Origin of the sequence: Flammeovirga sp. OC4 (genome assembly GCF_000812565.1) — a bacterium.
Classification (GTDB): domain Bacteria; phylum Bacteroidota; class Bacteroidia; order Cytophagales; family Flammeovirgaceae; genus Flammeovirga.
In genome coordinates this window covers 115343-230685 of sequence record NZ_JTAM01000003.1, presented here as the reverse complement: position 1 = coordinate 230685, position 115343 = coordinate 115343, and the positions used below count along the sequence as shown (strand labels likewise).

Below are 115343 nucleotides of genomic sequence, written 5' to 3'. Positions count from 1 at the left end.
TTTCAGAAGCAGATTTTAACATTGACGCTGATGTAGACTTGATCTCGATCACTCAAAATGAGACGAGTACAGGTGTGCAATTTCCCGTAGAAGATATTTATAAAATCAGAGAGGAAAACCCTGATGCTTTAATTACAATTGATGCTGTTTCTTCAATTCCATATTTGGATATTGACTTTACAAAAATCGATAGTTTGTACTTCTCAGTTCAAAAAGGAATGGGATGCCCAGCAGGATTAGGAGTTTGGATTTTTAACGAAAAATGTGTTGAAAGAGCTAAATCTCTGAAAGCGGACGGTAGATTGATGGGAGGTTACCATGATATGTTTACGTTGTTGAAAAATGCAGCGAAGAACATGACACCTGCCACACCAAATGCTATTGCCATTTATACGCTTGGTAAAGTATGTGAAGATATGATTCGTAGAGAAATGAAAATTATCAGAAGCGAAGCAGATTATAAATCTTCATTACTTTATGCCGCTGTTGGTGCTCATAAAGACTTGGATTATGCTGTAAAAGAAGAAAGAGTTCGCTCTAAAACAGTAATTGTAATCGAAGTAAAAGAAGGACGTGATGCTAAAGCTTTAATGGCCTATCTCTCTGAACAAGGTTTAGAGGTAAGTACAGGTTACGGCCCTAATAAAGCGACTCAAGTTCGTATTGCCAACTTCCCTACAATATCGAAGGAAGTTTACTTTAGACTAGTTGATTTAATTGAAGCTTGGTAAGTTTTCAATTTACATATTTTCAATCCCCAATTGGTTACCTTAATCAATTGGGGATTTATATTTTTTAGTTTATGAATTCAAAATTGACAATCAAGTGGGGTACTCAAAATATCATCACTTTTGGAGTATATTTCAGTTTATCTCTTCTTTTTACATTGATTCTTGCTTTCCTTTTTATCACTTCAGGTGAGGTGGATGTCAACGTAAAATTCTCTTACAGTTTATTGACAATATTAGGTGCTTTTGCTACCTTCTCATCAGTATGGAATCTATTAAAAGCCAAAAAGGGTTATTCTGATGTTCTTATTGATCATGAAAAGGTAGTTATACAAAATCGAAGTTTAGGATATAAGGAGGATTTTGAATTTGAAATCTCTCGTTTAAAATCTCTAACTCTTATTCAAGAGAATATAAGTTTCATCGATAAATTAAAAACTTTATTGATGAATAGAAAAGGCCAACACTACAATTATCATTTATGTGTGGTTTTGAAAAATGAGGAAAAACCTAAAAAGATATTTCCTGAAGCAAGGTTATCCGTTGAAGAGTTGAAATCAATTGCGGATCAGATTCAACATAAAATCCAGGAATATAAGGTAGACTAAATAACTCCGTCTCGTCAGTTGGGAGCAAATGAATAAGGATATTGATCTCGGTATGAAATGAATATTTGATACAACCTCAAAGTTGCTAATTATTACTCAATTAAGAATTTATAAAATGGACATTATTAATACAGTAATTAATTTTGGAATTCAACCATCTTTATCAAAATATGAACAGTCTAAAGTTCAATTGACAAATGCTTTTTTGATAATAATGTTTGGTGCAGTACCTTTTTATTTTATTTCTTTCTATATCATTGACACTTCTATTTTGAAGAAAAGTTGGGGGTTTTTATTCCCTCTTATAATATATCCCATTGGTATGTATTGTTCCTATTTAGGGAAAATCAATGCTGCTCGGCATTTTTTGATGATAGGGTTTATTTCAGGCATTTTTTATTTCCTTCTTTTTTTAGGAAGTGGAGTTGGTGTCGAAATGTTCTTTTTTGTTGTGATTGCATTATCATATTTAATAAAACCAGAAAAATCACCTTACTTCAGTTATTTCTACTTGGCTATTTGTATCATCATGATGATCATTGGGTATCAAAACTATCAAACAAGTTTTACCATACAAATGGAAGATAAAACACGTATGTTATTTGCAGTTGTAATGGGTCCTATGGCTGTCATCTTACTTTTTGTAATGATTAAATTTTTCAATGATAAAATAGATAGTTTTGTACATGAAACGACAACCCAAAAAGAACAGCTTGAGGACTTAAACAAAGAATTGAACCACTTTGCATATATAGCATCACATAATTTAAATGAACCTGTTCGTACGATGGATAGTTTTATCGATATTATCAAAGAAGAATATCACGATCCTAAAAATGAAGATCTTAATGTGTATTTTTCTTTTATTGAAGACGCATCTTCAAGAATGCATACTATGATTGATAGTTTACTGTCTTATTCGAAGATAGGTCGAGAATTAAATTTCCAGTATTGTAATATCGAAAGTTTAGTAACAACCGTTGAAAAGGACCTTAATGTATTGATAAAAGAAAATGATGTGGTTATTCAAAAGGGGACTTTACCCAAAGCAATAAACTGTCAACCATTATACCTTCAGCAACTATTTCAAAATCTGATCTCAAATGCTATTAAATTTCAGAAGCCTGATGCTACTCCTAAAATTGAAATTAGTTGTCATGAAGAAGGAAACTATTGGCAGTTTTGTATGACAGATAATGGTATAGGTATTGATGAAAGCAAAAGAGAGGCTGTATTCCAAATGTTTACAAAATTACACAGAAGAGAAGATTACAAGGGAAGTGGTATAGGGCTCGCTTTCTGTAAAAAAATTATTGATATACATCGTGGCGAAATGTGGATTAAGACAAATGAAGAGGGGGGGAGCAAATTCTATTTTACAATTGCTAAAGATTTGTAAGGTAGTTTTTTATGAAGTTGAAATGTTGAATTAATTTTAGTTGTCGCTTCTATTACTATTTCAAAGACTTTTTAGAGAAATTGAGTTCGATAATTTCAAATATCTTTTCCTTTGTTAATGGTTTAAGTAAAAAGTCACCCACAATTTTAAATTTTTTTGCTCGATCTCTTTCTGAAGGATCCTTTGACGTTGTAATCATACAAATGATTACATCGGCTCTCATGGACATGTCTAATTTTTCATATTCATCCAAAAAGTCCCACCCTGTCTTATTGGGCATATTAATATCAAGAAAGATGATATTTGGATTTGGATATTCATTATTTTCTTTTGTTGAAAGATAATCTAGTGCTTCTTGAACTCCATATTTTTCAATGACTTCGTTTGTAACTTCAGCTCTATTGATGACTCTTTTCATAATGAAAATATCAGCAGCAGAATCATCTACAATTAATACTTTATTTAACTTCTTATTCATCTTTTTTACTAATACCAAATTAATTACAACTTCACTTTCCTTCTTTTACTTGGGTTTGCCATTACATAACTTCATTGAAAGAAAAATCTATTACTTGTTAGAAAAGTATAATCCAAGATAAAATAAAAATACTATTTATAGAGAACAATTTTGAAGATATTCGTCAGATATAATTAATGCATTCTTGAAAAGGTTGTACCGATGGCAGTTTTTAAAGTCTCTAAAGGTTTTATTTTAAATAAAATACCTGCCTCTTGACTTTTGCTACCAAATATTTTTTTATGATGGCTATTTGGACGGATTTACGGGGTTGGCTGCTCTTAATTATCTTAAAAAGGGAACAGAATGCATTGTAAACATTCAAGGCATTGAAGTCAAAAGCTAAATTTCATTTTTCTTCAATGCCAGAGAAGCACTACCAAACTAATTGAATAGAAATCTTCCTGCTTTCTAAGTTATTGTTTAAACATCTTGATAGTATTTTCAAGAAGTGAGATATCTCCGACACCTCCGTGACCTGGTACCACAACTTCAACTTCAGGAAACTCCAACATCGTCTTCATTACTGAATTGGACCATTCGGTAGTATCAGCGTCTTCAAGATTGCCTTTACCCCATCCTTCTGCTTTCACCAAACAACCTCCAAATAAGACTTTGTCTGAGGGAATATAAGCAACGATATTGTCATGCGTATGACCTGCTCCTTCAAATTTTAAAAGGATTTGATGATCGTCTACATTCAATGTCAATGTATCTGTAAATGTTTTTTGAGGCGGAGTGTGATTAGTCTTCTTTGCTAGCTGTGCAGTGTGTAGTGAACCGTAAGAAGTAATTCCTTTGGAGTGAAAATAATTTAGACCGGCTAAACAATCTATATGAAAATGAGTAGGTACAACTCCTTTTACATTTACGTTTTGCTTATTTAACCACTCTAAAAGTTCTATACTACTTTCTTCATTGGTGGGAGAATCAATAATGATCGCTTCTCCATCATCCATGACTACTACTCCATTACAAGGAACCCGTCCGTAGCTTTGTGTTTCTAAGAAAGAAGTGTGTAATATGACATGTTCAGTCAAAGGTCTGATGACTAATTGATGTGAGACATAAATATCTTCTCGCTCGTTTTTAGTTTCTTTTTCACAAGCAAAAAACAGGAGGGAAAATAAGCTTAAAAAGTAAATGGATTTCATTGAATAATGGTTTTTGAAATTAGAAAACTCAGAAGGTAGACCTCTGAGTTGACAATAAATTTCAGCATTATTCAATTCTATTCCTAACTTTTTGACTTAGATAAAATGAACGCTTTCACTTTTGGATGAAAACTTAATGCGAATGAATATCCGGCAACGATAAAACCAATTATTGCTTTAGCTGGAATAGAGACAATAAAGTCAAAAATAATGATAGCCCTGTACATCTGAAGCTTTCCATTCAATGCTGTAGCAATTAATCCAATTAGATTTATGACATAAATAAAGGCAGTATATAAAATAAACTGAGGATTAGCATTGGGTAAGTCAAGGTTTCCTGTACTGATTGCATAATAGAGGCCAAAAGCAATAAATACTTTCAGTAAAAAAGAAACCATGATGATTCGAAGAGCAATAGGCTTTTTAAGGGGAGATTTTAATGTAACTGTTTCCATAATCATTTTTTAGTGTTTTGATATATGCAAATATCTATTTTACTAAAAAGTAACAATTGGAATATACGTTCAAAAACTGGGAGAAATAGTTCACATCAATAACCTCTTAAATACTGCCACTTTTAAAACGTGTCAAACAAGTACTTGACTCACTTAAGATGCATTTTGATTGGTATATTCTTTTTGACAGCTGTTGAATATCTGGAAAATTCTTTCTGTTTTTTCTTTTGTCAGAGGTTTAGAAATATAAGCTTTTACAGATTGATATGATTTTGATCGAATACGATCTTGTATAAGGTCTGAATTACTTAATACAATTACATTATAAGTATTACTAAGGCCAATGATATCTATTTCATCTAAAATATCCCAACCGCTTACAAGTGGCATATTTAGATCTAATAAGATATTATTAGCGTTACTGTTCTGTCTGATAAAGTGTAGGAAATTAACACTCTTATCAAATTCTTGGATGCTAATACTAGGGTTGCATCTTTCTAGATTGATCTTTGTGATCTGATTAGTAATAGCATCATCATCTACCAGAATTATTTCATAGTTGTGGGTCATCATAAATAGCAATTTGAATTCTTTTGTTAATAAATGAAATTCCTATTTTGGAGGAATATATGTTGTTATTGGGGGCAAGAATTTTACAGTCAATTAATGCTTTGGTTTTCCTTTCTGAAATAGCTTCCTCTAATTGATAATTTAACTCAATTGGAAACAAATCATACAAGTATAAATAATCATCTGTGCTTCTTTTATACTTATGTAAAAACATTTCTGAGGTTCGAAACAGATATAGATCTTCATTAAAACATGCGTAAACGAGTTCTTTGTTTACGAGTGCCTTGTTCAATACAAGAAAGGCTGTTTTCAAGATCTCTTACCTTGGATTGAAGTACCATTTTTTAGAAATAGATTAAATACTGATTTATTTTTTTAAATGTTAATTGAAAAATTTATTTTGATCGAATTGTTTAAGGATAATTCTATATAAATGTAGTGTGTAATTATTTTTTTGAGTATTGTTATTTTGATATTAATTCAAGATAGAAATGAAATTTAAATTTTAGTACAAATAATAAAAATATTTATTCATATTGTTATGAGAGTACAATTTACAATAGTAATATAACTCGTGATAGTTGTAATGTGTTGTTTGTGAGTGTTTTGTGTTGTAGTGAAATTTTGGAAATGAAAGTTGTGGTATAAACTAGTAATTGTATTTATCTAATATATTTCTATTAATAAAAACAGCTATTGCATCTTTTTAGATACAATAGCTGTTATATACAATTGTGCTCCTAAAAGCCTATATGAGAAGTCTAATGACTAAAGTTTTCTACTTCTTTAGGATCGTGCTTGTGTTTAAAAGAAACGGCAAACAATAATGCAACGACTAATGAATAAGCTGCAAATGCGAACCAGATATTTGGCCAATCACGAACCCCCTCAGCACTTGTAAAGAACTGATCAATCATCACACCTGAAACAGCTGAACCTAATACAGCACCAAATCCGTTGGTCATCATCATAAACAGGCCTTGTCCAGATGCTCTGATTGTTTTGTCTGTTTGAGACTCTACATAAAGCGAACCTGAGATATTGAAAAAATCAAAAGCCATACCGTATACGATACATGAGATGATAATCCAAACTAAACCTGATCCAGGGTCACCAATTCCAAATAAACCGAAACGTAATACCCATGCAAACATACTCATCAACATTACATTCTTAATACCAAATCGTTTTAAGAAAAACGGAATAGCAAGAATAAATAAGGTCTCAGAAACTTGAGAAATCGACATGATGATGGCAGGGTATTGAACCGCTATACTATCTGCGAAAAGTGGGTTGCTATCAAATTCATGCAAGAAAATATCTCCGTATGCATTTGTTAATTGTAAGGCAGCACCTAATAACATGGAGAAAATGAAGAACAAAGCCATCTTTCTTTGCTTAAAAAGTTTGAAAGCGTCTAATCCAAGTGCTTCAATCCATGTTTTATTATTTTCCCCTTTGTTGATATCACAATGAGGTAATGTAAATGCATAAAGTCCTAAACTGATAGAAGCTGCAGCTGCCACATAAAATTGGGCTGGTGAAGTTTCAATTTTCAACAAACTAACCATCCACATGGCTACAATAAATCCGATTGTTCCCCAAACCCTGATGGGTGGGTAGACTTTTACAATATCTAAGTTTGCTTTTTGAAGTGCCGAGTAGGCAACTGTAATTGATAATGAAATTGTAGGCATGTAAAAAATCATATTGATTAACATGACTACAAAGAAGGTTGAAGGATCATTGACCTGAGGTAAATAGCATAAAATACCTGCTCCAATAATATGGAAAATACCTAAAAGTTTTTCAGCACTTATATATCTGTCAGCGATGATTCCAGATAGGGCAGGCATAAATATGGATGCAATGCCCATGGTAGAAAAGATCGCTCCAAATTCGGTTCCGGACCACTGTTTAGTTTTGAACCAGTAGCCACCAATAGTAATCAACCATGCTCCCCAAATAAAGAACTGTAAGAAGTTCATTATGGTTAGACGTAGTTTTAAACTCATATCTATATTTGATATTATGAATTAAATAATTGTATTGGCTACAAATATAGACTTTCTCACGAATTTATTAAGTTGTTTTTTGACAGTAAAACTTAATGAAGTTTATCAACTTTAAAATTACATCATAACATAGCAAATATGATTGCCCTATTAAGAGATTAATTTTAGGAAAGATTAATGTGTTTTTAAATAGGGTCAATATCAAGAAGTGACTCTATAATTTCAAATGATTAAGAACCGACGACGTTAAATAAAGACATTACTTTTTCTGGGTTGAGTGGTTTATTGACAAAAAAGTCAACAATGGTAAGGTTTTCGGCCTTTTCTTTATCTTTTGGGTTTAATGAAGTCGTTAAAATGGCTAATTGAGGCTGTTTAAATTTAAATTGAATCGCTTCGTAAATTTCTGTAAACTCCCAGCCATTCATATCAGGCATATTGATATCAAGCAAAATCAAATCAGGTAATTGATCTTCTTGGTCGATATTCATTAAGTAGAAGAGGGCATTTTTTGCTTCGTTAAAAACAATAAGATTTTTATCAATATTATCCATTTTTTCGAGTATTAACTTATTTAAAAAAATAGACATCTCTTCATCGTCGATGAGCATTACTTTTTTTAGTTCTTTCATTATTTGGGTAATTTAAAGTAAAAAGTTGTTCCTTCACCTTGAGTCGATTCTAGCCATATTTTGCCCTGGTGTAAGTCTACAATTTTCTTACAATGAGCGAGGCCAATTCCAGTACCTTCGTACTTTTTGTAGATGTTGAGTTTTGTGAATATATCAAAGATTTTGTCATAGTTTTTTTTCTCTATACCTATTCCATTGTCAATGATTTCAAAAAGATAATGTTCAGGTAAACAACTGCATGAAATGGTGATATGGGGAGCATTGAGGTTAGAATGAAACTTTATGCCATTACTGATGATGTTTTGAAATAGAATTCTTAATTCAGTTTCATTACCCACAAGGTTTTTGGGTAATTCTTCAACAGAGAAAGTAGCATTTTTGTCATGAATTATTTTGTCGAGGTCTTTCAAAACTTCTTGGACTAAACGATTGCAATCTACTTCTTCTACTTTTCTGTCCAATCCAATATTAGAGTGTTCTAAAAGTCCTAATACCAATTTACCCATTCTGTCAGCAGACTCAGAAATAAATCCTAACATTTGTTTCGATGTTTCTGAAAGTTGATTTGCTTTATCACTACTTAATAAATCTGCAAAACTTTTGATACTGTTGATTGGTTCTTGAAGGTCATGAGAAGCAACATAGGCAAACTTTTCTAGTTCTTTATTTTTCTTTTCCAGTTGGAGAGTATATGATTTTTCAACCTCCATTCGTTTTCTTTTTGTGATATCAATATGATATCCAACCATACGTAAGGGGTTCCAGTTATCGTCCCATTCTATGACTTTACCTTCACATTGCACCCAAATAATTGAGCCATTTTTATGATAAAAGCGAACTTCACTAATATAAGGCTCTCTTCCTCTACAGTTGATGTAGTGGTTGAAATTTTCTTTTACCATTTTAAGATCATCGGGATGCATAATTTTCATCCAAGCTTCGGGAGTATTTTCCATCTCATGATCTTCATAGCCAAACATTTTTTTGAAAGAGGGGCTTAAATACTCATAGTTATCTTGAATATACCAGTCCCAGAACCCTGCCATGGTACCTTCAAGTATACTATCAATGATTGTTTCTTTTTGTTTTAGCTGATTTTGAACGTGGGTAAGTTCTGATTTTAAATTCGTAATCTGATCAATATCGTGCATAGAGTTTTTGGGTTATAGATGTGAATTGGAGTGTTCCCAGCAAGTTATTTTTAAAAAGCTAAATAAAAATAACCTCTTTTCAAATCCATAATCTTGGAAAATGCACTAATATCTTAGAAAAATAATACTTATGTAGGTTTAATGAGATTTATGAAAAAAATGAATAAATGATATTAGAATATTTATAAGCGTATGTTTTTAGACGTTTTTAGACTGTTTTAATTGTTTTATTACAAATGTAGCACCACCTCTTTCATCACTAAATAGTCCAAAATCCCATCCATGTTTTACAATAATATCCCTACAAAGCATTAATCCAATACCTTGACCAGTAGGTTTACTGCTGTAAAATGGGGTGAATAGTTTCTTTTCTACCTCTTTTGAAATAGAAGGGCCTGAGTTCCATATCTGAAGTCTTTTACTATTTGTATCAAAATCAATCTTGATGCTTCTCTCTGTCTCTACTTCAAGAAGGGCCTCTTTCGCGTTCTTAATGATATTGATGAAAAGTTGTTCAAGAAGACTTTTATCTGCTTCAACAATCATCTTAGGAGGTATGCTTAATGAAATATCAATTTGATGTTGTAGTAAGTCTGCTTGATAAAGGTCAGTAAGATTTTCTAATAATTCAGTCAAATCAACTTTTTGGAAATCAGGTTCGGGGACTTTCACGACAGACGCAAAGTTTTTCATAAACCCAGCCATGGATTCATTTCTATCTTTGATAATCGTCAAAGCATCGATATAATCACCTTTAAGTTCCTCATCAGTTGGAGCAAACATTTTCAACGTATCTACAAAAGAATTGATCGCACCAACGGAGTTGTTTACTTCATGACTCATCATTCGGATCACTTTACTGTAGGCTTGTTTTTCTTTTTTAATATCCTCCAAGTAAAGGTCTTGAATGATGATAAACTGTTGCTGAAAGCCTTGGAAGATAAAAGAAGATTTGTGGCACCTATATTTTCTACCACCCGAAAATTGTATGTCTTGCGCTGTTTCTAATGGAAGTTGATGGATTGCATTTAGAAGAGGGGAGTCCAATTCATCTAGTCCTTTATTTTGAATCTTATCTAAACCCATTTCCAGCATATTAATGGCTGTAGGATTGGATTTAATAATCTTTTGATCATAATCCAAAATGATGATGCCATGAGGAGTTGCTCTAATAAGATGTTCTAAGAAATAACTTTGCTCTCTTTGTTCCACACGTTCTTGATGAATCCTATCGATCATCTTATTAAAAACAGTCACCAATTTATTGACAATAGGGTGAGGAGTGGGAAGGAGTCTTGATTGAAAATCATTGTTGGTCAGTAACCTTAAGGCATTATTTAATTCTTTGAGTGGTTTGCTCACAAATAAATAAAGTCTGATCAACCATAACACCACAATGACAGAGACCACTTCGGCTGTCAAAAAGAGTAATGGACTCTCCAGTCTGTTTGTATAAGTAACGCCTAAAAGTGTTCCAACGATTAGTATTGATAGTAAGCTATATTCAATCTTGAGCATCCGTAATTTCGTATTTTTCTATTTTTCTGTAAAGTGCATTTCTGGAGATTCCCAATTGCTTTGCGGAAGGAGCAATCTTATAGCGATTATCTTCCAAAGCATTTTTGATCATGACAATTTCCATTTCTTCCAAAGTCATCCCATTCGGTACAATTTCCTCTTTGATCTCGTCATTTTGGAAAGCGTGGATATTGGTGGGGTTGTTTTCAAAGTCACTGATCTGAAGCACATCATTCATACTCATCAGTACTGAACTTTCGACCCAGTTTTTCAACTCTCTAATATTTCCTTTGAGGGGTTGTTTCTGTAACCATTTCAAAGTGTCAGGAGCAAAGGTTTTTCCTGTAATGCCATAAGAAGTTTCCAATTGGTTCAGGAAATGTTGCGCTAATAATGGAATGTCGCCTTTACGCTCTCTCAAAGGTGGAAGAACTACAGTAATTAAGTTGATTCTAAAGAAAAGATCCTCTCTGAACTTTCCTTCTTTTACTAATTCCGGTAAAGTTTTATTAGTAGCAGAAATTACTCTGAAATCTGCCGTTTGTGTTTTGGAAGATCCTAAAGGCTCAAATTTTCTTTCCTGTAAAACCCTTAATAATTTCACCTGAGAAGAAAGATCCAACTCTCCCATTTCATCCAAAAAGATACTGCCTTGATCAGCAACAGCAAAACGTCCTTCACGGTCAGTATACGCTCCTGTAAATGAACCTTTCTTGTGTCCAAACATTTCAGATTCAAATAAAGATTGTGAAATACCTCCTAAGTTGACTTTCACAAACTCATTTTCATTCCTCGGACTATTATTATGTACCGCTTCCGCAATCAATTCTTTACCTGTACCGCTTTCTCCCATAATCAAAATAGGAGCATTGGTTTTCGCTACCCTGCCAACTGTTTCCAATACCTGCAATAATTTTGAATCTTGCCCTATAATATTGGAGATATTGTATTGCTCTTCTAACTTCTTACGCGTAGGAGATTTCTCTATTGGCTGAGCTTTCAATTTATTCTTTTCGACCGCAATTGCATCTTTGATACATTTCAATAAATGATCATTATCCCACGGTTTATTAATAAAGTCAGATGCCCCCAATTTCATTCCTTCAATGGCCAATTGCATACTTCCCCAACCCGTAAAGAGTATCACAGGAAGATTGGGGTTGGTCTTCTTTATTTTTTTTAAAGCTGTCAGGCCTTCATCCCCTGTAGTTTCTACCTTGAAATTCATATCCAACAGCACACAAGAAAATTTAAACTCAGAAAGTAATGGATAAGCTTCTTTTGGGTGAGGTGCTAGGATAGGTTTGAACCCATTCATTTTAAGGAACAAACCGATGGATTTACGAACAGCGTCGTCGTCGTCAATAATTAGTATATAGGAATTGGTCATATTATTTAATATAATCCATCATCTACTCATGACTTAAAACATGGGTAGATGATGGGGAAGTTTTTACAGTTCATGTAAAGCCTCATTTGGCGTTACTTTTGTTGCAAGTTTGCTTGGATAGTATCCGCAAGCTATTGTGATGAGTAATACAAAGCCTAAAGATAATAAAGCTCCCATAAAATATTCTGTATTACTATAGTTAAAAGCACCTAGAATAGGGAATTGTATAGCGAAAACACCTCCAAGGACCACACCGATGATAAAAAGTAAGATCACTTCGCTAAACATTTGAAAGAAGATATCCTGTTTTGAAGCTCCCATTGCTCTTCGGATTCCAATTTCACTTTTTCTTTTGGTGATGTTGTACCAAAGTACCCCGTAAAGTCCTAAAGCGATATTAATGACTAAGAAGAATGCAACGAATGACATTAGAAAAAGTGGTAATATTTCCCATTGATTTTGTTCTGCTTGAAGATCTTCAAAATAATCTATTCCTATTTTTAGGTCAGGGTTTAATCTTTCTAATGAATTGACAATATTTGCCTCAATCTTTCTAGGATCATTTTGAGTTTTCACAAAAATATTACTTTGATGTTTATTTTTAAACCATTCATAATGATCAAAGCATCTGATGGCAATATCTTCTTGATCTTGGAAGTCACTGCTTCGATTATAATAATCAATGACTCCAAAGATTTTAATTTTCACTTCATCACTGATCAACATATCCTCTTCATTAAGATAAGGCTTAAGCTTTTCGTAAAAGTAATTGGTCACAATAACAGGCTCATAATCATGTTGTGCATCTTCAAAAGTAAAAGGTCCACCTTTGATGTAATTGAAATCCATGAATTGAACAGCACTTGGTCTTAAATTCTGTTCAATAGGCCAGAAGGTTACTCCATCATTCAATTTCCATCGCGTAGAGTTGGTACTCCCTGAATAGGGGTGAGCATAATCCATCTCAGCAATTTCTTCAACCTCTTCGTTTTGAGCAATTACTTGTTTTACCGCATCATAAAGTTGATCTTGTCCCTCTTTTGAGGTGTTTTTTTCAGGCAGTTGACTTAAGTCCAGTTTTACGATCATTACTTTTTCAGTCTCAAAACCAACTGGGTGAGCATAATTCTGAAACTTATTGTAAAGCAAAGAGAAGAGTAAAAATAAGATGATGAAAGAAAAAGCAATCTCAACTACCATTAGTGCGTTTTTCTTTTTTCTAGTCCAAAGGATCTGAAGTGAATGCTTTATCATTATTGCTTATCGTTTTTAAGTGAAGAAATAATACCGAAGTTGGAGATTTTTAGGGCAGGGTAGAACCCTGAAAGAATGCTGAAGAAAAGGGTACAAACAAAGCCGTAAACCAAAAGAATAAAGTGGATTTCAAGTCTTTCGTCTTCTCCCATCCAACTGTAATGATTAAAGAGCGACACCACTCCAAAAGTCATGATCATCCCTATCACCCCACCAATCAATGTCGTAAATACATTCTCTACCAATAACTGTTTTAATAGGTCTGATGACGATGCACCAAATGCTTTTCTGATGCCCATTTCTGAAGTTCTTTCAGAGATACGCGTGATATTAAGGTTAATCAAACTCAAGGCTGGAATGAACATACAGATAAAAGCAATGATACTGAGATAGACATTAAACATACGTTCATCATCTACATCAAGCATATTCCAAAACAATAGTGCTTTTTCAGTTAATGCCTTTGCTTCATTCTTAACTTCATTTTTTGAAGCATCAATAGGAAGAGAAGCAACAATTTCCTGAAATTCATTTTGACCTCTTACGAGATCTTCCTGATTTTTGAATTTCATATAGAAAATACTAGAACCAAGGAAAACATGCCACTCTTGATCTGGTTTCTGATGAATGTTGTAAGGAGTGTAGATATCAGCAAATGCTCTTCTTCTCAGTTTATTTTCTTTTTTCACTACACCAATGACTTCAAAGTATCTAGACTTTGTTTTGATTTTCTTTCCAAGAGGTTCTTCATCACCAAAGAGTTCATTTGCCAGCTGATCCGTTATGATAGCCACTTGCTTTCTCTGTTCGAGGTCTTCTAATGTAAAAGCTCTACCTTTTATAAAATCCAATGGAAAAATTTTGGTGAAGTTATGATCAATATCTTCTCTGGAGACTTTCTTACCTAATTCTTTATAATATACATTAGCAAACCAGTGACTCATACTAATTGAGCTTACTTCAGGAGTTTTCATTTTAGAAAAATAATCTTTGTAAGCGTGGTAAGAGTAGGAGGAATTTGAGTAACCGTTTTCACCGCTTCTGATCACTTTCAAGTTTTGGGCGATCAATATATTATCAATGTCTTTGTAAATACCGTTTGCTCCGTAAGATGTATCTAGGATTGAGCCAATAAACATGACTACCATGATCGTCATACTAATTCCGAAAAGGATAATAAAAGAGAAGAAGGGATTTCTCTTCAAAGAGTACCAAGCGAGTTTTATATAAGTTATCATAATTATGCAGTTTCAAATGAGTTTTTAGCTTGAACAGATACCTGACGACCATCAAAAATTCTTACTATTCTGTCCGTCATTTTTGCTTGTTGTTCATCGTGTGTCACCATCACGATAGTGGCACCTTCCTTATTTAATTTCATCAACATTTGCATGACCTCTTCACCCATCACGGAGTCTAAGTTACCTGTTGGTTCATCCGCAAAAATGATAGAAGGATTACCAACAATAGCTCTTGCAATTGCCACTCTTTGACGTTGACCACCCGAAAGCTGAGTAGGTTTGTGGTCCATTCGATGCGAAAGCCCTACGCGCTCTAAAGCCTCTTCAACTCTTTTCTTTGTTTCTTTTGAAGAAATACTTCTATACAAAAGGGGCATTGCTACATTTTCTCTAACACTCAAATCGTTGATTAAGTGGAATGATTGAAATACAAAACCTAAATGTTCGTTTCTGAATTTAGCTAGTTTTTTATCTGAAAGAAGTAGTGGGTTATAACCGTTGATTTCAATCACTCCATCAGAAGGTAAATCCAATAAACCCATAATACTAAGGAGCGTAGATTTACCACAACCTGAAGGTCCCATGATAGAAATAAATTCTCCTTTTTCAATCGTTAAAGAGATATCCTCTAATGCCCATGTTTCAACGGCATCTGTTTTAAATACTTTACTGATATTTTTTAATTCAATCATGATGGTAATCTTTTAGTTTTTTAATTTGACACGAGTAGAAAACTCAAACGAACTCTTGGTACTGTTATTCTTGTTCTTACCAAAGTTCACTATTACTTATGAAAAAAGTGTTCAAAAATAATTAAATATCTGATTGTTAGTGTTTTGAATTGTATTTTACTTATTTTGAAGAGTTTTGAAATGATTCGATTAATTGCAAAGTGTTCCGTTTTGTAGCACTTTGTGAGTAGTGTCTTTTTCTATGAAAAGACATAGTTCTCATCTGGCATCTATTAGCGTGCTATTTTTTAATAATATATCTTTGTGAAAAGATGAAGAAAAACAATGAGTAACAATTATATACGATTTGATTGGGCTATTAAAAGACTCCTTAGAAATAAGGCTGACTTCACGGTATTAGAAGGTTTTTTGACAGAGTTGTTAAAAGAGTCCATCACAATTGAGAATATACTGGAGAGTGAGGGGAATCAGACTTTAGAAACTGATAAATATAATCGTGTAGATATTTTAGTGAAAAACGCTAAAGGTGAATTTGTGATCATTGAAATTCAAAATCAAAAAGAGTACGATTATTTTCAACGAATGCTATATGGAACTTCTAAAGTGATTACAGAATATCTCCATTTAGGAGAAAGGTATAAAGAAGTTAAAAAGGTCTACTCTATTAATATTGTCTATTTTGACCTAGGTCAAGGAGAGGATTATGTCTACTTAGGGAAAACAGATTTCAAAGGTTTACATCAAAACGACCTATTGACATTATCACCTAAGCAGCAAGAATTACTGAAAGGAATCAAAGAACCTGCCGATATATTCCCTGAATATTATGTTATAAAAGTAAACCAATTTGATAACGTAGCAAAAGACACTTTAGATCAGTGGGTTTATTATTTAAAAAATGATGAGATCCGAGAAGAGTTTACTGCTAAGGGAATGAGTGAAGCTAGAGAACTTTGGAGAGTAGATCGTCTTTCACCTGAGGATAGAAAAAGTTACATAAAACACCTGGAATACCTTAGTGATCAGGCGAGCTTGGAGTGGACTATGAAAGTGGACGCGGAAGACAAAGTTCGAAAAGATGAAAAACATCAAATTGCTAAGTCTTTGAAATCTAATGGGGTAGATGTAGAAGTGATCATGAAATCTACAGGTTTGAGTAGGGAGGAGATTGAACAACTTTAATTTTTTATATATCCTTTATACTTATTATCTATTATTCATTCAGCTAAGTTTATAGTGTTCATTACTTTTGTCTTAAGAAGTATATGCGACAAGCTCGCAAAGTAAAAGCTGTTAAAAATGAGCACAAACCAATCAATACCCCAAACCAAAAAAAGAATATCTTCCATTGATATATTAAGAGGCCTTGTGATGCTTTTTATGCTGTTGGATCATGTGAGAGAAAGGTTCTTTTATCATATGCCGATTTCTGATCCGATTAATATAGATGATACATCCACTGGATTATTCTTTTCTAGGATTTTGGCTCATCTGTGTGCTCCAGTTTTTGTGTTTTTGACAGGATTGTCGGCTTGGTTGTACGCTCATCCAAAAGGAAAGACTCCAAGGTCTGCAAGTAGTTTTCTATGGAAAAGAGGTTTGTTTCTTATTCTAATTGAAATCACATTGATCAATTTTTCTTGGTTTGGTGATTATAAGACGCTCTATTTACAGGTGATTTGGGCCATTGGTGTGAGTATGATTAGCCTTGCTTTATTGAGTAAGTTGGATCTCAAATGGATTGGTTTATTGGGTTTTGTAATTGTTTTTGGGCACAATATGTTGACTTCAATTCATCTTAATGAAGATCAAATTGGTTACACCATTTGGACTGTTTTATATCAAAGAGGTTTTATTCTTCCAAATGATTTTATAGCGATTAAAGCTTCTTACCCTGTTTTACCTTGGATTGGAGTAATTCTCTTGGGCTATTTTACAGGGCCACTTTTTGTTGGAGAGAAATTCAATGCCGAAGAGAGGTTGAAGACTTTAGTGAAGATCGGTTTGAGTTGTTTGGGATTACTGTTGGTGATAAGAGGATTTAATATTTATGGAGAGACGTTACCCTGGGAAAAACAAGATACTTTTATCCAATCTGTTATGTCATTTCTAAATTTCAAAAAGTATCCCCCTTCACTCGACTTTATATTATTGACAATTGGGATAGGCTGCTTCTTATTATACCTTTTCGAGAAAATGCAAAACCGTTTTACGGAGTTTCTAAGAACTTATGGATCAGCACCCATGTTTTTTTACATACTCCACCTTTATGTACTTTTAATAGCCTATAAAATCTTGGTAAATGTCTACGGAACAAACCAAGGAGAATACTTTGGTTTTGATCATCTTTGGCAAATTTGGTTATGTACCATTGCACTTTCATTGGTTTTATTTTATCCTACGAAGAAGTTTTCTGACTATAAAAGGAAAAGCACCTCGAAATGGATCAAGTATTTTTAGAGGATAGATAAAAGGGATAACCCAAAAAGATTACCCCTTTAATTATTACTAAAAACTAAATCGAGTATAACTTGAAATGCTTGGTGAGTCTCCGGTGTAATACACATAAGGAGCTTCGTTTCTTGGTAAAACGACTATCATGCTTTGTAGCGTTCGACCAGTATTGTTACCTGGGAAAACATTGATCATTGGCCCTGATTTCAGTTCCATGATCTCTGTTTTTGTGATGGTATTTTCTTTTTTCTCAAGCCATTCATTGGCCAATTTCAAACGTTCTAAAGTATTGGCAAATGATGCACCGCCATCTTCTTCACTCATTTCGAAAAGTTGAGGGGTTTTATCAGAAAGTGTATGGTTTGTGTGGACAATAAAGTTGTGATTCGGTTTAAGAATATCATATTGACCCTCTCCGTATACTTCTACACATATCACATTTTTTTTGTCCCCAATCATATAATTCATTGGTTGAGCACATTGTACAGAACGTAAGAAAGACAATGCATCTTCAACGTTTTCCTGCTCTAGAATTTTTCTGACATTGAAAGCGACGGGAAGACCTGTTTTATTTCCTTTGATATTGGCAACGGTATTTATTCCCACTGCAATACCATGATTATTTACTCCATTTTGAGCGATTACTCCAGCAAAAGTGCCTTGTAGAATTACATGTCCTGTAGTTGGATTTTTAATTCTCAATAAAGTATTCAAACCTTTGAAATAGGTGGGGATATCATTATTGTGTGTGACGATATTTTGCTTTCCTTCAATACCAACTGTTGTACAGTGTCCTTGTAGATCAATAAATCCCTCATTAGCAAAATAAGTAAACAATTCATCAAAGGCTTGATAGGCGAATAAAACATCGAAAGGTATACTTGCTCCTTCAGCGATTCCTTCAAGTTCTTCGTAAAGATCAGGAGTGTGTTGTTTGGTATATAAAGCATAACCATTTTCGTTTACAAACTTTGAAAGAAAAGCATCCACATCTTCAATGCTTGTATTTTTGGAGATCCATTGTTTAAAGGATAAAATACCTTGATTGATTTGTGTATTGAGTGCAACGCCATGTTGCAAACCTCTTTCGAAAGGTGTGTCAGCATCAATGGTAATTTCAAAAATGCCATCAACATATTGTACTTCAGGAGTGTAAAACTCAAAAGATTTGGCATAAAGAGATGAAGAGATTAACTGATTTAATGTCAGTGCAATGATGAAAGAGAAAATTATTGAGAACTTTTTCATGGTGATATTATTTTGATTACATTAATAATTAATACACTACAAATATCCTTTGAATCATTGCCACTTAGAAGTAACGCTAGGTTACATCAGGTAATGTAACATGAGCATAATGATGATGACCTCTAAGACAAAAACGCTAGAAAATATACTTAACAGTCCTACTTTTATTACCTCCTTTAGAGCAAAGAAGCTTTTATCTTATTTGGTACAGAAGAGTGATCAGGGAAAAGAGGAGCATTATACTTCTTATTCAATAGCCTTAGAGGTTTTTGATCGAGAGGATGATTTTGATGCCTCTATTGATCCTATTGTGAGAGTGCAGATGGGCCGTTTGAGGACATTGCTTAAAAAGTATTATCTCAATGATGTTCAGCAAGAGGATGTCATTATTGAGATTCCAAAGGGAAATTACAAACCAGTATTTATGGCACAGCAACAAGACCCTAAAAGTAGTTCTACAGTCCTTAAATTTCCGGAGGTTTACCTAGGTGGAATAACAAGGGTTGTAGAAGGGAGAGCAGATTATTTAGAACATCTTCAATTGAAATTGAGTAAAAATATTTTCCTCAATAAGTTTTTGACTCTGACGCTTGATCAAGATAAAGCTGACTTTCATATGAAATTTCTGTGGGAGGAAAATCTAGTCAGTATTTATGTTTATGGTCATGAGAAGAGATTAGTAAAGATTTTTGAAGGGAGGTGTGAATCGGATCAAGCTCTTTTAGAATTGCTGCAGTTGTATATTGACGGACTGTATAGTCCTTTATTATTAGAAGTGGGTTGGGATGTTTTGGATAACACAATTTTGAAAGATATTATCTCTTTTGATACTGAAATCTTAGTGCATCATAGGTATGAATTATTATCTGATGCAGTGCTTCAATTACAAAAAATACTTGAATCAACACCAAACTTATTCCTTCAAGCGATTCTAAAAAAGTTATACCATTTGGATTACCATTATGGCTTACATATTCATGAAAATGCACTTCATTTGGCAGATCAGATACTATTATCGGATGATTCTCCCAATTCATTATGTGAAGAAATATGGAGTTTGATTTATAAAAAAGAAGAAGAGAAGGCCTATACGCTCTATCAGAAATTTATACAACAGCCGAAGCATTATGAGCCTTTATGTCAAGAACTCCTTTTACATTCTTATTTTAATAAAGAGGCTGCATTCCAAACGGTTTACAGTAGGCTTCAAAGGGTAGATTATGAAATACCTAAAGTAATTGATATCTCAAGAGCTATCTTCCAATTGCTCAATAATGAAAGTTTGTCAGACGATGTGGAAAAATCACTAGATCAGCAACCTTTTTATTTTTCATTATTCCTTCTTGCTATAGGCAGTTCAAACCCTTTGAAAAGAGAAAAAGCACAAAAGGCATTGAAGGAAATACTTGAAGAGCAAACTGATAGTATGGAAGATTTAATTATTAATTGGTTGAATCATAAAACAGCTTCTCAGTTATTAAAAAAGCACCGCCTTCTTTAATTTTAGGTGGTGCTTTTGCGTATTTTTATTAGTCATGATCTCATTTCCAATGACTCCCTAAGTGTAATTGACTACTAGATCTTGGAGGCATATTGTCTTCAAAATCATCTCTGAAAGTACATGATGTAAATAGGTTGGATAGTGTTATTGTTAAAGCAATAAGAGTGATTAAAGTAAATAATCTCCTAGATGTTGTGTTATTATTTTTCATCTTCATTTAATGATTGATTTGAACTTGATTATGATACAAAGGTGCTGTATTATGGTTTGTTACAGTAGTAACACCAGGTTACGATACGTAACGAGCCATTAGCCTTAATAGAGTTGAATAATTTCAGTTAAATCTAAGTTTGAAGATGGATTAGAATAATAAACTTTTACGCCGTTTGGGTACTCAATCAAAATTTTATTTCTGCTAGATACCACTCTTTTATGTTTCTTTTGAAAAGTATTATGGTTGATTGATGTATTCAAATTTATCATTTCTTTTGGGAAATGCTTTAAGTCGGGTAAATATACGTTTTGACTCGAAGAATTCTGATTGATTTGTTTTTCTTGAAAACTCCTGTTTTGATTATGCTTTATTTTAGGATAAGGCATTATTTCCTCTTCATCATATGGAAAACGAATTTCTCTAAATGTTATATTGATATAATAGGCCGTGAAGATATTAGAAAGAAGAACACCTATAACAATGATAAAGCTCCATTTTTTTTTGATAAATTCCATTATTAATATTATTGGTTGATAATATCACAATAATAGAGTTTGACATTTTGAGTTAGAAGTAACAGTGCGTTACTCAGTGTAATGTAACCTAGACTTACTGCACCACATACCTAATATTCTCTTCCTCTTCAAAATCATATAACGTTACAGTTCTCAACTGATAATAACTCATCCAATACGATTTTAAAGTATTGATATAAGCATTTTTTGCTTGATCTTTTTCGTCTGTTGACCAAACCAATTCACGAATACTGATATCTCCCAGTTCATAGCGTTGCAAAGCAATAGAGTATTTTTTTTGAGCCACTTCATCTGCTTTTTGAATGTAATTCACTTGTTCCGCCATCGTTTCTAATTGCTCACTGGCATTGATCACTTCTCTTTGGAAATCGAGTTTATCTTGTTCGATTTGAGCCTGAGTGAGTTCATAACTTGTAACCGCTGAGTGGATTCTTGCTTTTGCTCTTCCCCAATCTAAAATCGGAACAGCCAATGTCACATTAAACTGTTGTGATTGAATATTGTTACTGTAGGCTTGACTGATATCGTTGGACTGATTACTCAAACCAAATGCTACTTCAACATTAGCTTGGAATCGGTTATCACGTTTCGCTTTTGCAATTTGACTTTCACTTTCTACCGTTCTTCTCTGGTAATTGATAAAATCCTTACGGTTTCTTTTGGCAAATTCCCATGCTTTATCGGTATTAATTTGACTAAGGTTAAAATTAGCAGGAACTAATAATTGAATATTAATCTCATTATAAGAATCCACTTGTAAGTAATTTAATAATGCTCTCATCGCTGTTCTATAACTTAAGTTAGCCGATGCATAAGTTTGTTCTGCTGAGATTACATTGAGTTCTACTTGTAATACTTCACTTTCAGAAGCTCTGCCCAATTCCTTTTTTGCCTTTGTGATTTTTACAATTTTTTGATTGTCTTCCACGTTTTGAAGTGCAATGTTGCTATTCAATTGTGATACAAGAGCATCAAAATAAAATTGAGTGGTTTGAACCGCAATCCATTCCATATCCTCTATAAATTGCTTTTCGGCCTCTTGAAGTTGTAGAGGAGCCAATTTTTTTTGCCATTTCAATTGGTTGTATTGAAAAAGAGGTTGATTGTATCCAATGTAAAAAGGCTGTGCCTGATATTGATGTACTTCACTCTGAAAATCATCAAATCGGTTAAGTTGGCTACCTATGAAAACAGAACCCCCTGTTGCTGCAATTTGTTGAGTTAAATTCAATTGCATATTAATGTTATTTTGTTCTACAGCTTGGTACACAACACTTCCGTCTGGCTGAGTAATCGGATTGTAATTTTTACCATAAGAAGTAGGCGTTCCTTGTAACACCATTTGAGGTCTTAAGTCTGTTTGAAAGGATTTAAAATTTGCTCTTTCAATCTCTAATGTTTTTCCTGCAATCTGAACATAATTGGAATTGGCTTGTGCAAGATCGATCGCTTGTTTGAGGCTTAAAACTTTTTGACCCAATAAAGTGGAAGAGATTAAAAGTAATACCCCTAATAATGATAGCTTTTTCATGATTATTTCTTCGTTGAGATCAAAAATTATTTAAGTTCAATATGCGTTGAGTTGATAAATTTATCTGTAGGGGAGATGATGATAGAATCACCTTCTTGAACATTGTTTTTTAATTCCACCCATACAGAGTTCCTAAACCCTGTTTGTACCGTAACTTTTTCAGCACTACCATTATGAATCACAAATATTTTTTCGTCTTTTATACCTTTGAATGCTCCTCTATTTTTTACTCTCAATACATTTTCATGTTGTTCTCTGATGATTGAAAGATCAACGATCATATCAGGACGAAGCAGATCTAAATCTTTTTGTTCGTGAATTTGTACTAAAACAGTGATCATTCCATTGTCAGAAGAGGGAGAGATACTTGTGACATTTCCAGTGTAAGAGGCTTTTGAAGTTTTAGCGACCACATCCATTCCAATAGAAAGAGAAGCGACATATTGTTCTGACACTTTTCCACGGATTCTAAATTGATCCATATTGGCTACTCTTGCCAGTACTTCACCTTCAGCAATAGAAGCACCTACTTTATCTTTGATAAAAGTGATGACTCCGTCCATTCCAGTTTTTGTCTTCGCTTTTTCTAATTTTCTTTCTTGTTCTTGAATGCTTTTAAGTTGAATAGAAAGTGAAAGTTCTAACGATTTAATTTCTTGAAGAATACCTTGTTCCTTAATTTTTAAATCATGGTTTAATTGTTCCTGTTTTAGTTTTTCAACTTCTAATAATGTTTTTGCTTGCTTTACTTTTTCTTCAGTGGAACCGCCAATCGACAATAATTTTGTTTCACTTTTTAATGCTTCTTCTCTGCTTTTTAACTGAAGAGCATTGATTTGAGTTTCTTTCTTTAAGTTGAAAAGTTCTTTGTTGAGTCTTAGTTTTTCTTTGTTGATTTCGACACGTTTCATCTCAGCCTCATCTTTCATTGACGAAAGTTTATTTTCAGCTTCTGCTACATTTATTTGAAGAATTGATTCATTGGCTTTGACATTATCACCGATACCTTTATAAGTGGCTTCAATAAATGATGAAAATGGAGATGTAATTGCTTTTTGAAGCGTAGGCTCTATTTTTCCACTTCCAGAAATAGTCAACGCAACATTTCCTTTTTCAACAATTCCAATGGAAATATCTCTTCGGTCAATTTTCTTTGTTAAATAACCATTGACTAAATAAAGTAAACCTAATCCAATAACTACGGCAGTACCAATCTTAAAGTATTGCTTCTTTTTATCCTTTTGCTTTTCCTCTTTTGTAATTATTCTGTCCATTTTGATGCTTTTTAATGTGATACACCATTATTAATGAAAAGAATAAGCCGTTAATGTGTTTGTTGTTGTAAATGAGATGTTTAGGGGTTTGTTTTTAGTTTTGAAAGAAAGATGAAATGTGTTTTTAAGTGACAGAGTGCTCCATAATGACGCACTTTTTAATAAACGTTGAAAAAGAGAAATGATATTGTATTTATCGTGACATTTTAATCATGCCATTCCATAATCTGACTTGCTCTCGTTTGTCTTTTATTGAGGTAATTCTGTTTGACATACCCAAAGTTCAAATTCACCCCAAATCGAACACCTAAGGATTGAGAGTCTTTCCAATTGGTAATATTTTTAACGAGATCATCTGATATCGCATAAACTTTAATGCCAGGAAAGCCAATACTGACTGCACCACCCACACGCGAAATTCCACTTTTGTCAGCAGTATAGTTGACACCTATACCTAAAAAATCAGCAAATCTTTTATTTGCACTAATGGAAAAACGAGGATTAAAATAATCTTCTATATAACTAAAGCCCACCGTACAACCAATGATAAACTTATGTCCTAAATCAATACTTCCTGCAAGGTTGGCGTACATTGGTAGGGTAGTGATATAAGAACTTTGATCACTGTTTTCCATTTCATGAAAATCAAATAAACTGACCAAAGAATCATATTGAGGATTAGGAGTGTCAAGGTTTTCATTATTGAAAACATCTTGTGGGTTTGACCCCGTAAGTACCATAGTGTTATAATCTTCGGCACCAAGTCTATAGTCTTGTCTAGAGTTACTCCAGATAATTTGGCCGATGTTGGTAGCCGCTAATTCTAATAATACTTTGTCCGTTAATTGGAAAGTCACTCCGAGATCAAATGCATAACCATTTCCCGCACCCCCTGCTAAATAAGAACCAAGTTCAGCGGAAGTAATCTCTTTATCTGAGGTCAATAATTTATTGAAACCAGCACTTCTAATCGGAGCATCACCCATAGCAACCGTGATAGGATAGTTGGCGGCATCTTCTGTTTTTAATGTGATTTGGGCATTTTTCATGTTGATATTCATCAAACCAGAAAGATATTTTGCATTGACCCCAAATGTCCAACGGTCTTTGATATTATAATTAAAACCAAAGCCGTATTCTCTATAGTGACTCAGGTTAAATGAAGGAGCGATATTGAATTCTCTATTAAGGTTGTCAGGGTGAGCAGTTCCTTTTGCAAATAATTCTCCTACATCCTCTTCAATTTGCATTACACTAGATATTCTTTCTCTTACAAAAAGGCTGATACTAATTTTATCTGAAGTGATGGTCAACCCTACTAAATCAACAACGGCGGTTGATTCCATTACATTTTGATCCTGCAGTTTTTCAAAGAATTTTTCCAAATCAATGTTGTTCCCGTCCAAATCTTCGGTGAAAATATTGTTGTATGAAAAAGTGGTCGATTCTGCATTCATATAAACCGAAGGTAATACCACTGATGTTTTATAAACGCTCTTATGTGCGGGGTTTAATTGCAAGGACTGAGGCATGTCTTTCATAAAGTAAAGCATGGTTTCCTGTTGTCCTAAACAAGTCAGTGCACTTAACAAAAGTACACTTAGAGTAATATATTTCTTAAAATTATAAATCATCAGGAGATAGCGTTATAGAAGCAAAAATACCCGCTTTAAGGAGTAGGCGTTGCCCTGGAAGGAAAGGTACAATTTTTCCATCAGGTGTACTAAACCTCCCTTCTATATATATGTATTTTGCATCAACTAATCTTTGAGCATCTTCTTTTGTAATTCTGAAAGTACTTTGTAGTGTGGTAGGAGCAACCACTTGATTATTGGCATCAATAGCAGCTGATTTCATAAATACAAAATCATTTTGATTCATTTCAGAACTTAAATCAATCTGATAAGGAGTCTCGTCATCAATCGCATCTTTGGTGTAGATGGATAACACACCACTCATTGGGAAGTGATTTTCTACCCCAAGAAGTATCGTGGCAGAGTCAATGCTATTTATACTTTCTTGAAAATCTTGTACTCTGAGTATTGAAGTAGAAAAGGTGACATTATCCATTCCTATTTCAAAGGGTATTTTAGCGATAAATTGTTCTTTTATATAAGAATCGTCTTCTACATAATAGTCAACTCCTTTCCTCATCTGAATTTGTAGATCACCTCTCATTATCAATTTATTGGGCTTGACGTCTAAGGCGGCTTCTGGCTTTAGGAAAGTAAGAGTGTCTATTTTTTCGTTCAATTGATTTCTTGGTCTCCCAATTTCAGAGGAAGAAAATACAATAGGGACAAGTGAGTCATCAATAGAGCTTTGAGCCAAAACCTCAATATTTCCAGCAAAAATATCCAATCCAAATGTGTTATAGGAAACAATATCCAACTGAAATTCTGATAAAGTGACACTGCCACCTTCTAACGAATTTTCAAAAATATTGATGTCCATCGATTTCTCAGCGATGGGTATATCAAGATCAATATCTACAAATGGAGTAAAATGTAAACCACCTACTTCATTAATTTGAATACCTTGATTGGGCGATGGAGCTACTGTATAGGGAGCGTTTTGTCCACTTACCGCATTTTTTAGACGTAAAGCAGTGCTGATACCAGAAGAAGTATTTACCTCTGAATTGATGATTTCTAATTTTAGTTCAGCACTAACGTTGGGTTGCATCAGAAACCCTGCCTGATCGAGGATGGTGGTGTCGTTACTGTTGTTGTATTGAATGAGTTCAATCGAAAAAAAAGATAAAACATCTGCTTTATTGATAAATGAAGCAACGAATTCACCTTTTGCTACTTCTAATACATTGACATCAAAAAAAGGATTAACAGTGGTAACAGGAATAATTACCTCTTTAGTGAGAATGATATTTTCAAAGGAAGCCAGTAGAGGAACAGAGAGTCCTGTTTGTAATTTAAAAGACGGATCATTCAAAATATCCTTTCCAGTGATGAGCGGCTTAATGGTGTCTTTTTGAGCTTGCGTCTCCCAAGATTTATATTCCAAATACCAAGGAGTGACATCAGTATGTAAGCTAGAGCGATCCAAACTGTCTAACAAATTCACCAGTTCTACATTACCGTCCAATAAAGGAATCGCAATTGACTTTGATTCCAGAGGTTTAATTCCTACATCATTAAAATCACTAGGATTAAAACCACAAGAAATTAGACACAATGTTATTAACAGTACATTTAAGAGTGCTAGAAGCTTCATATTAAAAAAATAGTTGAATGATCAATTTAAGCTTTTTTTTACATTTATCAATTTTAAAAAATGAAGGTTGAATCATCAATTTTTATACATGCGTCTTTTGTGATTGTCAAATTTATCATAAAAATGTCGCATAACTTCCATTATAAATTGAAGGGCGATTGTAATGTTGATAAACTAATGTACTGATCAAGCGAAATTCATCAACATAAGCAATCATTTTTTGATATATCGATAAGTAATTATTCTTGAAAATGGATTGGAATAGGAATTCTATTTAAGTGTTTAAATCTGTTAAAAATAAATAAAAAGTGTATTTTGTACATGAATTTTGGTAAATAAGTATAGGTATGCTAAATAAGTATATTTAATTACATACTACAAACAACTATTAATACAGAAATATCCATTCATTTTATGAAAATATCAGAATTGTCATGCCCAAAATGTGATAGTAATTCCTTCATTAAGAGCGGTTTTGTGAAAGGAAATCAACGCTACAAATGCAAGAGTTGCAACTATAATTTTTCAGTTCCTAAAAAAGGGAGAGAGGTCGAGCGGAAGTATGTGATCAAAGCACTTCAACTATACTTGGAAGGTGTGAGTTTTAGAGAAATTGAAAGAATATTGGGGGTCAGTCATGTCTCAGTGATGAATTGGGTGAAGAAATATAATATTCCGCGTTTGGAGACAGATGCCTATGCACCTTCTTATCAATTAATGAATCACAGTGAATTATTGACCTATATTATCAATAGAGAAAATCTTGAAAGTGGGTCTTCTGTCATTACTCAGGTAGGAGATAAGTACATGGTCATTTCTTGGAGTAATAGAAAATAACTATACTTATTTAGCAGAGGTATATTTAAATTCCATTTTTTTAATTCTCAATATCTATATTCAAAGCCGAAAACTTCAGTAATAATTTTAAACACTTAGACTTTACATTGATGAGTTTCAGTATTACACCTACTGAAATAACATAAGTCTATTACTCAAACTTTACGACATTAATGATTAGCAGAATTAACAACTTAGAAGACTACGCTGTAGCCTATAGACGCAGCGTGAGCGAACCTGAACGCTTTTGGTCAGAAGTAGCGGAACAATTTGTATGGAGAAAGAAATGGGACAAGACAGTTGAACATGATTTCGACAATTACAATGTTAGTTGGTTTACGAATGGTAAGCTGAACATCACCGAAAACTGCTTGGATCGTCACTTACTATCTAGAGGTGACAAAACAGCGATTCATTGGGTTGCCAATGATCCACATGAAAAAGACAGAATCTTTTCTTATCGTGAACTACACGAGCAAGTATGTCTTTTTGCCAACGTTTTAAAAAGAAACGGAGTTGGTAAAGGAGACAGAGTATGTCTTTACATGCCAATGGTCCCTGAATTAGCCATTGCTGTTTTGGCATGCGCTAGAATTGGAGCGATTCACTCTGTAATTTTCGGAGGTTTCTCGGCTCAAGCATTAGCGGATAGAATCAATGATGCAGGAGCTAAAATTTTGATTACTGCCGACCAAGGTCCTCGTGGTAACAAAGTGGTAGAGCTAAAGCAAATTGCAGATGAAGCATTGTTCCAATGCCCAGATGTAGACAAAGTAATCGTGTACCAACGTACTGGCGGAGACGTGAAAATGGATCCAGAACGTGATGTGTATTGGCACGATGAAATCAAATCAGTACCAACAGTTTGTGATCCAGAAGTGATGGATTCAGAAGATCCATTATTTATTTTATATACTTCAGGATCAACAGGAAAGCCTAAAGGTGTAGTACACTCAACAGGTGGCTACATGGTCTACACTTGGTACTCATTCAGAAATGTATTCCAATACCAAGAAAATGATGTGTATTGGTGTACTGCCGATATTGGTTGGATTACAGGTCACTCTTACATTGTTTACGGACCTTTATTGGAAGGTGCGACTTCAGTAATGTTTGAAGGTGTTCCTACTTTCCCTGATGCAGGCCGTTTTTGGAGAGTTGTAGATCGATTAAAAGTAAACATTTTCTACACAGCACCTACCGCAATTAGAGCACTGATGGCTCAAGGTTTGGAGTATGTAGAGTTATATAAATTAGACAGCTTAAGAGTTTTAGGTACGGTAGGGGAACCGATCAACCGTGAAGCTTGGGAGTGGTATCACCAACATATTGGTAAAGGAAGATGCCCGATTGTGGATACTTGGTGGCAAACGGAAACGGGGGGCATCATGATATCACCTATAGCAGGCGTTATTCCTACTAAACCAACCTATGCTACGCTACCATTACCAGGTATTCAGCCTGTTTTAGTGGATGGAGAAGGTAATGAGATTGAAGGAAAAGGAGTAGAAGGAAACCTTTGTGTGAAATACCCTTGGCCTTCAATGTTGAGAACGACTTGGGGTGATCACGAACGTTGTAAGACGACTTACTTCTCTACTTTCAAAGGATTATACTTCACAGGTGACGGTTGTCGTCGTGATGAGGACGGTTACTACAGAATTCTTGGTCGTGTGGATGATGTAATGAACGTATCAGGTCACAGATTAGGAACTGCAGAAGTTGAAAATGCAATCAATATGCACAATGCAGTAGTTGAATCTGCAGTAGTGGGTTATCCTCATGATATCAAAGGTCAAGGCATCTACGCTTATGTAGTTTGTGACTCAGCAGAGTTAGAAGTAAGCACAATTACTGAACTGAAAGAACAAATTCTTGAAGTGGTGATTGACAAAATTGGTAAGATCGCTAGACCTGATAAGGTTCAAATCGTAAGAGGTTTACCGAAGACGAGATCAGGTAAAATTATGCGTCGTATCTTAAGAAAAGTTGCTGAAGGTCAGACTGACAACTTCGGTGATACTTCAACACTACTAGATCCTTCAATTGTGGAAGCAATCAAAGAAGGTGTAGTAAAAGACGATGGCGTAAAAGCGTAATGTTAGAATACTAAATACGAATATATAATTTTAAGGATCGAGCAGTTTGTTGCTCGATCCTTTTTTGTTATTGTATTATAAGTAGTAAGTAGAGTTGAATTATTATTTTTGATAATAACTTTGATAAGTTTTACTTTGTGGGGATAAAATTGAACTAAAAGATAAAGTTATGGCTAACAGGAATTTGATTCGATTTGATTGGGCAATGAAACGCCTTTTGAGAAATAAAGCTGATTACACTGTTTTAGAGGGTTTTCTTTCTGAATTAATGAAAGAAGATATAGTAATTGAGAGTATTCTCGAAAGTGAAAGTAATCAACAAATCGAAATCGATAAATACAATAGAGTCGATATTCTTGTGAAGAATGCCAAGGGAGAACTTGTTATCATTGAGGTGCAAAACCAATTGGAATATGATTATTTCCAACGTATGATTTATGGTTCTTCTAAAGCTGTAACTGAATATATTTCTTTAGGTGAATCTTATAAACAAGTCAAAAAAGTTTATTCTGTAAATATTGTCTATTTTGATCTAGGTCAAGGTGAAGATTATGTTTATCATGGGAAAACGCATTTTTTAGGTATTCATAAAAAGGATAGCTTGGAATTATCAGCAAAACAAAAAATGCTAATGGGAAGTAACGTAACACCTTCTGATTTATTTCCAGAGTATTATGTCATTAAAGTAAATCAGTTTGATGATGTGGCTCGAGATACTTTAGATGAGTGGATATACTATTTCAAAAACAACGAAATCAAAGAAGAATTTAAGGCCAAAGGATTACTTCAAGCAAAAGAACTACTTCGTGTAGATCAACTATCTGAAGATGAACAAGCAAAATATAAACTACACCTAAAGAATTTAAGAGATGAAGCAAGCCGACTTTTTACTTTAAAAGCTGATGCCGAATTTAAATTAATTGAAGAACGAAATATCGCTATTGCCAAAGGATTAAAGAAAGACGGAGTTCCTTATGAAATAATAGCTAAAAATACGGGGTTGACAATTCCTCAGATCGAATCACTTTAGTTTTAAAAAAACTAGAAAAAATACCCCATCATTAAATAAAATAAACAAATATATGAATGATTGTAATGATGGGGATAAAATTATAAAACACTAAAACTCTTACTCACCAACAAATTCCCTTCTTCATCCAAAGTACTCATCTTATATTCCCCTTCAATTACTTCCTCTTCACTTTCAAAGTACCATCCCAAGAAAATATTAGAATTGCTTAACCCGTTTTGCCTCCATGAAGTTTGAGTGTAGGAAATCTGTCCATTCTCATCTTTAATTGGATGATTAATGTGAACCATATGCTGACAAATCTTTGGAGCCTTATCATGATTTTTTACTGTAAATCGTAGACCGATATACTGATTGATTTTCGCTGATATTTGGTCAGTTTCTTCTAATAGAACAGGTTCATTCGCTATTTTACGTTCTCCTCCTTCATCAGTATTTCCCAGCATTTTGTAAATGCCGAAATCCACGATAACGTATTCAATGACCTTCTCTTTCAATTGATATTTCTCAATCAACATCTTCGCATGTTCTTTGATTTTAGTAGAGCTACTATTTTCCAAAGAAATGATATATTGGTAGTATTTTGGAAGATGGGACATGATGGAAAGCATCGGAATTTTAATCTCAGTTTTTTCGCTTTCGATTAATGGAACACCATCTGTTTGTTTGAATATTTGTAGATAAATATTCGGATTGGATAGTTTTGTTTGAGATAAAAAGTATCTGAAAATGGTTGAATAATCTACCTTACTCATTTCCAGTAACTCGTAATATTCTTGAGGTGATTTTTTAAGATGAAGCACCAAAGCCTCCTCAGAAATACAGCCTAGTAAATAGAGCACTCTTTTTTGTAACGCATCAGGGAGATGATCAAAAAGGTCTTTAATTGAAGTTTCTGAATAATCATCCTCTTGATTAAATCTCCATTTATCGATTCCATATTGACTAATCAGTTCCACTTTTTCTTTGTCCCCGCCGTAAAGTAAAAATGACTTGATACTGTTTCGCCATATCTCTTCATGATTGAATCTCATGTCAGAAGACAGTAATTCCTCTATATAATCGGCAGGGCAATTTTGATCAATGATTATACAATGCGTGTGAGCATAATAAATATTCTCTTGATCAAACCCTTGTTGCAATAACGATAGTACTCGCTCACCATAAATAGGAGTTAGATTTTCTCCATTTTTTTGAAGAATAATATAACGCCACCCCTTGATCTTCCATAATTCCTCTTGGGCTTCTTTTGGGTTAAGCTCATCCTCATATTCGATATTAATATCTTTTATAATGGTTTGCAACAACTCCTTATGCTGTTGCCAAGTATCCCATTTGATGTACTCACAAAAGGTTTTTTCCCCTTCAAGCCTATTCTTAAAATAGATTGGATAGTCTTCGAAGATAAACTCCTTTTGAAGTTTACGGTCAAAATAATCTACAATCGATTTTTTATAATTGACCTCTAAAGGTGCATCTCCAATCACCTTTTTTGCTTCAGCTAATAGTTTATTTTGAAGTCTAAAAGGAAGTTTTTGAATGCCTTTAGTAAGGTTATATTGATGAGGTGTACATTCACATTTCACACTGAATGCCATGTTTCTTGTGCCTTGCCAAATACACAACATTTCCTTGTACTCAATACTATCCTCAGGATTTGAAGAATGATAAAACTGTTCCATTGCGTATCCCCAATATCCTTCTTCAGTAAGACCAAATTGGAGTAATAGATCAAGCATACTCAAAAACTGCTGAGGAGTGTCGTATCGATAGGGGTGTTCTTTGTAAATCTTATCTAGGAAATGAACTGTTTTTACAGGTGCAATTTGAAAGGCTGATTTCAATACAAAACGTAAAACCTTGATTTGATTTATTTCCTCTTCATTAAAAATGTAATGAATAGCCACTAACAACTTTTGCGTTTTATCAGAAAAATTATCCATCCAATCAATATGAGGTTGCTCCTTCGAAATAGGGCTGTCTTCCTCTATTTTCAGATGTTTTTCTAATAGCTGAGAAGTTTTGATACCTAAGTTTTCTGACTTTAAACTTTCAATAAAAAGATGATACTCTTCTGCTAACTTTTCATATTCCAACCTTTGTTCTTCTTGATAGTAATCAGGAGCTTTTTGAACTTCTCCTTTTTTAATAATCAAATCTGAAAAAGTCATAGATCGAATTAAATCACTCACCACAGCATCATATAAATGCTTATTCATGAAATTTATAGCATTTATAGTTAATTCATCTTGATATTTCTTTTTTCTATCATTATGAACTAAATAGGAAGCAAGCACTACTACTTCTACATTGCCATAACTTTTATGCGAGCGACTTTTTTTCTGTTGAAATAATGATTGATTTAAAAGTGAAATTGCCTCTTGACGATTTTCTTCAATCAATACATAACCTTTCTCAAGTTGTTCTCTCGTTACAGTACTCGAATAGCCTCCAAATTCATTTAATACAAACTCTAATTCTGAAAACCAATGTGCTTTATATCTCGATTGAAACTCTGGCTCAGAACAAATCTGATGCTTTGCTAAAATTGTTTGTGTATCATTTTCAAAAGGCTTTCTATTTAACCATCTAAAAATAAGATCTAAGAGTCGAAGAGCCATTTGTTTTTCAGTGTTTTTGATGTTTCCTTTTTTTCTCCAATGAATAAAGTGAGCTTTTAAAACTCTATCCAAGTCTTCATACAAATCCCCATTACTATGAATGTATTCTTGCTCAAACAGTAAGATCAAATCACTATCATGTGTATCGATTTTTTGATACAGATTAATGGCTTCAACTTCAGAAAAGTCAAACACCTGTTCACCCATTTTGATATAGTTCCAAATTTGTATTCCATTAGAAAAAGAGTCTAGAATAAAAGGTTTCCAGCATCCTTCCAAATCGGTTTTAGGTGCACGTTTTTCTTTGATGGATTGAAGGTAGGCTACATATTCTTTGTGACTAGGTACAATAGGTTGCTGATTTTCTTCTTCAATGTATTGTGTGATTTCATCAATTTCCTCCCTCGCTGATTTATGGACAAAAGTGTGCTCTAGGTATTCCACTTCATCGAAACCCTCTTCCTCTTCTGGATGATGAACCATGAGGAGTTCAATAACGATTTCCTTGATTGGATTTTCAATATAATAGCGTTCATCATCAGTATGCTGTAAAAATGGAAGTGCCTTAAATCTTTCTGCTAAGGTCTTTTTGAAAAATTCATAAGCGGAAGGATCATTTCTGAAATGAGTAATTAAATCAAAATGACAATCCACTTTTTCAAAAGAATAACCATAGATGTCAAAACCTAGCATAACCTTCCTTGCAGAACTGTTGTCACAATAACAGTAGGCTTTGATCGTATCTGAATTAATTCCGAATTGTTTACTCCACGCAGATAGTGTCTCCAATGATTCAGGCATATGTTCATCATCCCAATAAGGAATAAAAAAGCTTCCCAATAAATAGCCGTATTGTGGATAAACCGTGGTAAATAACGTCAACCATTCTAAAGCAAAAGGCTCTTCACAATTGATCCACATCTCAGAAGAATCATTCGTTTCCCTTGAGAAAGTTACTACATCTTCTACTACTGACTTTACAACTTCTTCTAATTCTGGAAATCGTAATGCATTGGCAAAGAAAAGCGTCTCAGTCAACATTGAATCTTCTAAGTTCTCAGTTGTTGTGCCATACTTTGATTTCACATGTTTACTCAGAACAGTATGCTCCGCAAATACGTCTTTTGTAATTGCTTCTGAAGGCTTGAATTGAATCACACAATAGTCGTCCCTAAATCCTCTTTTTGAAATGACCAAATTTGCATACTTTTTTGATGCCTCAATGATAGATTCAATATCATTTGGATTATAATCTAGGACATATTTTGCCTCGTATTCTTCGTACATTTTGATGGAGTAATATATAGGGGCTGTCGCAAAATCTATTTTTCATTTTTATCTCGCAAGTGTTAAGCCGATAGGCGCCACTTGTGAGGATACATAGGCGAAGTCTCCCGACTTCGAGATGAATGAAAGTGACAAATTTTTATTCGAAGTCTGGAGACTTCGCCAATAAGTAGTTCCAAGTGACGCTAGCGCTGAACACTTGAAACATGGTGACTTTAAATCACAAAATTTGGTTTTACTACAGTTCCTTGATTTGAAATTAGTTTATTTATTTTGACTATTCGTAGGACGTTTTACTAAAACGTCCCTACAGAGTTTGATTAAAAATATAGACTAATACACCCTACATTCCATATCCTCTTTACAACCCTCACTAACTCTCAAGCCAAGAAGTGCTGCTTCTGACATAAAGAAGCTGTAAAGGTCACTTTCATTACGAAAGAAATGGACTTCATCTAGTTCAGGTTTACCTTCAAGAATAAAAGAGTTTTCATCAGTACCATCAGATTGTAAATTTTCTTCAGAAAGGCTGAAATTCATATAAGCATGGCTTACTGTATCCACAATATCTCTATCTCTATCTTCAACTTTGGCAGGGGTGAGTTCGCAACCAACATAGAAGTGGATATTCTGCTTTAACCTTCCATAATCAAATACAAAAAGATTGATGTAAGGAGTGAAATTGATCAACATTTCGGGTTCACAACCAAACATTCTTTGCGTTGCATCATCATAGAAATTGGACCAATTGTCTTTATTTATTTTTATTAGTTTTCTCATTTCGATATTTAGTTTGATGTTACTCCTTCTAGTTTTTCTATGATTTCCGAACCAATGATTTCTTGTAGTTCATCTCTGATCATTTTCTTAAATATTAAATTGGAAGTTTGATTTTCAATAGTAAAAATGAGTGTATTTTGATGAACTTGTGTTTCCTCCGAAGCTAGATAAATAGTGGGTTTTATAAGGTAATAAGGAATTGACTTACCATCAGAAGTATTGATGACAGCAGGAATGAAGAAACACCCAAATGGATGATGTTTTCCAATTGCTTTTACTACTTTTTCAGAAGCCAAAACATAATCACAAATGATGATATCATTAAGGTCACTTTCTGTTACACCATAACCATCAAATTGAACAGCTTTATAAGGAACAATAGGTTGATTATTTCTTAATAATTGCTCTCCTTCCTCTATAACAATTCCTTCTCTTTTTGGACTATTGAAAGTGTAGTAACCATCACTTTGTTCTTCCTCACAATGATCTTGTTTTAGTTGAGTAAGCACTTCAGATTCTATTAAGAATGACTTTTCAGCGATAAGATTTCTTCGCCAATCATTGATTTTAAAACTGTATTCACCGGAAATTAATTCATCAGCGGTCTCAAAAGTCCAACCTGCAAAAATTGCTTGTCCATTCTTTCCTTGTTGCGTCCATTCACTGCGTTCCGAAGTCTTGACTCCATCTTTTATAACAGGATGTTGGACGTATACCGTATGATTAATAATGTCTCTGTCATCATTTTCGCCAACGACAAAGCGAAGACCGAACGTAGTACCTATTTTTGCGACAATTTTGTCAGTTTGATGCTGAAGATTTATTTCAGAGGCAGAATAGTCATACACCCCAAAGTCATAAAGGCTTTTACAATCTTCGACAACAGGTTCTTTTACCTTTAGTTTTTGAAGAATATGACGTGCTTTATCTTTAATTTTTCTAGAAGAATCATCTTTGAAAAGACCAATAAGCTGTTCTGCACCGGATTGATTTTCAAAATGATCGATTAAGCTATTTTTTCTAGATTTATTCAATTCAGAAACTACACCATCTAACTCACCTCTTCTTCCAAGTTTTCCTAAATAATTACCATAAGCTTTTTCTTCTTGATCAATACAGTATTTTATCAAACAGGTTTTATCAGCACCTAACGAGAATACTCTGTTAATATAGTAGGTATGTGCTTGCTCTTTTATTTCATCATCTTTAAAGTTACGATCAATGATATCATTGAATTTAAGTTTTCCTTCTCTGACCAACTTCTCTTTATAACCTCTTTCTAAATCATTAAACAAAACGGAGAAAGAGGCAGAAGAGCCATTCGATAATAATTTGATCAAACGATCTTGTTTACTTTCGTGAAGTCCCCAGAAAAACTGTTCAAAAGAATAGGACTTATAACTGTCTACATAAGTATGGAAACTTTTGCGGTTAATTTTTGACCAGAAGAGCGGAGCAAAAGTATCGTGATCCAAATTGCCTTCTATGTAGTCTATCATTTTAGAGACCATATCAGAAACACCCTCTTTGGAATCTTCTTCCCAGTTTATAGTGAAAAAGACATGCAGATAATCATGAAATAAGCCTTCGGTTTCCTTGTCAAAATTATACTCTTCATCAGAAGCTGAAAGATCACGATGGAATTGAACTACATTAATATCATCTGCAGATTTCAAGCCCTCTTTCAATTGTTCAACCCTGTAATGAAGCATATCAAACATTGCATCGTTTTTATCCATTTGCTGGACCATTTTAAATGCATTGATCCATGGTAAATACCTTTTGAGGTCTTTTACAGTGCCTTTTCCATAACTATTTTGAGATTTGACGATTTCAAATGCAAATAGGAGGGAGTCAGGAACGCCCACTTCAGAGAGAGATTGGAAGAACGCTTTTTCTTTTTGAGGGGATTCAAACTCCAAATCACCATAAGAGGAAGAAGCTGTTTTAAGCATTTTATTCAATACCCAAAAAGGTGAAAGTGCCAACATCAAATTCCAAAACCTTTTGGCTCTTGGATCATCTTTAGAGTATGAAAGCGTTTGAGCCCAGAAAGAGAAAATTAGAACCTTTGATATATTGTTATCGAATCTTAAAATGTAATAGCTTCTTTGTGTTTTTGAAAAATGATGTATTCTAGCTCCATTATGCTCTTCCTCATAGGGAACAAGTGTATCATTTAAGAGCGTCATCATTTCCTCATGACTAATCAGAGGAGTATCTACAGAAGTGATATAATTGTTGATTTTCTCTTTGGTATCTTCAGAAATAGGATCTGAAAAACGATCTCTTTCAGTAAAAATAGAAGCTACTTTTTCCCACTGAAATGCCTGTAAATATTCTCTTAGTTGTAAGGTGTATTGATCTTCGATTCCATTTTGCTCATCCGTTTTTAGCATATAGCTGGCAAGGGCGATATCACCTGCATTATGCTTACCTAAATGATCGGTATTATAACATCCTCTTGATGTAGAAAGACAATAATCTAGTTTTTTCAATAGATCAGTGTCAATTGAATCTCTGTCATAAGGAGTAGAGAACTCTTCAACAATAGAGGCCATTTGTTTCACCAACAGCGGAGGTAATTTCCCATTTTCTGCATAATTTTCCTCACTATATCGATCATAAAACTCGGAGGTGGAGAGACAATATTCTTCCTTGTCTTCAATGATACGCTCACATAAATCATCCACAAAAGTGGGTTTACCCAATAACACATAGAAGACATCCAACACTCTGAGTAGTTGCTGATATCTTACTTCACCTCTATGCTCAGGTAGTGGATTGAAAGCTTGAGGGATATCATCTGCGTAAAGAGATTCATCATTAAATAGTGTAAGATCATCAATGATTTCTCGTAGACAATGATCCATTTCATCCACCAACCCTTTATTATTATTCAATGGGTTACAATCATCTTCAAGATCTACACCTGGAAGATGATAACAGATTTTATGATAAAGTGCAGGACTACTCTTCAATGCCAAATCCATTAAATCCACTTTTTCCAATGAATTAATAAGTGCTTTATTTTCTCCATTCTCCACATACTGCCATATTTGAGCACCATTTTCTAAGGCCATCACAAACGCCCTAAAATCCATAATGCCCTCACCCGGAGTATAAGTATCTTTACCAGTATATTGTCTCGCTTCTTTTTCTAGTTCACCCTCACCATCCAATCTCATTAATGGCTGATCAGTACTATTAAGAATGGAATTGTAAAGATCTGTAGCCTCGTTTTCAATGGTGTCAGAAACGAAGAATTTGGAGATAAATTCGTCCTCCTCATCGTGGATAGCATCTACACTTCCATTTAATGTATAAAAAAGACTTAAAACGGGATTTTCACTATCATCTTCCCCTTTATAATACAGCATAGGTTCATCTAATAACCTATCTTTTATACTTTCCTTGAACCAAGTATATTCTTCTTGGTTTTCTTTTAAGAAATTAAATAAAGTAGGATTTTCATCTTGTGGGAGATTGCCATGATAATACCCTATTCTCATCATTCCAGCTCTGAAATTAGGGTTGTCACAATACAAATAGGCTTTGATTAATGGGCGAGTCCAGCCGTGTTGCTTCACTAATTCAAAGAGGTAGCAATCATAGTCACATGTATAGCGTTCATCCCAATACGGAATAAGGTATTGAGCAAGTATATAGGCATAATTAATATCATGACAGGCTAACAAATACAAAGCAACAGCTCCATAAGCATTGGCATTGAAAGCCCACATGGACTCACTATTGTTGTAATGACGGCTGATTTCTGCAATTCCTTTTGCTGTTTTTATTACCTCTTCTTTGAGTTCTTCGTGTTCCAAAGCAAGTGAAAACAATAAAGGTTCAGAGAGGAGTGAAGTTTCAAAATCATCTCTATAAGAGTCCTCTTGTTTCATTTGGTCAAAAGAAGGACTTCGTACAGCAAAGGCTTTTTTGAAGGTTTCAAAATCTTTAATATCTGATGTTTTCAGGTTTCTTGGTTCATCACCAGAGTTTTCCATAAATTTCACATCCATCTCCATGTGAAATCCTTTGTTTGAGATAGCCGTTCGGTTATTTAGTACTACTTGATATTTCTGTAGAGCTTTTTTGATTGATGCAATGTTATCTTTCTGTAGATAGATAACTTGGTTTTTGGTGTATTCTCCCACTGTAATTTATTTTTTCGAGGTCATCTATTTAATGTGGGAGTGAATTTAGAATGTTATGAGTAAGGGGTGAATTATAATTGATAAGTGTGTTTTAAAACTTGATAAGTGCTTTTTCTCCATAATAAAGCACCTGACAAAGTCTAATGTCAATAACTCATAACATATTTTTTAATCAAAAATAAGCCTGTGATATTCGTTGATGAAATGCAACTAACTACAGATTCAACTGAAGGTCTAAATTATATATGCGAATTTTTTTAACTGTATTGCAAATGTGTTTTGTATTGAATATTTCAGCACAAACACTAAGTGATTCTCAATTTGATACACTAAATGATTTAATCCGTAAAGGGTCAGTCAATGGGAATATCATCCATAAAATAGACAGTTTGTTTGAAAACAATAAAAATACAGCATTTGATAAAGCAAGATTGTATTATTTGAAGGCTATTTATTATGCTGATATTGATAAATCAGATGAGGCTGTACTACTCTTTAAAAAGTCACTCAATTATTTTATTAAAGAGGGCGATTTGACCTTTGAAGCTCGGGTTCGCTTGGCTTTGTCAAGAATTTATGCTGATGATAATCTTTTTGTAGAGTCGAGTACAGAACTGTTTAAAGCAAGAAAAAATGCAATAGAAGTAGATGATAAAGTATTGACGGCTAAAATTATAGAGAGCCTTGCACATTTATATTATAAAAAGGGAGATTTGACACATGCTCTAATTGAATTGGAAAAGGTGATTCCTTATTATGTGGAGTTTGATGATAGTGTAAAACTTTCTAGAGTTTGTAATAACCTTGCTGTATTGTATAAAAATGAAGGGGCTTACCAAAAAGCAATTGCTTATAATGTAAGATCACTAGAGTATGGAATTTCTTACAGCAACAAATGGGAGATCTCTCAGTCTTATAATAATATCGGGACCAATTACCTCAATATGTTTTTAGAGACGGATAGTTTGTACTATGCAGATATTGCAATTTGGTATTACAACAAGTCTGCAAAATTAAAAAAGTTATATCCTCACAAATGGAATAATGCATTGGCAAACTTGGAAGAAGTTTACAATGCAATGGGGGAGGGAGATCTTGCGGTAAAGTATGATAAGGAATTAATAAAGCATACTTACAATTCTCCAAAATACATGAAAGTGATTTATGAGAAGAGTTTGAAATACGCTATTCAGAACAAGCAGACAGAGAAAGCATTAATGTATTATTCTAAGTTGGATTCTGTAGAAAATATTCTGAAAGAAAAGATTTCCTATGATTTTGAACAGATGCTCAATACACAAGATCAACTTTTTAAATCGGAAAGAGAGAAAGAGAAAATCAAGCAAGAAGAAGAGGAAAAGCGATTAGAGGCAGAAAGAGAATTTGAGCGAATTATTCTGACATTAACTGCGGTGACTGTCATAATTGTGATTCTGTTCTTACTGTTCCTGCTTTATTACAAGAATATTCAGCATAAAAATGAGCAAGAACGTACTCAGTTGAAAAATACAATATTGAGGAATCAGATGAACCCACATTTCATTTTCAATGTACTTACAGCAATACAAAATACATTGTTTGATAATGATCCTTTGACTACTTCTTCGTATATCTCTCGTTTTTCAAAGTTGATAAGGCAGAATTTCGATTTGACACACAAAGAAAAAATCACTTTGTCAGAGGATTTGAGTGCGTTGACTAATTATATAGAAACGCAACGGATTCGTTTTGGACATAAATTTAATTATAGAATCTCTGTAGAAGAACAAGTGGATTTGGAACATTCAGAAATACCACCAATGATGCTACAGCCACTATGTGAAAATGCCATTGAACACGGCCTTCGTAAAATCAAAAAAGATGGTTTTTTAGAGGTGAAAGTGACTAAAAACGAAGATAAATTAAATTTTGAAGTTATTGATAATGGTATTGGTCTTCAAGGCGTTTCGGAAGATAAAAAAGAACATTCACTTTCTGTATTAAAAGCTCGATTGGCCATTATGGGTAATGGTGATGAGCATACACTTTCCATAAATAATAGAGATGATAGCACTGGAGCTGTTGTCAGATTTTCACTCACACTAAACTAAATGATATGTATAAGATAGTGATCATAGAAGATGAGTTCAATGCTCAAGAGGCATTAAGTAAAATGCTCAAATTGCTTTTTAGATCCATTGAAATAGTAGGTACTTTTCCTTCCATACAAGAGGGGGTTCATTTCTTAAATCAAAATAAGGAGGTCGATCTTATCTTTTTGGATGTAGAATTGGAAGATGGGAATAGTTTTGAGCTCTTACGTCAATTATCTTCTGTAGATTTTAAAATTATTTTTACCACGGGCCTTGAAAATTATGCCATCGATGCTATTAAACATAATGCTGTTGACTACCTGTTAAAACCTATCGATCCGAATGAGTTGAAAATTGCTGTCGATAAAGCATTTACTCAAATAGAAGAAAAGAAAAAAGCGACTGCTATTATTTCTCAATTTGAAGAAGAAAAGAAGGAAAAAGAACAGAAAATTATCGTTAAGACAGCCGATAATACTCATTTCATAGAAGTCAATAGCATTATTCTCTTTGAGTCAGAAGGGGCGTATACCAAAATTGTTTGCCAAGACCAAACTATTCTGGCTTCAAAGCATTTAAAGTATTTTGAGAACATTGAAGAATTACATTCCTTTATTAGAGTCCATCATTCTTTCTTGATCAATCCGTCTCATGTGATCAATATTTCCAAAACAGGAATAGCATTGACGGATGGTTATTCAGCAAAAGTTTCTACTCGAAAATACACCCAAGTTGTACAGCAATTAAAAACATCTTAATTGAATGCAATAAGCTGTTTCGTCAATTATTAATTATACCTCTGCATTTATCAATTGTTTTTGGCAGCAAATACATAGACTGCCAAATTCGTGTCATCATTAAATACTAAAAACAAGTTTACTACTAAATATAAATTATGATCCAGAGATACTTTTTGTTGATATTTTTTTTCATTTCAACTTTAAATATAAATGCCAAAGGTCAACCCAATAAGCTTTTAGAAAATATTCCATCAGAAGGTTTATCTTTCTTATTTTATTATGATGCAAACCGTCTACTTGAACAAGAATATTTAAAAAATATAATCTCTTCAGACCTTAAAGAAATTTTTGAAATCAGTAAAGAAGCAGTTGTTTTTACACAAGAAATCGATGAATATTTAGGTTTAACAGTTCGATTTAAATTAAGCGAAGGAGTTGATTTTAATAAAGTAAAAGAGATTGTAGAAGGTTCGGAACTTCAGGTAAGTGGTGTAAAGGGCAATTTCATTTACTTAAAAGAAGAGGAGCAGAAAACACGTTTTGGTTACGTGATGAAAGGAGAAGATTATCTTATTGTAAAGATTTTTTTCCTAAAAGGAGTCATCGATAAAAAGTTAAGAGAGCAGTTAATTACCGTTTATGATGAGTGGAGGTTTAAGAAAATCGCCTATGAAGATTATGCTGTAATGAAAGATTCAATTTACAAACTAGATGAGCAAAATGTTATACCTTATTTTGATCAACTAATTGCCAATGATGAGAAAGCAATCTTAGGTAATAAGGCTTTGAAGAAGCAAGAAGGAATCCCTGCTGATATAGTAGATATGCCATTTATCATGCACTTTAATGAAAAAAGCTTTTACTCATTAACGACGATCATGGGGTATGATCATTCACTATTGGATTTTATTGTTCGACCAAGATCCAACGATTTTTTTGAAGCACTAGAACAATTTCAAAAGTTCTATTTGTATGAGTCTTCATGGTTTGGAGGAGATTTTAGCGATAGCAAGGCAACAATTGTTAGTATAGCGACTTCAAAAGAGGAACCTAAGAATGTGGGTGTAGATATGGATTTAGTGCAATATATGCCAGAAAAGACCTCTAATTTTATATGTTATGGGATGGATTTGGAGATCTTTAGGGATCAAGTAGTGGATCACATCAATTATTATTTAGATGAAAGTATATCACAAATAAAGTTTGGTTTTTTGATGTTGGATGATGATTTCCTCAACTTCTTTCAAACAGGTATGATTGCTATTGATATGGACCCCAACGATCGGAATCGCGATGTAAAAGCAAAGGCAGCTTTTAAAATGCCTAATGAGAAAAAAGGAAAGCAGCTGTTGAAACTTTTAGCCGAACTTGATAATATTCAAAAAATTGAAGAGGAGAAGGAAGATTATCTGATTACTATTTCAAGTTTTAGAGATACGGCCTATCTAGTGATCGAAGGAGATGTTTGGATTTTCGGGACAGAACCTCCAAGTGAACTAAGAAAGAAAAGCAAAAAAATGCTGAAGCAAAATCCTGAATTATCGGGAAAAAAGACAACATTAGTATCAAGGCTTCAAGGTGATATTATAGGGCGTGATAGCGGGTTTGGAGAGATTTATTCTAAATCAGAATTTATTAGTAAGAAAACCGTCCGAAATATTGTAACAATTGAATTCAATAAAGAAATATTATAGTGTGTATACTTTGCTATATGTCAATTACCTAATTTTATTAGCCCATTAACATAACTTCAGAAGCCACCTGCATATAGGGTGGCTTCTTGCTTTTAAAAGAATACTGAAATTTATTGAAGTACAATATCGTGTTCTGAAGCCCAAGTACTGATGTCGTTTTTTTGAATTGCAGCCGCCATCATATCGGGAAATAAATCAGGAGTACAAGCAAAAACTGGAATATTATTGCTGGCAAAAAACTTTGCATTTTGTTTGTCGTACCAAGGGGTGCCATTGTCATCTAAAGCAAGAAGACAGATGACTTGAACGCCTGATTCTACTAAGGATAAGGCACGTTTTTTCATTTGTTGTAAATCTCCGCCTCCACACAAATCCGTGACAAGAACAAGGATAGTATCATCAGGTTTTTCGACTAATGATTCACAATACTGTAGTGCTTTATTAATGTCTGTTCCTCCACCAAGTTGCACGCCGAAAAGTAAATCAACGGGATCTTCCAATTCTTCCGTAAGATCAGCGATTTGAGTATCGAAGACCACCATTTTCGTTTTCACATTGGGAAGAGAAGCCATCACTGCTCCGAATATTCCAGAGTAGATAACTGATTCACCCATCGACCCACTTTGATCGAGACAGAGAATAATATCTTTAAGTGAGCGTTTTGATTTCTTTCCATAACCTACTTTTACTTCTGGAATGATGGTTTTGTATTCTGGTTGATAGTGTTTTAAGTTCTTTTTAATAGTAGCGGGCCAGTTGATTTCATTATGCCTAGGCCTAAAACTTCTTGCACTTTTATCCAATGCTCCAGCTAAACTGGCAATCGTTTTTTGTTCCAATTTATCCATCAACTCATCCACAACCTTTTTGACCACCATCCTTGCAGTCTCTTTTGTTTTTTCAGGGATCAATTTTCCTATTTCCATTAAAGAAGCCACCAAATGAACATCAGCTTCGGCTTTTTCTAGGATCTCCGGCTCCATGATCATTTTTTCTTTCAGACGATCATTTTTCATGGCATCCGCTTGCATCACATTGACCACTGATTGAGGGAAATATTTTCTGATATCACCTAGCCATCTGGCAATAGAAGGAGTCCCTTTTCCTCTTCCACCTTTGCGATTTAGCTGTTTTCCATTAGGACCATAATCAAAACTTCCTCTTCGTTCAAACTCATACAATGCAGTCAACGATTGATCCAACTCCGTTAGTTCATTAGATAATTGGTGTCCAGTTCCATCAGCATCATCACCTCCTAACATCAATCTCCATCTTTCTAAATTTTGGTGTTTATTGTCGGAAACTTCTATTTCTTTATTTCGATTCATGATTTTTACTTTAAATACCCATTAATTCACCTAAAACTGGAAGAATAGCATTTGCTCTTGCTTCATCAAAACCCTTGTTTTCAATCTCATCAATAGATGACTCCGAAGTGGCTAAACCTCTTTTGGCTTTTTGTCCGATCTGGAAACGGTCTTCAGGTTCAAATTGCGAAAACGCTCTTCTTAGCATGGGGAGCATTTCTACAAAAATATCTTTAGAAAGCGTACTTACCCATGTATAAAGTAAGTTCCAAAGCAGGTTGTCATAAATCAAAATACTTGCATTTCCTCTCAAAAACCCTTCAATCCAAGACGCTACTTTTTGAGGTGGATTTCCAATCGATAATGAAGTGGAAATCTCTTTTTCAGTGACTTCTTCATGGAGAAATTGAGCATCTGAAAGCAATCGGCAGGTACACCCTTTGATGATAGCGTGTACTCCAGGTGATCGCATTACTTTGTGTAGGGCCTCATACCACTGCGTAGTTAATTCTTTGTCTTGATAGATACGTACAGCATTATTCACCTTTATAATCAAATTGAACATCTTATTCGAATTCTCTTCATCCAATTGATAACAGGCATTGGGAAGGTTGATGAATACTTTGATCAGGAGATTCTCAACGATATTACTCAGTACTGAAAGATCAGATTTTCTTACATTCCCATATCGGCTCAAGTCCACTAAATCAGGTAATGCCGTCATTAAGTCTTTGATATCAGAAGCGATAGCTGAAAGAGTATTGATCTGTTCAAGCATAAACTCCACCGCCTTAAAAAGTTCAGCTGGAATGCAAGCTTTTAAGAGGTTAGTGGCAACGGCTATTTCTTTTACTTGTTTTCCTTCCTCTATCACTTTAGCCTGAGTAGCTGTTTCAATTGAGTTTCCTAAGTAAGCATACTCAATGATTTTTACCATAATTTCAGGCTTCCATTTTAATAGCCACAACTCTTTGAAAGTTCCTTTTGAAACTCCGAAAGTTTTCTTTGCCCAAGGCACTTCTAATAATTGTAAGCGATGGAAGAAAATACTTTTATTAAGGTCATTAGGCTTACGAAGATCTAATTTTATTTCTCTAACAACTTCATTTAACTTTAGTCTAAACTTCTTCACCCATTTTTCAAAATCCTCTTGTAAGGGTACTTTAGGGACGGTATCTGGTACTTCGCCAATTTTTTCGGCAAGTACCAACTTCTCCTTAATCAACTCCATTTTGATTTCATCACCCATACACATCACAGACAGCACGGCCTCGTCTAATGCTTGTTTATTGACAAATGAATGTCCTCTTAAAGCTGCTAATGCTACTGCAAGTTTATAAGCTTCCATGATGTGTGCTGTTGACATATCTATGTCTTTCTTACGGTAGGTATTGGCTACTTTGGTAAGCCAACTGATTTCAACATCAGTTTTGGTTTTCCATTGATGTTCATACCACCCCGGGGAAGTAATACCAGCACCATATCCCGAAGCAAAGCTGAGTCGAGAGTTGGTCCAAGGTATCCATGTTGCTGCTACTTTAAGTTTACGTTTCGGAACTTTCTTCAGAACTTTATTGTCCTTTTTTGAATCAGAATAATCTTCCTTTAAAGCAGGAGCATGCCAAGCACCACAAACAATAGCAATAGTAGAATGCATTTCATTTTTTGCCTCACGGATAATATTTCTCATGTATGCCTCACGAATTTCATTATCTGCTTCCATAGTGGAAGGGATACCGTCTTCTCGTAGCGTTTCCATGGCATACATAACAGCTTCAAAATGTTCCTCCGAAGAACTAGCGTTTTGTTCAAACTGCTGATCCCACCAGTCTTCAGAATTAGAATAACCTGCAGCATTTGCTAAATAACTTAGAGGGTCAGTAACTACTTCGGTTATTTCTTCTTGAATTTCTTCTTCGTCAAGTTGCTGTAACAATACTTCTTCTTTTTTCTTTTGAATCAGAAAAGATGCAGAGACAGGTAAATCCATGGCTCTAACTTCTATCTTATTTTCTTGCCCATAATGAATAGCAACCCACTCAGGAGAGTATGATGCAAAAGGATAGAAGGAAGATTGTTTTGGGTCCATGCTATTGTAGACCAATAATGCCAAAGGAGGTTTGAACGTTTTTTGATGCACCATTTTAAAAAGGTCACTAATTTCTGGTGGACCTTCCACTAAAATAAGGTCGGGTTGAAGTCTTTCTAACTCCTTTTGTACTTGCTTGGCAGACCCCACACCATGATGTCTTATGCCTAAAATATGTATACTCATCTGTACTATTGCTTAGGGTGAAAGAAATGGGTAAGTGCTTAGATAGACAACTCCTTACAAGCTCTATAGATGTCATTCCATTCTTTTCTTGGTTTCACGATCACTTCAAGGTATTCATTCCAAACTGTAGCATCTTGAACGGGATCTTTGACAATGGCACCGATTAACCCTGAAGCGATGTCGTGAGCATTTAAAGTGCCATCGCCAAAATGGGCAGCAAGAGATAAACCATTGTTGACAACAGAGATGGCTTCAGCTGTACTAACAGTACTTGTAGGAGTTTTGATTTTAGTACGACCGTCTTCTGTCACACCATTTCTAAGCTCTCTAAAAATACTAACTACCCTTTGAATTTCTTTTAAAGTAGGTTCTGCAGCAGGTAAACCTAAAGCTTTGATGGATGAAGAAACCCTGCTTTGAACAATATTGATTTCCTCTTTTGCCGTAGCAGGAACAGGAAGAATAACGGTATTAAAACGTCTTTTTAATGCAGAAGAAAGCTCATTCACACCTTTGTCTCTATTATTGGCTGTCGCAATAATATTGAATCCACCGATAGCCTGAATTTCAGTATTTAATTCAGGGATAGGCATTGCTTTTTCAGATAAAACGGTCAGTAAAGTATCTTGAACATCCGAAGGAATACGAGTAAGTTCTTCAATTCTCGCTATTTTACCATTTTTCATGGCTCTCATCATAGGTGTTTCTACGATTGCAGCTTCAGTAGGCCCTTCAGCTAATAATTTGGCATAATTCCATCCATAGCGAATGGCTTCTTCTGAAGTACCAGCAGTACCTTGTATCAACAAAGTAGAATCTCCAGTGACTGCTGCCGTAATGTGTTCTGATACCCAAGATTTTGCGGTGCCTGGAATTCCATATAGCAATAAAGCTCTATCTGTAGTCAATGTTGCCACTGCAATTTCCATCAACCTTTGGTTGCCAATATATTTCGGAGTGATTTCAAAACCATTATCTAGTTTTCCTCCCATTAGATATTTTACAACAGCTTGTGGGGAAAGTTCCCAGTTAGTAGGGCGGTGAGCTTTATCTTGACTTCTTAATGCTTCTAATTCTTCTGCAAATTGTTGTTCTGCGTGTTGTCTTAATACTGTACTCATTTTTGTAATATTTTTAGGTGGATTATTATGTCTCAATTATTTTGTAACGAACTCTTCTTCTTCCAAAAGAGCTCGAATTTCAATTACTTCTTTGATGGGAATATAGATTTTATTTTTCCACACTTGTAAAGATTCTTGGTATCGTTCTTCATCAACTTTATAACTAGGTTTTCTTTGCTCTTCTTTTTTATTAAGAATTTCTAACTCTCCAAGTATGTCTTTAGAAAGTATCAGCCCCAGTGCATCAGTGCTATTTCGATACATCCATTTCTCAGGTTTTGAATGGATCTTCTGAAGTAATTTTTTACTTAAATCATAAGAGAAATTTAGGTCTGGAATTTCAGAACCGTAATTGCAGATGAGGTCAATAGTGGTATTGTAAATGTTATTTTTAATGATCAAATCTTCAATATCCTCTGATGAAACTGAAAGCAGAATATCTCTCAACTCATAATCGTTATAATTCCTTTTTTCAATAAAAGCTTGAACAAGCTGTATGGAACTTTTAGTTTTATTAAACTTCACTTTATGAGTGAGTTCATGAATGAAAATAGATTCGGTACCACCACTATATCTTACTTTTTGTTGTAGTTCTTTACTATCAAAAAGACAGTTGATAATATGTATTTCCTTTGTTTTTAAAGCATCCGCAAAAGCTTGAAAAGGAATATGTTGAATAAAATAGGCCATCCAACATTCTTCTTTTGTAGAATGATTGTGAGGCATGAATCCATCAGTTCCTAAACCATACTTTTGCAACATATTTTTTTCATTCCAGAAGCCGTCAATTTGTTCCTTAGGAAAGTTAAGCTTCCATTTTAGCTTGCTTATTAGTGCTCGTTTAGTAAAGAAAGGAGCTATTTGTTGTAATGTTTCTTGACTTAATTTTGAGGAAGGAAACATCAATAATATCTTGGAGAGAATAGCTCTACCTTCTCTTTGTTTTTCTTTCTCAGTTTCTACAAACTTATATTCTCCATTATAAAGGTCTTCTAAGAAAGTAACTAATTCTTCAGAAGGATTTTCATAAATACAATTCAGCAAAGAAACTTTATTGTTCAACGTTTCTTGGTGCCAAGTTTCTTCGAGAAGTGCAATGGCTTTTAAAGCATCTTTTTCTAAAAGTGTCTCTAAAATGGCTTTTCGTTGAGCCATTTTACCTGTATACCATTCTTCCTCATTAATAGGTTGTTGGATCCAGTTATTATTTATTTGATGAAACTGTATGCACGCTTTTAGTGTGTTTTTAGAAAGTACTTTTGTGATCTTACCTTTCAATGCCTCCCCTTTTCTTTCACCAAACTTAACAAGTTCTTTAAATAAAGGATATCCGACTATTTGTCCCTCATTGATGATACAATCTAGCCATAAATGAGTCAATTTAGTCTTCGCAAAAGAAGTATCAAGGTTATTGATTCTGCTAAAAATTAATTCCATGTTATGAGGGATTTCTGGACGGTTTTCTTCTATGAAGTCTGTAATAACATCACCTTCATAATTCTTGGCCGTTTCGCCACTCTCATAATAATAATGTCCTAAAGATAAGGTCATTAGAAAGTAGTTTTCCTTGTCTTCATCATTTACTTTTTCAAGTTGTTTCATTAAGGTTTCAGGAAGCAGTTCTTTTTGTATAGACTTACGATCTGTCCCTAAAAATCCCGTTTCTACAAGTTGCTTCCACATTATAATTTCAGGTATTTATGTTGATGAAATAATCCAAGAGGTAATAGTTTGCCATTTCTAAATAAACCTACGATTTTAGAAGGAGAAGAACCTTCCAAAGCATACCAATTTAATAGCACATCTTCAGGGCACTCTTCTTCAATAGTGATATAGTTTTGAAAAGTATCACAAACTACATTTTCCTTCTTCTGAAGTACTAATTGAACAGATTCTAAACAGACTAATTGTTCCAACTCCCAAGGATTTTTGATCAGTTTTTCAGCTCTTTGCTGATACACTTCATTGATATTTTCCATAAAATGAGGTAAACAAATAAGTTCGTTTAAGTTTAACTTTTGCTTTGAAACCACTGCCCTCAACGGAGTGATAGAAGGGAAAAACTTAAGTTCTCCCTCAAATAACATCCCCGTAGATAGGGAGTGGTCAAAGCTAGAGTAATTGGTTTTAAAGCTAAGGATTAACGCATTTCTGTTAGTCTGTAAACCCAACAACCAACTTTTTTGAGTGGTAATGCCCTCCCTTTCGGAAGTTTCTTGGCCTACTACTAACCAATGATCTTCTACACATTCTGCTTCTGGATCATTGATTAACTCTTTGGTCGATTGGTTCCACCCCACTAGCGTTTTAATAGTTTGCTGCCATAATGGGGAAAGTTGATCATAGTTGTTAAATGTTTTAATAAGTAGGAATAACCGGGCTGTAGTTTGCATGGCTTGTTCTCTCCATACCTGTTCATTATTGAAGTTGAATTCAGCATAAGATCTTACCCAAGCCGATAATCGAGTAGCTTTAGCATCAATCATTCTTTTCGATAATTCAGCTATCTTTTTTCTTTGATTAGGTAATTCTAGAAAACCTATACGAACCATATCTTTCAGCCAAAGTTCAAGTTCTTCAATACCATATTTAACCTCTTCAAATCGTTTTGCTTCAGTTCGTAGTTTATTCTTCTTTTTTTTAACTGACTCTTCTTCAGTTACTTCTTTTGTTTCATGTACTTGACTCTTCTTAACAGTACGCTTATCTAGCCATTCTTTAACCCATTCATGCTCTTCCGTTTCTTCTATTTTTCCTTCCAACCCCACATATAAAAGCATTAAAGCGATGCCATGTTTACAGGGGAATTGCCTGGAGGGACAAGAGCATTTGTAAGCAAAATCAACAATATCAATTTGAGTTTTGTAGGGCTTTTTTCCACTTCCTTTTAATTCTCCCCATAGCCCTCTTTCACTTTTACCATAAGACAGCCACTTCGCAGGCATTGATAATTTTTTTCCTGCATTAAAAGCTGTTGATGTTGGGGATATGGTTTGAATATATTCTTCAGTTATATTCATTTTTAAGTTGTTTTTGTAATCTGATGGGAAAAATATTCTGTTGCTTAAGGATTACTTTTCGTTTGCTTTAAATCCTTAATTAGTCATTTTATGGTATAGCTTGTTCGATTACTATTGCATTCTATTGATTTAGATTAAGAGTTTAAAAATGTTCAATCAGATAAATAGTTATAACGTTAGCTAAATACCTGTTTGTGTTTTTTTGATACTACAAAGTAATAGGAGAAGAACGTAAAGTGATTACGCAGTTAGATTTTTTTTGAGAAATTTTAAAAAGCATCTTCCAAATGCAGAATTTCCAAAACGACATTTTTATCGATAATGATACTTATAATGTCATACCTGACCAATTGAGCTTCACCTTGATATACGTTTTGGAATTGAATAGAAGCGTCTTGAATGCAGTTGATTTGTTTTTGAGAAACGTGTTCTTCTGGGTTGCCAAATGATTTGTTTTTGCGTGTTTTAACCTCAACAAAGACTAAAAAATTATCTTTTTGACAGATAATATCAATCTCATTTCTCTTGTATCTATAATTACGTTTTAGGATTTGGTACCCATTTTTAATTAAAAAATCAGTGGCTATGATTTCACCTTTGGTTCCAGTTTGCTGTTTTTGAGTTTTAGTTGATGTCATCCATATTGTATTTTTTTAGTAAGCGATGCCAAGAGTCTCTATCAATATTATCTACAATTTCTGAATTGATTTTCTTATACATCTTACTATTTCTAGGCATAAAGAAAGAATAATAGTTTTGCTTAAAGTTAGCAGGAGAGATTTCAAACAAGTTACTGGCACCTCTTTCCTTAATAACGTGACGCATGATAGGCTTATCATGAACAAAAGCTATGATTTCACCATTATTCAATGCATCTAATCCTTCATCAGGGTTTACGAAAGTGGCAGGGTTAATTTGGTGTTTTAAAAGGTAACTTTCCGCTCCTGAGTGAGCCGTTACGCCAATTTGACCTTTCATTTTTCTCAAATCAGCAACGGATTTTATTTGTGCTTCTAACTGATTAATCGTTAAAGTTGATGTAATCGTTGCCGTAAAACTTGAAATCAAACTGATGGCCACAAACATCCAAACCATTGAAATGACTCTACCCAATGTAGTTTTAGGAGTTTTGTCGCCATATCCAACAGTAGTAATTGTAACCGTTGACCACCATATACCATCCATTACACCATCAATACCATCTCTAAAGTCAGTAGCGTTGTACTTTTTTTCAACCCACCAAACCAATGTTCCAAAAAGGAATACAATGACAATTAAGGTAAAAAAGAGCTTCATAAAGCCTATTGAAAATAGGTTGCTAAAGAATAATGTAATCTGATCTTGCTCATTCTTTTTAACAACAACGCCTAATGATGTCGTCATAAAAGGATAGGTGACATCTAACTGTCGTATTCTAGTAGAACTGACAGGCATTGGATTGGCCGAAATATCGATTTGTCGTCTTGAAAGTGCTAAAATAAGACCGGGCATATGTTTATATTCCACAAATTCATATACCAAGTGTAAATCTTCAGCAACCATATGCCAAAGGTCAATACTTAATCCATAGAAAGAACCATCCACACTTTTGATTACAAAAGGAGGGTCTTCTCTTACGCCAACTCTTAAAATGTGATTTTCAAGGATTTTCTTTCTAGAGCTAAGACCATTTTCTTGAGCGATGGAAGTTGTAGAGAAAAATAAAATAAAAAAAAGTAGAAAATGACGAGTCATTTAGGTGTTTTTAATGATGATTACAGATTGAATAGATCTTACTATTTTAAAGATAGAAAAGTATTTATAAAATATCACCTTTCTAAGTTGTTTTAAGCTCTATTTTTCTCATCAAAATATAATTTTCAGATTCAAAGTTAAATTTGAACTTTATATACCTTTTTAAGTAATCAAATTATCATTGACCCAAAAATAGAATAGGGTGTGAAGTGTTAAATGAACAGTTATAAACTAATTTTTTCTTATGATTAAAAAATTGACGATCGTACTCTATTCAGAAATGTAATTATTGAGCCACATAAGTGGTCCGATGAAATTATAATATGGAGCATCACTAAAAATTAGGGTGGTTTTTTGAATCTCACCTAACAAAAAACGCAATTAAAAAAGGGGAATTTTAAGGAATATTGCTATTTATTCTATGGATTGTTATGAAAATGAAGCAATTAGCTGTACTTTTGAAGTACTGAATGATAGATTATCTACAACTAGCTTTTTAAATCTTACATTGAATGAACTTTTCTAAATTACACAGGCAAAGTCTGTACTTATTAACCGCAATTATTATGATAACCAGCAATAATATAAATGCGGCAGTTTTTAAACCTAACCCAGGTCAATGGGGAAATAATGCGACTGCTACTTTTTCAAGTTTAGCAGATTGGCAGAATTCGAATTATTGGACCATTCTAGATGGGACAGGTAAAACGGCAGATTATCCAACTGATAATGATGTAGTGCAGTTTGGTAGTTCGGCACAATATGGAAACAATGGTATGGTAATTACAGGGTTTGACTTAGCAGACGAGTACACTGGAATTACTTTTAATGCTAATAGTTATCCTTCTGTACTTACAATAGGTAGTGGTGCTACGGTTGACGCTTCTTCTTTGAATGAGAATGGTAATAGAATTACTTTAACCATTAATAGTGGAGGAGAATTAACGGTACATAACACGGCGACATTTACTGCTAATCAAACAAGTATTTACAATTATGGTACGATTAGTTTTAACGATGGTTTAAATATGGTGCATACCGGAAAGAATACTATTGTTAGTTCTGGGGACTTTAATGTCACAGGACAATTTAAAATGTTGGGTACAGGCCTTACAGTAAGTGGAGGTAGTTTTGATGTTTCAGAAGAATGGGTGATTGAGACTGCAGATGGACAATCAAATAATGATTTAGATGTAACCAATGGAGCTTCTTTAAATGTTGGAGGGATTGACTTTTATCAGTATGCTATAGGTCCTGAAGATATTGATATTACAGGAGGTAATGTTACTGTTTCAGGTTCTTGTAATCATGCGGCTGTTTGTGCTGAGATTGAAGCTCAAGGAGGAGACCTTCCCGTCGAACTTATTTCATTATTCGGTATTAAAACTCCTGAAGGTTTCCTCGTGAAGTGGACTACAGGTTCAGAGATTAATAATTCTCATTTTATGATTGAAGCTTCAAATACGAAAAATAATTGGAAGGAAATCGCAGAGATTGACGGACAGGGAAATTCAAATGTTGCTACTGATTATGAGATTTTATTAAAAGGAGAACAATACAACTACTACAGGTTAGTTCAATATGATTTTGATAATTCATATGAAATTTTGGGAATTCTGACTCAAAATGTTTCATCCGAGAATGATACTATCAGCATTTTTCCAAATGAACTAACTCAAGGTCAATCGACTAATTTATTATTTTCTAATCCTGACTCAGATATTGCTTTTACGTTATATTTATTTGATTTGGTAGGAAATGAAGTAGATCAAAAATCAGCATCAAATTATGCTTCTTCTTTTTATCAATATAAAGTGCCAAATTCATTGAATAAGGGCTATTACATTTTAAATGTTCTAATAGGAAGTAAGAGATATCAACAAAAGATATTAGTTAAATAGTATAAGTACAAATTCAAAAATATCTAATACTAATTCTATTTATTATTTTGCGATTACTTCCTTCAAAAAACTTTTAATAGAACCACTATTAATACGTTTTTTAGCGTTGTACTCACAAAAAGTAAATTAGAATAAGCTATAATTTATTTTTGACTTTGTACTTATAATCTCGAAATATTACATTAAGCAACAGAAGTTGAAAGCACGGTGACATAATGTTACAAGTAGCGTTTTTAAAGGTGTAAAGGTTTGTTAGATAGAGACTTGTCTTTAGTTTTGAGTATCGGAACTAAATAAATTCTAACAGTCTATTTTTAAATTAATGAACTCTTTACATCTAAACTGCTTGTACCTAATAGCTTTACTTTCTATTTCAACAAGTCAAAATGTTTTTTCTGCAGTCTTTGAACCTTACGTGGGTGATTATGGAACAGCAGTATACAATGATTCTAGTGATTGGACAAATGCTAGTAATTGGACCAAAATTAGTGGTACATCTTCAACCGGTTATCCCGTTTCAGGAGATCAAATAAACTTTGGTAGTAGTTCTCAATATCGAAATAATGCTATTCAAGTGAATTTTAATGTAACTGATGATACAGGATATACTGGTTTTATTCTTGAATCGAACAGTTATGAATCATCTATAACTATTGGTGATGGTGGTAATTTGTCAATTCAATCACTAAATGATAATAACAAGATCTTCATTAATGTTGAATCTGGAGGTACTTTGTCTGTTTCTGATGAGTTAATTTTAGATGCAACTAGTACTGAAGTTACAGTTGGAGGGACTTTAAATCTTAATGGAGGTCTTCAATTTGGTGGTGGTGGTGCCCAAATATTTAATAATACAGGTACTACAAATGTTACAGGTGACTTTACAATGGAAGCTGGAGATATTAATATCACTTCTGGAAGTTTCAATATTTCAGGAGCGTGGATCATTCCTTCTTCAAGTGGTAATGGTAGTAATGCTATTGAAGTAGCAAGTGGAGCATCCATGGATGTAGGTGGAGGAATCGATTTTGTGAATCAAGCCATAGTGGGGGATCTAGATGCAAAAATTCAAATCTCAGGCTCTTTTAAAGCTAGTGGTTGTGATGATAGTGGTAGCTCAGTTTGTACAAAGATTGAAGCATCAGGTGGAGATCTACCAGTAGTTTTAATTTCTCTCTTTGGAATTCAAACCAATGATGGTTTTTTAGTGAAGTGGACAACAGCTTCTGAACAAAATAATTCCCACTTTATGATTGAGGGGTCTAATGATAAGAAAGATTGGTTGGAGATTGCTGAGATAGATGGACAAGGCAATACTAATGTTGCTACGGACTATGAAATATTGTTGACGGGAGAACAGTATAGCTATTATAGATTGGTTCAATATGATTTTGATGGGGCATTTGAAATATTTGGGGTGTTAAATCAAAATACTTCAAATACAGATAGCGAGGTAAAGGTTTTTCCAAATGAGTTGGTTCAAGGACAATCTGTAAATCTTTTATTTTCTAATATTGATTCAGATTTATCGTTAACCTTACAGCTTTTTGATTTAAATGGAAATACGATTGAATATTACTCTGATCGTAATTTCTCTTCTTCCTTTTATCAATTTGAATTGCCTAACGCTTTGAAAAATGGGATATACTTTTTATCAATAGTAGTAGGACAGGAAAAACATGTACAGAAGATTTTAGTACGATAGTCTTTTAGAATTTAGTTTCTTAAGAAATGCCTTCATTGTAATTCAGTGAGGGCATTTTTTGTGGTGTTAGAAATTATTTTTTTGAGTTTTAAGTTGTCAATTTGGATGAATAGAATTCATGCCTCAAAGAGCATTTTTTGAAAAAAGAAAGGACTGTCAAAATAAAATTATCGATAAATATTCTCCTCTTTTCGTTGTGTTCAATACTACTTATTTGAAGGAGAAAAAAAGTGGAATTGAAATATTTATTTATTTTCTAGAGTACAGAGAATACGTCTTGAAAATAATACAATAGATCATCTCTTATTTAAGAAATTTGTAATTATTCTATAATAAATAGTAGTTGTTGATACTGATAGAAGCAAATGATAATTAAAATTTCAATTGCAATGACACATTCGAATAGTTGCGTAAACAAATATTGTAAATAAAATTGTTTTAGTATGTTTGTCCCGGAGCAAGTAAATAACCTCAACAAACACATGGACAAGTATTCTTATATCGCTAACGCTCATGGAGACTACATCGAACAGATGTACGAGTCGTATAAGCAAGATCCAAGCTCAGTAGATGAGTCTTGGAGTAGATTTTTTGAGGGTTTCGAATTTTCTTTAGAGAAATTCGGTGAAAACCCTGAGCTAGACAACAAAGCATCCCACTCAAACGGAGTAGCTTCTAAGGCTACTGGAGGTGTTTCTGAAGAAATGCTTCAAAAAGAAGTTGCGGTAAGACAGTTGATTAACGCTTACCGTTCTAGAGCTCACTTAGTTTCAGATACGAACCCAGTTCGTAAAAGAAAGGACAGAAAAGCACTATTGGATTTAGAGGACTTTGGTCTTTCTAATGCTGATTTGAATACTAAATTCTCAGCAGGTTCTTATTTAGGAATGGGTACTGTTCCTTTGAAAGACATTCTTGATCGCTTGAAGAAGATCTATTATGGTAAAATTGGTTTTGAATTTATGTCGATCCGTGAGCCTGAAGTATTGGCTTGGATCAAAGACAAAATTGAAAACGAATACCCAGGTCACGAATTCTCACAAGAAGACAAGAAAAGAATTCTTAGCAAGCTAAACGAAGCTGTAGTATTCGAAAACTTCCTTCATACAAAATATGTTGGACAAAAACGTTTCTCTCTTGAAGGTGGTGAATCAACAATCGCCGGATTAGATACAGCCATTTTTACAGGTGCTGATCTTGGAGTAGAGGAAGTAGTAATCGGTATGGCACACCGTGGTCGTTTGAATGTATTGACGAACGTCATGGGCAAGACTTATGAAGAAGTATTTAACGAATTCGAAGGTCAGGCAGTACCAGAAGAAACAATGGGAGACGGTGATGTGAAATATCACTTAGGTTTCTCTTCTCAAATCGAAACACACAATGGTAAGAAAGTACGTTTGGACTTATCGCCAAACCCATCTCACTTAGAAGCAGTCGATCCTGTAGTTTTAGGTGTGGTACGTGCGAAAGTAGATTCTATCTACGATAAAGATTCAAAACGTATTCTTCCAATCTTAATACATGGTGATGCAGCCATCGCCGGTCAAGGTATTGTTTATGAAACAGTACAAATGTCAAACCTTGCGGGTTATGATGTAGGTGGTACAATCCACTTCGTGATTAACAACCAAGTAGGTTTTACAACTGACTTTGACGATGCTCGTTCATCAATCTACTGTACAGACGTTTCTCAATTAATTGAGTCACCTGTACTTCACGTAAATGGTGATCACCCTGAGGAAGTTGCTTATGCAATGAAATTAGCAGTTGAATTCCGTCAACGTTACAACAGAGATATCTTCGTTGATATGGTTTGTTACCGTCGTCACGGACACAACGAATCAGATGAGCCTAAGTTCACGCAACCGAAGCTTTATAATATCATTGCGAAGCACCAAAACCCTTGTGAGATTTACATCAAGAAATTAGTCGAGCAAGGTGAAATGAACGCTCAGTTAGCAAAATCAATGGACAAAGAATTCCGTCGTTTGCTACAAGATCGTTTAAATAACGTACGTCAAAATCCACTTCCATACAGACCTCAAGAATTAGAGATCCAATGGAAACAATTGAAAAGAGGTAAAGAGGCAGATTTCGATAACTCTCCTGATACTTCTATTTCAGAAACAACAATTGAAGCAGTAGGTCACGCTTTAACAACTGTACCTGACGGTTTCAAACCATTAAAGCAAATCGATAAGCTATTAGCAGAGCGTAAGGAGATGTTCTTCGATAAGAAGGAATTCAACTGGGCAGCAGCTGAATTATTAGCATACGGTTCTGTTCTTTTAGATGGTAAAATTGTTCGTTTATCAGGGCAAGACGTTCAGCGTGGTACTTTCTCACACCGTCACGCAGTATTGAATGATGCTGAGACGAACGAGAAGTACAGTTCATTAGCGAACATCAGTAAGCTTCAAGGTCCTTTCTACATCTACAACTCATTACTTTCTGAGTACGGTGTGTTAGGTTTTGAATATGGATATGCAATGGCCAATCCAGGTGCATTGACAATTTGGGAAGCACAATTCGGTGATTTCTCAAACGGTGCACAAACTATGATTGACCAATTTATTACTTCAGGCGAAAGCAAGTGGGGTAGAAGTAATGGTATGGTGATGTTATTGCCACACGGTTACGAAGGACAAGGTCCAGAACACTCAAATGCTCGTCCTGAGAGATATTTACAATTAGCGGCACAGTCGAACATTGTAGTGGGTAACTTCACTACTCCAGCCAACTTCTTCCACGCTATTAGAAGACAGTTAACTTGGGACTTCAGAAAGCCATTAATCGTAATGACTCCTAAGTCGATGTTACGTCATCCGAAGTGTATTTCTTCATTAGAAGACTTTACAAAAGGAAAATTTGAAGAAGTTTATGATGATGCATCAGTAAAAAATGCCAAGAAAGTAGAAAAAGTACTACTTTGCACAGGCAAAATTTACTACGACTTATTGGAGAGAAAGGAAAGAGACAAGCGTGACGATGTTGCGATTGTAAGAGTGGAGCAAATCCATCCTTTCCCGGAGAAGAAAGTAAATGCCATTTTAAAGAAATATTCTAACCGTAAATCATTGAAGTGGGTTCAAGAAGAGCCTGTGAATATGGGATACTGGACCTTTATTATGAGAGCATTTAGAAACGAGGAGGAGTTGATCAACTTGAAATTAGTTTCACGTAAACCTTCAGCATCTCCAGCGACTGGCTTCCCTAAAATACACAAAGAGGAGACAGAGCGTATTGTTTCGGTTGCTTTTGACAAAGAGGACCTATAAACATTAAATTATGATTATTAAAGAAGTAGCTTTTAATTCCGCTGACCACAAATTAACAGTAGCATTACGTGACGAAGTTTTACGTAAACCACTTGGATTACAATTTTCAGAGGAGGAATTATCTGAAGAGTTCGATAGCTATCACTTAGCAGCTATGAACGATAATGATGAAGTTGTTGCTTGCCTAGTATTAAAACCGATTTCTCTAGAAGAAATTAAAATGAGACAAGTAGCTGTAAGGGATGATCAGAGAGGTAAAGGCTTAGGTTCTTTAATGGTCCAGTTTAGTGAGTTTTTCTCAATGGATCACGGTTTCGAAACAATCTCTTTGCATGCGAGAGCAGTTGCAAAGGAATTTTATGAAGGTATGAACTACGAAGTAGTGGGTGATCAGTTTGAGGAGGTAGGAATCCCTCATTATAAATTTATAAAAAAACTAGTTTAGAACTCTCGCGAGGAATCGCAAAAAATATAAAATTATGAGCTTACAAATGAATGTTCCAGCTGTCGGTGAGTCGATCACTGAAGTAACTATCGCAAGATGGTTAGTAGAAAGCGGCGATACAGTTGAATTGGATGATGTCCTTTGTGAATTAGAATCTGATAAAGCTACTTTTGAGTTAGTAGCAGAAGCAGACGGTGTAATCACAATCGCAGAAGGCGCTGAAGAAGATGCAACTTTAGAGATTGGTGCATTATTATGTACAATCGAAGAAGGTGCCGGTGGTGCTCCAAAAGCAGCAGCGACTGAAGAAGCAGCTCCAGCTGCAGCGTCATCAGAAGGTCCAAAAGCAACTGGTGAAGTAATGGAAATGGTTGTGCCTACAGTAGGTGAATCTATTTCTGAAGTTACAATTGCTTCATGGGCGAAAGAAGACGGCGATTATGTGGAATTAGATGATCTTCTTTGCGAGATCGAATCTGATAAAGCAACGTTTGAATTGACAGCAGAAGAGTCGGGTATCTTAAGAATCATCGCTCAAGAAGATGAGACTTTAGAAATCGGTGCTCCAATTTGTAAGATCGAAGTAATGGAAGGTGGTGCTCCGGCAGCCGCTGCAAGTTCAGATGCTCCAGCAGCATCAGCTCCTTCTGCAGCAGTTTCAGGTGACACTACTTATGCTACAGGTCACGCTTCTCCAGCAGCGGCGAAGATCTTAGCTGAAAAAGGTATTGATCCATCTACTGTAAAAGGTACAGGTGTTGATGGTCGTATCACGAAGGAAGATGCAGAGAAAGCACAAAAGCCTGCTGCAGCTCCTAAGAAATCTTCACCGAAAGCAGCGGAAGCTCCAGCTCCAGTAGCAGCTCCAGGTGAAAGAGTTCAAAGAAGAGAGAAAATGACTGCTCTTCGTAAAACAGTTTCTCGTCGTTTGGTTTCAGTGAAGAACGAAACAGCTATGTTGACTACTTTCAACGAAGTAGACATGAAGCCTGTAATGGATCTTCGTAAGAAATACAAAGAGATGTTCAAAGACAAGCATGAGATTGGATTAGGTTTCATGTCATTCTTTACAAAAGCCGTAACTGTAGCCTTACAAGAATGGCCAGCAGTAAACGCTTACATCGACGGAAACGAATTAGTATACAATGACTATGCGGATGTTTCTATTGCGGTTTCTGCTCCAAAAGGTTTAGTAGTACCGGTAATCAGAAATGCGGAGTCATTAAGTCTAGCTGATATCGAGAAAGAGGTAAGACGTTTAGCGTTAAAAGCTCGTGATAATAAATTGACTATTCCAGAAATGGAAGGAGGTACATTCACAATTACAAACGGTGGTGTATTTGGTTCAATGTTATCGACTCCAATTATCAATGCTCCACAGTCAGCAATCTTAGGAATGCACAACATTGTGGAACGTCCAGTAGCAATCAACGGAGAGGTGCATATCAGACCTATCATGTACGTTGCCTTGTCTTATGATCACAGAATCATTGACGGACGTGAATCAGTGAGCTTCTTGAAGCGTGTGAAAGAATTGCTTGAAGATCCAATCCGTTTATTATTAGACGTATAGACCTAAGCTATTGAGCATTGTTGGAACAAGCTCTAACCGTAGATTTAATTACTTTAATTAAACTACACAAAACAAACTTACTAAAATAAACACTAAGGAATGCTGGAAACATTTCTAGCATTCCTTTCTTTAAAATACCTTTTTAGGATCAGATATGACATACGATTTAACAGTGATCGGTTCAGGTCCCGGCGGTTATATTGCTGCCATCCGTGCTGCTCAATTAGGAATGAAAGTAGCATTAATTGAAAAATACTCTACTCTTGGTGGAACATGTTTGAATGTTGGATGTATTCCTTCAAAAGCATTGTTAGACTCTTCAGAATTGTATCATCAGGCGGTTCACCGTTTTGCTGATCACGGTTTAGAAGTAGAGACGCCGAAAATTGACTTTGGTAAAATGATCGCAAGAAAGGGTGAAGTAGTAAAACAAACTACTGACGGTATCGCTTTCTTGATGAAGAAAAATAAAATTGACGTTTACGAAGGTTTTGGTTCATTTGTAGATAAAAATACAATCAAAATTGACGGTGAAGAGTCAAAAGTAATCAACACTCAAAAAACAATTATTGCAACAGGTTCTAAACCTACAATGCTTCCTTTTATTGAGTTTGATAAGAAAAGAGTAATCACTTCAACTGAGGCTTTAAAACTAGAAGAAATTCCTAAGTACCTTATTGTAATAGGTGGTGGTGTAATTGGATTGGAATTAGGTTCAGTTTATGCACGTTTAGGTGCTGAAGTAACAGTAGTAGAATACGCTGATTCTTTAATCCCTACAATGGACGTTTCTTTAGGAAAAGAAATGCAAAAGGTATTGAAGAAAGAAGGTTTCAAATTCAACTTGAAGACTAAAGTAGAGTCTGTAAAAGTTGAAGGAGAAGAAGTTGTAGTAAAAGCAACAGACAAAAAAGGTAAAGAGATTGAGATCAAAGGTGATTACTGCCTAGTTTCTATCGGCCGTCGTCCTTACACTGACAAATTGAATTTCGAAGAAATCGGTGGTAAAATGGATGATCGCGGTAGAATTGATGTCAACGAGCACTTACAAACTTCAGTAGAAGGTATTTACGCTATTGGTGACGTTGTGAAAGGAGCAATGTTAGCACACAAAGCAGAAGAAGAAGGTGTTTATGTAGCTGAGCACATCAATGGTGAAAAGCCTCATATCAACTATAAATTAATTCCTGGTGTTGTTTACACTTGGCCAGAAGTGGCTTCAGTAGGTTACACTGAGCAGGAGTTGAAAGAATCGAAACGTGCTTACAAAGCCGGTTCATTCCCATTCAGAGCATCAGGTAGAGCAAGAGCCTCTATGGATATTGATGGTTTGGTGAAAGTTTTAGCAGATAAAGAAACAGACGAAATCTTAGGAATGCACATTATCGGCCCAAGAGCGGCAGATATGATTTCTGAAGGTGTAGTAGCAATGGAATACAGAGCGTCAGCAGAAGATATTTCAAGAATGTCACATGCTCACCCTACTTATTCTGAAGCGATCAAGGAAGCTTGTTTAGCAGCTACAGGTGACAGAGCATTGAATATGTAAAAAAATAAATATCCTATATTTTTAAGGCTACTCGAAAGGGTAGCCTTTTTTGTGGAGGTTTATTGGGTGGTAATTAATAGTTATTAACTATATTGCCGCGTGTTTTAGTACTTGAAAAATAGATTTACTGGCAAATTATTGACATACAAAACTTTACCGTTTTATTGTATAAATGTTTAACAAATGAAATTCAATAGAATTCTATCTATTGATACTATTGTAATACTTTAATTTATTGTGAATCATTCATTTCAACTAAAAACTAAATTTTATTACTTTTTCTTAAGCTAGAATAAAACAAAATGATCTTTAAATCTATTAGCAAACTAATTGTGTTTACTGTGTATTTCCTTGTAGGTACTACAGTTGGACAGGAAATCTATGCACAAAAAAGTATAGATTCAAGTGTGATACCTCAAGTTGTAAGGGTGAAATTGAAACCTGATGCTGAGCGTGCTTTTTTGACATTACAACAGTCTAATCGATCGGATGGTACATTACAAATGGGCCAAGCCACTTTAGACGAAATCTATGTAAACCATAATGTTCTTCAAATGAAAAGGGTATTCCCTTATTCTCAAAAATTTGAGGAAAGACATAGAAAACATGGTTTGCATTTGTGGTATGAATTCACATATAGTACCAATCAAAACCCAGAAATCGTTGCTCAGTCTTTTAAAAAATACGATGGGTTTGAGATTGCTAAATGTGTGCATCATATGGCAAGACCTAACGAAAAACCAAAGCCTATAGACCCATCAGAGCTGGTCAAGCGTATGACTACAGATGACCTTTTTTTAGAAGCACAATGGCATTATCATAATACTGGACAAACAAATGGAACAGAAGGTGCTGATATTAGTTTGTTTGAAGCATGGGAGACTACAATGGGATCAGATCAAGTAATAGTTGCTATTATGGATGGAGGTATTGATTACAGCCATACTGACCTTGAAAATAACATGTGGATTAACACTGGTGAAATTCCAGGAAATGGTATTGATGATGATGGTAACGGCTATATTGATGATGTTTATGGGTTTAATTTTGTAGATAATAATGGATCTATAGATCCAGATCCTCATGGGACTCATGTAGCAGGAACTGTTTCAGCAAGTAACAATAATGGTATTGGTGTTGCGGGAGTTGCAGGAGGTGATGGAGTAATTGGAGGAGCAAGATTAATGTCTTGTGAAGTGTTTAGTCCTTACAATAATGGAGGGTTTGCTCAAGCATTTGTTTATGCTGCTGATAATGGGGCCGTTATCGCTCAAAATAGTTGGGGACATACGGTTGCAGGTATATATGACCAAGAGATTTTAGATGCAGTTGATTATTTTATCGAAGAAGCAGGTCAATATGAAGGAAGCCCCATGCAAGGGGGTATCGTTTTCTTCGCTGCGGGAAATAGTGATTCAGATGCAGACTATTATCCAGGTTATTACGAACCAATTGTAGCTGTAGGAGCAACAAATCATGAAAATCAAAAATCTTGGTACAGTAACTATGGAGATTGGGTGGATGTTTCTGCTCCTGGTGGAGAAACTTTTGTTTCATCAGAAGGAATATTAAGTACATTACCTTTTAATTCATATGGTTTCTATCAAGGAACATCAATGGCTTGTCCACATGTATCAGGTGTAGCAGCCTTAGTTTTGTCTAACCTTTCAAGTCCGATTACAAGTGGAGAGTTAAGAGAACTTTTAGAAAGTTCAATTGATTCAATTGATGATGGTTTGCCTGTGATTTATAAAGGCAAGATGGGTACAGGGCTTTTAAACGCTTCTAAGGCTTTAGATGCAGCACCAGTTCAATTTGATATTTCACCATTACACCATACTGTAATAATTAAGCAAGGTGAAAGTCAAACACAAACCATTAGCATTCTTAATGAATCGGATACAACTTTTACTTTTGAATTTAGTTCGTTAGCACCTTTTGCTTCAATTAGTTCTGATCCGATTGAAGTGGCTCCAAATTCTTCTGCATCTATTGATATTGTGATAGATGTGGCAAATTTATCGTTGGGAAGTTATGATTTGGATATTATTGCCTCAATCAATGAGACAGGAAAAAGAGTTTTAAGATGGGTGGTTGAAGTCGTAGAAGATCCACAATTTGTAGCGGATAGTGAAGCAAGTTTTGGTGATATTTATTTAGGGTATAATCATACTCAGTACATAGAATTTGTTAATACAACATATTCATATTTAGTATTAACGGATTTTAATGCAAGCCTGCCTGATTATATGGTTGGTGTTGATTCCTTAATTATTAAGCCTAATTCGAATGCTATGTTAGAAGTGGTATTCACTCCAGTAGCTTCTGGCAATCGCTCAACTTCTTTGACAATGCGTACCAATGATCCAAATCAACCTACTTATGCTGTAAACCTTTATGGAACAGGTAATGGAAACATTCCACCAACAGCAGTTGTACCTGATTCTATCATATTACATCAATCGGAACCATCAAGCGATTCGTATACTTTTCAATTAGCAAATGAAGGAGATGATCTTTTATCCTATTCCATTAACACTGTTACTGAATTAAAAACACAACAGCTTTTAGCTTCTAAGTTTTTAAAAGAAGAATTACATAAAGGGCAAGAAAGTAGTATCCAAGGAAGGCCAACATTATTTGGTTTTGGTACCGATAATGAAGGAGAATATAGTTGGGTTGATAGTAAAGAATCAAGTAATGTAACTTTTGATTGGATAGACTTGTCAAATGATCCAGAGGCTACTGTTTATGGATCTGGAGATGATGATACTAGAACATATTACTTGAGTAATTTTCAGTTTGCTTATTATGATAATATTTTTAGTAGACTTGAAATTTCATATAATGGTACAATTGGTTTTAGTAATTCATATAGTTCTTTTGATTACAAAGAACTACCTAGTACTTATGCCCAAGGTAACTTACTCGCACCTTATTGGAGAGACCTTTATGCAAATGCAATTTATGTAAGGGAATATGACAATTATGTAGTTGTCCAATTTGATGGTTATTACTTTTCTAATACTTCTCAAACAGTAGAATTTGAAGTTATTCTTCATTCTAATGGAAATATTAAATTCCAATACAAAGATGTTGGAGAGATAGGTTATTCTATTGGAATACAAAATGAAGATAGTAGTAAAGGTTTTAGTATTGCTTACAATACAGAGTATCTTGAAGAATCAATGGCAATTTTAATCAGGAATAACACTTTCATTAAAAGTATTAACCCTGAAAATGGTAATGTAGCAGGACACTCTTCGCAACCTATTCAAATCAACTATGATACGGAACACACTTATGAAAAAGGGTCATCTTCACAAGCTATTTTCATGGTTCGATCTAATGATCCTTCTGAGGCTATTAAAGAAGTGTTTTTTGAGGTTCAATATGGAGGACCAATTGTAAAGTACCATGATTCTTCCTTTTCATATGTTTCTTATGTAGATAGCGTAAAAAGTGGTTCATTAAAATTATATAATGATGGTTATTTACCCTTGGAAATAACTGATATTGTGTCAAGCAGTCAATATATTACTATTGAACAAACAGAACTAACTATTGCTCCAAAGGATAGTATGACGTTATCCTATAATTTTTGGGCTCCTTTGAAGGGAAAGTACACAGAGACAATTAGTTTTTCTACGAACGATGAATCGAAATCTTCAGTTAGTATTGATTTAGAATATTTTATCTGGAATGCTTATCCTCATTTAGTATTAAGTCATCAACCTGATTCTATATTTGCAACTGTATTAAGAGATAGTATTACAACTCAAGAATTTACTCTAACAAACGAAGGAGAAGATATTATATCTTATACACTTGGAGTTAGAAAGATTCAGAATGTTACAGAGGATGAATTTAGCTTACCAAGAGCAATTCGTACTACAAAACAATCGATTAGAAAAGGATTAAGTAGCAAACAAATACCTGAGGAATATAGAAGAGGCACTTTTACTAATACTAGAAAACAAAATATTAATCAAGATTTTGTTGTTCCTGAAAAGGCTGCATTTGGTTATCTCTATGATTATTCTTTGAGTGAATTTGGGCATGCTTCGATGATTCCTGAGGAAATTTCAAGTCTTACAAAATACAGTACTGAAAATTATTTTGAAGATTTTATTGGCGCTGGTGAGTACATTACCTCTCTGAATAAATACATCGAATTTAGTGTTAATGGCGATTACTATGTGATTGATCCCGAAACTGAGGAGGTAGTAAATCAAGGCAAAATTAATTTATATAATATAAATGGTGCGGCCTATAATGTGAGTAGTGATGAACTTTATTTGTGTAATAGTAACCAACTTTATAAGTTCAATTTACAGGATCATACATTAAGTGAAGTTGGAAATTTTGGGTCATCACAACTATTGATGATTAGTTTGTCTTTTGGTGCCACAGGTGACTTATATGGTATTGATATCATCAATAGTGTATTGATGAAAATAGATCCATCTACAGCTGAGACCGAGGAGATAGGCTACATTGGCTTTGAAACTAACTTTGGCTCAGGTTTGGCTTGGGATGGTAATCGTATGATCATGGCTGCTTACAATTGGGATACCGGTAATTTTGATTTTAGACAAGTAGATCTTCAGTCAGGCAATACTGAAATTATAAATGGAGAGTTAGGTGGAAATTATCAATTTGGATGGATTGCATTTCAACTTCAAGGGACTGCCGAGTTAGATATAACAGAAGGTACTTTGTTACCTGGTGCATCACAAAAAGTATCATTTAGTTTAGTTACTAATGGGATGCAAGCGGGCGATTATCTTTATGGTATTGATGTTAATAGTAATGATCAATTGAACCCTTATAGACAAATTCCTGCTCTTATCTCCGTATTAGACTTAACACCATCTAGAAATGTATTAGATTTTGATAGTGTGGCAAATGGTTATCATAAGGCGTTGGATATGTATGTAATAAACCAGTCTTCTCATGCTATTAATTTGGAAAAAATACTTTCAACAAATAGTATTTTTACGGTTGAATCTCAATCAGGTATATTACAACCTAAAGATAGTGTAGCGTTGACTGTAACCTTTAAACCTACTGAAGATGGAACAGTAGTATTTGATGAATATTTAGAAATTTATTTTGAGGGTGTAGTAAACAGAATACCACTGAAAGCCAAAAGTTACGACAACACACTACCTGAGGTGTATCATTCTATTTCAGATCTTGAAATTGAGAAAAATGCTTTTAAAGTAATTGATTTGAGAGAACATTTTTATGATTATAATGCTGATACAATTCATTATGATATAGAAATTTACAATGTACAATCTGTAGAAGCTGCTATCGAAAATAACAATCAACTTGTCATTTATGGAAAGCAACAAGGAGAAATAGAATTGATAGTAAAAGCATCAGATATTTTAGGGACAATAACAGAATCCTTTATGGTAACTGTTACAGACCCTGGATATAGACCACCTGTAATAATCAAGGAAGTCTCTAAGTTAGTTTTCAATGCAAACTCTTCTATTGATTATGATATATCAGAGCATTTCAATGAACAAGAAGAAGGGTTATTCTCTTATACTTTTGAACTTCAGAATGATTCAAACCTTGATGTTCAAATTGATTCAGTAGGAAATATTACTATTAATTCATCAATCTCTGGGAATGAAGTCCTTCATGTTAAAGTATCGGATGGTCAAGTAGAAACTACGCTTTCTGTCCCTGTAGAAGTATTGCCTGAAAATGAGCCAAATATTTTACTTATTGGAGAAACTTTCTTGATTGGATTAGATACTTTGATTGAAGAAGAAAATCTTGAATATTCTTATAGTTTTGATACAGCAGGAATTGTAGCACTTTATGAAGAAAATAATCTTTTAAATATCTATGCTTTGGAGGAAGGAGAAGTGAATGTGAGTATTTTAGCTACTAACGGTATGTATACTGCAAGTTTGGATTATACATTTAGTACTTATAATAAATTAGAAGTTACAAATGATAATGCATTCATCTCACTTCGAGAAGGGGATTCAACGACATATGACTTTTCTGATCATTTTACTTATAATGGAGAGAATACAGTGCAGGTAGAGTGGGAAAGTTTGGGAATCGATAATGTTGAGTTCACCAATTTAGATGAAAGTAAAGTGTCCATATTGGGAATATTGGAAGGTCTTCAAAATTATACGATAACACTTTCAGTTGGAGATCAAAGTGTATCAATTAACCTTGAAGTAGAGGTGACAGAAAAAAACTATGCACCTGAATTATCTCAAGACTTTAACGATTTAGTTTTAGAACTTGGAGAATTTAAGATCGTAAATCTTGATGAATATTTTACAGATCTAAATGGAGACTCTATAGAATATTCAATTGGGGATTTTGATACTACATTAGTTGATGCATCTATTACAAATGACAATCGATTAATAATTTTCACTTTGTTAGAAGGAACAGCAACGTTACCATTAAATGTGACTGATGGTGAATTATCGTTAGAACTTGAAGTCACTGTGATCGTTAATAAGCCAATTATTAACGGTATTATTAATGAATCACCGACTGGAGTTAGTTTATATCCAAACCCTGCAACTACAACTGCTACATTAATTATAGAGGTTGAAAAACCAACATCAATTTTGTTAGAGTTGATGGATTTAACAGGTAGAAAAATACGCTCAGAGAGTTGGAATAAAGTGCCACAAGGAGCATTCCAGTATTCGTTTGATGTTTCAAATCTTGTGTCAGGAACTTATATCATTGGGTTGACGGCCGAAGATGGTCAGACATTATTTAAGCGTCTTAGTGTTCAATAATTAGAGCTATTCAAAGAAGCTATACATGAGTCATCCCTACAGTTATGGGATGGCTCATTTTTTTATATAAAGAATAAAATCATTAGCTAATGAGCATTTAGTATGGGTTTTTAGTGTGGTGGGGCTTGTTTTTTCTGACTGATTGTAAATACTTTTCGCCTTTTTTATTTATAAAAAGGTTCATTTCTCAAAAGTCCATATCCTTGAACGTTTTGTCCATTTTCTAAAAAGTTCTATCCCTGATATTTGTAATATCAATTAGAAACAAAAGAACAGAAAAGAAGATGAAAGTTTCAGAAAAAATAGCGACCGCATTTATAGCCTTGTTTTTATTTATGCCTGGCTTGGTGAAGTTTACAGATCAGTTTTCTTATAATTTTGCTACGCAGATTGAGACAGTGGGATTGCCATTTCCAAAGTTATCCTTCTTCATAGGTCAAAGTAGTGAAATTATAGTAGGTGCTATAGCTCTTCTATTACTCTTCTTTTACAATAAAATAAAACCCGAATTGGCAGATAAGCTTTTTTATGGTATGAGCATTATGGTGCTACCTATTATGATTGTAGCCTTATTTGTACACTCAGATCCCAATGTGCCTGTAGAAGTGTTGCCTTTTGAAAGCAGACCGCCTGTATTGGCTGTTTTATTAATATTGGCTTCAACATTAAATCTATCAGTCCACAACCGAAAGATCACATTATTTTAATTCATTAATCAATTTAATTCTTAAGGCCTTCATAAAGTAGGTCTAGGAATCTAACACCCTAAATTTTATTAGATCATGGCAAATTTTAAAATCCACAATTCAGAAACAGCTCCTCAAGCAAGTAAAGAATTATTAGAAGCAAAGAAAAAAGCATTTGGTTTTGTACCGAACTTAATTGGTACATTGGCTGACTCTCCTCAATTAGCGAAAGCTTACGATTATTTACATGAGGCATTTTCTAGTACTTCATTCAATAACGATGAATTGACAGTAGTATGGCAAACTATTAATGTAGAGAATGAATGCCACTATTGTGTTCCTGCGCATACAGCAATTGCAAATGCAATGAAGGTTGCTCCAGAAATCACAGAAGCTTTAAGAAATGAGACGCCGCTGCCAAATGAAAAACTAGAAGCACTTAGAACTTTCACAATTGCATTGGTACGTGAAAGAGGTTTCGTGACAGAAGATCAACTTGGAGCTTTCTTTAGTGCAGGCTACACTGAAACGAATGTATTAGAAATTATCTTAGGTTTGGCACAGAAGACCATAAGTAATTATACAAACCATGTGTCTAAAACACCACTAGATAATGCTTTTCAGCCATTTGCATGGGATAAGAAAGGTGTAGAGCATGTTTAAAAAAACATCTCGAAGCAGTTTAAATTTTGTAAAAGGGGTGGTTATTTAATCACCTCTTTTTTCGGTATCTTCACTTTATGAATATGGAAGGAGCAATTAGTTTTAATTATCAAGGTAGACCTCTTATTGAGAAAACCACAATCAAAGTACCTTACACGAAAGAAAGAGTTTTTCAGAATGAAGGGTGTTTTTTGTATATGAAAGATGCTCATATAAAGTTACATTCAGGGCAAGATAATGTGGAAGTGCAGAAGAAAGAAGCAATTTTATTGCGTTGTGATACCTACTTTCTAGAGTTTTTACAAAAACAGGAAAAGGAAAGTGTTGAAGTAATAGCAGTACATCTATTTCCAGATTTATTAAAGAAATTGTATATCAATGAGCTACCTAAGTTGATTGAAAAACAAATGACCAACCCTAAAACTAGAATTGTAGAAGATGAAGCTATTATTGCCCGCTTTATCGATTCTTTGGAATTTTATTTTGATAACCCCTCTTTAGTAAACGAAGATTTGTTGGAGTTAAAAATCAAAGAGTTAGTGTTGCTGCTTATCCAAACGAATAATGTTTCCTCGGTTTTAGAATTGATCAATGATCTTTATTCTCCTAGGACTTCTCACCTAAAAAAGGTTATTGAATTACATACCTTTTCTAATTTGTCGATTGAAGAGTTAGCAAAGTTATGTCATTTAAGTGTATCTTCTTTTAAAAGAGAATTTCAGAAAGTATATGATGAAACTCCTTCCAAGTATTTGTCCAGTCAAAGAATTAAAAAAGCCAAAGAACTATTACATTCAACCACATTACCCATCAACGAAATTGCCTATGATGTAGGGTATAATGACCCTCTTTATTTTACAAGAATATTTAAAAAGAAGGAAGGAATGTCTCCTTCTCAATTCCGGAATGCTAATTCATGATAATTGTATTATAATAGTATGAATAGTTGAAATAGCTTGTTTTTTAGATGGTGGTGTGTAACTTTTTGTAGTTGATGAAAATTTTTTGTAGCTTTTAAAACTACTTTTTATATGAATTTTTCAAAAAAAGTATCTAATAATTGGGTACAACGGTATGGCGTACCCCTTTAATGGATAGATATTGATTGAAAAATAACCATTATTCTATTTTTACTATGAAAAAAGCTTATTTAGTGACTCTACTATTGTGTACTTTTTTAATGAATTGTTCGACGAGTGATGAAGACGATTCTAATGTCACACCTCAAGATGAAACTCCTACTGTTGATGACGATACTTCAAACGATGATTCGTCTGATGATGATTCAAGTGTAGATTTATCTGTTTATAAAAAAATATATGGTGCTTCAGATATATACGTTGAAGGAGATTTTGTAGTGATTGAAGTGGACGGTCTGCCCGACCATGGAAGCCCTTATTATCAAGATACAGAGTGGAGTAGTCGTTATGAGGCATATAATAGTAATGACTTTCATTTAAATCCCAATCGTATTTCTTCTTTTGATCGTGTAGTCAAATTACCTTTAAATCCCCAAGAAGCAACAAACCATCAACCTACTTCTTTAGGGACTATGGGAATTGCAGTCAATGGCGTGTCTTTTTATAACCAATATGCTGGCCCTAACAATCAACCTTTGACAGATGAAATTTTTAGTTTTGATCAATACAATGGTCATCCGCAGAGATCAGGGGAGTATCATTACCATTTAGAACCTGTTTATTTAACAAGCCAAGACACAATTGGATCAGAAGGCTTATTGGGCTTTTTATTGGATGGTTTCCCAGTTTATGGACCAAGGGAGAATGGAGTAGCTGTTACAAATGACGATTTAGACGATTATCACGGTCATTCACACGCTACTGAAGATTACCCTGATGGTACATATCATTATCATATTACTGCAGAAGACCCTTACATTAACGGAAATGGATATTATGGAACGCCAGGTACTTCAACCAACTAATTTTATCTTACTTCTCTTCATTTTCTTATTTTCATGTGCACCACAGAAACGTGAAAATAAGAAAGTGGTATCTCTTGAAATGGTTAACGCTCAAGAGGTATCGACAAAATCTTCTAAAGGTATTTTCTATGTGAATGGGAAACGTTTTAGTGGAATGATTTATTGGACTTATCCTAATGGTACTGATACACTTCGTGTAAGAAGGTATTCTGATGGTCAAAAGGAAGGGAAGTGGGTGAAGTATTACCCTAATAATATCTTAGAAGAAGTAAGGTATTACAAAGAAGGGAAAAAAGAAGGACAACAAATTGGTTATTACCCCAATGGAAAGATTCGTTTTATCACCAACTTTCAAAATGACCTTTATGAAGGAAATGCAAAAGCTTGGACAGGTTCAGGTCGCTTAATACGAAATCAAAATTATCATATTGGAAAAGAAGAAGGAGTACAACAGGTATGGTATGATAATGGAAAAATCAAAGCGAATTATGTAATCAAAGAGGGAAGAAGATTTGGATTGTTAGGAACAAAAAATTGTATTAATGTATCAGATGAGACTTTTTAGTTGTATAGCTCTAATCATTAGTGTTTTTGTAAATACTAGTTGTGTAAAAAATGAAAAGCAATTGCCTTTTTATAATACACCTGATTTTACACCTCATTTTTTGAGTTCTGATCAAGAAATTGAATCTAAAATTACGCACTCTATCGCTGATTTTGAGATGAAAAATCAACATAATCAGATCATTACTCAAAAAGATATTGAAGGGAAAATACATGTGGCGAATTTCATATTTACAAGTTGTGGAAGTATTTGCCCTGTAATGACAGAAAATATGAAAATTGTAGATGATGAGTTTTCAGATGATAATGATATACAATTAATGTCCTACACTGTTACTCCTTGGATAGACAATGTGGAAGTTTTACAGGAGTATGTAACGGCTAAAGAAATTACCTCTGAAAATTGGCATTTTTTGACGGGAACCAAAGGGGAAATCTATCAATTGGCAAGGCAGTCTTATTTTGCTGAAGAAGACTTAGGTTTTACAAAAGATAGTACTGAATTTTTACATACGGAACATTTTATTTTAGTAGATCAGAATAAAAAAATCAGAGGTATTTATAATGGTACCTTAAAATTAGAAATGCGTCAATTAGTCAAGGATATTCAAATCCTAAAAGAAGAAGCTTAGAACGTTTTTCCTATAGCTCAGAATTGTTTTAATGACATATACATAAAAAGATTCCCATTTCTTTTAGCTTTAATACTAGAAATGGGAATCTTTTTGTCTACTTAAAAGACTTTGAAAAGAGCAATTTTATTTTGCCTGATCACCACAAAGTTGGTCATAAACATATACGTGCTCGGCAAAATCTCTCCACGCAAATTTATCACCTCCGTAATATTTCTCGAAGATGTCAGGGCATTTTGTGAAAATGACCGTCTTTGATTCTTTTGTATACTTTTTCTTTTCAAGGTAAACGGCTCTATTTGATCCTGCATCACATACTAAATAGGATTTGTCAATACCGCCAGTGACTTTTATACCTCCAACACCAAGTCCAGTAGTTTCTTTAGCATTCGGGTCTTTGTATACTTTTACAACATGGTCAAAACCAGGGTTTAAAAGTTGCATTAAGGCAAATTTATTTTTCTTGCCAGGAAGCAATGCTTGTTCAAAGTAGAAGTACTCTTGGTCAACAACTTTATTGAAGTCTCTTCCCGCTAATTCAGTGATAGAGTTGGCAGTAACAGCTTGTGTGTAGGTTTGTATTTTCAGAGTTTTGATCCCTACTTCCTTTACATCTTCTGCTTTGAATTTAAATTTCTCCCCACTTTCTGTTTTAAAGGTGAAACTTTTCAATACATTTTTTACGAGATAGGAAGAAGTTACTTTTCCTATGATTTTAGTGCCATCATTTTTGATCACATAGGAGTTTTTAGCACCTGACATAGCAGTTGAAGGTATTGCAGGTACGAATTGTTGACCAAAGCAGATGAAAGAGCTTAGGCATAGTAGCGAAATGAGTGTAAGAGTTTTCATAGTATATTAAAATGTAAAATATTTGTTTGGTTGCAGTAACTATATTAAAAAGAATATCCCACTTGTATCACAAACCGAAGACCTCCAGTCCATGTCCTGAAATCTCCATTGGTATTGACTTCTTCTCCATCGAGTAAACCATCAAGCCCAGGGAATTTTTCAATTAATCCATTTTTTATTTCTTGTAAAACTTCAGCTTCTTCGGGGATTTCCACATCACTATCCAACTTTAGTTTTCCCGTATAAATACCATAGCCAGGACCTATCATGATAAGGTCCACAGCAATTCTTTTTTTAATAATAAATTGATATCCTAATTCAATACCTATATTCAGAATATCTGCACTTCCTTTCATTGTTGCTTGAATAGGTTCACCTTGAACGGGCTGACCTCCAAGGCTATCGAAACTAACATTATTGCTTAAATTGTATCTGTAATATGCAATATAGGGTCCCCAATACAAACCATCAGGGGCAAAACCTCTATTTCTTTTCTTAAAATAACGTCTATAATCTGCTGCAATACTATAGCCTGTATTTTTGAAATCTCTTGCAGCGCCATTACCCAGAGGTAGATTGACAATTTTTGGGAAAGTAAGACTTCCCACATTTAAAGAAACAGATTGAAAATCATTGATTCTTCGTTCATATCCTAAGACATAATTTCCGCTTCCCCAAAGTAAATAAGGAGTAAGATTAAAACGAACAATGTTTTTACGCATCATTGTGATGCTTGAGTCATGCTCAATGTCTAACGTTTTTTTTTGCTTTTGAGCAAAAGTAGTATTGAAAAACAATAAGACTAAAAAAGAGAGTATAAAGGTAGCTTTCATTTTTGAAATTGGTTTTTGGTCAATTCAATTTACTCTTTTAAGACTAAAGAAACTAATTGAATCAAACCAAAATCTAACATTGCTCCAATCGGCAATCCTAAAAAGAATCCATAAATAATTAATCTTCTGAAATACATGCCTGCAAAACCATAAAAAAGTTCCTCAATCTTGGCAGGGTCCATTTGATTAATCTCATTGACCACTATGCCTTGGAAATCTATTGTTTTGATTAATGCACTTGTATGTGGAGAGGCAGATTGCATCAGTCCATCGAGCATCTTACTCAGTAGATAATTCTTGGTGTCAGTAGTAAGGCATTTGTTGAAATCATTCAAAAATATTACAGAGAGATTTTTAATCAACTCCCTAATCACTTCTTGATTTTTGTTGTTTTCTAAAGATTTTGCAATCCCTTTTTCTACATCATAGATCAATTGTTCATGATTGACGATCTCAGAGATGCCATTTTGTTCAAGGTATTCAGCAATATAATGTGCTATAGTACTTATAAATTTTTGAGACGACCTTGAATTCAATAAAATAGTGAAAGTGCTTTGAATACCTTCACGAAGTTCTTGCTCATCTGTATTTTTAAATATGTCTTTTACTTTTTTAGAAAGTATGACCTTCTTTGAAATTTCTTTGATGATATCAGATAATTCATTGACAATGTTGTCTTGTTTGACTTCATCAGAAATTCTATCAGCAAGGTGGTTTCTTATAATTTCTATCTCTGGAGCAAGATTTAAACTGAGTTGATCATACAATTCACCTTCAGAGAGTGCTCCTACACTTAGAATTTTTTCAATCTTTGTTTCAAAAATTTCATCAACAATTCTGTTCAGCACAAATTGCACACTTGTCAATAATCGATGATTTTGAAGTAGACCAAGCACGGTCTCTTTAATCGGCTCGTTATTTATGGCCACATTGAGATCTTTAATCTTCGTTTTTCTTGAAATAATAGAAATTCTGTCTTGAATTTTTTGAGTAATATCAGGAAGTCCTCTCAACAATAAATCAGGGATTTTTTTATTGGTCAATGCCATTGAGGTTCTTTTGATATTCCCCTCATATAGGGCTGCCATTCTTCTTTTATTCACTACAGAAGTATAGACATCTTGAGCAATTTTTTCATCATTTTCATTAAGATGGTTGATGACTCTTTGTATCAATTGCTCAACGATATGTATGCTGTTTGCTTGAAGTGCTTCATAAGGTTTTCCACCAAACAATGTTCTTATGGGTTGTTCTTGATTGGAAATGTCTAATAATTGTTTCTCAAAGAAATGTAAAATCTTGTTTTGGAAATCCTCTTTTCCCAATGTTTCCATCATGAGTTTCCAAATACTTTCTTTGATTTTTACTTTATTATCACTGAAGATCGGAATTTCATTCAACGACTTCGTTCTATATTCAATCAATTTATCCCTGAAAACTTTCTTCAGTTGATCAAATAAATCATCTTTTAATATCCATTGATGCGCTTTGTCCAATTGCTTTTTGAGAATTTGTTTGACAGCGTCAAACATCTGATCGACAAATTTATCAGGAATTGCATCATTGAGCATTAAGTCATTATTGAACAAATCAATCACTTTATCTGATAAGAATTTAGACAAAGTTTCATAAACCGCATCTTTATGTGCAAAATCAATGAATTTAGTTTGCAATGAACTTGCCGGAAATGAATCGATTTTTACAATTTCTTCTTCTATTTTATTGGCAAAAGTTTGAGCGTATTCATACCTTTTTGAAAACAAATTGTGAGTGAAGTCTTTACTTACCTTCTTTGAAATTCCTTTCTTTTCAGTTTCTAAAAGAATATCCAATGTGCGGTAATCGGTTTCTACAAAGGTATTGTATATACTGTCTTTGAGTGAAGTTAGTTTTCCTTGAATATCGTTGCCTATAGACTCTTCATTGAGCAATTGTTGCCCGACAAATTTACCCATATTGTTAGCAAAGTTTTCCTTATTTGCAGAGACAACACTAGGCGTAAAAGGCACTTTAATACCCATTACATATTTTGCAGTATACGGCCTGAAGATCATTTTAATGGCAATCCAATTGGTTGCTAAACCCGTAATACCATAGACTAGGGCGATGCTTAACCCTAAACTGAGTGGATTTTCACCCATAGGGACATAAGCTGTTAATCCTCCGGCAATAGCGCCTAAAAATGCACCAAAATAAGTAATAGGTTTCATGTTCTCGCCCATAAACCCTTTTACCATTTCAGGCAATTTATTATGTTTATTTTGAAGATTATCAGCTACAATTCTACTCACTTGCCCTTTCATCAGTCGATTGATATTTCTATCAATATACCCAACTATACCTGAGGTGAGCTTTTTGGGAAGTGAAGCACTTTTTTGGGCTATTTTTACCAAATCATGAATAGGGCGTTGCTTCCCTTTTTCAAATTCATCTCGAATAAAAGCTACTGACAGTTTTTTGAGCTTTGGAGTCCACTTCTCAACGGTATTTGAACTGATTAACTTTGAAAAAGGTTTATTTGTAATTTCTTTATCAATAATCCCTTCCAAAGCCTTAGAAATAGCGACCTTTTCAGAGGCCATTACTTCTTCTGAGAAACTTTGTGTTTTATTCCCAAATTTGGCAATGGTAGCGTCTGTAAACAACGAATACAAAGGTTGTTCTTTGATGCGATCCAAACGTTCGCTGACAATAATCTTCGCTTTCTCCGTTGATTTTTTCTGATAGATGAATTTTGAAATCAGCTGTTCGTCAATTAGAAACTTAAAAAGTTTAGAAAGATCTTCATGTTGTCTGTCTGATGACCAAATACTTTCTATTCTTTTATCCATGATGGAGGACATCGATTCTGCACCTTGCCCCAGTAGTTTCTCATCAATGAGCGTTTTTAATAATGCATGCAGCGTATTGATGAGTCCTTTTTGATCGAATTTCTGAATTAAACTGCCGATGCTATTTTTCTTAAGATAGTCGAGCATAAACTCAGCACCTTGTTCTGCAAGTGCCTTTGAGTTTTGATCCGTTTTTTGATCATTCGCAATATGAATGATCTCGTCAACGACTTTGAAGCGTTCACTAACACTATCAACGAAAAGCCCCATTAACCAGCGTCCAATTAAACTAGCTTCCTCTTCAAAAGCCTCATTAACGAGGTGATTGATTTCTTCCCGATTTTCTTGAATCCATTCAACAACGGCGTCAAGAATAATTGGAATATTGCTTCTTAGAAAGTTTTCGAAATTTTCAGCAATGGTAGGAGGAAGAATATCAAAGATGGTCGTTTCTTCTTGACTGATTACGTCAATAAGAATATTAATAAGTCTTTTAATGGGTGCATTATCGCTCTGATCTTGTAATTCTTTATCCAAGATGCGGTGTACTTCCTTGGCGATATTCACATGATCACCCGATCCTAAGAGTTCACTGATGCTTTTCTGAGAGATAGATTGACTTAGCTTTAAAATCAGTTCGTCATTCTCAATCTGCTTTAAAAAGTTATCAATAAAATTATTCAGAGGTAACTCGTCATTTTTGATCAATTGATGTAATTCATCAAAAAAATCACCTGTATATTGATCAATTGCTTCAAAAAGAATAGGGGATACAACACTCTTCACTTGTTCCCTTTTGAATTCATGCCAGATGTCATTGGTCAATACTTCAATAAGATTCTCTTTCTTTAAAATGGAAAGAATAATATCGAAAGATTGATCACATACATAGCGGATATGTTGTTTGGAAGTGAAATCTGTGATATGGGAATTCATTAACAGCCCATTCAATCCTTTACGAATCGTTTCTTTGGATTGCTCATCAATCAGGGCTAAAAAACGATCTATAGAAGTATTGATTTCAGGAATATCTGCAATCAATTCATCTTCTTGAAAAGCTTCTTTTAAATGCGTTTCAATAAATTCAGTCAGCATGACTTGTAAAGCATTTTGAAATGCCTCTTTTTTCACTTCTTCGCTGATGTTGTCGTGTCTGATAATTTCAGATTCAACGAGTTGACTGATATTATTAATGAATTGATCCTTTGTTTGTTCCACTATACTAGGGATACCCATCACCTTTTCAAATAACATTCTAAGGGCGAGATCATTAGTAGTATAACCTACAACAGAACCTGAAAATATTTTTAATAGTACTTCACTGATCATAAAATAAAGTTGCAATAAACTCCATGGAATACAAACATTTTTTGAATAGAATTAGAAAAAAGAAATATATTTCGAATGAAAAAGGGTTTCAAAGTAATTTCTAACAAATGTTTTTATTTGTTAAAATGTGACTCTAAAATGATGATATTGGATAAAACTGATAAGTGTCATTCTTACTTTCTAAATTCTAAATCTATATTGCAAACGGTTTAGGTTTTTTAAGGGATAATGAATTGAAGTATTATTCGTCCTATTATTTTGATCACTAATTTAATTCCACTTAAAACACTTTTTAATTAACAATTTTGTCTCAAAACGATGAGTGAAACTATAGAAAAAACGATTGTGAAAGACGTTCAAACTAAAAAAAACAACACAGGGCCTTTCCTAATTATGGTTGGGTTAATGTTCATTGTAGGTTTCTTAACAGTAGTAAACCAACAATTCCAAGCACCATTACAGGAAGCTTTACTTTCTGAAGCAGGGGCACTACAAAACACATTAGCAACGTTCATTACGTTTGCATTCTTCATGGGATACCCTACTATGGGTAACATTGCCTCAAGCTGGGTAGATAACAAAGGTCATAAAGCAACTTTGATCAGAGGTCTTATCATCTTGGTAGCAGCCTTAGGTATTGAAGCATTGTCAGCTAAATTTGCTGATCTTCCTACAGTAGCAATCGGTGAAAGTGCAGTGCCTCAAGCATTCTTTATCTTTTTATTAGGATCATATGCTTTGGGTTGTGCATTAGCAGTATTACAAACAGTAATTAACCCATTTATTGCAGTTTGTGAAGTTCCAGGAACATCTTCAGTAACTCGTTTAAGTATTGCTGGTGCCTTAAACTCAATTGGTACAACAGCAGCACCTTTCTTCGTAGCTTCTATCATCTTTGGTGGTATGGCTCCAAAAGTAGCTCAAATCTTGTTACCTCTTTCAATCTTAATGATTGTTATTGCAGTGGTTGCAGGTGTTTTAGGTAAAATTGAATTACCAAATCCAATGGCATCTGATGACGGTGAAGAGGTAGATCCTTCTACTTTAACAAAATCAATCTGGAGCTTTAAACACTTAACTTTAGGTGTTGTTGCCATCTTCGTTTATGTAGGTGCAGAAGTAGCTGTAGGTTCAAACATCGTTCTTCATGCAAAACAAATTGGTATACCAAAAGAAACTTACGCTTTAATGGCAACTTTCTATTGGGGTTCAATGTTAGTAGGTCGTTTATGTGGATCATTCTTAGCAAAAATCCCTGGTCAAACTCAATTGTTAGTAACAGCAGCTATCGCTTTAGTATTAACTGTAGCGGGTATGTTGACACAACAATTATGGTTATTAGTAGGTATTGGTTTAATGCACTCAATCATGTGGGGAGCAATCTTCGCTTTAGCGATTGATAAATTAGGTCCATATACTGCAAAAGGTTCAGGTGCTTTGATGATTGGTGTAGCAGGTGGTGCTATTCTTCCTTGGTTACAAGGTGTAAGTGCGGATGCTTTAGGTGATTGGCAAATGACTTGGGGTATCGTAATTCTTTGCGAGGCTTACCTTGTATACTACGCTTTAGTTGGATATAAGCATAACTTAGACTAAGAAGTCAGAGTTAGAAAATATACATTGAAACACCTTACCAGAAATGGTAAGGTGTTTTTTTTATATTAAGATGTGTGATCGAACCCCTTCAACATGATAAACCAAGACCATAATTGAGCCTTTTTATGTTTCGATTTCTCAATCGAAAGAAACCCACGGTAAGAATATGGTGATAAAGCAGCTTTTATTCTACAGCAATGCATCAATTTTATTACAGATTGACAGTTAATTATTTTATTGAAATGAATAAATGTTCACTTCAATATTAAGTAGAGATGAATGAATTTATTTTAACATTTTTTAAGTGTCGTTTTTTACGATAAGTGTACGCTGATACACTTTACAAACATAGTATTACATAATTGCTAATCTTCCTAACAATGCATTAGGATCAACTTACACTTAATGAGTAAAAAGGAATAAAGTGTATTCTGTACGAAATAATATTACTCAAAAGTGTTATTTTACACTTAAAATATTTTGGTGATTTTGACTTTGACAATAGAATTTTATCCTACACCTTTGTGATGTAATCAAAACAGAACAAAACGAAAAATTAAATATACATACTATGAAAAAGTTAACATTCTTATTCGCCACACTATTAATCTCTCTTAGTATATCAGCTAAAGATTATTATTTACCATTTAACGGAATTTCTTATTTCTTCAAAGCTTCTACTGATGGAACATCAGCATCTATTATTTTCGATAATTTAGAAGGAGAAGAAATTAGTTTTCAAATAGCAGATGAAGCTGGGAAAGTTTATACTTCAAAAACAGTTATTGCATCTGGAAAAGTAAAAGAAGACATTAATTTTAAAAGTTTACCAGAAGGAAAATATTCTTTTAAAATGAAGTTTGAAGATAAAATATTAGTGAGAGAGTTTTTTGTTACTCCATCAAATACAGCAGTAATGATGAACTACCAATTAGCGTCTTCAAACCAAAAATTTAAGATATCTGTAGCAAAAGAAAACTTACACATCATTTTAGGTAAAGATGTTGAAGGTTTTGTAAGAGTGAAGTTGTCAAAAGACAATGGAGAGTCTATCTATAACTCAAAATTTGTAGCAGGTGCGAAAAACGTAAAACGTTTCGACCTTTCTACATTACCTACAGGTACTTATACTGCAGAATTAATCATTGACGGAGTATCTTACTCAGATTCTTTCTCAGTATTATAATTAGACATTAAGATAAAATAAAAATATAAGTAATAATTCATTTCATTTCATACTTTGGAGAGGCTATCATATAAATGGTAGCCTCTTTTGTCTTATAATATCATTGTCAATAGTGATCTATTGAAGAATAAAAAAGTCCGCTCTATAAGACCGGACTTTTCCTCATTCTGTAACTGATGAACTATTGTGCTATCTATTTCTCTATTTACTACTCTAAATTCGACTTATAACTTTTTATCCTAGGTTTAACAGGAAAATTTTCTTTCACTGTTTTAATATATAACAAATGTACAACGGAGCTGTCGTCAATACATGAGTTTTATACCTAATCCGCATAGGTAAAATACCTATTTTAAGCTTTTAAGTCCGAAAATAGTTTGTGTTTGATAGCATACATCACCAATCCAGCCACATTTCTTTGCCCTGTTTTATCCAGGAGATTCCTTTTATGAGCATCTACAGTTCTTGGTGAGATGTAGAGTTTTTCTGATATTTCTTTATTAGTACATTGATCAATGATGAGCCTCAATACTTCTTTTTCTCGAAGTGTAAGTACAAAGTGAGCATCATTCGCATTGGCTGGGCGGGCTTCCTTTTCTTTATAACTGCTAATAATATTTTTGGTGGCAGAGGAGCAATAATAACTATCACCATCTCTTACGGCCCTTGCAGCTTTTAGGATTTCTTCTTCTGTACAATCCTTGAAAAGATAACCATCGGCCCCTGCATTGACCATATTTTTGATATAATCGCTGTCCATCATCATGCTCAACGCAATCACTTTTATATCAGGAAAGGTCTCTTTTATTTTTTTTGTGGCACTAATACCGTCCATCCCTTTCATAGAGATGTCCATAAATATCAAATCCACATTCATTGCATTAAGGGCATTGAAAGCTCTTTCTCCACAATCTGCTTCCGCAATGACTTCAAAGTCGTTACAATTTTTAAAATAAGATCTTATACCATGACGTATCACACTATGATCGTCGACTAATAATATTTTGGTTTTCATAATTTATAGCTTGGTTTTAGGTTTATTCCTTAATTTAACAAATCAATTTGTAAATGTTTTTAGCTGAATGATAATACATGTTCCATAATTAGGGGAAGAGTCAATATCAATTGTTCCTTCAATAGAACGAACTCTGTCTTTCATACTTAATAGACCCAGTCCATTGGTTTCGCTTTTCAATGCTTCTTTAACATCAAAACCCTCGCCGTTATCTTCAATCATCAATGTAATTAAATCAAGATGTTGGTTTAAGGAAATCGAAACTTCAGTGGCTTTGCCATGCTTAAAAGCATTTTGAATTGCTTCTTGAGTGACTCTTAACAGTATATGTTGTTGAGCGAAAGACATGGCATTCTTTTCAATTTTATAGAAAAAATTAACCTCTTTGTTATTGATGGTTCTATAAGTATCTACCAATTTTTCTATAGAACCAACAAATCCTAACTTCTCAATGGAAGTCGGCATTATGTTATGAGCAATGTTTCTCCCTTCCTTTGTGGCCTCTCTGACTTGTTCTCGTATTCGTTGAATGATCTTTCTTTCCTCATCGTTAAGATTGTTGGTATTTTTAAGAAATTCATCCAATTGATAAATAGAGGCCGTAAGAGTTTGACCAAGACCATCGTGAATTTCCTTGGCAAAGCGTTCACGTTCCTTATCTTCGGTCTGTAATACTGCTTTTTGAATGTTATCAGTATGATTTTTGAAGAAAGTAATGTCAGAGTGTTTTCCAATTACACGGATTACTTTTCCATCCACATCTTTTTGAACGGCCACTTTGAGAAGCACCCATAACGTGTTTCCAGAGGGCGTAATCATTCTAAAAATAGATTGAAATCCATTTTTGATGAGTATATCCCTTTGCAGCATTCTAATGGTGTTAGGACGGTCTTCAGGATGGATTAAATTCAAAAGTACTGAAATATCTTCTTCTTTTCCTTTTTTATCTATTTCCAACATCTGATAAAAAGATTTAGAATAATAGACTTTTCTAGTAATATGATTCCAATCCCAAAGCCCTTCTTTAGAAGCTTCAAACGATAGACGCTGACGTTCTTCGTTTTCAAAAATAGCTTGAGCATTATCGGCAGTATATTCCAGATCCAAAGGAAGATCCGAAAGTAAGGTAAGATCGTCATTATGTTCAATCTTACCCTCCAACATTTCATTCAATGCTTTTGCCTGAAGTAGTGCATGTAATTTTTTTTCTTTGGTCAGTAACTGAGACACTTTTTCCTTTAAGCGAATCACTTCTTTGGCTTTATCTTGATCTACCTTGTGGTCGAGTTCTAAGGCCACCCACACGTATAAGGTTTGATGTTTTGTGAGTGAAACACTATGTTTCTTGTGGCTTTCTTTGTGTAAAAGATAACCGGACCAACTTTCATGGTCTGACATTAAAACTTTAGGTGTTTTATCCTTTAGCGTTCCGAAGTCATAATATTGATGGATGCTTTGAAGTGTATTACCTCTTTTATTGGTACTGATTACTTTACCAAAATCATTTAAAATAGCTATAAACAATAGCTTATTGAATATATAATCATGCAATTCCTCTATATGAAACGAAGAATTATTGTGTGCTTCTTGGGCTGTCATACTAACTATAGCGGTTGAAAAGCGAGTTTTAGGTTTACATTAATTTACCATAAATCATGCTTTTAAAAAAGCGCTATGTATGATCTGCCTAGTTATTGAAGAAACTTGGTACCAAAGTGAACTCTGGGATTTGTACTTCAAAAAGTGTATTGTCTTCGATTTTACGCATTACATAAGTACCTGACATTTTACCACATGGTGAAGGAAAATGACAACCCGAATTGTACTCAAAAGACTGTCCAGGGATCATGATTGGTTCCTTACCAACCACACCTTTCCCATTGACTACATTGCGGACTTCACCCGTAATATCGGTGATCTCCCAATTTCTTCTTAGTAGTTGAATTTTATTGGCACTAAGGTTTTCTATTTTGATCTTATAGCTAAATACGTAATGTCTTCTTGATGGAACAGAATACTCAGGAAGATAGAAGGTTTCAACACTGACTTTTATTCCGTCTGTTATTGCAATTTCCATAGCAGATAAAATTTAATAAATACATCTAATCATGATGTCACAAACAAAAAGTAGAGTAGATGAGATGTTAATGATAATTGTAATTTACTACACAATTTCTTTAAAGTTAGTGATTTATATTCTATTTCCCATATTATGTATAAGTACTTATATATTTTAGGTCTTTTTCTTGTAAATGTATAAGTACTTATATACTTTTGGGTAAAACAAAGAAATATGGATTTTTATCAGTCAGCAGGAACACTAGTATTGGGTAGTAGACTTAGGAGGTTAGGAGAGCGTTTTCTCTCTGAAGTTTCTAAAGTTTATGAAGCCAAAGGGATAGAATTTGATCCATCATGGTTTCCAGTTTTTTATTTGTTAGATGAACATAAAAAGCTGTCAATGAGAGATATTTCTGATCAATTAAATGTAAGTCACTCTGCGGTAAGTCAGTTGACTACAGCATTGATCAAGAAAAAATTACTCAAAGTTGAAAAGGATGAAAATGATGGAAGAAAACGTTTGATTCTTTTTACTGAGAAAGGAGAGGAATTAGTAAGAAATAGTAAACCTATTTGGGCATCCATACAACTTTCGATGAAAGAAATAACGGAACAAAATGAATGTCAGATTTTGAAGGAATTGAAAATTTTAGAGACATCATTGACCGAAAAATCGTTGTCCGAGCGCGTTTTGGACAACTTGGAGAAGTAAAAAACATACACCACACATACTAATCATAAATTACTACCATGGGAAAAATATTCAAATACGGCATTGACCACCTGACGGTGAGCATTGCATTGGATATTGCCAGAGGAAAAATCTCTGGAGTGTTAAATAATACGGCAAAAGACAAAGTACTTAAAAGTCAAGCCTCTGTTCAGGAAATTGTAGACAAAGGAGATGTTGTTTATGGAGTGAATACAGGTTTTGGTCCGCTTTGTACTACGATTATTTCAGAAAAAGATACTTCCACTTTACAGCACAAAATTCTTCAAAGTCATAGTGTGGGAGTTGGAAACCCTATTGCAAAAGAGATTTCAAAAATCATGTTGATCACTAAAGCTCATGCTTTAGCACAAGGTTTTTCAGGAATCGCTTTAACGACTTTAGAGAGAATCATCTGGCATATTGATAAAGATATTGTCCCAATGGTTCCTGAAAAAGGATCAGTGGGAGCATCAGGTGATTTGGCTCCTCTTTCACATTTATTCTTGCCTTTGATCGGGTTGGGAGAAGTATATGATGAGAAAGGAAATAAAGCTTTAGCATCAGATGTATTGCATCGTTTGGGTGTAAAATCTCTTCAATTAGGACCAAAAGAAGGTCTAGCCTTGATTAATGGTACTCAATTCATCCTAGCACATGCAGTGAAAGTGGTTGAGAGATTAGCGAATGCGTTGGATACAGCAGATATTATTGGTGCAATGTCATTAGAAGGATTGATGGGATCTGCGCGTCCATTCGAGTCTGCTTTACATCAGATCAGACCTTACAAAGGCACACAACACGTAGCCTCACGTTTGCATCACATGTTGAAAGGGTCTGAAATATTAGATTCCCATGTGGATTGTGATCGTGTGCAAGATCCGTATTCTTTAAGATGTATGCCTCAGGTTCACGGTGCTTCAAGAAATGCTTGGTTACACTTGAAAGAAATGGTGGAAGTAGAGCTTAACTCAGTAACGGATAACCCAATTATCTTAGACGCTGAAAATGCCATTTCAGGAGGTAATTTCCATGGACAGCCTTTGGCCATTCCGTTGGATTATGCAGGTGTAGCTGCAGCAGAGTTAGGAAATATTGCAGATAGAAGAAATTACATGATGATTGAAGGACGTTTTGGTTTGCCTAAATTATTGATGGCAGACGTAGGCTTGAATTCAGGTTTCATGATTCCTCAGTATACTTCAGCAGCATTAGTGACTGAAAATAAAACGCTTTGCTTCCCAGCATCTGCGGATTCTGTGCCTACTTCATTAGGACAAGAAGATCACGTATCAATGGGTTCTGTGTCTGGAAGAAAGACACTTCAGATTATTGGTAATTTGGAGCAAATCCAAGCAGTAGAATTGTTGTACGCCGCTCAAGCATTGGACTTTAGAAGACCATTAAAATCATCACCAATTATAGAAGCTACTCACGCTTATGTTCGTGAAAGAGTAGCTCATGCTGATGAGGATAGAGTATTGGCTTATGATATTGAAGCAATGCATGATATCGTACAAAGCGGTGCATTGGTTCGCATTGCTGAAGAAGTAGCCAAGAAAGAGAAAATCAACCTTGAAGGAGATTTCAAAGCAGAATTTACTTACTAAATTCTATGTTTCAAGTGTTAAGCGTTAGCGTCACTTGGAACTATTCATTGGCGAAGTCTCCTGACTTCGAAATACGCTTTCGCTTGTTGGTTCGAAGTCGGGAGACTTCGCCAATAACCAATCACAAGTGACGCCTACGGGCTTAACACTTGCGACATATTTAAGACAAAAGAAACACTTACTACATATATATCATAATTAACCATGGAAGCAAAAACATCATCACAACAAAAGTTTGAAGCTTTTTTAGAAAAATACGCAAAACACCCACACTACATTCCTCCAACAGGTCCAGAACTAAATGCTAAGTCTTGGCAAACTGAGGCACCTCTAAGAATGTTCTTGAACAACTTGACAGACGAGGTAGCGGAAGACCCGAATAACCTAGTGGTTTATGGTGGTACAGGTCAAGCGGCAAGAAACAGAGAATCATTAGAAAAGATCATCAAAATTCTTTTAGAATTAGATGAAAACCATTCACTTTTGGTACAATCAGGTAAGCCAGTGGGTGTAGTAAGAACGCATCCTGAAGCACCGCGTGTATTGATCGCCAACTCTAACCTTGTTCCAGCTTGGGCAACTTGGGAGCATTTCCAAGAATTAAAAGAAAGAGGTTTAATGATGTACGGTCAGATGACGGCCGGTTCATGGATTTATATTGGTACGCAGGGTATTTTGCAAGGTACGTATGAGACATTTGCTTCATGTGCTCGTCAGCATTTTGGTGGCGACTTAAAAGGTCGTTTGCTAGTAACAGGTGGCATGGGCGGTATGGGTGGCGCTCAACCGTTGGCGGCTACGATGTGTGGTGCAGCAATGTTGGGTGTTGATATTGACCCTGCTCGTATTCAAAAGCGTATTGATACAAAGTACATCGATAAAATGACGCACTCTTATGAAGAGGCGATTCAATGGGTAATGGAAGCCAAAGAAAAAGGTGAAGCATTATCAGTTGGTTTGGTAGGTGATATCGGTGATGTGTTGGAAAGATTAATTCAAGATGGAATCACTCCTGATGTATTAACGGACCAAACTTCTGCTCATGATCCAGTATATGGTTATGTTCCTAATGGGTTATCATTGGAAGAAGCAGAAAAATTAAGAGAAACAGATCCTGTTTTATATAAAGAGAAGTCGTTGAAATCAATGGCTCGCCACGTACAGTATATGTTGGATTTAGAAGAGAAAGGAGCAATTACTTTTGACTACGGAAACAACTTACGTGAGTTTGCAAAGCAAGGTGGTTGTGAAAATGCTTACAACTTCCCAGGTTTTACACCAGCTTATATCCGTCCATTGTTCTGCGAAGGAAAAGGACCTTTCCGTTGGGCAGCATTATCAGGTGATCCTCAAGACATCAAGGTAACGGATGAAGCATTAAAAGAAGCATTCCCTGAAAATACACACTTAATTAAGTGGTTGGAAGAAGCAGATGAGAAAGTAGCATTCCAAGGTCTTCCTTCACGTATCTGTTGGTTAGGTATGGGAGAAAGAGAGAAAGCCGGTGTGATTTTCAATAACCTTGTAAAAGAAGGAAAATTGAAAGCTCCAATTGTCATCGGACGTGATCACTTAGATTGTGGTTCGGTAGCTTCTCCAAACCGTGAAACGGAATCAATGTTGGACGGTTCAGATGCTGTATCAGATTGGCCATTATTAAACCTAATGTCGAATGCGACAGGTGGTGCTACTTGGATCTCATTCCATCATGGCGGTGGTGTAGGTATTGGTTACTCTCAGCATGCAGGTATGGTAGTTTTAGCTGACGGTACTGAACGAGCTGAAAACTGTATTCGTCGTGTCCTTCATAACGACCCTGCAATGGGTATCTTCCGTCATCATGATGCGGGTTATGAAACAGCAACGAAAGTAGGTGAAGATCACGATTTGATCGTTTGAGGTAAGAGTTAAGAATTAAGAGGGAAGAGGTGGTTCGTGTTTTTCTAGGGATGTTTTATTTAAACGTTTACTGAACCACAACAGAAACTGCCCACAACCCTGTTTCAAGTGTTAAGCGATAGCGTCACTTGGAACTATACATTGGCGAAGTCTCCTGACTTCGAACTAAATAAACTTTATTGTTTTAAGTTTCGAAGTCAGGAGACTTCGCCGATCATCAATCACAAGTGACACCTATCGGTTTAACACTTGCGATATCGTTTAATTGTGATTTTAATACAAATGAAAAAACTAATCGGACCATTCTCACAAGTTCTCACCCTTGCGGGACTTCCATTAAAAGGAGCCTTAGAAGATGAACAATTAGAGATCATCGAAAATGCAGGCGTGAGTATCGATGAGAATGGAAATATAGATGAAATCAAATCATTTACTTCTTTTGATCAAACTGACTTTGATGAAGTAGAACAGATAGAAGAAGAAGGTGTTTTGATACCGGGTTTTGTAGACTGCCACACCCATATTTGCTGGGGAGGAAACAGAGCTAGAGATTATGCGATGCGAGTGGCAGGGAAACCTTACTTGGAAATTGCTAAAGCAGGTGGAGGAATCCAAGACTCCATGCGAAAAACGCGTGCGGCTTCTGAAGTGGAATTAAAAGAAGTGACCGTTTCAAGAGCTGACAGACATTTATCGCGTGGTGTGACGACTATTGAAGTGAAAAGTGGTTATGCCTTGGATGTTGATAATGAGTTGAAGATGCTGAGAGCAATTAAATCTGCGGATCAAGAAACAAAAGCTGATTTGGTATCTACATGCTTGGCGGCACATATGAAACCTAAAGATTTTGAAGGTACTTCTAAAGAATACTTAGACAGAGTATTGGATGTTTTATTGCCTGCCATCAAGAAAGAAAACTTAAGTGATAGAGTTGATATTTTTACAGAAGAAACAGCATTCAATGTAGAAGAGTCAGCGTATTATTTAGGGAAAGCTAAAGCACAAGGTTTTGAAATCACTGTGCATGCCGATCAATTCTCTACCGGAGGGAGTAAAGTGGCTGTGGAAGTTGGAGCATTGTCGGCTGAGCATTTGGAGTCAAGTACTGATGAAGAAGTGAAGCTCTTAGCAGATTCTGATACGGTAGCAACGGTACTTCCTGGTGCATCATTAGGTTTGGGTATGCAGTATCCTCCTTGCCGTAAATTGTTGGATGCCGGAGCATGTTTAGCCATCGCTTCAGATTGGAACCCTGGTTCAGCACCAATGGGCGACATGTTGACGCAAGGTGCCTTATTGGGAGCAATGGAGAAATTAAGTACCGCCGAAGTATTGGCAGGAATGACTTTCCGATCAGCAAAAGCTTTAAATTTGACGGATAGAGGTCAATTAGAAAAAGGAAAATTGGCGGATATGCAAATGTATCCTTGTGAAGATTACAGAGAGATCTTATATAATCAAGGGATGTTGGCGCCGTCTAGAGTTTGGAAGAGAGGACAGTAATCTACTCTTAAATTCGATAGAAATAAAAGCTCTTGAGCTCCTTTTTTGAGGAGTTGAAGAGCTTTTTATATTTGGATCAATACCGCTTGATCTAATCCAGATTTTATTGGAGAAGTAGTATTTTGTAATCTTCTAATTCCACTTTTTTCTAATAATTTCCATTATATTGCTTCATTAAATCATAACCAAGCTACTTTAATACTACATATTTTTAATGGAACAACTCAACTATTCAAAAACTAAAAATGACCTTAAAGGACCGAAGGGGTTACCTTTGGTAGGAAATATCTTTGATTTTGATATGTCTAAAATTCACCTGCTTTATGAGCAATGGGCAGATGAATTTGGATCACTTTATAACATTAATATTCTAGGAAAGAAAATCACAGTTTCTACTGATCCAGAAACGAATGCTTATGTACTTAAACACAGGCCTACCAAGTTTCGACGTCTTCAGAAAATGGCAGATGTTATTGAAGAAGTGGGAGTGAATGGTGTTTTTTCGGCAGAAGGTGAGACATGGAAGAAGCATAGAAAAGTCACTCAAAAAGCATTAAGTAATAAAAATATTCGCTCGTTCTTTCCTACAATTTTACGTATTTCAGAGCGTCTTACTAATTATTGGAATAAAATAGAAGGGATAGAGAATTACGCTATTGATCAGGATTTTGAAAAGATCACTGTCGATGTTACGACATTACTTGCTTTCGGCTATGACTTAAATTCATTAGAAAATGATGTTGATGAAATAAGAGTTCATATCAATAATATTTTTCCGAAGGTAAATAGCCGTATAAACTCTCCAATACCATTATGGAAATATTATAAAACAAAATCGGATAAAGAATTTGATGAGTCCATTAATTACCTGAAGAATGTTTTAGGAGATATCATTGAGACGACGCAGCAAAAGATGGCAGAGGGTTCTGATTTACACGAAAACCCAACCAACTTTTTGGAGGCAATGATTGCATCAGAAGATAAAGAAGATCCTTTTACGAATGATGAGATATTTGGTAATGTATATACAATGCTTTTGGCAGGGGAAGATACTACTTCAAATTCGTTGTCTTGGATCACCTACTTACTTGCAGCTAATCCTACCATAAAAGAGAAAATTCAAAACGAAATTGATGAAGTATTGAAGGGGGAAAAGCTTTCTTCTTTTCAGCAACTCAATGATTTCCCTTATTTGTCTTCAGTAATCAAGGAGACATTAAGATTGAAGCCCGTTTCTCCAAATCTTTATATGCAAGCATTAGAAGATGTTGTGGTTAGTGATGTATTTTTTCCGAAGGGAAGTATGATCATTACGCAGCTGAGCCATGCTCAACGTAGGGATAAGTATTTTGCGGAGGCTTCTACTTTTGCGCCAGAGAGGTGGACAGAACGTGAGGAAACGAAAGGTTGTCCTTATCATAAAAATCATAAACCGGAAGCAATGAAACCTTTTGGAGGAGGAGCAAGGCTATGTCCAGGAATGTTCCTTTCTGAAACAGAAATGAAAGTTTTTGTGATTGCGTTGTTTCAAGATTTTGATGTTACCCTCGATGTTGCTCCAGAGGAAGTCAAAGAATTGTTTGCTTTTACAATGTCTCCAGATAATTTAAAAGTGAGTATCAAAAAGAGAGTACTTCAAAAAGAAAAAAACGTCAACACTGAAAGTGTTTTTCAATAGGAAATTAAGGAAGGATCTTCAATAATGAGGATCCTTTTTTGATGCCTTAGACTTTCCAAACCTTCCCCTTCGTAATTTTATCATACACTTCATTATACAATGAGCGACTAATATTCAATCTTTGACCATTGACAATCAGCATTTTTCCTTCAATAGCCTCTACATATTCAGCATTGACAATAAACGAACGATGTATTCTTATAAATTGATGATCAGGTAATTTTTGCTCGACCTGTTTCATTGAGAAAAGAGTGATATGTCTTTTCTCTTTGGTATGAATAAAGATGTAATCCACTGCCGCTTCTATATAAAGGATGTCCTCTAATTTTACTTTGACGGTTTGCTGATCCTCTTTGATAAAGATGTAATCATCATTGTTGGAAGGAGTGGTAACCACTTCTTTTTTATCATTCCAGATTTTATAACTTTTAGCGACTGCCTTTGCAAAGCGGGGCAGGGTGATGGGTTTTAAAAGGTAATCGACTGCATTCAATTCAAAGCCATCCACTGCAAATTCTCTGTGGGCTGTAGTAAAAATAATATGAGGAGGATTTGAAGCATTTTTCAACCAGTCTACACCCGTAATTCCTGGCATTTGAATATCCAAAAACACCAAGTCAATTTCATTTTTCATTAAAACTTCATCCAATTCAAAAACACTCTTACATTTTGCAATTAGGTTGAGGTAAGGGATTTCTTTTACATATTTAGCGATGCCCTCTCTAGCAATCATTTCATCATCGACAATAATGCAGTTCATCTTATTCGTTTTTAAGTTTGATATTTAGTTTTACGATAAATTCCTCTTCTTTATCCATGATCTCCAAGGTGTGTTGATTAGGATATAAAAGCTCAAGTCGCTTGCGGGCATTGATTAACCCCAACCCTCCTTTATCGCTTTTGGGATGATCACTTTTAGTATTTTGAACCACCAAACCCAACACACCATTTTCTATTGAAATGTCAATGGAGATCGTATACCCTTTTGAATTAATGCCATGCTTAAATGCATTTTCAACAAAGGTAATCAAAAGCATGGGTGCAATGTTATAATTGATGTTTTCTGTAGGAAAATCATAATGTAAAGTCAGAAAATCTTGATGTCGGATTTGTTCCATCTTGATATAATTCCTCAAATAATCTAGTTCTTCTTCCAAATTGACTTGATCTTGATTGGCCTTGTATAATTGATGGCTTAATGCATCTGAAAGCTGTATCACTAATTCTTTGGCTTTTTGAGGTTCATCATCCATCAAAAAGTAAATAGTATTGAGGTTATTGAATAGGAAGTGAGGTTGTAATTGTGATTTCAATAGGTCCAATTCACTTCTCATATTTTTGTTTTCCAATTCTTTCACATACTTATCCTTTAAATACCACTTCTGAACGAGGAAAATAGTAATGGAAATAAAGAAAAGTACAAAAGTTTCACTCGATGCCGTCCACCAACCGACTTTCCCAGAAAAGAAAGGTTCTATAGTATTAATTTTTAAGATTTTTGCATAGACCGTATAAGTGACATAATTACGTATGATGACGCATATGGTGAGTACAATACCGAAGGAGATGAAGTATTGAGGTTTTTTATTTTGGAATAGGAACTTCGGAATTAAGAAATATAAATTGAAATAGACAAAGGGAATTAATGGTGCTGTTATGACCGTAAATGTTATAAAATTATGGAAGATCTCATTATTAAATAACAAGTCACGAATACTTAGCAGAAGTATATAACAACACCAAAAAAGGGTATGAATGGCTATTTTAACTAGTTTTTTCATTGAAGTATCATTTATTCAATGGTCATAAATAGACCTAAGAAGATAGATTGTTTGCTTGTGGGAATTTTTTCTACTCTAGCTGTTCCATCCGTGGAATATTCATAACCAAATACTTGATCAAAACCCAGAACATTGGAGAAGGAAGCGAAGAGAACGGTGAAATGTCCCATCAAGTTCATATTGTAATTTATTGCGACATCTAAGTTATGAAAATCCTTTGTTTTATCACTCATAAATAGCTCTGCATTGGGGTTTTCATACGTTCTGCCTGAGGCGTAAGTATAGGTGAGACCGGGTTGAAGTCGGAGAGAGGGAATTTCAAAATTGGCCACCACATTAAAATTGTGATTGGTGACAAAATCAGGAATGGCGCTGATGGGGAAATGTTTATAGTTTCTTTCGGAATCAATATAAGAGTAAGTCACCCAGTAATCTAAGAATGGAATAGAAGATTCATCCCTCCAGAAGATGTCAATTCCTCTAGCATAACCATAGCCGTCATTATTGAAACTTTCGTCATTAAATTTGATCAGCTGATCGTATTCTTTATGGTAAAGTTCTACTCTAAATGTTCTTCCCATAATTTCCCTTTTGTAATTAATAATATAATGAGTGGATTTCTGAAAATCCAAGTCAGGTTTGTAAGCCAAGTATTCATCTTGCGCTTTTTGGTAATAGTCTCCATAACTTAAAGTGATTTTATTGAAGTCATCTAAATCAAAGAATAAAGAAGTACGGGGAGCCAATGCAAATCGGTCCATTCGAGAAGAGTATTCACCTCTAGCACCCAATCTTAATTTTACTTTAGAAGAAAGGTGAAACATAGATTCAGTAAAGGCAGAAGTCAGATGGTCTTTCACCCAATAATTACCCCATCGTGTTTGATCATTTCTGTAATCACCACCAATTTTAAAGTCCATAAAATCACCAAAACCATGTGAGAGCGTAACTTTAGAAATAATATGCTGATTGTCTTCTTTAAAATTATCCTCGCCCATAGCAATATCACCTACCGTTTTATTGTAAGAAACGCCGGCATCAATTTCCCATGACCTTGTCAAAAGCCCTTTATAGCTATTATTGACATAAATATCATGAGCAGTTCGGTCAAAAATTCTTCCCTCATAAGGTTTTTCAGGATCGAATAAGACCACACCCACTGAGCTTAAATTGTATTGAGAAAACATTTTAAACATACCCGTTCTTGTTTTATGGCGGAATGCCGTTTTCGCATTCAATGCTTCAGGCACTTTTACCCAATCCACATTTTGAGGAGTGATGCCAAAATAAGGGGTAAGGTTGTTGTACGTTATACCACCCATCAATACTGTTTTGTCTTCCCAAACGTGACTATGACTTCCGCCAACTCCAGCAAAATGAAGATTGATAGAAGAGCTCGTTTTCTCAGGAATGTCTTCCGTTTCCAATAACAATACAGAGGAAAGCGCCTGACCATATTCCGCAGAATAACCGCCAGTAGTGAAGGTGGTACCATTAAACATAAAAGGATCAAATTTTCCTCGGCTAGGCATATTGGGCGTATTGCCTAAAAATGGATTGGTAGCCACGGTTCCGTCAATGATGGTTTGCGTTTCGGTAGCGTCACCACCTCTGACAAATAAACCTGTTTGATCACCCACTTTAGAAGTACCCGGCAGGGTTTGTAAAGCTTGATATAAATCTCCGTTGGCACTCGCATTTCTAACAATGTCCATCCCTGTCATTTGCATGGCGGTCATCTCTTCAAGCGTTTTTCCACTTCCTCCATAAATTTCGACAGCCTCTAGTGTGGTACTATTTGTAGGAAGCTTAAGTTGAACAGGATTTGAAAGGCTTGAGACCGAAAACGCTACTTCAGTATAGCCAATAGCACTGACCATCAGTGAATCCGAAGGTTTGAGTACAGCCACCAATTCAAATTGACCATTATCATTGGCCGAAGTACCTTTCATACTGCTTTTAAGGTATACACTTGCAAAAGGAATGGCCTCCCCATCAGTATCAGTAACGGTTCCTTTCAGCGTTTGCTGAGCATAGCCAATGGTTTGCCATAAGCACAATAGTATAAAGAAGTGTAACGTTTTCATAGGTCTCAATAATAGATTGATATTAGTTAGGGTTTAAAGTACTGTTTCGCTTAGTTGCTGCAATTCGTGATCGTGAGGGAATGCTTCTATTCCTTCTTTACAATATTTCTTAGCTTGCTCCATGCGTCCTTCTCTCTTGTAAAGTTGAACCAGTAAATTGTATACTCTTTCTTTCCCCCAAGTCGGTTTTAGAGGGTCATTGTTGGGGTTATTTTCACAAGAAAGTGCTTTGAGTAAGTATTTTTCGGCCACTTTTCCTCCTCCATATTTTACAGGCGTATGAAAATCATTTTCACCAAGTCCTAAATTCGCTCTGAGGTTATTTTTATCTAGTTTGAGGGATTTCTTGTAGCGAGCAGTGGATTTAGACGCTAAAGTTCTCGTCTGAGAAGGATCAAGACTGATACTAAAGCCTAAAATGCTTCCTTCTAAAGCATACGATTCTGAATCTCTATTTTCGTCTTGATTTAATAGTTCAATAGCTTGATCTACATATTTTTGAGAGGCTGTTTTATTCCCCATTCCAATTTCAAAGATCGATGACATAAAAGAAGCGTAAGCTTTCCAGTAGAGGCTAGGTTGATTACTGATTATTGCTTCTACTTTATTTTCTTGACTTTGAAAAGATTGACCTAAGGCTTGATCAATAGTCACTTGAGTGCTTTGAGCAAACAATACAGTGTTTGCTAGTATAAAGATGATTAAAAGAGAGAATAGATTTCTTAAAGTTTTCATTGTTTTATCGTTTTGATTAATTGATACAACAATGATCCGGAATCCTTACTCCCTAGAGAAATTAGATCGGTGAGTGGTTTTAATTGCTCGGTGAGTGGTAAAAAATAAAGCCATGCGTTACATGGCTTCAAGATTTTGGATGTGGATGATTAGTTTTTATAAATGAAATCATCTTCTTCTACGGTAGCACCTGATATTTTGAATAATGAAGTGGGTTGCTTTTCCACTTTAGATTGATCCGATTCTTTTACAACCTCTTGTTCGTACTCTTGGTAACCCCAGCAGTTTGGGCAGTCTTGGTATACGCTTTTGTTTTTCATAGTATTTGATGTTTAGGGTGATAATTATTTGATTGATGCCTCAAAATTAGGGGATTAAACCATGTGATGAAAATCGAATTTTTCTATTCCATTATTATTAAAACTAATAGTGTATTGTTTGATAAGAAACAATGAATAGGCTCTAATTTTGAATTGCTTTACTCTTTGTTATTTAAATTTAAATGAAAAAATAATCACTAATAAACATTTATTTTTTAAGTAGGGTTAAATAAATAATATACTGTTAAATTACACTTTAAGTTTGATGTTAAACTAAAATCTATTTCTACATTTGCTATGCAGTTAAGGAAAAGAGGCTGCTTTAAATTGATACGATTATATAGCCTACGGGCTTAAAAGACCAACGTTAAGATGAGAAAATTTTTGCTATCGTTATCTGTTTTATTAACAGTAACAGGGGCTTTATATGCTCAAAAGTCCAAGAAAAATCAAAGACCAAACATTCTTGTGATCATGGGTGATGATGTTGGATATGGCAACATCAGTACTTACAACAACGGAATGTTAGCGTACCAAACTCCAAACATAGATAGAATTGGTAAAGAAGGTGTAGTTCTAACATCTGAATACGCACAACAATCTTGTACAGCCGGTCGTGCTGCTTTTATTACAGGTCAATCTCCATTAAGAACAGGTTTATCAACGATTGGTATGCCAGGCTCTAAAATTGGTATTCAAAAAGAAGACCCTACATTGGCGGAGATCTTAAAGCCATTAGGTTATACTTCAGGCCAATTCGGTAAAAACCACTTAGGAGATAGAGATGAATTCCTACCTACAAACCACGGTTTTGATGAGTTTTTCGGTAACCTTTACCACTTAAATGCTGAAGAGGAGCCAGAAGATCCTGCTTATCCTCAAGATCCTGAATTCAGAAAGAAATATGGTCCAAGAGGTGTGATCCACTCTTATTCTGACGGTCGTATTTCTGATACAGGCCCATTGAACAAAAAGAGAATGGAAACAGTAGATGCGGAGTTTATGGATGCTTCTATTGACTTTATGGAAAGAGCCGTAAAAGACGACAAGCCTTTCTTCGTGTGGTTCAACTCTACTCGTATGCACGTATTCACTCACTTAACAGAAGAGAGTAAGAAGCTAGTTCATGACTACGGTTTATACGGTGCAGGTATGACAGAATTAGATAATCAAGTGGGTACTTTATTGTCAACATTAGAGCGTTTAGGTGTAGAAGAAAATACAATCGTGATCTTCACAACTGACAACGGCGTTGAAAAAATGACATGGCCTGACGGTGGTATTTCTCCATTCCGTGGCGAAAAAGGATCGACTTGGGAAGGTGGTGTAAGAGTACCTTTCGTAATGAAATATCCTAATGGATTAAAAGATACAGGTCGTAGACTAAATGGTATTGTTTCTCACGAAGATATGGTACCTACAATTTATGCAGCGGTTACAGGAAAAGACGATTTGAAAGAAACATTGAAAACAGAGGGTTACAAATCTGGTGATCAAACCTTCAAAGTACACTTGGACGGTTACAACCAATGGGATTACTTCACGGGTAAAGAGGATGCCTCAAGAAGAGAAACATTCTTCTACGTGGCAGACAACGGTATGATCCAAGCGATGCGTTGGAACGACTGGAAAATTCACTTTATCATCCAAGAAGGTGAAGGTCCTGATATGTGGTTCTCAGGTCATAGATTTGCCTTATCATGGCCAAAGATCTATAACCTAGGTCAAGATCCTTACGAAATGGCGGATCACTCAGGAATGTACTTAAAATGGTACGGTCAGAAGATGTGGTTATTCGTTCCTGCAAAGGAAAAATTAGGCGAATTCTTTATGTCATTCAAAGACTTCCCTCCACGTCAACGTCCCGAATTATTATCACCAGGTAAAATGCAAGAGATGCTTTACCAAATGATGGATAGAACTCCTAAGAACTAGACATAGTTCACCTATATTATATCGTATACCCCAATACTACAATGTGAGTATTGGGGTTTTTAAGTACTAAGCCAAAAATGGAATTAGTACTTATATATATAAAAAAGGGTAATTAAATTAACTTTTATAGGAAGGTTCTGGAATTAATACCAAAACTTCTTCTCCTTTTTCATTGACACTGGCCATGTAGTATTCACCGTTCAATTCATAGAATTCCTCCCCATTGACAGTGACTGTTGTATAACCTTTTGGAATAGAATTCACTTCAGCATCTTTGGGTCCTTCAACGACCACATAACCGTCATTTTTCTTTTGATAATAGGTGCCATAATAGTAGTAATAAGCTTTATTTCTAACTCTTATTCTTTGATAACCAACTGGCAAACTATTTACTCGAAAACCGTAAACAGGAGGAGCAACCACCCAATTTCGACCATTCGATCTATACCAAATACCAGAAGCATAAGAATATCTTATTTTATTGTGATTGTAAGCGATCGCATTATTCGGTAAACGAGTAACCACCGCACCTCTTCTTGGTAGAGAAGCATAATTATAGTAGATGCTTTTATTTCTTCTGGCCCATTTACTGTTTTTTACTTTTCTTTGTTTTTCATATTTATGGGAATAATTTTTTCTGGTCTGTCCATAAGAATTGGTTGCTACAAAAAATGCAACGGTCAGTAGGAGGAAGTAATAATAGTATTTCATGTCAGTATAATTTGATTGAATATTTAATTCAGTAAAGGGTGACAGAAATAGTTTGTACTCATTAAATCCTGATTTTTTTTTTAATCTCTTAAATCTAAATCAATATACACCGTAAATCGGAAGACATTTGTAGTAGCAGTATGATTATACGTCCACATGTGTCCAGCAGTAAAGCTGATATCTTCATCAAATTTATATCCTAATGCATTGTATACACGGAAATCTTCAAGACTCTCATCATGATTGTCATGCATGAAAAGCTCCACTGAGGGAACAAGATAAAAAGTCCCCGGTTCTATATGATCATTGTTCAATGGGATATATGCATACAGCTTATAACGGTACCTATTACTATACTTAGTATATTCTACCTTCTCTTCCCAACGGTGTTCAATACGGACTTGATGATAAAATTTGACTCTACCCCAATAGTGATGATATAAATATTGATGCCATATTCTGTATTCCATTAAAGTGGTCTGATCATAGGGATCATCTGTACTCTCAATCTCTTGATTGAATTTCCCAATGATAGCAGGGCCTACTACAATGTCAAAATTATCATTCACAAAGTAATTCAAACCCATTCTGTTATAGCTTTTATGTAAATCATAGCCGTATCCTTTGTCAGTGTATCGGAGGTGATGTTCACCATAATACCCTAATTTGTCAGAAAGGCGCACCTTCAAATAGGCCGCTCCCCATTGTCCAGTATCTTGAGCATAAATAGAAATAGCCGCTAATGATAGCAACATTGTGATGATAATCTTTTTCATTGTTGTAGCGTCGTTAAGTTTCTTATTTTATTGAGTCCAACAGAAACATATTCTGCATTTAAGTACATTGTAAACTAAATTATCGTCAACTTTTAATCGACCTTTCTGCAAGTATTTATAGGATCAACTTTCAAACTTCCTTCTTCTTCATTTTTGTCTTGAAACAAAAACGAAGCAAAAAATTCAAGGCTTTGAAGTCAAAAGCTAAATTCCATTTCTCTCGCCTCAATGATTTTAAACTCGCTGCGCTCAAACAACAAAATCATTTTTAACGGCTCACTTCATGAAATTCTTAACGCTTTTCCCTTCAAGGCCGAGGAAAGTACTGCCAAACGAATTGGGTAGAATGCCACTGGCGCGAATGTGAAGCGTAAGCGTCATTCGTGTCCTACAGATCAACAGAAATCTCCTGATTTCTAAAAACCATAAATAGCAGAAAACTTAGTTTACAGTGCATTAAGTTCACTCTCAGATGAGCACACAAAACAAATAAATACCGCCTGCAAAGGAGGTCATTTACCAGTATTGTGGGGAAGTACTCTATCCAAAATGTAGTGATATAGTATGAGTATTAATTCTCTATAATTTGAAGTTTAAATAATCTAAAGATTTGCAACATGTCAGCTCATTTTTTAAAACATGTTCATACACAAAATATTCAATCGCATTTCCGAAAAAAAACACTTTTCGATTTTCTAACTTATAAAAATAACAATGTATAAACAGGGTGTTAGTTGGGGTGCTTTTGGATTTATAACAAAAAATAACCCTTGTAAAGTTATAGAATCTTTACAAGGGTTAAAATTAGGTAATGGTGTTTCTTATGTTAGCTTACTTGGTGAAATCTTTTTGGTGGATCTTCTATCAATCCCAAAGCCAAAGATAGCACCACAAATACCTCCAACAATATGTGCCAATTGTGAGATGTTATCATCATCAAAAACAGAAAGTAATTCTTGACCAATAAATAAGATCACAATCAATACAAAAGTAAGAGGAAGCTTTCCTTTCTGCACGTTGACGATAGAGCTTAATAAAATGAACATAAATACCACACCACTTGCTCCAAGTAGCCCGCTAGATAGGAAAACCGCGTTGATCATACCAGTGACGAAAGCCGTCATTAAGATCATATACAAAAGCTGTTTACTGCCGTATTTTTCTTCCAAAATAGGCCCTAACAGAAGAATGTAGGTGAAATTACCCATAAAATGCTCCCAGCTACCATGACCAATGACATGTGAAAATAGTCTGAAATAGGTGAGTGGAGAAAATAAACTCATGCTCCCAAAGCCACCTACAGAAAAAAACGCAGTAAGGTCAATGTAGAGAAAAGTTTTTAGGATGATAAAGGCTGCACTGATAAAAGTAAAGGTCAATGTGACCGGTGCATTATATTGTATTTTCATAATTTGACATTTGCAGTCATGGAGTACCATTACTAGATGGCGTTAACCTCCACAACCAATTATTTTATTAAATGAGGGCATCTCATCACTGTCTGTCAATGAGGGAGTGCTTTCCTCTTCTTCTTTCACAAAAGGGTAGTGTATCACGCCACCACAATTATCAATTGTTGCACCAGTGACACTCTTAAGACAATTAACCTCTTTTTTTAGACGTAGACAACCTAGAAAGGCAAAAAGTAAGGCTTCTTTATGCGTAATGATTTCTTTTTTAGGAATAACAGTTTCAATATCAGGGCAGTGAGCCTGAATTCTTTCAATCAAGTGAGAATTAAAAGCACCACCTCCGGTAATTAACAATTTTTCTTTCCCAAAGTGCAGTTTTGATTTTTTTGAGGCGAATTCAATGACCTTACCCACTTGAATTGCCGTATGCTCTACGGAAGTTGCCAAACGATCTTCCAGTCTTTCAACTTTAGTGATGATTGGTAGAAAAGTATCCACAAACCATTCTTTCCCCAATGATTTCACTTCAAAATCTTTATAAAAAGAAAGTTGGTTCAGTTCATCTAACACCTGTTGATTGATATTTCCTTGGCGAGACATCTGCCCGTCTTCATCAAACTCTTTCCCAATTTCTCTCATAAAATAATTGAGGGGCATATTGGCAGGCGAGGTATCAAAAGCGATCGTTTCATTATTTACTTCAAAAGAGATGTTCCCAATCCCTCCAAGATTTAATCGATAATGGTATTCATGAAACAATAATCGATCACCAATAGGGACCAAAGGAGCACCTTGTCCTTGAAAAGCTAAATCTGAAACTCTAAAGTCATTGATGACATTACATCCTGAGTATCTTGCAATTGCGGGGCCATGACCTATCTGAGAGGTAATACCAATTTCGGGTTGGTGAAAAATTGTATGTCCATGACTGCAAACAAAATCGACTTTTAAATTGTTCCTATCGATGAAAGATCTGATATGCATACCCATCTTTCTACCTAAAGCTCGGTCTAATTTTATATATTCAAGGGCTGAAAGATGTTCAGCGGTGTCGAGTTTGGTTTTCCAATCGTCATCATAATCAACACTGTCAATATGTGGCATCGAATAACGCCATTGTTTTTGACTATCTTTCCAAAATTCAGCATAACATAGGTCAATGCCGTCTAGACTTGTGCCAGACATCACACCTATTAATCGAAATTTGTTTTTACTACTCATTTTAGTTGCAGATTTGAATCATTTAATTTCGCATATACAAATATAAAAAGCAATGAAAACGCACACTTACGTCGAAATAGTGACCATTGGAGACGAAATTCTTTATGGACAGATAACGGATACAAACTCCCAATGGATGGGGACTGAACTTAACAAAAAAGGTTTTAAGGTAATACGTAAAACTTCAATAGGTGATACTAAAGAGGAAATTTTGAACATCTTAGAAGAAGCACAATCAAGAGCAGATATTGTGTTGATCACTGGAGGCTTGGGGCCTACCAAGGATGATATCACCAAAAAAACAATAGCCGAATATTTTGGTGTAGATATGACTTATCGACCAGAAGTGTATGATAACATCGCAGAGCTTTTTAAGGCGAGAAATAGAGAGTTGACGACCTTAAATAAGATGCAGGCTGATATACCTTCCAATGGACAAGTTTTAATGAATAAGGTCGGTACAGCTCCTGGTATGTGGTTTGAAAATGGAGATAAGACCATTGTGTCAATGCCTGGGGTACCACATGAGATGAAATACTTGATGGAAAATCATGTACTGGATCAGTTGCAGGAAAAATACCATACGCCATTCATTGTACATAAGATGTTGAGAACAATGGGAATTCCTGAATCCAAATTGGCGTTGATGATTGAAGATTGGGAGGACAATTTACCGGAAGAATTAAGTTTGGCTTACTTACCACGATTAGGACAAGTTCGATTGAGAATCACCGGGGTGAGTTACGAAGAGGAAGATTTGGTTCAGAAGATTGAATTAGAAGTCCAAAAGCTTAGAGAACTGTTGGGGGAGAACCTCTATGCAGAAGAAGACCTCGACATAGAGCTTATTGTGGCTGACTTGTTCAAAGAGAAAGGTTTGACACTGGCAACGGCTGAGTCATGTACCGGAGGTAATATTGCTAAGACAATTACAGGTATTGCAGGAGCATCGGCTTTCTATAATGGTGGAATTGTGTCTTACAGCAATGAAGTTAAGGAGAGTCAGCTGGGTGTAACTTCAGAAAGCTTGAAAAATTTTGGAGCAGTAAGTGAGCAAGTGGCACTGCAAATGGCCAACAACGTTCGTGAAAAATACAATGCGGACTTTGGAGTAGCGACAACGGGTATTGCTGGTCCAACAGGAGGAACGGAACAGAAGCCAGTAGGGACTATATGGATAGCGTTATCTACAAAAGATAAGACAGAGGCAAAGCTATTACAACTCTATAACAACAGAGCATTAAATGTCACGGTCACTACTAACTCCGTTCTGAAATGGCTTTCAGAAGAATTAAACAATTGATTTCCTCTGTATTATTTTGTTAAATGATTTTTTTAAATAGATGTTAACGTAAAAATTGATTAACATTTATCCTGAAGAGTCTTAAAAACTGAATTGTTTTTAGGCTCTTTTTTATTTTTAAGTGGTTGATAATTAGTGTTTTGTGATTTTTTTAGTGTAAAAATGTAGTATTAGAAGTGTAAAAATGTGATTTATTATTTTTTGAGTAAAAATTGTAACTAACTAACATTGTAACATGACGTCAGCACAATTGAAATGAATTATTTACAAATCTCAATCTAATTTGTTATGAATTGATTATAAACTATTTATCCAATTACAATTAACTATTTGACAACACGCTCTCTTAATGGCTTAGGAAGTAAAGCGAGTCTTATAGGTTATACAAACTAAAATGGAATGAATCAAAACTGATTCTCATAAAAAATCTACCTACCGGGATTTTTTAAGTACTTTTTATTATTTCTATACAAAGATAAAACATGCAGAAACTAATTAACTTTAAAAGCATAGTTGGGGTGATTTCTATGTCTTTTTTGATGCTTTTTAGTACCCAATCATGGGCACAAGAAAAGGCATTGTCTGGAACGATCTTAGGTGAAGGAAGTGAACCTTTGCCAGGCGTAAATATTAAAGTAAAAGGAACTACTATAGGTACAGTAACGGATTTTAATGGACAATTTAAATTAAATGTATCGAATGATGCAGAAGCTCTAATCTTCACATTTATAGGTTACAAAACAGTTGAACGTGCAATCGGTTCACAAACTACTTTTGATGTGACATTGACAATTGATCAAGAACAACTAGAAGAAGTTGTAGTCATTGGTTACGGTGTCCAAAAGAAATCATTAGTGACAGGTGCAATTGCAAGTGTAGAAGCAGACGACATCGTAAGTTCAGCTATCAGTGCAGAACAAGCACTGCAAGGTAAAGCAGCAGGTGTTACAGTTTCTCCTCAATCGGGATCGCCAGGTAATGGCATCAAAGTTCGTATTCGTGGTGCAAGTTCCAATGGTAATAGTGACCCATTGTATATTGTTGATGGTATGAAAACGACAAACATCAGTTTCTTGGCACCGTCAGATATTGCTTCAATGGAGGTACTCAAAGATGCAGCTTCTTCTGCGATCTATGGTTCTGAAGGAGCAAATGGTGTCGTGATCATTACAACAAAAGGCGGTAATAAAGATGGAAGATCGAGCATCGATTACTCTTTTCAATATGGTATTCAGAGTTTAGGTTTGAAACCTCAAATGATGAACGCCAATGAATATGCGACTTTCATGAGAGAAGTACACGATCCTTCAAAAGGTTATGTTCCAGATCCTGCTGAACACGGACAAGGAACAAACTGGCTGGATGCAGCTTCAGAACAAGCACCAATGATGATGCACAACCTTTCATTCTCAGGAGGTTCTGATAAAGGATCATACTTATTGAGTGCAGGTTACACTTCACAAGATGGTGTGATTGGTGGAGATAAAGCAAGTTATGAACGTTATAACGGTCGTTTGAACGTGACAAGAAATTTAAAAGACTGGATCGATGTTCAAGCAAACGTAGCTTTAACTAGTTTTACAAGATCTTCAATCACTGAGGACGAAGCCTTTAACGGTATTGTAAATAGTGCTTTAATGATGGACCCTACAGGGGAAGCACGATATGCACCTAACCAATTGACTCCTTATATGCAGGAAAAATTGGATGAAGGTAAAATCTTAAGAAGAGACGATGATGGAAATTACTATGGATTATCAAACAACGATTTCCTAAAAGGTGAGGTAATTAACCCATTGATCCGTCTGGCGAATGAAAAAGGTATTTATAAAGAAAACAAAATGCTTTCTACAGGTATGGTGAATTTAAAACCGATTGAAGGTTTGAAAATTAGTTCACGTATCGGTTTAGATGTTACGCAAGGAAGTTTCAACAGCTGGAACCCTTCATTCTGGGCCAACTCCAACTTACAAAGCAATGCACCTACAGTAACAGCCAATGAAGAACACTGGAACAATTGGTTATGGGAGAATTTTGCGACCTACACTACAAAAATCAATAAGCACTCTATCACTGCTTTAGTGGGTATGTCATCACAAGAAAACAGATACCGTAACCTTGATACTCGATCAGGTAATATGGTAAAAGAAGATGACTTATTCAGATATCCTGATTATGTGGATTCAAGAGATAACGACAGAGTGACAGGTAGAAATGAAACCAAAAGAATGACATCTTACTTTGGTCGTTTATCTTACGATTATGATAATAGATATATCTTCGAAGCAACATTCCGTAGAGATGGATCTTCATTGTTCTCTCCTAATAATCAATTTGGTACATTCCCATCATTCTCTTTAGGTTGGAATGTTTCCAATGAAAGCTTCTGGTCAGTGGATGCTATTGATTACTTAAAAATCAGAGGTAGCTGGGGTAGAAATGGTAGTTTATCGAACTTAGGTGTTGATCAATATAGATCATTGATTACTACAACAAATATTTTCTATCCTGATGCGAATGATGGATTATTAACAGGTGCAGAGCCAGCGCTTTTAGCGAATCCTAATTTGAAATGGGAGACTTCTGAACAAACCAACATTGGTTTTGATTTAAGAGCATTTGACAGCAAGTTATACTTCACTTTTGATTACTATAATAAGTTAACGAAAGATTTATTGACACCATCTACTCCTGCTTTATCATATGGTAATAACGCTCCTTTTGCCAATGCAGGTACAGTATCTAACGAAGGTGTTGAAATGATTTTAGGGTATAGAAACTCGGAACGTGAGTTTACCTATGATGTAAGTATTAACGGTGCATTCAATAAGAATGAAGTTTTAGAAGTATCAGAAGGGTTGACAAGAATTGAAGGGGTGTCTTTACCAACGTTAGGTCCGGTTACTTACTTCGAAGCAGGTCATCCAGTATGGTATTTTAGAGGGTATCAAAATGATGGTATTTTCAGAGATCAAGCACACATCGCTCAATGGATGGAATCAAATAACATCCAAGATGATGCTGCAGATTTTGCTCCCGGTGATCCAATTATTAAAGATGTGAACGGTGACGGAAGAATCAACGATCAAGATCTTACAAACATCGGTTCTCCACACCCAACTTTCATTTTCGGTGCCAATTTATCAGCTGCATACAAAGGGTTTGATTTGAATATCTTCTTACAAGGTGCTACTGGACACCAAAACTTCATTGGTTTCACAAGAGCAGACAATAATGCAACAAACAGATTACAAAGTGTAACAGCTGATCGTTGGATTCAAAATGGCGATGTGGCAACTTACCCTAGAGCAGGTTATAGTTCTGATAAGTATTTCAAGAGTGACTTGTTAGTACAAGATGCAAGCTACTTGAAAATCAGACAAATTCAATTAGGATATACATTGCCTACAAACATTGCCGCTAAGGTGTTAATGCAAAAAGCAAGAGTATATGTATCGCTTAACGACTTCTTTACTTTCACAAGTTATGAAGGAATGGACCCTGAAGTGGGTAGTCAAAATAACAATGCCCAAGGTATTGACTTCGGTACTTATCCAATTTCACGAAAAGTATTATTCGGTCTTGCAGTAACATTCTAACCAATCAACAATTAAAGAAAGACTCAAAATGAAATTCAATAGATTTAAAAAGGTATTAACCGTTTTGGGAGCAGCAGCTATCCTAAGCTCATGCTCAGCAAAATTTTTAGAAGTAGAACCTTATGGTAAGTCAGATGCTGAACAGTACTATCAAACAGAAGATGAAGTAGAGTTGGCTTTGGTAGCGGCTTATGATATGTTATCTACAGATCAGTTTCAAGATTGGTCAAGCTGTTATGTGATGAAAAACCTTCCTTCGGATGATGTGAATTGTGGAGGAGGTAACTCATCAGATCAGCCGCAATATCAAGCACTTGATGATTTTGATTGGAGCCCTGAAAATATAGGAATTCGTTCTTTTTACCATGTCAACTATTTTGGTGTATACAGAGCGAACTTGATCATCTCTAGTGCTCCTGAAGAGTCAAGTGATTTGATGAAGAGAATGATTGCTGAAGCAAAGTTCTTAAGAGCATTTTATTATTTTGAATTGGTTACTGTTTTTGGTGATGTACCTTTATGGTTGACACCACCAGAAAATTTACAAGAAGGAAAGGCAAGAACGCCAAAAGCAGAAGTGTATGCTCAAATCGAAAAAGATTTACAAGAAGCAGCAGAAGTGCTTCCTAATAAATCAACATTTGCAGGAACAGGCGATGCTTTTAGAGCAAATAAGCAGGCTGCACTGGGTTTATTAGGTAAAGTGAGAGTATATAGCGGAGATTATTCTGGTGCGATTGCTCCTCTAGAAAGTGTAATCCAAACGGAAGGTTCAGAAGTAGACTTAGAAGCAGATTTTGAAAGCTTGACGTTACAAACCACTGAATTTGGTATTGAATCATTATTTGAAGCCTCTTTTATTACGAATGGTGATACGTGGGGTACAGTACAATGGAATAGAAATGATCATGATAACCGACATCTCCAATTATCTGGACCGAGAGAGTTAAATGAAATTGAAGGTGCAGTTCCTGAGAAAGAAGGTAAATTAAGATCAGGCTGGGGATTCTTACCTCCAACACAGGTATTATTTGATGCTTTTGAACCGACTGACGGAAGAAGAGATGGAACGGTGTTAAATGCTGATGGTTTAGCAAAGTATTATGGTCAGGAATTCGTTGACGGTTGGGATACAGAAGGTTTGGTTAGAACAAAGTATACTACATTTGAGTCGGAAACAACAGAAGAAGGTGGTGCGACTCCGGAGTTGAACTACACTACAAACTGGAGGTTATTACGTTATGCTGATGTTCTTCTTTTGGCTGCTGAAGCTTATTACAACCAAGGTCGTGAAGCTGATGCTAGAGCAATGCTAAATAAATTGCGTCAAAGAGCAGGAGGTCTTATAGACTATGATGCAACGGTATCAGGACAAGCTTTATTTGATGCAATCGTAAAAGAAAGAAGAGTAGAGTTAGCTTACGAAGGTTCTCGTTATTGGGATTTAGTAAGATGGGGTTTAGCAGCACAAGAGTTATCAGGTTTAGGTTTTCAAGCTGGTAAGCACGAAGTATTCCCGATTCCATTAGCAGAGATCGTAGGAAATCCAGGTATTAATCCAGAAGATCAAAACCCTGGTTACTAAAATATAAATAGATCAACAATTCATCATTAATTACAACAATCTTTTACTGGAAGCACTTTTAGTGTCTTCCAGTTTTTTGTTTATATATTTGTAATACAGTGAAATAAGGTTCGCTTTTCTTTGGAATAAGAGCAATCATTATAGATTCAACTCCCATTATTGTTGCTCCGATATACCACACACCCTCACACTGATTCATTTCATTTTTTCCTTCAAGGGCAAGGTAATTACGACTAATTGACTGTCAGATTTGTACACATCAAAAGAAAAATGTTAATCTAAGAATCTTTTAATCAGTAGTGCTGTAGGGGGGTATTAAAACGCCCTCACGAACCATATTACATATTTTATATCGCAAGTGTTAAGCCGATAGGCGCCACTTGTGATTAAATATTGTCTCCCGACTTCGAAATGAATGAAAGTGTGATGTTTATATCCGAAGTCGGGAGACTTCGCCAATGAGCAGTTCCAAGTGACGCTCACGCTTGACACTTGAAACATGGTGGTTTTTCAACACTATAATAGGTTTTGAGAAAGTCCCTCACGTACCATATTACATAACCTTCACTATTCGTGAAAGAATAAATAAAATTGAAGTAAACCTAGCTTACCACTTGCTTGTAGTATTTATAAATCAGGACATTTCTGATGATTTAGAGGGCACTAATGCCCCTTTCTTTCACATTCTCACCAGTTGAATTTCAACTCTGATCAATTTCACCTCTTGTTTTTACTTTTTTTAAGCGATAAAATCTATGCTTTAAAAATAAAACCATAATCTTTCTTTTTTGACATTTAGGCCTATTGTAGTAATTGAAATCTTTAAATAATCAATTGTAATACTCAGATATAGAGTTGCTTGTGGTTTTTTGTTGTATAAATGCTGTATTAAATGTGTAAAAAAGTGATTCCATTTTCTTCCTATTCTTTTGAGGCTTAGTTAAGATTGTGTGTCAGTTAAAAGAAAAGGAATGAATTATTAGAAACATTATGTTTTCGTCAAGTCTACTAAAAAATGAAATAAATACTGAAGTAATACTGTGGGCATTTCTCTAATTTTTTGAACCGAAGAGAGCAGGTTTAAAGAGGAGTTTCAAAAAACAGTATTGTCTTATTGAAGGAGATGAACAAGATTATAGAAGTAGAGTAATGAATGAATCGAATAGACGAACAACAGAGACTTAGTTGAAAAACAGAACCTAATTAAAAAAGTGAGATCAAAACTTTAGATGCTAGAATAGATATAAATGGAGCGTCGTAATCCATGTTATCTATTCTGTATTTGAAGTTTTTAAAATGAAAGAAATGACTGTCTTAAGCGGAAAAGCTTTGAGATATGAGCTATAACAACAGGTGAATATGAGATATTACAGAGGAGAAAAATTAAAATTTTTAATAGTACTACTATTTTTTGGAACAAGTGCATGGGCACAAACCGGTACGGATAAAGAGATCGATAAGATCATTGCTCAGATGACAATAGATGAGAAAGTGGCCATGTGCCATGCTCAATCTAAATTTACTTCAGCTGGAGTACCAAGACTTGGAATTCCTGAAGTTTGGATGTCAGATGGACCACATGGCGTTAGAGCAGAAATCAATTGGGATAATTGGGGATATGCTGGTTGGACAAATGATTCTATTACGGCATTTCCAGCATTGACATGTTTAGCCGCTACATTTGATGAAAAGGCATCGTATGATTACGGAGTTGCCGTAGGTGAAGAGGCGCGTTATCGTAAAAAAGACATCCTTTTAGGTCCAGGGGTAAATATTTACCGAACTCCCTTAAACGGAAGAAACTTCGAATATATGGGAGAAGATCCACATTTGGCTTCCAAAATGGTAGTGCCGTACATCAAAGGAGTACAGACCAATGGTGTAGCAGCATGTGTAAAACATTTCGTTGCCAATAATCAGGAGTTATGGAGAGGACACATCAACGTGGAACTGAGTGAGAGGGCTTTACGTGAAATTTACCTACCTGCTTTTAAAGCCGCAGTTTTGGAAGGTGATACATGGTCTATGATGAGTGCTTACAATCAGGTAAGAGGACAATATTGTTCACATAATGAATACCTTGTCAATACAATATTAAAAGGCGAATGGGGTTTTGATGGCGTATACCTTACAGATTGGGGGGCAGCTCATGATACAAAACAGTCGGCCTTGTATGGTTTAGATATTGAAATGGGTACAGGTACTAACGGTCTGACTTATTCAGAAAAGAATCACTATGAAAACTATTATTTGGCAGGTGCTTTTAAAGAGTTAGTGAAAAGCGGAGAAGTAAGTGAAGAAGTGTTGGATGATAAAGTGAGAAGAATTCTGAAGTTGATTTACAGAACAAGCTTAAGCAAAAACCGTCCTTTGGGCAGTGTCAATACGGATGCGCACCATGAAGTAGCAAGACGTGTAGGTCAACAAGGTATTGTGTTATTACAAAATGAAGATCATTTCTTTCCAATTGTAGATAAGAAAGGTTTAAAAATAGCTGTAATAGGTGAAAATGCAACTCGTATGATGACCATAGGTGGAGGTTCGTCTGAATTAAAAGTGGAATATGAAATTTCACCATTACAAGGTATCCAAGAGCGCTACCCTAACGCCGAAGTTATTCATGCAATGGGATATGCATCAGGTCCATCACAATACGGAAGAGTGATTCCTTCTAAGCTTGATGCCGATGTATTAAAAGCTGAAGCAATAGAGGTGGCTAAAACAGCAGATGTTGTATTGTTCTTCGGTGGTTTAAACAAAAGTCATCATCAAGATTGTGAAGATGGAGATCGTTTGACATACGACCTTCCATTTGGACAAAGTAACCTTATTCAGGCCATTTCAGAAGTCAATGAAAATATTGGAGTGGTATTGATCAGTGGTAATGCCGTAGCTACTCCTTGGACGAATCAAGTGAAAGGCCTTATGCAAGGTTGGTACTTGGG

Annotated in this window: 80 protein-coding genes (2 of these 80 running past the window's edge); 37 read left to right on the top strand and 43 right to left on the bottom strand. The window is 34.8% G+C overall.

Annotated features, from left to right (window positions below; translation table 11 throughout):
* The 3 genes from PL77_RS03935 to PL77_RS30195 form a co-directional block, all read left to right on the top strand.
* A protein-coding gene (locus PL77_RS03935; RefSeq protein WP_044201994.1) for an aminotransferase class V-fold PLP-dependent enzyme crosses the window boundary here: on the top strand, window positions 1-731 show its 3' portion. The gene continues 352 nt to the left of window position 1, outside the view; 731 of the gene's 1083 nt are visible here — the last part of the coding sequence; its start codon lies beyond the left edge, outside the window; its stop codon occupies window positions 729-731.
* A gap of 71 nt (window positions 732-802) precedes the next feature.
* Window positions 803-1336, top strand: a complete 534-nt coding sequence (locus tag PL77_RS03930; protein WP_044201992.1) for a hypothetical protein — start codon at window positions 803-805, stop codon at window positions 1334-1336.
* Window positions 1337-1451: 115 nt separating this feature from the next.
* Window positions 1452-2735, top strand: a complete 1284-nt coding sequence (locus PL77_RS30195) for an ATP-binding protein (protein ID WP_052444146.1) — start codon at window positions 1452-1454, stop codon at window positions 2733-2735.
* A gap of 55 nt (window positions 2736-2790) precedes the next feature.
* Here the strand turns inward: PL77_RS30195 and PL77_RS03920 are convergent, their stop codons facing one another.
* From PL77_RS03920 to PL77_RS03860, 12 genes are all read right to left on the bottom strand, one after another.
* Complete coding sequence (locus tag PL77_RS03920) at window positions 2791-3213, bottom strand: response regulator (RefSeq protein WP_044201989.1); 423 nt, start codon at window positions 3211-3213, stop codon at window positions 2791-2793.
* 455 nt (window positions 3214-3668) lie between these two features.
* The gene (gene bla / locus PL77_RS03915; RefSeq protein WP_044202148.1) at window positions 3669-4406 is read right to left on the bottom strand and encodes a subclass B1 metallo-beta-lactamase; all 738 of its coding nucleotides are present in this window, start codon (window positions 4404-4406) and stop codon (window positions 3669-3671) included.
* A gap of 83 nt (window positions 4407-4489) precedes the next feature.
* Window positions 4490-4861 carry a hypothetical protein gene (locus PL77_RS03910; RefSeq protein WP_156152233.1) on the bottom strand — a complete coding sequence of 124 codons (372 nt, stop codon included), beginning with the start codon at window positions 4859-4861 and terminating at the stop codon, window positions 4490-4492.
* A 153-nt stretch (window positions 4862-5014) separates the two neighbouring features.
* Entirely contained in the window at window positions 5015-5434 is a 420-nt protein-coding gene (locus PL77_RS03905; protein ID WP_082026389.1) for a response regulator, read from the bottom strand.
* Window positions 5435-6192: 758 nt separating this feature from the next.
* Window positions 6193-7446, bottom strand: a complete 1254-nt coding sequence (locus tag PL77_RS03895; protein WP_044201979.1) for a nucleoside permease — start codon at window positions 7444-7446, stop codon at window positions 6193-6195.
* A 230-nt stretch (window positions 7447-7676) separates the two neighbouring features.
* Window positions 7677-8078 (bottom strand): response regulator, encoded by a 402-nt coding sequence (locus PL77_RS03890; RefSeq protein WP_052444144.1) that lies wholly within the window; start codon window positions 8076-8078, stop codon window positions 7677-7679.
* A complete protein-coding gene (locus PL77_RS03885) occupies window positions 8078-9229 on the bottom strand; it encodes an ATP-binding protein (protein WP_052444143.1) in 1152 nt (383 codons plus the stop codon). The genes PL77_RS03890 and PL77_RS03885 overlap by 1 nt, the downstream gene beginning before the upstream one ends.
* A gap of 198 nt (window positions 9230-9427) precedes the next feature.
* Complete coding sequence (locus PL77_RS03880) at window positions 9428-10747, bottom strand: PAS domain-containing sensor histidine kinase (RefSeq protein ID WP_044201974.1); 1320 nt, start codon at window positions 10745-10747, stop codon at window positions 9428-9430.
* Window positions 10734-12137 (bottom strand): sigma-54 dependent transcriptional regulator, encoded by a 1404-nt coding sequence (locus PL77_RS03875; RefSeq protein ID WP_044201972.1) that lies wholly within the window; start codon window positions 12135-12137, stop codon window positions 10734-10736. The genes PL77_RS03880 and PL77_RS03875 overlap by 14 nt, the downstream gene beginning before the upstream one ends.
* A gap of 63 nt (window positions 12138-12200) precedes the next feature.
* The gene (locus PL77_RS30190; protein WP_052444142.1) at window positions 12201-13391 is read right to left on the bottom strand and encodes an ABC transporter permease; all 1191 of its coding nucleotides are present in this window, start codon (window positions 13389-13391) and stop codon (window positions 12201-12203) included.
* A complete protein-coding gene (locus PL77_RS03865; protein WP_044201970.1) occupies window positions 13391-14629 on the bottom strand; it encodes an ABC transporter permease in 1239 nt (412 codons plus the stop codon). The genes PL77_RS30190 and PL77_RS03865 overlap by 1 nt, the downstream gene beginning before the upstream one ends.
* Window positions 14630-14631: 2 nt before the next feature.
* Entirely contained in the window at window positions 14632-15324 is a 693-nt protein-coding gene (locus PL77_RS03860) for an ABC transporter ATP-binding protein (protein WP_044201968.1), read from the bottom strand.
* Window positions 15325-15648: 324 nt separating this feature from the next.
* On the opposite strand from PL77_RS03860, the gene PL77_RS03855 reads away from it, so the two are divergent.
* Window positions 15649-16506 (top strand): Rpn family recombination-promoting nuclease/putative transposase, encoded by an 858-nt coding sequence (locus PL77_RS03855; RefSeq protein WP_044201964.1) that lies wholly within the window; start codon window positions 15649-15651, stop codon window positions 16504-16506.
* Window positions 16507-16623: 117 nt separating this feature from the next.
* Window positions 16624-17784 carry a DUF1624 domain-containing protein gene (locus tag PL77_RS03850; protein WP_044201963.1) on the top strand — a complete coding sequence of 387 codons (1161 nt, stop codon included), beginning with the start codon at window positions 16624-16626 and terminating at the stop codon, window positions 17782-17784.
* Window positions 17785-17832: 48 nt separating this feature from the next.
* Here the strand turns inward: PL77_RS03850 and PL77_RS03845 are convergent, their stop codons facing one another.
* On the bottom strand, window positions 17833-19026 hold the full coding sequence (locus PL77_RS03845; RefSeq protein ID WP_044201962.1) for a C45 family peptidase: 1194 nt from the start codon (window positions 19024-19026) through the stop codon (window positions 17833-17835).
* Between the two features lie 109 nt (window positions 19027-19135).
* Here PL77_RS03845 and PL77_RS03840 point away from each other — a divergent pair, with 109 nt between their 5' ends.
* Entirely contained in the window at window positions 19136-20527 is a 1392-nt protein-coding gene (locus PL77_RS03840; protein WP_156152232.1) for a hypothetical protein, read from the top strand.
* A gap of 315 nt (window positions 20528-20842) precedes the next feature.
* Here the strand turns inward: PL77_RS03840 and PL77_RS03835 are convergent, their stop codons facing one another.
* From PL77_RS03835 to PL77_RS03815, 5 genes are all read right to left on the bottom strand, one after another.
* The gene (locus PL77_RS03835) at window positions 20843-21256 is read right to left on the bottom strand and encodes a hypothetical protein (RefSeq protein ID WP_044201957.1); all 414 of its coding nucleotides are present in this window, start codon (window positions 21254-21256) and stop codon (window positions 20843-20845) included.
* A 94-nt stretch (window positions 21257-21350) separates the two neighbouring features.
* Complete coding sequence (locus tag PL77_RS03830; RefSeq protein WP_044201955.1) at window positions 21351-22808, bottom strand: TolC family protein; 1458 nt, start codon at window positions 22806-22808, stop codon at window positions 21351-21353.
* 26 nt (window positions 22809-22834) lie between these two features.
* On the bottom strand, window positions 22835-24082 hold the full coding sequence (locus tag PL77_RS03825; RefSeq protein ID WP_044201953.1) for an efflux RND transporter periplasmic adaptor subunit: 1248 nt from the start codon (window positions 24080-24082) through the stop codon (window positions 22835-22837).
* 206 nt (window positions 24083-24288) lie between these two features.
* Entirely contained in the window at window positions 24289-25716 is a 1428-nt protein-coding gene (locus PL77_RS03820) for a DUF5723 family protein (RefSeq protein ID WP_044201951.1), read from the bottom strand.
* The gene (locus PL77_RS03815) at window positions 25706-27313 is read right to left on the bottom strand and encodes a hypothetical protein (protein ID WP_044201949.1); all 1608 of its coding nucleotides are present in this window, start codon (window positions 27311-27313) and stop codon (window positions 25706-25708) included. The genes PL77_RS03820 and PL77_RS03815 overlap by 11 nt, the downstream gene beginning before the upstream one ends.
* A gap of 414 nt (window positions 27314-27727) precedes the next feature.
* Here PL77_RS03815 and PL77_RS03810 point away from each other — a divergent pair, with 414 nt between their 5' ends.
* The 3 genes from PL77_RS03810 to PL77_RS03800 all read left to right on the top strand — a co-directional run bounded on the left by PL77_RS03810 (window position 27728) and on the right by PL77_RS03800 (window position 31279).
* A complete protein-coding gene (locus PL77_RS03810; protein WP_156152231.1) occupies window positions 27728-28150 on the top strand; it encodes a helix-turn-helix domain-containing protein in 423 nt (140 codons plus the stop codon).
* Window positions 28151-28323: 173 nt separating this feature from the next.
* The gene (gene acs, locus PL77_RS03805; protein WP_044201947.1) at window positions 28324-30249 is read left to right on the top strand and encodes an acetate--CoA ligase; all 1926 of its coding nucleotides are present in this window, start codon (window positions 28324-28326) and stop codon (window positions 30247-30249) included.
* 169 nt (window positions 30250-30418) lie between these two features.
* Window positions 30419-31279, top strand: a complete 861-nt coding sequence (locus PL77_RS03800; protein WP_044201945.1) for an Rpn family recombination-promoting nuclease/putative transposase — start codon at window positions 30419-30421, stop codon at window positions 31277-31279.
* Between the two features lie 80 nt (window positions 31280-31359).
* On the opposite strand, the gene PL77_RS03795 is transcribed toward PL77_RS03800, so the two are convergent.
* The 3 genes from PL77_RS03795 to PL77_RS03785 all read right to left on the bottom strand — a co-directional run bounded on the left by PL77_RS03795 (window position 31360) and on the right by PL77_RS03785 (window position 40127).
* Complete coding sequence (locus tag PL77_RS03795; protein ID WP_044201943.1) at window positions 31360-35187, bottom strand: DUF3859 domain-containing protein; 3828 nt, start codon at window positions 35185-35187, stop codon at window positions 31360-31362.
* A gap of 333 nt (window positions 35188-35520) precedes the next feature.
* Window positions 35521-35967, bottom strand: coding sequence for a hypothetical protein (locus PL77_RS03790; protein WP_156152230.1), 447 nt, complete (start codon window positions 35965-35967; stop codon window positions 35521-35523).
* An 8-nt stretch (window positions 35968-35975) separates the two neighbouring features.
* Window positions 35976-40127 carry a DUF3859 domain-containing protein gene (locus tag PL77_RS03785; RefSeq protein ID WP_044201938.1) on the bottom strand — a complete coding sequence of 1384 codons (4152 nt, stop codon included), beginning with the start codon at window positions 40125-40127 and terminating at the stop codon, window positions 35976-35978.
* Window positions 40128-40372: 245 nt separating this feature from the next.
* On the opposite strand from PL77_RS03785, the gene PL77_RS03780 reads away from it, so the two are divergent.
* From PL77_RS03780 to PL77_RS03770, 3 genes are all read left to right on the top strand, one after another.
* A complete protein-coding gene (locus PL77_RS03780; protein WP_082026388.1) occupies window positions 40373-42217 on the top strand; it encodes a histidine kinase in 1845 nt (614 codons plus the stop codon).
* A gap of 5 nt (window positions 42218-42222) precedes the next feature.
* Window positions 42223-42957, top strand: coding sequence for a LytTR family DNA-binding domain-containing protein (locus PL77_RS03775; protein WP_044201932.1), 735 nt, complete (start codon window positions 42223-42225; stop codon window positions 42955-42957).
* Window positions 42958-43094: 137 nt separating this feature from the next.
* Window positions 43095-44633 carry a hypothetical protein gene (locus PL77_RS03770; RefSeq protein WP_044201930.1) on the top strand — a complete coding sequence of 513 codons (1539 nt, stop codon included), beginning with the start codon at window positions 43095-43097 and terminating at the stop codon, window positions 44631-44633.
* A 110-nt stretch (window positions 44634-44743) separates the two neighbouring features.
* Here the strand turns inward: PL77_RS03770 and PL77_RS03765 are convergent, their stop codons facing one another.
* The 7 genes from PL77_RS03765 to PL77_RS03735 all read right to left on the bottom strand — a co-directional run bounded on the left by PL77_RS03765 (window position 44744) and on the right by PL77_RS03735 (window position 54090).
* Window positions 44744-45961: a VWA domain-containing protein gene (locus PL77_RS03765; RefSeq protein ID WP_044201928.1), complete on the bottom strand. Its 1218-nt coding sequence runs from the start codon at window positions 45959-45961 to the stop codon at window positions 44744-44746.
* A 10-nt stretch (window positions 45962-45971) separates the two neighbouring features.
* The gene (locus PL77_RS03760; RefSeq protein WP_044201926.1) at window positions 45972-48215 is read right to left on the bottom strand and encodes a DUF5682 family protein; all 2244 of its coding nucleotides are present in this window, start codon (window positions 48213-48215) and stop codon (window positions 45972-45974) included.
* A 38-nt stretch (window positions 48216-48253) separates the two neighbouring features.
* Window positions 48254-49336 carry an AAA family ATPase gene (locus PL77_RS03755; RefSeq protein ID WP_044202144.1) on the bottom strand — a complete coding sequence of 361 codons (1083 nt, stop codon included), beginning with the start codon at window positions 49334-49336 and terminating at the stop codon, window positions 48254-48256.
* Between the two features lie 36 nt (window positions 49337-49372).
* Window positions 49373-51019 (bottom strand): DUF5691 domain-containing protein, encoded by a 1647-nt coding sequence (locus PL77_RS03750; protein ID WP_044201924.1) that lies wholly within the window; start codon window positions 51017-51019, stop codon window positions 49373-49375.
* A complete protein-coding gene (locus PL77_RS03745) occupies window positions 51019-52356 on the bottom strand; it encodes an SWIM zinc finger domain-containing protein (RefSeq protein WP_044201922.1) in 1338 nt (445 codons plus the stop codon). Before PL77_RS03745 ends, PL77_RS03750 begins: the two co-directional genes overlap by 1 nt.
* Window positions 52357-52625: 269 nt before the next feature.
* Entirely contained in the window at window positions 52626-52994 is a 369-nt protein-coding gene (locus PL77_RS03740; RefSeq protein WP_044201920.1) for a YraN family protein, read from the bottom strand.
* Window positions 52981-54090: a transporter substrate-binding domain-containing protein gene (locus PL77_RS03735; protein WP_044201918.1), complete on the bottom strand. Its 1110-nt coding sequence runs from the start codon at window positions 54088-54090 to the stop codon at window positions 52981-52983. The genes PL77_RS03740 and PL77_RS03735 overlap by 14 nt, the downstream gene beginning before the upstream one ends.
* Before the next feature lie 566 nt (window positions 54091-54656).
* Here PL77_RS03735 and PL77_RS03730 point away from each other — a divergent pair.
* The 13 genes from PL77_RS03730 to PL77_RS03670 all read left to right on the top strand — a co-directional run bounded on the left by PL77_RS03730 (window position 54657) and on the right by PL77_RS03670 (window position 75831).
* Window positions 54657-55991, top strand: a complete 1335-nt coding sequence (locus PL77_RS03730) for a T9SS type A sorting domain-containing protein (protein ID WP_044201917.1) — start codon at window positions 54657-54659, stop codon at window positions 55989-55991.
* 322 nt (window positions 55992-56313) lie between these two features.
* Window positions 56314-57696: a T9SS type A sorting domain-containing protein gene (locus PL77_RS03725; protein ID WP_082026387.1), complete on the top strand. Its 1383-nt coding sequence runs from the start codon at window positions 56314-56316 to the stop codon at window positions 57694-57696.
* A 482-nt stretch (window positions 57697-58178) separates the two neighbouring features.
* Window positions 58179-60977, top strand: a complete 2799-nt coding sequence (locus PL77_RS03720) for a 2-oxoglutarate dehydrogenase E1 component (protein WP_044202143.1) — start codon at window positions 58179-58181, stop codon at window positions 60975-60977.
* 10 nt (window positions 60978-60987) lie between these two features.
* Window positions 60988-61422 carry a GNAT family N-acetyltransferase gene (locus tag PL77_RS03715; protein ID WP_052444141.1) on the top strand — a complete coding sequence of 145 codons (435 nt, stop codon included), beginning with the start codon at window positions 60988-60990 and terminating at the stop codon, window positions 61420-61422.
* 34 nt (window positions 61423-61456) lie between these two features.
* Window positions 61457-62995 carry a 2-oxoglutarate dehydrogenase complex dihydrolipoyllysine-residue succinyltransferase gene (odhB, locus tag PL77_RS03710; RefSeq protein ID WP_044201910.1) on the top strand — a complete coding sequence of 513 codons (1539 nt, stop codon included), beginning with the start codon at window positions 61457-61459 and terminating at the stop codon, window positions 62993-62995.
* Window positions 62996-63149: 154 nt separating this feature from the next.
* Window positions 63150-64544 carry a dihydrolipoyl dehydrogenase gene (gene lpdA, locus PL77_RS03705; RefSeq protein ID WP_044201908.1) on the top strand — a complete coding sequence of 465 codons (1395 nt, stop codon included), beginning with the start codon at window positions 63150-63152 and terminating at the stop codon, window positions 64542-64544.
* Between the two features lie 302 nt (window positions 64545-64846).
* A complete protein-coding gene (locus PL77_RS03700; protein ID WP_044201906.1) occupies window positions 64847-71341 on the top strand; it encodes a S8 family serine peptidase in 6495 nt (2164 codons plus the stop codon).
* A gap of 284 nt (window positions 71342-71625) precedes the next feature.
* Window positions 71626-72048 (top strand): hypothetical protein, encoded by a 423-nt coding sequence (locus PL77_RS03695; protein WP_044201904.1) that lies wholly within the window; start codon window positions 71626-71628, stop codon window positions 72046-72048.
* Window positions 72049-72123: 75 nt separating this feature from the next.
* Entirely contained in the window at window positions 72124-72690 is a 567-nt protein-coding gene (locus PL77_RS03690) for a carboxymuconolactone decarboxylase family protein (protein WP_044201902.1), read from the top strand.
* Between the two features lie 83 nt (window positions 72691-72773).
* Complete coding sequence (locus PL77_RS03685; protein ID WP_216595875.1) at window positions 72774-73610, top strand: AraC family transcriptional regulator; 837 nt, start codon at window positions 72774-72776, stop codon at window positions 73608-73610.
* Between the two features lie 215 nt (window positions 73611-73825).
* On the top strand, window positions 73826-74635 hold the full coding sequence (locus PL77_RS03680) for a YHYH protein (RefSeq protein ID WP_044201898.1): 810 nt from the start codon (window positions 73826-73828) through the stop codon (window positions 74633-74635).
* Window positions 74607-75200, top strand: a complete 594-nt coding sequence (locus PL77_RS03675; RefSeq protein ID WP_044202142.1) for a toxin-antitoxin system YwqK family antitoxin — start codon at window positions 74607-74609, stop codon at window positions 75198-75200. The genes PL77_RS03680 and PL77_RS03675 overlap by 29 nt, the downstream gene beginning before the upstream one ends.
* 61 nt (window positions 75201-75261) lie before the next feature.
* On the top strand, window positions 75262-75831 hold the full coding sequence (locus PL77_RS03670) for an SCO family protein (RefSeq protein ID WP_253273959.1): 570 nt from the start codon (window positions 75262-75264) through the stop codon (window positions 75829-75831).
* Between the two features lie 126 nt (window positions 75832-75957).
* Here PL77_RS03670 and PL77_RS03665 read toward each other — a convergent pair whose 3' ends face one another.
* Genes PL77_RS03665 through PL77_RS03655 form a run of 3 tightly spaced genes read right to left on the bottom strand, consistent with a single transcriptional unit; the run spans window position 75958 to window position 81676 of the window.
* Window positions 75958-76683 (bottom strand): hypothetical protein, encoded by a 726-nt coding sequence (locus PL77_RS03665; protein WP_156152229.1) that lies wholly within the window; start codon window positions 76681-76683, stop codon window positions 75958-75960.
* Window positions 76684-76727: 44 nt separating this feature from the next.
* Complete coding sequence (locus tag PL77_RS03660; protein ID WP_044201892.1) at window positions 76728-77516, bottom strand: DUF3575 domain-containing protein; 789 nt, start codon at window positions 77514-77516, stop codon at window positions 76728-76730.
* Window positions 77517-77545: 29 nt separating this feature from the next.
* Window positions 77546-81676 (bottom strand): DUF445 family protein, encoded by a 4131-nt coding sequence (locus PL77_RS03655; RefSeq protein ID WP_044201890.1) that lies wholly within the window; start codon window positions 81674-81676, stop codon window positions 77546-77548.
* Between the two features lie 318 nt (window positions 81677-81994).
* On the opposite strand from PL77_RS03655, the gene PL77_RS03650 reads away from it, so the two are divergent.
* On the top strand, window positions 81995-83272 hold the full coding sequence (locus PL77_RS03650) for an MFS transporter (RefSeq protein WP_044201888.1): 1278 nt from the start codon (window positions 81995-81997) through the stop codon (window positions 83270-83272).
* A gap of 571 nt (window positions 83273-83843) precedes the next feature.
* On the top strand, window positions 83844-84458 hold the full coding sequence (locus tag PL77_RS03645) for a hypothetical protein (RefSeq protein ID WP_044201886.1): 615 nt from the start codon (window positions 83844-83846) through the stop codon (window positions 84456-84458).
* 352 nt (window positions 84459-84810) lie between these two features.
* Here PL77_RS03645 and PL77_RS03640 read toward each other — a convergent pair whose 3' ends face one another.
* From PL77_RS03640 to apaG, 3 genes are all read right to left on the bottom strand, one after another.
* Window positions 84811-85473: a response regulator transcription factor gene (locus tag PL77_RS03640; protein WP_052444140.1), complete on the bottom strand. Its 663-nt coding sequence runs from the start codon at window positions 85471-85473 to the stop codon at window positions 84811-84813.
* Window positions 85474-85515: 42 nt separating this feature from the next.
* Window positions 85516-87072, bottom strand: a complete 1557-nt coding sequence (locus PL77_RS03635) for a histidine kinase (RefSeq protein WP_044201880.1) — start codon at window positions 87070-87072, stop codon at window positions 85516-85518.
* Between the two features lie 88 nt (window positions 87073-87160).
* Window positions 87161-87550 carry a Co2+/Mg2+ efflux protein ApaG gene (gene apaG, locus PL77_RS03630; protein WP_044201877.1) on the bottom strand — a complete coding sequence of 130 codons (390 nt, stop codon included), beginning with the start codon at window positions 87548-87550 and terminating at the stop codon, window positions 87161-87163.
* Between the two features lie 216 nt (window positions 87551-87766).
* Here apaG and PL77_RS03625 point away from each other — a divergent pair, with 216 nt between their 5' ends.
* From PL77_RS03625 to PL77_RS03605, 5 genes are all read left to right on the top strand, one after another.
* Window positions 87767-88246 carry a MarR family winged helix-turn-helix transcriptional regulator gene (locus PL77_RS03625; protein ID WP_044201875.1) on the top strand — a complete coding sequence of 160 codons (480 nt, stop codon included), beginning with the start codon at window positions 87767-87769 and terminating at the stop codon, window positions 88244-88246.
* 38 nt (window positions 88247-88284) lie between these two features.
* Window positions 88285-89853, top strand: a complete 1569-nt coding sequence (gene hutH / locus PL77_RS03620) for a histidine ammonia-lyase (protein WP_044201872.1) — start codon at window positions 88285-88287, stop codon at window positions 89851-89853.
* A 204-nt stretch (window positions 89854-90057) separates the two neighbouring features.
* Complete coding sequence (gene hutU / locus PL77_RS03615) at window positions 90058-91752, top strand: urocanate hydratase (RefSeq protein WP_044201870.1); 1695 nt, start codon at window positions 90058-90060, stop codon at window positions 91750-91752.
* Between the two features lie 282 nt (window positions 91753-92034).
* Complete coding sequence (gene hutI / locus PL77_RS03610; RefSeq protein WP_044201867.1) at window positions 92035-93255, top strand: imidazolonepropionase; 1221 nt, start codon at window positions 92035-92037, stop codon at window positions 93253-93255.
* A 214-nt stretch (window positions 93256-93469) separates the two neighbouring features.
* Window positions 93470-94933 carry a cytochrome P450 gene (locus tag PL77_RS03605; RefSeq protein ID WP_044201865.1) on the top strand — a complete coding sequence of 488 codons (1464 nt, stop codon included), beginning with the start codon at window positions 93470-93472 and terminating at the stop codon, window positions 94931-94933.
* Between the two features lie 46 nt (window positions 94934-94979).
* On the opposite strand, the gene PL77_RS03600 is transcribed toward PL77_RS03605, so the two are convergent.
* The 5 genes from PL77_RS03600 to PL77_RS31695 form a co-directional block, all read right to left on the bottom strand.
* Entirely contained in the window at window positions 94980-95693 is a 714-nt protein-coding gene (locus PL77_RS03600; RefSeq protein WP_044201862.1) for a LytTR family DNA-binding domain-containing protein, read from the bottom strand.
* Between the two features lies 1 nt (window position 95694).
* Entirely contained in the window at window positions 95695-96714 is a 1020-nt protein-coding gene (locus PL77_RS03595; protein ID WP_044201860.1) for a sensor histidine kinase, read from the bottom strand.
* Window positions 96715-96725: 11 nt separating this feature from the next.
* Entirely contained in the window at window positions 96726-98801 is a 2076-nt protein-coding gene (locus PL77_RS03590; protein WP_044201858.1) for a carboxypeptidase-like regulatory domain-containing protein, read from the bottom strand.
* A 33-nt stretch (window positions 98802-98834) separates the two neighbouring features.
* A complete protein-coding gene (locus PL77_RS03585; protein WP_044201855.1) occupies window positions 98835-99536 on the bottom strand; it encodes a lipopolysaccharide assembly protein LapB in 702 nt (233 codons plus the stop codon).
* A gap of 149 nt (window positions 99537-99685) precedes the next feature.
* The gene (locus PL77_RS31695; RefSeq protein ID WP_156152228.1) at window positions 99686-99856 is read right to left on the bottom strand and encodes a hypothetical protein; all 171 of its coding nucleotides are present in this window, start codon (window positions 99854-99856) and stop codon (window positions 99686-99688) included.
* A 372-nt stretch (window positions 99857-100228) separates the two neighbouring features.
* Here PL77_RS31695 and PL77_RS03580 point away from each other — a divergent pair, with 372 nt between their 5' ends.
* The gene (locus PL77_RS03580) at window positions 100229-101791 is read left to right on the top strand and encodes an arylsulfatase (RefSeq protein WP_044201852.1); all 1563 of its coding nucleotides are present in this window, start codon (window positions 100229-100231) and stop codon (window positions 101789-101791) included.
* A gap of 117 nt (window positions 101792-101908) precedes the next feature.
* Here PL77_RS03580 and PL77_RS03575 read toward each other — a convergent pair whose 3' ends face one another.
* The 4 genes from PL77_RS03575 to PL77_RS03560 all read right to left on the bottom strand — a co-directional run bounded on the left by PL77_RS03575 (window position 101909) and on the right by PL77_RS03560 (window position 105911).
* Window positions 101909-102502 carry a DUF6515 family protein gene (locus PL77_RS03575; RefSeq protein WP_044201850.1) on the bottom strand — a complete coding sequence of 198 codons (594 nt, stop codon included), beginning with the start codon at window positions 102500-102502 and terminating at the stop codon, window positions 101909-101911.
* Window positions 102503-102582: 80 nt separating this feature from the next.
* A complete protein-coding gene (locus tag PL77_RS30185) occupies window positions 102583-103278 on the bottom strand; it encodes a DUF2490 domain-containing protein (protein ID WP_052444139.1) in 696 nt (231 codons plus the stop codon).
* Between the two features lie 821 nt (window positions 103279-104099).
* On the bottom strand, window positions 104100-104687 hold the full coding sequence (locus tag PL77_RS03565; RefSeq protein ID WP_044201847.1) for a rhomboid family intramembrane serine protease: 588 nt from the start codon (window positions 104685-104687) through the stop codon (window positions 104100-104102).
* Between the two features lie 42 nt (window positions 104688-104729).
* Window positions 104730-105911 carry an anhydro-N-acetylmuramic acid kinase gene (locus tag PL77_RS03560; protein ID WP_082026386.1) on the bottom strand — a complete coding sequence of 394 codons (1182 nt, stop codon included), beginning with the start codon at window positions 105909-105911 and terminating at the stop codon, window positions 104730-104732.
* 52 nt (window positions 105912-105963) lie between these two features.
* Between PL77_RS03560 and PL77_RS03555 the strand changes: the two genes are divergently transcribed.
* From PL77_RS03555 to PL77_RS03540, 4 genes are all read left to right on the top strand, one after another.
* The gene (locus PL77_RS03555) at window positions 105964-107214 is read left to right on the top strand and encodes a competence/damage-inducible protein A (protein ID WP_044201845.1); all 1251 of its coding nucleotides are present in this window, start codon (window positions 105964-105966) and stop codon (window positions 107212-107214) included.
* A gap of 482 nt (window positions 107215-107696) precedes the next feature.
* The gene (locus PL77_RS03550; protein WP_044201844.1) at window positions 107697-110813 is read left to right on the top strand and encodes a TonB-dependent receptor; all 3117 of its coding nucleotides are present in this window, start codon (window positions 107697-107699) and stop codon (window positions 110811-110813) included.
* A 28-nt stretch (window positions 110814-110841) separates the two neighbouring features.
* Window positions 110842-112398 (top strand): RagB/SusD family nutrient uptake outer membrane protein, encoded by a 1557-nt coding sequence (locus PL77_RS03545; RefSeq protein ID WP_044201842.1) that lies wholly within the window; start codon window positions 110842-110844, stop codon window positions 112396-112398.
* 1359 nt (window positions 112399-113757) lie between these two features.
* On the top strand, window positions 113758-115343 hold the 5' portion of the coding sequence (locus PL77_RS03540) for a glycoside hydrolase family 3 C-terminal domain-containing protein (RefSeq protein WP_052444137.1). 610 nt of this gene lie beyond the right edge of the window; only the first 1586 of its 2196 coding nucleotides appear in the window; the start codon lies at window positions 113758-113760; its stop codon lies off the right edge, out of view.

What these genes read in the sequence shown, in the direction of transcription:
- PL77_RS03860 (WP_044201968.1), bottom strand. Translation starts at nt 15,324, where the DNA reads ATGATTGAATTAAAAAATATCAGTAAAGTATTTAAAACAGATGCCGTT.
- PL77_RS31695 (WP_156152228.1), bottom strand. Translation starts at nt 99,856, where the DNA reads ATGAAAAACAAAAGCGTATACCAAGACTGCCCAAACTGCTGGGGTTAC.
- PL77_RS03910 (WP_156152233.1), bottom strand. Translation starts at nt 4,861, where the DNA reads ATGGAAACAGTTACATTAAAATCTCCCCTTAAAAAGCCTATTGCTCTT.
- PL77_RS03690 (WP_044201902.1), top strand. Translation starts at nt 72,124, where the DNA reads ATGGCAAATTTTAAAATCCACAATTCAGAAACAGCTCCTCAAGCAAGT.
- PL77_RS03795 (WP_044201943.1), bottom strand. Translation starts at nt 35,187, where the DNA reads ATGTACGAAGAATACGAGGCAAAATATGTCCTAGATTATAATCCAAAT.
- PL77_RS03875 (WP_044201972.1), bottom strand. Translation starts at nt 12,137, where the DNA reads ATGACCAATTCCTATATACTAATTATTGACGACGACGACGCTGTTCGT.
- PL77_RS03585 (WP_044201855.1), bottom strand. Translation starts at nt 99,536, where the DNA reads ATGAAAACTTTAAGAAATCTATTCTCTCTTTTAATCATCTTTATACTA.
- PL77_RS03905 (WP_082026389.1), bottom strand. Translation starts at nt 5,434, where the DNA reads ATGATGACCCACAACTATGAAATAATTCTGGTAGATGATGATGCTATT.
- PL77_RS03755 (WP_044202144.1), bottom strand. Translation starts at nt 49,336, where the DNA reads ATGAGTACAGTATTAAGACAACACGCAGAACAACAATTTGCAGAAGAA.
- PL77_RS03880 (WP_044201974.1), bottom strand. Translation starts at nt 10,747, where the DNA reads ATGCTCAAGATTGAATATAGCTTACTATCAATACTAATCGTTGGAACA.
- PL77_RS03895 (WP_044201979.1), bottom strand. Translation starts at nt 7,446, where the DNA reads ATGAGTTTAAAACTACGTCTAACCATAATGAACTTCTTACAGTTCTTT.
- PL77_RS03740 (WP_044201920.1), bottom strand. Translation starts at nt 52,994, where the DNA reads ATGACATCAACTAAAACTCAAAAACAGCAAACTGGAACCAAAGGTGAA.
- PL77_RS03675 (WP_044202142.1), top strand. Translation starts at nt 74,607, where the DNA reads ATGGAACGCCAGGTACTTCAACCAACTAATTTTATCTTACTTCTCTTC.
- PL77_RS03595 (WP_044201860.1), bottom strand. Translation starts at nt 96,714, where the DNA reads ATGAAAAAACTAGTTAAAATAGCCATTCATACCCTTTTTTGGTGTTGT.
- PL77_RS03825 (WP_044201953.1), bottom strand. Translation starts at nt 24,082, where the DNA reads ATGGACAGAATAATTACAAAAGAGGAAAAGCAAAAGGATAAAAAGAAG.
- PL77_RS03655 (WP_044201890.1), bottom strand. Translation starts at nt 81,676, where the DNA reads ATGATCAGTGAAGTACTATTAAAAATATTTTCAGGTTCTGTTGTAGGT.
- PL77_RS03800 (WP_044201945.1), top strand. Translation starts at nt 30,419, where the DNA reads ATGGCTAACAGGAATTTGATTCGATTTGATTGGGCAATGAAACGCCTT.
- PL77_RS03735 (WP_044201918.1), bottom strand. Translation starts at nt 54,090, where the DNA reads ATGACTCGTCATTTTCTACTTTTTTTTATTTTATTTTTCTCTACAACT.
- PL77_RS03650 (WP_044201888.1), top strand. Translation starts at nt 81,995, where the DNA reads ATGAGTGAAACTATAGAAAAAACGATTGTGAAAGACGTTCAAACTAAA.
- PL77_RS03730 (WP_044201917.1), top strand. Translation starts at nt 54,657, where the DNA reads ATGATAACCAGCAATAATATAAATGCGGCAGTTTTTAAACCTAACCCA.
- odhB (WP_044201910.1), top strand. Translation starts at nt 61,457, where the DNA reads ATGAGCTTACAAATGAATGTTCCAGCTGTCGGTGAGTCGATCACTGAA.
- PL77_RS03830 (WP_044201955.1), bottom strand. Translation starts at nt 22,808, where the DNA reads ATGAAAAAGCTATCATTATTAGGGGTATTACTTTTAATCTCTTCCACT.
- PL77_RS03885 (WP_052444143.1), bottom strand. Translation starts at nt 9,229, where the DNA reads ATGCACGATATTGATCAGATTACGAATTTAAAATCAGAACTTACCCAC.
- PL77_RS03680 (WP_044201898.1), top strand. Translation starts at nt 73,826, where the DNA reads ATGAAAAAAGCTTATTTAGTGACTCTACTATTGTGTACTTTTTTAATG.
- PL77_RS03810 (WP_156152231.1), top strand. Translation starts at nt 27,728, where the DNA reads ATGAAAATATCAGAATTGTCATGCCCAAAATGTGATAGTAATTCCTTC.
- PL77_RS03815 (WP_044201949.1), bottom strand. Translation starts at nt 27,313, where the DNA reads ATGAAGCTTCTAGCACTCTTAAATGTACTGTTAATAACATTGTGTCTA.
- PL77_RS03750 (WP_044201924.1), bottom strand. Translation starts at nt 51,019, where the DNA reads ATGTGGAAGCAACTTGTAGAAACGGGATTTTTAGGGACAGATCGTAAG.
- PL77_RS03865 (WP_044201970.1), bottom strand. Translation starts at nt 14,629, where the DNA reads ATGATAACTTATATAAAACTCGCTTGGTACTCTTTGAAGAGAAATCCC.
- PL77_RS03920 (WP_044201989.1), bottom strand. Translation starts at nt 3,213, where the DNA reads ATGAATAAGAAGTTAAATAAAGTATTAATTGTAGATGATTCTGCTGCT.
- PL77_RS30195 (WP_052444146.1), top strand. Translation starts at nt 1,452, where the DNA reads ATGGACATTATTAATACAGTAATTAATTTTGGAATTCAACCATCTTTA.
- PL77_RS03545 (WP_044201842.1), top strand. Translation starts at nt 110,842, where the DNA reads ATGAAATTCAATAGATTTAAAAAGGTATTAACCGTTTTGGGAGCAGCA.
- PL77_RS03600 (WP_044201862.1), bottom strand. Translation starts at nt 95,693, where the DNA reads ATGAACTGCATTATTGTCGATGATGAAATGATTGCTAGAGAGGGCATC.
- PL77_RS03590 (WP_044201858.1), bottom strand. Translation starts at nt 98,801, where the DNA reads ATGAAAACGTTACACTTCTTTATACTATTGTGCTTATGGCAAACCATT.
- PL77_RS03575 (WP_044201850.1), bottom strand. Translation starts at nt 102,502, where the DNA reads ATGAAATACTATTATTACTTCCTCCTACTGACCGTTGCATTTTTTGTA.
- hutH (WP_044201872.1), top strand. Translation starts at nt 88,285, where the DNA reads ATGGGAAAAATATTCAAATACGGCATTGACCACCTGACGGTGAGCATT.
- PL77_RS03700 (WP_044201906.1), top strand. Translation starts at nt 64,847, where the DNA reads ATGATCTTTAAATCTATTAGCAAACTAATTGTGTTTACTGTGTATTTC.
- PL77_RS03715 (WP_052444141.1), top strand. Translation starts at nt 60,988, where the DNA reads ATGATTATTAAAGAAGTAGCTTTTAATTCCGCTGACCACAAATTAACA.
- PL77_RS03560 (WP_082026386.1), bottom strand. Translation starts at nt 105,911, where the DNA reads ATGAGTAGTAAAAACAAATTTCGATTAATAGGTGTGATGTCTGGCACA.
- hutI (WP_044201867.1), top strand. Translation starts at nt 92,035, where the DNA reads ATGAAAAAACTAATCGGACCATTCTCACAAGTTCTCACCCTTGCGGGA.
- PL77_RS03845 (WP_044201962.1), bottom strand. Translation starts at nt 19,026, where the DNA reads ATGAAAAAGTTCTCAATAATTTTCTCTTTCATCATTGCACTGACATTA.
- PL77_RS03660 (WP_044201892.1), bottom strand. Translation starts at nt 77,516, where the DNA reads ATGAAAGCTACCTTTATACTCTCTTTTTTAGTCTTATTGTTTTTCAAT.
- PL77_RS03790 (WP_156152230.1), bottom strand. Translation starts at nt 35,967, where the DNA reads ATGAGAAAACTAATAAAAATAAATAAAGACAATTGGTCCAATTTCTAT.
- PL77_RS03840 (WP_156152232.1), top strand. Translation starts at nt 19,136, where the DNA reads ATGATGATGACCTCTAAGACAAAAACGCTAGAAAATATACTTAACAGT.
- PL77_RS03775 (WP_044201932.1), top strand. Translation starts at nt 42,223, where the DNA reads ATGTATAAGATAGTGATCATAGAAGATGAGTTCAATGCTCAAGAGGCA.
- PL77_RS03930 (WP_044201992.1), top strand. Translation starts at nt 803, where the DNA reads ATGAATTCAAAATTGACAATCAAGTGGGGTACTCAAAATATCATCACT.
- PL77_RS03695 (WP_044201904.1), top strand. Translation starts at nt 71,626, where the DNA reads ATGAAAGTTTCAGAAAAAATAGCGACCGCATTTATAGCCTTGTTTTTA.
- PL77_RS03550 (WP_044201844.1), top strand. Translation starts at nt 107,697, where the DNA reads ATGCAGAAACTAATTAACTTTAAAAGCATAGTTGGGGTGATTTCTATG.
- lpdA (WP_044201908.1), top strand. Translation starts at nt 63,150, where the DNA reads ATGACATACGATTTAACAGTGATCGGTTCAGGTCCCGGCGGTTATATT.
- bla (WP_044202148.1), bottom strand. Translation starts at nt 4,406, where the DNA reads ATGAAATCCATTTACTTTTTAAGCTTATTTTCCCTCCTGTTTTTTGCT.
- apaG (WP_044201877.1), bottom strand. Translation starts at nt 87,550, where the DNA reads ATGGAAATTGCAATAACAGACGGAATAAAAGTCAGTGTTGAAACCTTC.
- PL77_RS03835 (WP_044201957.1), bottom strand. Translation starts at nt 21,256, where the DNA reads ATGGAATTTATCAAAAAAAAATGGAGCTTTATCATTGTTATAGGTGTT.
- PL77_RS03640 (WP_052444140.1), bottom strand. Translation starts at nt 85,473, where the DNA reads ATGAAAACCAAAATATTATTAGTCGACGATCATAGTGTGATACGTCAT.
- PL77_RS03855 (WP_044201964.1), top strand. Translation starts at nt 15,649, where the DNA reads ATGAGTAACAATTATATACGATTTGATTGGGCTATTAAAAGACTCCTT.
- PL77_RS03645 (WP_044201886.1), top strand. Translation starts at nt 83,844, where the DNA reads ATGAAAAAGTTAACATTCTTATTCGCCACACTATTAATCTCTCTTAGT.
- PL77_RS30190 (WP_052444142.1), bottom strand. Translation starts at nt 13,391, where the DNA reads ATGATAAAGCATTCACTTCAGATCCTTTGGACTAGAAAAAAGAAAAAC.
- PL77_RS03765 (WP_044201928.1), bottom strand. Translation starts at nt 45,961, where the DNA reads ATGAATCGAAATAAAGAAATAGAAGTTTCCGACAATAAACACCAAAAT.
- PL77_RS03850 (WP_044201963.1), top strand. Translation starts at nt 16,624, where the DNA reads ATGAGCACAAACCAATCAATACCCCAAACCAAAAAAAGAATATCTTCC.
- PL77_RS03720 (WP_044202143.1), top strand. Translation starts at nt 58,179, where the DNA reads ATGGACAAGTATTCTTATATCGCTAACGCTCATGGAGACTACATCGAA.
- PL77_RS03565 (WP_044201847.1), bottom strand. Translation starts at nt 104,687, where the DNA reads ATGAAAATACAATATAATGCACCGGTCACATTGACCTTTACTTTTATC.
- PL77_RS03760 (WP_044201926.1), bottom strand. Translation starts at nt 48,215, where the DNA reads ATGAGTATACATATTTTAGGCATAAGACATCATGGTGTGGGGTCTGCC.
- PL77_RS03770 (WP_044201930.1), top strand. Translation starts at nt 43,095, where the DNA reads ATGATCCAGAGATACTTTTTGTTGATATTTTTTTTCATTTCAACTTTA.
- PL77_RS03580 (WP_044201852.1), top strand. Translation starts at nt 100,229, where the DNA reads ATGAGAAAATTTTTGCTATCGTTATCTGTTTTATTAACAGTAACAGGG.
- PL77_RS03780 (WP_082026388.1), top strand. Translation starts at nt 40,373, where the DNA reads ATGCGAATTTTTTTAACTGTATTGCAAATGTGTTTTGTATTGAATATT.
- PL77_RS03605 (WP_044201865.1), top strand. Translation starts at nt 93,470, where the DNA reads ATGGAACAACTCAACTATTCAAAAACTAAAAATGACCTTAAAGGACCG.
- PL77_RS03890 (WP_052444144.1), bottom strand. Translation starts at nt 8,078, where the DNA reads ATGAAAGAACTAAAAAAAGTAATGCTCATCGACGATGAAGAGATGTCT.
- PL77_RS03725 (WP_082026387.1), top strand. Translation starts at nt 56,314, where the DNA reads ATGAACTCTTTACATCTAAACTGCTTGTACCTAATAGCTTTACTTTCT.
- acs (WP_044201947.1), top strand. Translation starts at nt 28,324, where the DNA reads ATGATTAGCAGAATTAACAACTTAGAAGACTACGCTGTAGCCTATAGA.
- PL77_RS03745 (WP_044201922.1), bottom strand. Translation starts at nt 52,356, where the DNA reads ATGAATATAACTGAAGAATATATTCAAACCATATCCCCAACATCAACA.
- PL77_RS30185 (WP_052444139.1), bottom strand. Translation starts at nt 103,278, where the DNA reads ATGAAAAAGATTATCATCACAATGTTGCTATCATTAGCGGCTATTTCT.
- PL77_RS03555 (WP_044201845.1), top strand. Translation starts at nt 105,964, where the DNA reads ATGAAAACGCACACTTACGTCGAAATAGTGACCATTGGAGACGAAATT.
- PL77_RS03625 (WP_044201875.1), top strand. Translation starts at nt 87,767, where the DNA reads ATGGATTTTTATCAGTCAGCAGGAACACTAGTATTGGGTAGTAGACTT.
- PL77_RS03685 (WP_216595875.1), top strand. Translation starts at nt 72,774, where the DNA reads ATGGAAGGAGCAATTAGTTTTAATTATCAAGGTAGACCTCTTATTGAG.
- PL77_RS03635 (WP_044201880.1), bottom strand. Translation starts at nt 87,072, where the DNA reads ATGACAGCCCAAGAAGCACACAATAATTCTTCGTTTCATATAGAGGAA.
- hutU (WP_044201870.1), top strand. Translation starts at nt 90,058, where the DNA reads ATGGAAGCAAAAACATCATCACAACAAAAGTTTGAAGCTTTTTTAGAA.
- PL77_RS03820 (WP_044201951.1), bottom strand. Translation starts at nt 25,716, where the DNA reads ATGATTTATAATTTTAAGAAATATATTACTCTAAGTGTACTTTTGTTA.
- PL77_RS03665 (WP_156152229.1), bottom strand. Translation starts at nt 76,683, where the DNA reads ATGAAAACTCTTACACTCATTTCGCTACTATGCCTAAGCTCTTTCATC.